Annotated in this window: 116 protein-coding genes, 3 tRNA genes and 8 pseudogenes (2 of these 127 running past the window's edge); 64 read left to right on the forward strand and 63 right to left on the reverse strand. The window is 40.9% G+C overall.

The features are described 5' to 3' along the window. The 6 genes from DTA23_RS24635 to DTA23_RS24660 form a co-directional block, all read right to left on the reverse strand. A protein-coding gene (locus DTA23_RS24635; protein WP_112376290.1) for an ORF6N domain-containing protein crosses the window boundary here: on the reverse strand, positions 1-679 show its 5' portion. The gene continues 203 nt to the left of window position 1, outside the view; only the first 679 of its 882 coding nucleotides appear in the window; it begins with the start codon at positions 677-679; its stop codon lies off the left edge, out of view. Beyond that, entirely contained in the window at positions 679-2763 is a 2085-nt protein-coding gene (locus DTA23_RS24640; protein WP_112376291.1) for a type IA DNA topoisomerase, read from the reverse strand. Before DTA23_RS24640 ends, DTA23_RS24635 begins: the two co-directional genes overlap by 1 nt. Positions 2764-2769: 6 nt before the next feature. After that, complete coding sequence (locus DTA23_RS24645) at positions 2770-4245, reverse strand: DUF3945 domain-containing protein (protein ID WP_112376292.1); 1476 nt, start codon at positions 4243-4245, stop codon at positions 2770-2772. An 84-nt stretch (positions 4246-4329) separates the two neighbouring features. Next, complete coding sequence (locus DTA23_RS24650) at positions 4330-4638, reverse strand: helix-turn-helix domain-containing protein (RefSeq protein ID WP_034871390.1); 309 nt, start codon at positions 4636-4638, stop codon at positions 4330-4332. A gap of 24 nt (positions 4639-4662) precedes the next feature. Continuing rightward, positions 4663-5016 carry a helix-turn-helix domain-containing protein gene (locus tag DTA23_RS24655; protein ID WP_034871389.1) on the reverse strand — a complete coding sequence of 118 codons (354 nt, stop codon included), beginning with the start codon at positions 5014-5016 and terminating at the stop codon, positions 4663-4665. 252 nt (positions 5017-5268) lie between these two features. After that, positions 5269-6048: an RteC domain-containing protein gene (locus DTA23_RS24660; protein WP_256604658.1), complete on the reverse strand. Its 780-nt coding sequence runs from the start codon at positions 6046-6048 to the stop codon at positions 5269-5271. Positions 6049-6805: 757 nt separating this feature from the next. On the opposite strand from DTA23_RS24660, the gene DTA23_RS24665 reads away from it, so the two are divergent. The 15 genes from DTA23_RS24665 to DTA23_RS24730 all read left to right on the forward strand — a co-directional run bounded on the left by DTA23_RS24665 (position 6806) and on the right by DTA23_RS24730 (position 23147). After that, the gene (locus tag DTA23_RS24665; protein ID WP_112376293.1) at positions 6806-7006 is read left to right on the forward strand and encodes a heavy metal-binding domain-containing protein; all 201 of its coding nucleotides are present in this window, start codon (positions 6806-6808) and stop codon (positions 7004-7006) included. Positions 7007-7126: 120 nt separating this feature from the next. Next, the gene (locus DTA23_RS24670) at positions 7127-8215 is read left to right on the forward strand and encodes an FRG domain-containing protein (protein WP_112376294.1); all 1089 of its coding nucleotides are present in this window, start codon (positions 7127-7129) and stop codon (positions 8213-8215) included. A gap of 110 nt (positions 8216-8325) precedes the next feature. Further along, a complete protein-coding gene (locus DTA23_RS24675; RefSeq protein WP_112376295.1) occupies positions 8326-9336 on the forward strand; it encodes a helix-turn-helix transcriptional regulator in 1011 nt (336 codons plus the stop codon). 52 nt (positions 9337-9388) lie between these two features. Continuing rightward, positions 9389-9724 carry a YegP family protein gene (locus DTA23_RS24680; RefSeq protein ID WP_112376296.1) on the forward strand — a complete coding sequence of 112 codons (336 nt, stop codon included), beginning with the start codon at positions 9389-9391 and terminating at the stop codon, positions 9722-9724. A gap of 71 nt (positions 9725-9795) precedes the next feature. After that, complete coding sequence (locus DTA23_RS24685) at positions 9796-10056, forward strand: hypothetical protein (RefSeq protein ID WP_112376297.1); 261 nt, start codon at positions 9796-9798, stop codon at positions 10054-10056. Further along, complete coding sequence (locus tag DTA23_RS24690) at positions 10053-10505, forward strand: hypothetical protein (protein ID WP_112376298.1); 453 nt, start codon at positions 10053-10055, stop codon at positions 10503-10505. The genes DTA23_RS24685 and DTA23_RS24690 overlap by 4 nt, the downstream gene beginning before the upstream one ends. Before the next feature lie 49 nt (positions 10506-10554). Beyond that, positions 10555-11184: a hypothetical protein gene (locus DTA23_RS24695; RefSeq protein ID WP_112376299.1), complete on the forward strand. Its 630-nt coding sequence runs from the start codon at positions 10555-10557 to the stop codon at positions 11182-11184. 93 nt (positions 11185-11277) lie between these two features. Then, entirely contained in the window at positions 11278-13968 is a 2691-nt protein-coding gene (hsdR, locus tag DTA23_RS24700; protein ID WP_218565465.1) for a type I restriction-modification system endonuclease, read from the forward strand. A gap of 34 nt (positions 13969-14002) precedes the next feature. Next, positions 14003-14521 carry a type I restriction-modification enzyme R subunit C-terminal domain-containing protein gene (locus DTA23_RS28190; RefSeq protein WP_218565466.1) on the forward strand — a complete coding sequence of 173 codons (519 nt, stop codon included), beginning with the start codon at positions 14003-14005 and terminating at the stop codon, positions 14519-14521. 2 nt (positions 14522-14523) lie between these two features. Beyond that, complete coding sequence (gene fic / locus DTA23_RS30700) at positions 14524-15399, forward strand: protein adenylyltransferase Fic (protein ID WP_370445141.1); 876 nt, start codon at positions 14524-14526, stop codon at positions 15397-15399. 9 nt (positions 15400-15408) lie between these two features. Then, positions 15409-16875, forward strand: a complete 1467-nt coding sequence (locus tag DTA23_RS24710; protein ID WP_112376300.1) for a type I restriction-modification system subunit M — start codon at positions 15409-15411, stop codon at positions 16873-16875. Continuing rightward, positions 16875-18206 carry a restriction endonuclease subunit S gene (locus DTA23_RS24715; protein WP_112376301.1) on the forward strand — a complete coding sequence of 444 codons (1332 nt, stop codon included), beginning with the start codon at positions 16875-16877 and terminating at the stop codon, positions 18204-18206. The genes DTA23_RS24710 and DTA23_RS24715 overlap by 1 nt, the downstream gene beginning before the upstream one ends. A 279-nt stretch (positions 18207-18485) precedes the next feature. Further along, a complete protein-coding gene (locus tag DTA23_RS24720; protein ID WP_112376302.1) occupies positions 18486-20951 on the forward strand; it encodes an N-6 DNA methylase in 2466 nt (821 codons plus the stop codon). Between the two features lie 2 nt (positions 20952-20953). Continuing rightward, entirely contained in the window at positions 20954-22135 is a 1182-nt protein-coding gene (locus DTA23_RS24725) for a hypothetical protein (RefSeq protein ID WP_112376303.1), read from the forward strand. A gap of 205 nt (positions 22136-22340) precedes the next feature. After that, on the forward strand, positions 22341-23147 hold the full coding sequence (locus tag DTA23_RS24730; protein ID WP_112376304.1) for a hypothetical protein: 807 nt from the start codon (positions 22341-22343) through the stop codon (positions 23145-23147). A gap of 19 nt (positions 23148-23166) precedes the next feature. Here the strand turns inward: DTA23_RS24730 and DTA23_RS31000 are convergent. Further along, positions 23167-23316, reverse strand: a pseudogene (locus DTA23_RS31000) (IS256 family transposase); the annotation flags it as partial. A 96-nt stretch (positions 23317-23412) separates the two neighbouring features. On the opposite strand from DTA23_RS31000, the gene DTA23_RS24740 reads away from it, so the two are divergent. The 7 genes and pseudogenes from DTA23_RS24740 to DTA23_RS24760 all read left to right on the forward strand — a co-directional run bounded on the left by DTA23_RS24740 (position 23413) and on the right by DTA23_RS24760 (position 28833). Next, entirely contained in the window at positions 23413-24948 is a 1536-nt protein-coding gene (locus tag DTA23_RS24740; RefSeq protein WP_172462505.1) for an ISL3 family transposase, read from the forward strand. 244 nt (positions 24949-25192) lie between these two features. Further along, positions 25193-25483 carry a transposase gene (locus DTA23_RS30705; protein ID WP_370445142.1) on the forward strand — a complete coding sequence of 97 codons (291 nt, stop codon included), beginning with the start codon at positions 25193-25195 and terminating at the stop codon, positions 25481-25483. Positions 25484-25509: 26 nt separating this feature from the next. Further along, a complete protein-coding gene (locus tag DTA23_RS30710; protein WP_370445169.1) occupies positions 25510-26169 on the forward strand; it encodes an IS3 family transposase in 660 nt (219 codons plus the stop codon). After that, positions 26104-26300 (forward strand): annotated as a pseudogene (locus DTA23_RS30715) (integrase core domain-containing protein); the annotation flags it as partial. The gene DTA23_RS30710 and the pseudogene DTA23_RS30715, both read left to right, overlap by 66 nt. A 141-nt stretch (positions 26301-26441) precedes the next feature. Further along, positions 26442-26744 carry a hypothetical protein gene (locus tag DTA23_RS24750; RefSeq protein WP_112376306.1) on the forward strand — a complete coding sequence of 101 codons (303 nt, stop codon included), beginning with the start codon at positions 26442-26444 and terminating at the stop codon, positions 26742-26744. A gap of 287 nt (positions 26745-27031) precedes the next feature. Beyond that, entirely contained in the window at positions 27032-28561 is a 1530-nt protein-coding gene (locus tag DTA23_RS24755) for a hypothetical protein (protein WP_112376307.1), read from the forward strand. A gap of 8 nt (positions 28562-28569) precedes the next feature. Continuing rightward, positions 28570-28833 (forward strand): hypothetical protein, encoded by a 264-nt coding sequence (locus tag DTA23_RS24760; protein ID WP_112376308.1) that lies wholly within the window; start codon positions 28570-28572, stop codon positions 28831-28833. Between the two features lie 165 nt (positions 28834-28998). Here the strand turns inward: DTA23_RS24760 and DTA23_RS24765 are convergent, their stop codons facing one another. The 4 genes from DTA23_RS24765 to DTA23_RS24780 form a co-directional block, all read right to left on the reverse strand. Beyond that, positions 28999-29220 carry a hypothetical protein gene (locus DTA23_RS24765; RefSeq protein ID WP_112376309.1) on the reverse strand — a complete coding sequence of 74 codons (222 nt, stop codon included), beginning with the start codon at positions 29218-29220 and terminating at the stop codon, positions 28999-29001. Positions 29221-29268: 48 nt separating this feature from the next. After that, positions 29269-29514 carry a hypothetical protein gene (locus tag DTA23_RS24770; protein ID WP_112376310.1) on the reverse strand — a complete coding sequence of 82 codons (246 nt, stop codon included), beginning with the start codon at positions 29512-29514 and terminating at the stop codon, positions 29269-29271. 53 nt (positions 29515-29567) lie between these two features. Then, positions 29568-30149 carry a hypothetical protein gene (locus tag DTA23_RS24775; RefSeq protein WP_112376311.1) on the reverse strand — a complete coding sequence of 194 codons (582 nt, stop codon included), beginning with the start codon at positions 30147-30149 and terminating at the stop codon, positions 29568-29570. A 439-nt stretch (positions 30150-30588) separates the two neighbouring features. Beyond that, positions 30589-30912 carry an XRE family transcriptional regulator gene (locus DTA23_RS24780; protein ID WP_112376312.1) on the reverse strand — a complete coding sequence of 108 codons (324 nt, stop codon included), beginning with the start codon at positions 30910-30912 and terminating at the stop codon, positions 30589-30591. A gap of 937 nt (positions 30913-31849) precedes the next feature. On the opposite strand from DTA23_RS24780, the gene DTA23_RS24790 reads away from it, so the two are divergent. The 4 genes from DTA23_RS24790 to DTA23_RS24805 are packed head-to-tail and all read left to right on the forward strand — an operon-like array spanning position 31850 to position 38235. Beyond that, the gene (locus DTA23_RS24790; protein WP_112376314.1) at positions 31850-32224 is read left to right on the forward strand and encodes a hypothetical protein; all 375 of its coding nucleotides are present in this window, start codon (positions 31850-31852) and stop codon (positions 32222-32224) included. Between the two features lie 18 nt (positions 32225-32242). Beyond that, positions 32243-33652: a TlpA family protein disulfide reductase gene (locus DTA23_RS24795; RefSeq protein WP_112376315.1), complete on the forward strand. Its 1410-nt coding sequence runs from the start codon at positions 32243-32245 to the stop codon at positions 33650-33652. A gap of 3 nt (positions 33653-33655) precedes the next feature. After that, the gene (locus tag DTA23_RS24800; protein WP_112376316.1) at positions 33656-36862 is read left to right on the forward strand and encodes a SusC/RagA family TonB-linked outer membrane protein; all 3207 of its coding nucleotides are present in this window, start codon (positions 33656-33658) and stop codon (positions 36860-36862) included. A 17-nt stretch (positions 36863-36879) separates the two neighbouring features. After that, a complete protein-coding gene (locus DTA23_RS24805) occupies positions 36880-38235 on the forward strand; it encodes a RagB/SusD family nutrient uptake outer membrane protein (protein ID WP_112376317.1) in 1356 nt (451 codons plus the stop codon). Positions 38236-38300: 65 nt separating this feature from the next. Here DTA23_RS24805 and DTA23_RS24810 read toward each other — a convergent pair whose 3' ends face one another. The 4 genes from DTA23_RS24810 to DTA23_RS24825 form a co-directional block, all read right to left on the reverse strand. After that, a complete protein-coding gene (locus DTA23_RS24810) occupies positions 38301-38696 on the reverse strand; it encodes a hypothetical protein (RefSeq protein WP_112376318.1) in 396 nt (131 codons plus the stop codon). Between the two features lie 642 nt (positions 38697-39338). Further along, positions 39339-40013 carry a hypothetical protein gene (locus DTA23_RS24815; RefSeq protein ID WP_112376319.1) on the reverse strand — a complete coding sequence of 225 codons (675 nt, stop codon included), beginning with the start codon at positions 40011-40013 and terminating at the stop codon, positions 39339-39341. 34 nt (positions 40014-40047) lie between these two features. Further along, positions 40048-41055, reverse strand: coding sequence for a helix-turn-helix domain-containing protein (locus DTA23_RS24820; protein ID WP_112376320.1), 1008 nt, complete (start codon positions 41053-41055; stop codon positions 40048-40050). Positions 41056-41140: 85 nt separating this feature from the next. Then, a complete protein-coding gene (locus tag DTA23_RS24825) occupies positions 41141-41527 on the reverse strand; it encodes a hypothetical protein (RefSeq protein ID WP_112376321.1) in 387 nt (128 codons plus the stop codon). Between the two features lie 190 nt (positions 41528-41717). Between DTA23_RS24825 and DTA23_RS24830 the strand changes: the two genes are divergently transcribed. Beyond that, a complete protein-coding gene (locus DTA23_RS24830; RefSeq protein ID WP_112376322.1) occupies positions 41718-42740 on the forward strand; it encodes a hypothetical protein in 1023 nt (340 codons plus the stop codon). A 100-nt stretch (positions 42741-42840) separates the two neighbouring features. Next, the gene (locus tag DTA23_RS24835; protein WP_070561185.1) at positions 42841-43224 is read left to right on the forward strand and encodes a hypothetical protein; all 384 of its coding nucleotides are present in this window, start codon (positions 42841-42843) and stop codon (positions 43222-43224) included. Here the strand turns inward: DTA23_RS24835 and DTA23_RS26980 are convergent. After that, the gene (locus DTA23_RS26980; protein WP_146753205.1) at positions 43221-43418 is read right to left on the reverse strand and encodes a hypothetical protein; all 198 of its coding nucleotides are present in this window, start codon (positions 43416-43418) and stop codon (positions 43221-43223) included. The two genes, DTA23_RS24835 and DTA23_RS26980, sit on opposite strands and share 4 nt — an antisense overlap. Positions 43419-43644: 226 nt before the next feature. On the opposite strand from DTA23_RS26980, the gene DTA23_RS24840 reads away from it, so the two are divergent. The 5 genes from DTA23_RS24840 to DTA23_RS27285 all read left to right on the forward strand — a co-directional run bounded on the left by DTA23_RS24840 (position 43645) and on the right by DTA23_RS27285 (position 46016). After that, complete coding sequence (locus tag DTA23_RS24840) at positions 43645-44289, forward strand: DUF6266 family protein (RefSeq protein WP_070561184.1); 645 nt, start codon at positions 43645-43647, stop codon at positions 44287-44289. A gap of 70 nt (positions 44290-44359) precedes the next feature. Then, entirely contained in the window at positions 44360-44914 is a 555-nt protein-coding gene (locus tag DTA23_RS24845; RefSeq protein ID WP_070561183.1) for a DUF6266 family protein, read from the forward strand. A gap of 14 nt (positions 44915-44928) precedes the next feature. Next, positions 44929-45372 (forward strand): DUF5675 family protein, encoded by a 444-nt coding sequence (locus DTA23_RS24850; RefSeq protein WP_070561182.1) that lies wholly within the window; start codon positions 44929-44931, stop codon positions 45370-45372. A gap of 130 nt (positions 45373-45502) precedes the next feature. Beyond that, the gene (locus tag DTA23_RS24855) at positions 45503-45859 is read left to right on the forward strand and encodes a hypothetical protein (protein ID WP_112376323.1); all 357 of its coding nucleotides are present in this window, start codon (positions 45503-45505) and stop codon (positions 45857-45859) included. After that, complete coding sequence (locus DTA23_RS27285) at positions 45846-46016, forward strand: hypothetical protein (protein WP_172462506.1); 171 nt, start codon at positions 45846-45848, stop codon at positions 46014-46016. Before DTA23_RS24855 ends, DTA23_RS27285 begins: the two co-directional genes overlap by 14 nt. Before the next feature lie 78 nt (positions 46017-46094). Here the strand turns inward: DTA23_RS27285 and DTA23_RS24860 are convergent, their stop codons facing one another. From DTA23_RS24860 to DTA23_RS24870, 3 genes are all read right to left on the reverse strand, one after another. Further along, positions 46095-47030 (reverse strand): 1-phosphofructokinase family hexose kinase, encoded by a 936-nt coding sequence (locus DTA23_RS24860; RefSeq protein WP_112376324.1) that lies wholly within the window; start codon positions 47028-47030, stop codon positions 46095-46097. A gap of 22 nt (positions 47031-47052) precedes the next feature. Beyond that, positions 47053-47619 (reverse strand): hypothetical protein, encoded by a 567-nt coding sequence (locus DTA23_RS24865; RefSeq protein WP_112376325.1) that lies wholly within the window; start codon positions 47617-47619, stop codon positions 47053-47055. A 206-nt stretch (positions 47620-47825) separates the two neighbouring features. Next, a complete protein-coding gene (locus DTA23_RS24870; protein ID WP_112376599.1) occupies positions 47826-48788 on the reverse strand; it encodes an aldo/keto reductase in 963 nt (320 codons plus the stop codon). A 105-nt stretch (positions 48789-48893) separates the two neighbouring features. Between DTA23_RS24870 and DTA23_RS24875 the strand changes: the two genes are divergently transcribed. Next, entirely contained in the window at positions 48894-49235 is a 342-nt protein-coding gene (locus DTA23_RS24875; RefSeq protein ID WP_112376326.1) for a winged helix-turn-helix transcriptional regulator, read from the forward strand. Positions 49236-49312: 77 nt separating this feature from the next. Here the strand turns inward: DTA23_RS24875 and DTA23_RS24880 are convergent, their stop codons facing one another. Beyond that, the gene (locus tag DTA23_RS24880; RefSeq protein ID WP_112376327.1) at positions 49313-49690 is read right to left on the reverse strand and encodes a hypothetical protein; all 378 of its coding nucleotides are present in this window, start codon (positions 49688-49690) and stop codon (positions 49313-49315) included. 195 nt (positions 49691-49885) lie between these two features. Here DTA23_RS24880 and DTA23_RS24885 point away from each other — a divergent pair, with 195 nt between their 5' ends. Further along, complete coding sequence (locus DTA23_RS24885) at positions 49886-50902, forward strand: hypothetical protein (RefSeq protein ID WP_112376328.1); 1017 nt, start codon at positions 49886-49888, stop codon at positions 50900-50902. 144 nt (positions 50903-51046) lie between these two features. Here DTA23_RS24885 and DTA23_RS24890 read toward each other — a convergent pair whose 3' ends face one another. The 23 genes and pseudogenes from DTA23_RS24890 to DTA23_RS24965 all read right to left on the reverse strand — a co-directional run bounded on the left by DTA23_RS24890 (position 51047) and on the right by DTA23_RS24965 (position 67138). Then, the gene (locus DTA23_RS24890; protein ID WP_204991100.1) at positions 51047-52531 is read right to left on the reverse strand and encodes a DHA2 family efflux MFS transporter permease subunit; all 1485 of its coding nucleotides are present in this window, start codon (positions 52529-52531) and stop codon (positions 51047-51049) included. A gap of 105 nt (positions 52532-52636) precedes the next feature. Next, positions 52637-53408 (reverse strand): annotated as a pseudogene (locus DTA23_RS29885) (fatty acid desaturase family protein). Between the two features lie 438 nt (positions 53409-53846). Beyond that, the gene (locus DTA23_RS30720; protein WP_370445170.1) at positions 53847-54056 is read right to left on the reverse strand and encodes a helix-turn-helix domain-containing protein; all 210 of its coding nucleotides are present in this window, start codon (positions 54054-54056) and stop codon (positions 53847-53849) included. Further along, entirely contained in the window at positions 53995-54243 is a 249-nt protein-coding gene (locus tag DTA23_RS30725; protein WP_370445143.1) for a helix-turn-helix domain-containing protein, read from the reverse strand. Before DTA23_RS30725 ends, DTA23_RS30720 begins: the two co-directional genes overlap by 62 nt. A 7-nt stretch (positions 54244-54250) precedes the next feature. Continuing rightward, a complete protein-coding gene (locus DTA23_RS30730; protein WP_370445144.1) occupies positions 54251-54760 on the reverse strand; it encodes a hypothetical protein in 510 nt (169 codons plus the stop codon). Between the two features lie 64 nt (positions 54761-54824). After that, positions 54825-55142 (reverse strand): Rossmann-fold NAD(P)-binding domain-containing protein, encoded by a 318-nt coding sequence (locus tag DTA23_RS30735; protein ID WP_370445145.1) that lies wholly within the window; start codon positions 55140-55142, stop codon positions 54825-54827. Beyond that, positions 55139-55627, reverse strand: coding sequence for an SDR family NAD(P)-dependent oxidoreductase (locus DTA23_RS30740; protein ID WP_370445146.1), 489 nt, complete (start codon positions 55625-55627; stop codon positions 55139-55141). Before DTA23_RS30740 ends, DTA23_RS30735 begins: the two co-directional genes overlap by 4 nt. 200 nt (positions 55628-55827) lie before the next feature. Continuing rightward, a complete protein-coding gene (locus DTA23_RS24910; protein ID WP_172462507.1) occupies positions 55828-56226 on the reverse strand; it encodes a sensor histidine kinase in 399 nt (132 codons plus the stop codon). A gap of 40 nt (positions 56227-56266) precedes the next feature. Beyond that, a complete protein-coding gene (locus DTA23_RS24915; RefSeq protein WP_112376330.1) occupies positions 56267-57805 on the reverse strand; it encodes a PAS domain S-box protein in 1539 nt (512 codons plus the stop codon). 120 nt (positions 57806-57925) lie between these two features. Then, positions 57926-58054, reverse strand: coding sequence for a hypothetical protein (locus DTA23_RS29890; RefSeq protein WP_256604660.1), 129 nt, complete (start codon positions 58052-58054; stop codon positions 57926-57928). 117 nt (positions 58055-58171) lie between these two features. Continuing rightward, positions 58172-59590, reverse strand: a complete 1419-nt coding sequence (locus tag DTA23_RS24925) for an SDR family oxidoreductase (RefSeq protein ID WP_112376331.1) — start codon at positions 59588-59590, stop codon at positions 58172-58174. 285 nt (positions 59591-59875) lie between these two features. Then, positions 59876-60361: an ABC transporter permease subunit gene (locus DTA23_RS29895; protein ID WP_370445147.1), complete on the reverse strand. Its 486-nt coding sequence runs from the start codon at positions 60359-60361 to the stop codon at positions 59876-59878. 50 nt (positions 60362-60411) lie between these two features. Then, on the reverse strand, positions 60412-60510 hold the full coding sequence (locus DTA23_RS30745) for a hypothetical protein (protein ID WP_370445148.1): 99 nt from the start codon (positions 60508-60510) through the stop codon (positions 60412-60414). Positions 60511-60591: 81 nt separating this feature from the next. Further along, a complete protein-coding gene (locus tag DTA23_RS29900) occupies positions 60592-60867 on the reverse strand; it encodes a hypothetical protein (RefSeq protein WP_256604661.1) in 276 nt (91 codons plus the stop codon). Continuing rightward, the gene (locus DTA23_RS24935) at positions 60830-61831 is read right to left on the reverse strand and encodes an ABC transporter ATP-binding protein (RefSeq protein ID WP_236560214.1); all 1002 of its coding nucleotides are present in this window, start codon (positions 61829-61831) and stop codon (positions 60830-60832) included. The genes DTA23_RS29900 and DTA23_RS24935 overlap by 38 nt, the downstream gene beginning before the upstream one ends. Before the next feature lie 21 nt (positions 61832-61852). Next, positions 61853-62707 carry a COG1470 family protein gene (locus tag DTA23_RS24940; RefSeq protein ID WP_112376333.1) on the reverse strand — a complete coding sequence of 285 codons (855 nt, stop codon included), beginning with the start codon at positions 62705-62707 and terminating at the stop codon, positions 61853-61855. A 209-nt stretch (positions 62708-62916) separates the two neighbouring features. Continuing rightward, positions 62917-63207 (reverse strand): hypothetical protein, encoded by a 291-nt coding sequence (locus DTA23_RS24945; protein WP_112376334.1) that lies wholly within the window; start codon positions 63205-63207, stop codon positions 62917-62919. A gap of 76 nt (positions 63208-63283) precedes the next feature. Then, positions 63284-63730: an Hsp20/alpha crystallin family protein gene (locus tag DTA23_RS24950; protein WP_075992936.1), complete on the reverse strand. Its 447-nt coding sequence runs from the start codon at positions 63728-63730 to the stop codon at positions 63284-63286. A gap of 358 nt (positions 63731-64088) precedes the next feature. Then, positions 64089-64229: a fatty acid desaturase gene (locus DTA23_RS30750; RefSeq protein WP_370445171.1), complete on the reverse strand. Its 141-nt coding sequence runs from the start codon at positions 64227-64229 to the stop codon at positions 64089-64091. After that, positions 64192-64488 carry a fatty acid desaturase family protein gene (locus DTA23_RS29905; RefSeq protein WP_256604662.1) on the reverse strand — a complete coding sequence of 99 codons (297 nt, stop codon included), beginning with the start codon at positions 64486-64488 and terminating at the stop codon, positions 64192-64194. Before DTA23_RS29905 ends, DTA23_RS30750 begins: the two co-directional genes overlap by 38 nt. A 44-nt stretch (positions 64489-64532) precedes the next feature. Then, positions 64533-64742, reverse strand: coding sequence for a fatty acid desaturase family protein (locus tag DTA23_RS29910; protein ID WP_256604663.1), 210 nt, complete (start codon positions 64740-64742; stop codon positions 64533-64535). A 615-nt stretch (positions 64743-65357) separates the two neighbouring features. Continuing rightward, on the reverse strand, positions 65358-66269 hold the full coding sequence (locus DTA23_RS24960; RefSeq protein ID WP_112376335.1) for a helix-turn-helix domain-containing protein: 912 nt from the start codon (positions 66267-66269) through the stop codon (positions 65358-65360). Positions 66270-66334: 65 nt separating this feature from the next. Further along, complete coding sequence (locus DTA23_RS24965; RefSeq protein WP_112376601.1) at positions 66335-67138, reverse strand: SDR family oxidoreductase; 804 nt, start codon at positions 67136-67138, stop codon at positions 66335-66337. A gap of 279 nt (positions 67139-67417) precedes the next feature. On the opposite strand from DTA23_RS24965, the gene DTA23_RS24970 reads away from it, so the two are divergent. Next, complete coding sequence (locus DTA23_RS24970; protein ID WP_112376336.1) at positions 67418-67678, forward strand: hypothetical protein; 261 nt, start codon at positions 67418-67420, stop codon at positions 67676-67678. Between the two features lie 63 nt (positions 67679-67741). Here DTA23_RS24970 and DTA23_RS24975 read toward each other — a convergent pair whose 3' ends face one another. Together DTA23_RS24975 and DTA23_RS24980 are read right to left on the reverse strand one after the other, a co-directional pair. Beyond that, complete coding sequence (locus tag DTA23_RS24975; RefSeq protein WP_112376602.1) at positions 67742-68665, reverse strand: helix-turn-helix domain-containing protein; 924 nt, start codon at positions 68663-68665, stop codon at positions 67742-67744. A gap of 78 nt (positions 68666-68743) precedes the next feature. After that, the gene (locus DTA23_RS24980; protein WP_112376337.1) at positions 68744-69739 is read right to left on the reverse strand and encodes an aldo/keto reductase; all 996 of its coding nucleotides are present in this window, start codon (positions 69737-69739) and stop codon (positions 68744-68746) included. Between the two features lie 330 nt (positions 69740-70069). Between DTA23_RS24980 and DTA23_RS24985 the strand changes: the two genes are divergently transcribed. From DTA23_RS24985 to DTA23_RS29920, 7 genes are all read left to right on the forward strand, one after another. Next, positions 70070-70528 (forward strand): hypothetical protein, encoded by a 459-nt coding sequence (locus DTA23_RS24985; protein ID WP_112376338.1) that lies wholly within the window; start codon positions 70070-70072, stop codon positions 70526-70528. Positions 70529-70911: 383 nt separating this feature from the next. Continuing rightward, the gene (locus tag DTA23_RS24990) at positions 70912-71652 is read left to right on the forward strand and encodes an SDR family NAD(P)-dependent oxidoreductase (protein WP_256604664.1); all 741 of its coding nucleotides are present in this window, start codon (positions 70912-70914) and stop codon (positions 71650-71652) included. 58 nt (positions 71653-71710) lie between these two features. After that, positions 71711-72637 (forward strand): helix-turn-helix domain-containing protein, encoded by a 927-nt coding sequence (locus DTA23_RS24995; protein WP_112376339.1) that lies wholly within the window; start codon positions 71711-71713, stop codon positions 72635-72637. A 444-nt stretch (positions 72638-73081) separates the two neighbouring features. Further along, a complete protein-coding gene (mdlD, locus tag DTA23_RS25000; protein ID WP_112376340.1) occupies positions 73082-74401 on the forward strand; it encodes an NAD(P)-dependent benzaldehyde dehydrogenase MdlD in 1320 nt (439 codons plus the stop codon). A 421-nt stretch (positions 74402-74822) separates the two neighbouring features. Beyond that, positions 74823-75329 carry a helix-turn-helix domain-containing protein gene (locus DTA23_RS25005; RefSeq protein WP_112376341.1) on the forward strand — a complete coding sequence of 169 codons (507 nt, stop codon included), beginning with the start codon at positions 74823-74825 and terminating at the stop codon, positions 75327-75329. A gap of 392 nt (positions 75330-75721) precedes the next feature. After that, positions 75722-75925 carry a cyclic nucleotide-binding domain-containing protein gene (locus DTA23_RS29915; protein ID WP_236586045.1) on the forward strand — a complete coding sequence of 68 codons (204 nt, stop codon included), beginning with the start codon at positions 75722-75724 and terminating at the stop codon, positions 75923-75925. Between the two features lie 131 nt (positions 75926-76056). Next, a complete protein-coding gene (locus DTA23_RS29920; RefSeq protein ID WP_239468852.1) occupies positions 76057-76296 on the forward strand; it encodes a cyclic nucleotide-binding domain-containing protein in 240 nt (79 codons plus the stop codon). Between the two features lie 40 nt (positions 76297-76336). Here the strand turns inward: DTA23_RS29920 and DTA23_RS25015 are convergent, their stop codons facing one another. From DTA23_RS25015 to pfkA, 12 genes and pseudogenes are all read right to left on the reverse strand, one after another. Further along, positions 76337-78454 carry a GAF domain-containing protein gene (locus DTA23_RS25015; RefSeq protein ID WP_112376342.1) on the reverse strand — a complete coding sequence of 706 codons (2118 nt, stop codon included), beginning with the start codon at positions 78452-78454 and terminating at the stop codon, positions 76337-76339. 1011 nt (positions 78455-79465) lie between these two features. Beyond that, positions 79466-80373, reverse strand: a pseudogene (locus tag DTA23_RS25030) (SMP-30/gluconolactonase/LRE family protein). A 45-nt stretch (positions 80374-80418) separates the two neighbouring features. Continuing rightward, positions 80419-81491: pseudogene (gene arsB, locus DTA23_RS25035) on the reverse strand (ACR3 family arsenite efflux transporter). 22 nt (positions 81492-81513) lie between these two features. Then, positions 81514-81931: pseudogene (locus DTA23_RS25040) on the reverse strand (arsenate reductase ArsC). Positions 81932-82222: 291 nt separating this feature from the next. Further along, positions 82223-82420: a DUF6428 family protein gene (locus DTA23_RS31005; protein ID WP_256604666.1), complete on the reverse strand. Its 198-nt coding sequence runs from the start codon at positions 82418-82420 to the stop codon at positions 82223-82225. A 134-nt stretch (positions 82421-82554) separates the two neighbouring features. Beyond that, on the reverse strand, positions 82555-82884 hold the full coding sequence (locus DTA23_RS25050; protein ID WP_112376344.1) for an ArsR/SmtB family transcription factor: 330 nt from the start codon (positions 82882-82884) through the stop codon (positions 82555-82557). A 190-nt stretch (positions 82885-83074) separates the two neighbouring features. Beyond that, a tRNA-Leu gene (locus DTA23_RS25055) sits at positions 83075-83159 on the reverse strand. A 5-nt stretch (positions 83160-83164) separates the two neighbouring features. After that, positions 83165-83237 (reverse strand) — tRNA-Gly (locus tag DTA23_RS25060). Positions 83238-83287: 50 nt separating this feature from the next. Then, a tRNA-Phe gene (locus DTA23_RS25065) sits at positions 83288-83363 on the reverse strand. 175 nt (positions 83364-83538) lie between these two features. Beyond that, on the reverse strand, positions 83539-84537 hold the full coding sequence (gap, locus tag DTA23_RS25070) for a type I glyceraldehyde-3-phosphate dehydrogenase (RefSeq protein ID WP_070561154.1): 999 nt from the start codon (positions 84535-84537) through the stop codon (positions 83539-83541). A 4-nt stretch (positions 84538-84541) separates the two neighbouring features. Then, positions 84542-85393: a hypothetical protein gene (locus tag DTA23_RS25075; RefSeq protein ID WP_070561153.1), complete on the reverse strand. Its 852-nt coding sequence runs from the start codon at positions 85391-85393 to the stop codon at positions 84542-84544. 17 nt (positions 85394-85410) lie between these two features. Then, positions 85411-86336, reverse strand: a pseudogene (gene pfkA / locus DTA23_RS25080) (6-phosphofructokinase). Between the two features lie 239 nt (positions 86337-86575). On the opposite strand from pfkA, the gene DTA23_RS25085 reads away from it, so the two are divergent. From DTA23_RS25085 to DTA23_RS25115, 8 genes are all read left to right on the forward strand, one after another. Next, positions 86576-87073 (forward strand): NUDIX domain-containing protein, encoded by a 498-nt coding sequence (locus tag DTA23_RS25085; protein ID WP_370445149.1) that lies wholly within the window; start codon positions 86576-86578, stop codon positions 87071-87073. Positions 87074-87080: 7 nt separating this feature from the next. After that, entirely contained in the window at positions 87081-87248 is a 168-nt protein-coding gene (locus tag DTA23_RS30760; protein WP_370445150.1) for an NrtR DNA-binding winged helix domain-containing protein, read from the forward strand. 255 nt (positions 87249-87503) lie between these two features. Further along, positions 87504-88103, forward strand: a complete 600-nt coding sequence (locus DTA23_RS25090; RefSeq protein WP_112376345.1) for a TetR/AcrR family transcriptional regulator — start codon at positions 87504-87506, stop codon at positions 88101-88103. Between the two features lie 28 nt (positions 88104-88131). Beyond that, the gene (locus tag DTA23_RS25095) at positions 88132-89475 is read left to right on the forward strand and encodes a TolC family protein (protein ID WP_112376346.1); all 1344 of its coding nucleotides are present in this window, start codon (positions 88132-88134) and stop codon (positions 89473-89475) included. A gap of 14 nt (positions 89476-89489) precedes the next feature. After that, on the forward strand, positions 89490-90545 hold the full coding sequence (locus DTA23_RS25100; protein ID WP_070561150.1) for an efflux RND transporter periplasmic adaptor subunit: 1056 nt from the start codon (positions 89490-89492) through the stop codon (positions 90543-90545). A gap of 64 nt (positions 90546-90609) precedes the next feature. Continuing rightward, complete coding sequence (locus tag DTA23_RS25105) at positions 90610-93792, forward strand: efflux RND transporter permease subunit (protein ID WP_112376347.1); 3183 nt, start codon at positions 90610-90612, stop codon at positions 93790-93792. 150 nt (positions 93793-93942) lie between these two features. Continuing rightward, complete coding sequence (glmS, locus tag DTA23_RS25110) at positions 93943-95784, forward strand: glutamine--fructose-6-phosphate transaminase (isomerizing) (protein WP_112376348.1); 1842 nt, start codon at positions 93943-93945, stop codon at positions 95782-95784. Between the two features lie 8 nt (positions 95785-95792). Next, positions 95793-97973, forward strand: coding sequence for a DUF4954 family protein (locus tag DTA23_RS25115; protein ID WP_112376349.1), 2181 nt, complete (start codon positions 95793-95795; stop codon positions 97971-97973). 190 nt (positions 97974-98163) lie between these two features. On the opposite strand, the gene DTA23_RS25120 is transcribed toward DTA23_RS25115, so the two are convergent. The 5 genes and pseudogenes from DTA23_RS25120 to DTA23_RS29940 form a co-directional block, all read right to left on the reverse strand. After that, positions 98164-98730, reverse strand: a complete 567-nt coding sequence (locus DTA23_RS25120; protein ID WP_070561147.1) for an AraC family transcriptional regulator — start codon at positions 98728-98730, stop codon at positions 98164-98166. A gap of 203 nt (positions 98731-98933) precedes the next feature. Continuing rightward, positions 98934-99476, reverse strand: coding sequence for a L,D-transpeptidase family protein (locus tag DTA23_RS25125; RefSeq protein WP_070561146.1), 543 nt, complete (start codon positions 99474-99476; stop codon positions 98934-98936). Between the two features lie 94 nt (positions 99477-99570). Beyond that, positions 99571-100761 (reverse strand): tryptophan synthase subunit beta, encoded by a 1191-nt coding sequence (trpB, locus tag DTA23_RS25130; RefSeq protein ID WP_218565468.1) that lies wholly within the window; start codon positions 100759-100761, stop codon positions 99571-99573. A 161-nt stretch (positions 100762-100922) separates the two neighbouring features. Further along, positions 100923-101404: pseudogene (locus tag DTA23_RS30765) on the reverse strand (prolipoprotein diacylglyceryl transferase). Next, the gene (locus DTA23_RS29940) at positions 101320-101652 is read right to left on the reverse strand and encodes a prolipoprotein diacylglyceryl transferase family protein (protein ID WP_370445172.1); all 333 of its coding nucleotides are present in this window, start codon (positions 101650-101652) and stop codon (positions 101320-101322) included. Before DTA23_RS29940 ends, DTA23_RS30765 begins: the two are co-directional and overlap by 85 nt. Positions 101653-102002: 350 nt before the next feature. Here DTA23_RS29940 and DTA23_RS25140 point away from each other — a divergent pair, with 350 nt between their 5' ends. The 8 genes from DTA23_RS25140 to DTA23_RS25180 all read left to right on the forward strand — a co-directional run bounded on the left by DTA23_RS25140 (position 102003) and on the right by DTA23_RS25180 (position 109964). Then, the gene (locus DTA23_RS25140; protein WP_070561144.1) at positions 102003-103121 is read left to right on the forward strand and encodes a M42 family metallopeptidase; all 1119 of its coding nucleotides are present in this window, start codon (positions 102003-102005) and stop codon (positions 103119-103121) included. Positions 103122-103157: 36 nt separating this feature from the next. Then, the gene (locus DTA23_RS25145; protein WP_046672455.1) at positions 103158-103499 is read left to right on the forward strand and encodes a DUF3467 domain-containing protein; all 342 of its coding nucleotides are present in this window, start codon (positions 103158-103160) and stop codon (positions 103497-103499) included. Between the two features lie 417 nt (positions 103500-103916). Next, positions 103917-105425, forward strand: coding sequence for a bifunctional GNAT family N-acetyltransferase/carbon-nitrogen hydrolase family protein (locus tag DTA23_RS25150; protein ID WP_112376350.1), 1509 nt, complete (start codon positions 103917-103919; stop codon positions 105423-105425). A 30-nt stretch (positions 105426-105455) separates the two neighbouring features. After that, positions 105456-107498, forward strand: a complete 2043-nt coding sequence (locus DTA23_RS25155; RefSeq protein WP_112376351.1) for a M13 family metallopeptidase — start codon at positions 105456-105458, stop codon at positions 107496-107498. A gap of 160 nt (positions 107499-107658) precedes the next feature. Beyond that, a complete protein-coding gene (rplU, locus tag DTA23_RS25160; RefSeq protein ID WP_028068281.1) occupies positions 107659-107970 on the forward strand; it encodes a 50S ribosomal protein L21 in 312 nt (103 codons plus the stop codon). A 44-nt stretch (positions 107971-108014) separates the two neighbouring features. Further along, complete coding sequence (gene rpmA, locus DTA23_RS25165) at positions 108015-108278, forward strand: 50S ribosomal protein L27 (protein WP_046672918.1); 264 nt, start codon at positions 108015-108017, stop codon at positions 108276-108278. 823 nt (positions 108279-109101) lie between these two features. Further along, positions 109102-109368, forward strand: a complete 267-nt coding sequence (locus DTA23_RS29945; RefSeq protein WP_256604669.1) for a hypothetical protein — start codon at positions 109102-109104, stop codon at positions 109366-109368. Between the two features lie 5 nt (positions 109369-109373). Then, on the forward strand, positions 109374-109964 hold the full coding sequence (locus DTA23_RS25180) for a hypothetical protein (protein ID WP_112376352.1): 591 nt from the start codon (positions 109374-109376) through the stop codon (positions 109962-109964). Positions 109965-110119: 155 nt separating this feature from the next. Here the strand turns inward: DTA23_RS25180 and DTA23_RS25185 are convergent, their stop codons facing one another. After that, on the reverse strand, positions 110120-111655 hold the full coding sequence (locus DTA23_RS25185) for an IS1182 family transposase (RefSeq protein ID WP_070560775.1): 1536 nt from the start codon (positions 111653-111655) through the stop codon (positions 110120-110122). Positions 111656-111940: 285 nt separating this feature from the next. On the opposite strand from DTA23_RS25185, the gene DTA23_RS29950 reads away from it, so the two are divergent. From DTA23_RS29950 to DTA23_RS25205, 5 genes are all read left to right on the forward strand, one after another. Then, entirely contained in the window at positions 111941-112168 is a 228-nt protein-coding gene (locus DTA23_RS29950) for a hypothetical protein (RefSeq protein ID WP_256604670.1), read from the forward strand. A gap of 499 nt (positions 112169-112667) precedes the next feature. Next, positions 112668-112838 (forward strand): hypothetical protein, encoded by a 171-nt coding sequence (locus DTA23_RS29955; protein ID WP_256604671.1) that lies wholly within the window; start codon positions 112668-112670, stop codon positions 112836-112838. A gap of 78 nt (positions 112839-112916) precedes the next feature. Beyond that, a complete protein-coding gene (locus tag DTA23_RS25195) occupies positions 112917-114230 on the forward strand; it encodes a Gfo/Idh/MocA family oxidoreductase (protein WP_112376353.1) in 1314 nt (437 codons plus the stop codon). A 12-nt stretch (positions 114231-114242) separates the two neighbouring features. After that, positions 114243-115265 carry an FAD:protein FMN transferase gene (locus tag DTA23_RS25200; protein ID WP_070561138.1) on the forward strand — a complete coding sequence of 341 codons (1023 nt, stop codon included), beginning with the start codon at positions 114243-114245 and terminating at the stop codon, positions 115263-115265. Between the two features lie 15 nt (positions 115266-115280). After that, positions 115281-115343: the start of a hydroxypyruvate isomerase family protein gene (locus DTA23_RS25205; RefSeq protein WP_070561137.1), read on the forward strand. The gene runs 861 nt beyond the window's last position; the window shows 63 of its 924 coding nt (coding positions 1-63); its start codon is at positions 115281-115283; the stop codon falls past the right edge of the window.

Consider the following 115343-nt stretch of genomic DNA (forward strand, 5'->3'; position numbering starts at 1 on the left):
GCCGTAGCTGATTGCTGATGCTTTTGGTATAAATTGTTGCGGTTACATTGTCGCTTCGCTTGCCCAATAAGGTCAATACGGTATCATCCACATAATTATCCAGCAGGATAATGGAGCTTTTGGTACTTCGAATAATATCGGAAACAAAGGCATAGGCATCAAAAACCTGCCCATTGTAGAAAATACCTTTTTCGCTGTGGAGTTTATCACTTTCCAAAGCCTTAAAAATCTCTTCAAATCTTTGGTCGGCTTCTAATTGTTTCAGTTCAATTTTATCCAAACGATGAAAAAGAGAAGCATTGCTGATAAGCATTCTTCGCATTTCTACAAAGGCTTCCATAATTTCAACACTGACTTTAACCGCTATATCTGAACGGAGTATGGCAGAAGCCATTGCAACCCCTTGTTCAGTAAAAACATAGGGCAAATACCGTCTTCCACCGTAGCTTAAACTTGAGGTTCCAAATTGGAACCTCAAGTTTTCAACTTCCTCTTCGGTCAGTTGAAAGCAAAAAGAAACGGGAAACCTTTCAATATTTCTTTTTACTGCTTTGTTGAGGTTCTTTGTTTCCACCTGATATAAGGAAGCGAGGTCGCTATCCAGCATCACTTGCTTTCCACGTATGGAATAAATCAGATTTCTGATTTCCTTTGTGCTAATGGTAGGCTTATTTTCCATTACTTTTTGTAGCTTTTATTTTTGGCAAACTCAAAAGAGGTTTTGCAATCCTCATTCAACACGATATAAGCATCGAATTTCTTTCCGGCTTTGCTTTTCATTCCTTTGATAAGTGAAGTTTTCTTTTTATTGACAAGGTTTTCAATATCGGCTAAGCCGATTTGTACGCCACACACATTGCGGAACTGTACCCAATTACAAACTTCATCAGGACACTTCACTATTTTATCACGGATAATGAGTTGTTGGCTTTTGCATTTCGGGCAAACCAATTTAGGCAGGTTGTTTTGGGCAATGGAAGTTTGTAGCAATTCATTGGTAATAGATGAGGCGTAAGTTTCCATTTCTTTTTGAAATGCCCCTGCATCGGCTTCGTTATTTTCGATTTTTTGCAAAGCCAATTCCCATTCGGCGGTCATTGCCACATCCGCAATTTTACGATCTTTGACCAATTCGTACACCTGCAATCCCTTTTCGGTAGGGATTAGGGATTTTTTTTCTCGTTGGATATAGTTGCGGGTAAACAGGGTTTCTATTATTGCGGATCTGGTAGCCGGAGTACCAATACCGATGTTTTGTAAAACCTTGCGTTCATCTTCATTTTCGATTTCCTTTCCGGCAGTTTCCATAGCCGACAAAAGTCCTGCTTCGGTATAAAGCCCTGGTGGTTTGGTTTTCTTTTCCAAAACGGAGGCTTCTTTTATTTTTAGTTCATCGCCTTTTTTCAGTTCGGGCAAATCCTGTACAGGTTCGGTATTATCATCTGAAAAACTACCTTTGATGGAACGCCAGCCTGCTTCTATAACCTTACAACCCTTTACTGTAAAATCATAATGCAACGCTTGTAAACCTACATCGGTTATCTCTTTGATACAGGCATGTGAAAGGGCTTCGAGCAATCGAAAGGCAATCATATCATAAACGGAGTTTTCCTTTGCGTTCAGGGCTGATGGGATTTTATCAGTAATCAATAATCCGTGGTGGTCGGTAACACGCAAATCGTTTACAATACGTTTATTGAACCGTCCCCATTTCAATTTCCCTACGGCTTGCTTGCAGGTTTCGCGGTCCTGCAAAGCCCTTACGAGGTTGGGGATTTCTGCCCACATATCTTCAGGAATGTACTTGCTTCCGGTGCGTGGGTATGTGATAAACTTCCTTTCGTAAAGGCTTTGGGCAATATTGAGCGTTTCTTCCGCAGAAAGGTTCAGCTTTTTGTTGGCTTCTTTTTGCAAGCCAGTAAGGTCGAACAATAGAGGCGGTTGCTCTGTAATGCTTTTGGTTTCCACCGATGTAACCGTTGCCGTTTTACTTCGCTGAATGGCTTTCAGCGTATCATCGGCAAGTTTTTGGTCTTCCCATTTGGTTTTGGAAAGGCTTTTAAAATCTATCAGTTCTTTGTTGTGCGATAACTGTATCTGCCAGTATTTCTTTACCGAGAAATTTTTGTTTTCCAAATAGCGTTTGCATATCAAAGCCAGTGTAGGCGTTTGCACTCTTCCGAGCGAATAAATGCCATTTCCTGCGGCTATGCTCAACGCCTGTGTAGCATTGATGCCCACGAGCCAATCGGCACGGCTTCTGCCTTGTGCCGCCTGGTACAATCCATCAAACTGTTTTCCATCTTTGAGGTTATCAAACCCTTGCTTAATGGCTTTTTCGGTAAGCGAACTAATCCAAAGCCGTTCAAAAGGCTTGTTGCATTTCAGGTATTCATAAATGTACCTGAAAATGAGTTCGCCCTCACGTCCCGCATCGGTGGCTACAATGATGCTGTTACTACGGTTAAAAAGCTGTTCGATGACTTTCAGTTGCTTTAATGCACCCGTATCCGCTGTATAACCTTTGTCTATTTTCACTTTCCGGACGGTCAGCAAAAACGGGTTTGGGAGCATTGGCAATGATGCTTTATCAAATCCCGAAACCCCGTAATCTTCGGGCATTCCCAATCCTATCAAATGACCGAATGCCCACGTAACAAAATAGCCGTTACCTGTCAGGTAGCCGTCCTTTTTATTGGATGCTCCCACAAGTCCGGCTATTTCCCTTGCTACGATTGGTTTTTCTGCAATGATTGTTTTCATACTTGATTACCTTTTTACGCCTTTGGATTTTGCAGGAGCTTTCGGCTTTTCCTGTTGTTCCTGCTGTTGTTTGTTTTTCGGTCTTTGTTGCCCCGACTTCAAAGGCTCTTTGATGTTTTTGGTCGCTTCGTTGGTTTTGCCCTCTGAATTGACGGCAGTTTGTGTTTTATGGGCTTCGATAGGTTTTGCCTGTGCCTTAACTTGGCTTGGAAAGGCAAAATCAGTTTTTCCGGTTTCTTTGTTGAAAGTGATATAACCCTGATACGGTTGTCCTTTCTTATCTTTCAATCCGTCAATGTAAACGGTTTGCCCGGCTTTGAAATCCTTATGCTGCTCATCGGTCAGTTCTTTGCCCCTGAATGTTTTTGGAGCTTCCTGCGGCTGGCTTTGCTGATTGCTTTGTCCGTTGTTTTGAGTTTGCCCATTGCTTTGGGTCTGCCTGTTGGAGTTATTGCGGTCAAACAGGAACTCAACATAACGCTTGTCTGCATTGAACTGTACCGTTGCCGAAAACTCCGTTCCTTTGGTGGAAATCATACCCTCTAACTTTAGTGGTTTACCCTCCATTAAAGTTTGCTTTTGCTCATCGTTCAGTTTCACGCCTTTAATTTCATCGGGAATTTTTATGAAATCCGTCCGCAACGCAATTACATCATTTGTCAGCCTGTCTATACTGATAATCGACGGCATCAGTTCGCCCGTTTTGGTGTTGGTCAGGTTAACTACACGCCCCATATTGCCTGTTTCGAGCAGGTTTTTTTTGTCCTCATCCGTAAACTTGTGTCCGAAAAATTCAAAATGCAGGTTGGGTTCTTTTTTGATGCCGTGTATTCCTACTACAACTTTTCCGTCTTCGGCTTGCTGTAAAGACAGGCGGGCATCCGTGCGGAGAATAGTACCACCGAGGTTAACGCCAATCGGTAAGAGTTCATTAGTTTTATAACCTTTCAATAAAGGTTCAAGCAGGTTTCTCTTTTCAAGGTATTCCTTGCTTAATCCGAGATTGGTCATAGTATCCCAATCAATCTGCTCCGGTTTGTAGCGGTATTCGCTTGCTTGCTGTGTTGTTTCTGTTGTTGCCATATTATTTTGATTTACTTGTTTTTTATCCGATTGCTGTTCTATTTTTACTTCGTGCTCTTTCATTATTTTTTCGCCTTCAGGAGTTGGCTTGTCAACCTGCTTTTGCATTTCCTGTGCTTTTTCAACAGCGACAGGTGCAGGCACTTTAAAGAATGAAAAATTGGTAGGGTTCTTTAGCTGGCTGAAAAAATTGGAGAAGAAGTTCGAAAAGAAATCACCACTTTTGTCCACACGCATAAACTGGTTTTGGTTTTTCTTCGTGGGATCAACAGTTTCCATTTTCCCGTTTTCGTCTATACTCTTTACGGCTTGGATTTTCATTTTTTCTTTATCCAGCACCAGCAATATGTCCGATAACTGTTCGGGCATTTCCTGCTTATTTGTTGTTTCTTCACTCATAGTCTGAAAATTTTAAAATTCAATGCCGAATGTAAAGGAAGCCTTCACTGAATTGCATTACTTGGCACTCAAAGGCAGTGTTTGTCACTTATTGACGTTCATCTTAATTGTGGGTGGGTTAAAGCTATCTCTGATGAATTGATGAACATCAGACAATTTGTAATAAAGCTTTCCACTAATAGTATAATAGGGCAGTTTGCCGATGGAGCGATACCGTTGCAGGGAACGGTTGCTGATTTTCAGCATCTGAAGTAAATCCTGGTTATCGAGCAGTTCCTCGCCATCTATGCTATTACGTTTCTTCTGTAAATCATCTATATTATCGCCCAGCATATCAAGACGTCCCATTAAGCGTTCCATCCACGCCAAAAATTCCATTCTGTCAATATTCATAATGATATTTTTAAGGGTTCATACCTATTTTTTATCTGTCTTTAGCTTTCTGCCTTTTTCTATATAGCTTTTACCTTTTGCCATAAGCTCCTGTACAAATTCCTCACTACTCTGTATGGCGTTGGCATTAAGCATATCTTTTATGGATCCCATGGTGTAGAAATATTGACCGTAGATTTTTGAATAACTAATCTCGCCTTTGGTTCTCATACGCCATAAGGTTTTTTCGCTGATATGCAGGTATTGGCATACCTCGTGGTTATTGAGCCACAGGTCATCATAGCTTTTATCTTCCTGTCTTTTCAAATAGTCGGCAATGGCATTGATACGGCTATTTAGCTGTATCCACACGTCTTCTTCGATGGTTATTATTTTCATTGCATAGCTTTTTAAAGTTCACTATGCAAAATTGTGAAAGGTGGCAGTGTTTGTCTGCCAAGCCTTGCCAATTGGTTTGTCTGTTTTTTTTAAAATTTTTACAATTAGGGAAAACCCTTGTTTAACAAGGTTTTTATGGGATTTTGGATATTTTGTAATGAAGTTTTGAGAGCATTTGCCAATTGGCAGATATGGGCAAAGAAAAAAGCAGTACGTTTTGGTACTGCTTTCAAACGGTTATTTTTGATATAGCTAAAGGTCTTTATCCATATATTCTTCGAGGGATATTTTGAGTTGGTCTAAAAATGCAGTTCTTGAACCTGCTCTTGTTTTCATTCGGTGGAAAGAATGATGAATATCGTTTAAGGGAGTTCGGAATAGCACTTGAAAAATCAAAGCTAATTTTCGGATGCCTATTTTTCCGTATGCAATGGAATTTGAAGCATACAGAGCGTATATCAGTTCGATAAGTGCATTTTGAGAATTGGTCCACGAAATATCCTTGTTTGCATCTAAATTTTGTAATATTGTATCGGGATTTTCTTCAGGATTTATTTTGGTAAGAGTGTAAGTATAAAGTAGTTCATTGGCAATAATATGTGCTATTTTGTTGTCGTAATATGTGGAGAAGCTAAGGTCAATTTCAAATACGCCACTCTTTAATCCATCGTGATAGTTAATCTTTCCGAGCCTGAAATAAGTGTGATCACGGTCGGTTCTGCCAGCACGGTAATATCTGTAGAAATCTTCATTGCAAATACTTTCTTTATATTCTAACTTGAGATTTTTTAAAACATTTTCATAATAACTTTGATGTATTTTACCATTACTCACGGGACAGGTAGTTTCTATCCGAAATACTTTATTGTAATAAATAAGTTTTCCAAGGATTTGCGGTTTAACATTCTTAAAGAAATCAACCTCTTGATCTTCATTTAAAAATCCAACTTGCAATACTTCAGTTTTAATAGCACACAACATTTCATTTAGAAACAAAGTCATTTGATATGCTTCATCAGATGACCGTATCATTTGAGAAGAAAATTTTGTCCTCCTTATGCCGAATTTCTGATAATATTTTACTCAATATAATTTCCATAGCATAGATGTTTTTAAAGTTTGCAGAATTTTATTCAGAACTCATCTAGTTCTTGGTATGCCAAAATTTGGAAATAATATTGAAACCAACACCACAGGTTCCCCCATATTGGGAAAGATTTTTTTGAATATTGTGTGCAAAAAGGGTAAAGCCTTATAGACTTTACCCTTTTATTTATTAAATTTGCAAAGATGATTTACAAGGTAATTCAATGAAAGTAAGCGCAGTGTGCACCATTACTAAATCGTTACCGATAAGGTTTTCAACTTTTGTAAACTGCTCTTTATTAGCCAATTTTGGCTATATTAATCTTTTTTATAAAAAAATTAAAAATTCGAATTTTAGCAGGCTTTTGAATAAAATGAACAACAATTATCTCAACTAATCTCGCGATCTTTACAGTAGATGAAAGCCCAAAGCCGGTTAACATCTAGCCCAAGCGGACATCTAGCCAAAATTGCCTCCCTCGACGGTTAACGAGGGAGGCCTTTTTGTTTATTTTATTATCTTATTAAAACCGTTGAGTAAATCAGCTACGGTTTCCCGTAACAATCCTGCTTTCAAACCTATACCTTAGCCTTACAGTTTGTAATAATCTTGAAAGTTAATATCTGTAAACATATTAATTCAGCATAAATAATGTATATTAGGCTTGGGTATTAACCTTGCCCGATTGAAAAGTATAATGCCATGATAGTAACCACGACCAATTCCATCGAAGGGAGGGAGATTTCACGCTATAATGATCCAATTGCTGCCAATGTTGCTATCGGCACCACTGTCTTTAGCGATATAGGAGCCAGCTATGTAGATTTCTTTGGCGGTCGCTCTACCAGCTATGAGAAGAAGATGGAGGAAATTTACAAGCGCGTTACCGAAACGCTCAAGTAGTGCTTAAAATTGCATTTATAGATAAAAAAATACGCCAAAAAATATGAGTTATTGCAGCCGATGAATAGTCTTTGTTAGTTAATAGTATAATAATAGTCGTAATAAGAGAAGATAAAATTTATGAGAAGGATACATGGAAAATTACCGCCTGAGCTTCTAAAGCATACAACGCCTAAAACAGTCGGAAAAGATTCTGGTTTTAAAATTTCGAGCTTTCGTGAATTAGTTGAGCAAATAGCGAAGCTTTCATATCTAAATAAAGATTATTTACTATTCTTTAGAGGTCAAAAAAATGATTATCGAAATAGTAATAATAATTCAACATTTTATCCAACAATTTATCGAAGTAATTACTTGTCCCAGCCCGAGTTAGACTTCCGATTTGAGAAATTAAGCAGTGCTTCAAAAATACTAGTGGAGTTGTTAAAACAAAATAATATATCAGGTGTTTCTGAGATAGAAAGAAAAAAATACATCCAATGGAGTATTTTACAACACTATGAAGTAACTGAAACACCCTTTATTGATGTTACGCAGTCCTTAAGAGTAGCTTGTTCTTTTGCTCAGCTCGATAATGATCAACCAAATGCTTTTATCTATGTTTTTGGCTTGCCATATTATTCAAATAGAATTTCAATTAATTCTGAACATGATTTGATAAACATTAGGTTACTAAGTATTTCACCTCCACAGGCTTTAAGACCCTATTTCCAAGAAGGCTATTTGGTAGGTACTGATGACGTTTTTAATGATTATATAAATAAATCAGAACTTGATTTAAACAATAGATTGATAGCAAAATATGAAATTCCTAATAATGATGATTTCTGGGGGAAACATTTCAATCGAATTCCTAAATCAGCTCTTTATCCTGACAATGACATAATCCATTCTATCTGTCAGGAAATTACATCCGAAATAAAAGTAGAATTAAATTCGTCTAATATTGGTAACTATATAAAATTATGGACTGACTTAGAACAAATAATTATTAATAAAGCCAAAAGGTACTTTCCAGAAACTCACACATTGATGAATGCAATATATGTCCTACTAAAATATGATGAAGAAAATAGCCATATATATAGTGAAATCAACTATCTCAGACAGTTTCGTAATAAATTAGTCCACAAACCCACTAGTGTTTCCAATGATGAAACTATAAGGATGACTGAAAATCTTAAAAATGTACTAAAGTTGCTTGGATAATAGTCGAGTAAATTTCATGCCTTGTGGATGACCAATTTGTCCATTAATAATTATTATAATACGTAAAATCGGAACTAAAAAATGTTGTTTTAAAATTCATTTCAATAAATATGTCCACAAACAAGCATGCACTCATTCGGTACGAAGCATTGGATAGATGTTTCTCCAATAAAGGTCGGAAGTTTTTTATTGATGATCTGATGACTTATGTTTCGGACGCAATTAAAGAGTATACTGGTAAAGCGGCATCGATTTCTCGACGACAGATTTTTAAAGATATAGATTTTATGCGTAGCGAGGCGGGGTTTCGTGCGCCTATCGAATCTTATAAAGAAGGGAAGAAGAGCTACTATCGGTACTCTAAAGCTAATTATTCTATAGCTATTCAGCAAATTAACCCAGTCGAAGCAGACTCATTGAAGACCGCTTTAAATATTCTTGGAAGATTCAGTGGATTACAACAATTCGAGTTTGTTCAAGAACTTGCGCTTAAACTAAAAAAGAGCTTTCAGTTGGAGGAAATTGAAGAATGTATTTTCTTCGATCAGAATGAGTATCTAAAAAATATAAACCTACTGGGTGATTTGCTTAAATATATTCAACAGAAGCAGGTGTTGGAAGTTAAATATAAGCCATTTAACAAAGAGCTGGAAGAAACGCTTGTTTTTCATCCCTATTTTTTGAAACAATACAATAATCGTTGGTTTTTATTCGGAAGGCGAGATAGTTTTGAAAATTGGACTAATTTGGCTTTGGATCGAATTTGCAGCTTAAATACCTTAGGAAATCTAGATTTTATAGCATCAAAGGAAACACATAATTCATATTTCGAAGATATCGTAGGGGTTAGCAAACCGGCAAATACTGAGTCTTTGATTGTTTCAATTAAAGTAAGTATGGCATTGTGGCCTTATATTGACTCTAAACCTATCCATCCATCGCAAACAGTGGTTGAGAGAACTGCAGAATACGTCATTTTAACATTGGATATTATTCCCAATTATGAGTTCTTCTCACATATATTGGGTTATGGCTCCGCTATAGAGATTTTAGCTCCAGTTTCGGTAAGAGATTCCATGCATAAAAAACTAGAAGACGCTATCAGCAAATACAAATCATAAAAAATTACCTGTGCACATTGGTTGCACAGGTACAGTACAACTTTGTATCAATATGTCAAATGCAAAGTTTGAAGTATTTGTGAGTTCAAGGAATTCGCAATACTATTTTAGATTAAAGTCTGGTAATGGTGAAATTATTCTTGGTAGTGAAGGTTACGTGAGCAAACAAGGATGTTTAAATGGGATAGCTTCTGTTAAAGCTAATTCTCCCTATGATAGCCGTTACCAACGTAAAAATGCCGTTTATAATTATACCTTCAACCTAACAGGTGGGAATGGTGAAATTATCGGACGGAGCGAAAATTATACGAGTTTAGCTGGTAGAGAGAATGGGATTGTAGCGGTCAAACGTGATGCGCCTGCTGCTCCAATAGTTGATCTTGTTTAATTATTATGTGCTTTGTGTTATTATAGATACACGAAGCACATTTTATTTTTTAATCTAATTACTGTAAAATTATGAGTACCAAAATAACCGTATCCCTTTATTGTGCAACCTGCGGTCAAGGGGATTTTGAACACAATGAAAATAAATCTTGGGTGAAATGCAAGAACTGTGGTCGCGAATATCAGGGTGGGATTGATGAATTGGCAACATTCAATCAAAATCAAATTCAAGATGCTGCAGAAGAAGTGGGTCAACAGTTAATTGATGACTTTGCTAAAAGACTAGAGAAAACTTTTAGAGGTAATAAATTCATTAAATTTAAGAGAAGATGAAAATAGATTTCGACGACCCTTCATTTATTGTTGCGGCTATGGCGTTAATGGGGACTATTTTTACTTATTTCAAGCACGATAAAAAAATAAAAGCTCAGGAGAAACTAATCAATGACTATCAGCTTGGGAAAATTGAAGAGGAGAAAATTCAAAAAATGCAGGCTGAGGTTCGGGCCTCGATTATTGTAGGTAGTAAGGGGCTAAGGACTTTAAGGGTATATAACAAAGGGAAGGCTTCTGCAAAAAATGTTCGATTAATTATACATGATGAACCTGAATATCTTTACAGTTTGAATCCTTTCCCTTTTCCACTTTTAAATGAGCATGAAAATGTAGATCTGAATATTCATTTACACATGGGATCTCCTGATAATATTTCATTCGAAATATTATGGGATGATGAATTTAAGGTGAATAATTCTCATATACAAACCGTTCAGCTTCGTTAAACAATAATCCAAAAGAAAATAAGATATAAATAATTTAAAATTAGTAACAATGAGCATTCCAGAGATTGTAAGCTTTTTCGAGAAAATTGGTGTCAATCCTGTTATAATAATGACGATACTTCTAATATGTGTGGTAGCAGCTTTCTTACTAAGGTTTTTAAATTCCGAAGGGCCTTTAACCTGGAGGTTGTTCAAAACTAAGCAGAAATCGAGACCAGATTGGGGGCAAATACATACTGATTTACGTCAATTAGCAAAAGATATTCAGAAACAACAAGAATTTCGGGACTTAACAGGCATATTTGTCCATCCAGATAAAATCGAGAAGCTCATAGCTTTGAGGGATAGTTCGAATGGAGAGTTTGATTGGCCGGAAATTAAGGCTGCGAGGTCATTTATTGATTTAAATACTGAGCAGCCAAAGATTAGAATAGGTGTGTGTGCGAAAATCTTTGATATTTTCATTATTACATTGTTTTCTGTCGGAGGAATTTGTTTTACGTTACTCTTTTCAATCCTAGTTGTAATTATTGCTACTGAGAATGATGTAAGACCTAGTCTTTTGGCATCGCTTCCATTATTTTGCGTTAGTATTCTATTTAATTTTATGTTGATGCAATCTTTAAGACGCAATTATAGAAGTGCCAAACTCATAGCAAAGACATTAGGCAGACGGTAATTAATTTAGTGTTTAAAACAATATTTTGTTGTATAACGATTGGTTTTCTTTATATTTGGTTCTAGCTGAATTTCTGAATTAAGTATTATCACTATGGCCGTATCTAATTTCCAATTTTTAGAACAAGAATATCCCTTGCTTTTTAATTTGGCGCAAGCCGCCGAATACAATCTATATCAAGATCCAGCGACATCTTTATTCAAGCTGCGTCAATATGGAGAATACATGGCCAAGCAGATTTTTGAGACCTATGGGATTGAGCTGCCGGAGGATACAAAATTTCAAAATCTGATCTATAACCTAAGAAGTCAGGGTATTCTGCCTTCAAACGTAATAGACCATTTTACAATACTTCGCAAGCAGGGTAATGATGCAGTACATGAATATGTAGGAACCACTGCAGATGCGACCTCATCTCTTTTTTCTGCATTTAAACTAGGAAAATGGTTTTACGAATCCTATTCTGTAAAGAATATGGACATTTCTACATTAAGATTTGGTACACCGAAGGATTTAGATGCCAGACACGCATTGCATATCCTTGAACAGGAAAATAAGGTCTTAAAGGAACAATATGAGCAGGCGATAGCCCAGCAAAAAATGGTCAGTGCAGAACAGCGGTCGACGTTTACGGCACGTGCCAAACGGTCTGCATCCAAACTTGATATGGACGAAGCAGAGACCCGGGAGCTTATTGATATAAATTTGCGTAAGATAGGATGGGAAGCCGATACCAAACTACTGAACGCTAAGACCCATAAGACACAACCTGAAAGAGGCCGGAATATCGCTATTGCAGAGTGGCCAGTCAAAGGAGGTTATGCAGACTATGCACTATTCATAGGTACAAGTTTATATGCTGTCATTGAAGCCAAAAAATATGGTCAGGATATATCGACCAATCTCGACCAAAGTAAGCGCTATGCAATGAATGTTGTTCCGCAAACAGGGATCGAGCTATTGGGCGACTGGAATGGCTTTCGAGTACCATTTCTATATTCCACCAATGGTCGCGAATATCTCCAACAGATTGCCACCAAAAGTGGTGTATGGTATCTTGATATACGTGAGAAATACAATAATTCTCGATCTATCAAAGGATTCCATAGTCCAGCGGATCTGCAAAAAAAGTTTGAACAAGACATCACACTCGCTAATAAAAAATTAGAAGAGAATCCATTGGATTTTCTGCAGCTCAAGACAGGATTGGGTTTGAGAGATTACCAGATCAACGCAATTCAAGCTGTCGAAGATATTATTATCCATCATCCCGAGATCAACCGGGCATTATTGGCCATGGCAACCGGTACTGGTAAGACACGCACAGTTATCGGGTTGGCTTATCGCTTAATCCAGACCAATCGCTTTAAACGTATTTTATTTTTGGTAGATCGCACCCTGCTTGCCAAGCAGGCACTCGACGGTTTCAAAGATTACAAGGTTGAAGACCTGAAAAGTTTCAGCGATTATTACCACATCGATGGGCTAAAGCATGTATGGCCCGATATCGATAGCCGTATCCACTTTGCTACTGTACAGAGCATGGTCAAAAGACTCTATTCCAATGAGAGTGATGAAAAAGCACTCAGTATAGATACATATGACTGTATTATCGTCGACGAAGCACATCGGGGCTATTTACTGGATAAGGAAATGGACGATGAAGAGATTTACTTCAAAGACCAAGATGATTATGTCAGCAAGTACCGTCAAGTGTTGGATTATTTTGATGCTTTTGCAGTTGGTTTGACAGCTACACCAGCGCTTCATACGAAAGAAATTTTTAATAAACCTATCTATAACTATAGTTTACGAGAAGCCGTATTAGATGGTTATTTAGTTGATCAGGATCCACCAATCAAGATCAAGACCCAACTGTCAGAAGAAGGGATTGTATGGGAGAAAGGCGAAAAACCTACTGTTTACGACAAGGAAGGTAATCAGATTGTTGAACTTGATGAGTTGAGTGACGAACTCAAATTCGATATCTCAGGATTCAATAAACGTGTTATTACCGAAAACTTTAACCGTACAGTACTTCGAGAACTTGTCAATCACATAGATCCTGATGGCGAAGCCAAAACGCTTATCTTTGCGGCTACAGACCATCATGCAGATATGATCGTCAAAATCCTGAAAGAAGAGTTTGCGGCGGTAGGGATACCTGTACCTGATGATGCTGTCGTAAAAATCACAGGTATCATTGATAAGCCTGAAGAGAAGGTCAAACGGTATAAAAATGAAAAATACCCGAATATTGCCGTTACAGTCGATTTATTGACTACAGGGATTGATGTACCTAAGATTGCTAATCTTGTATTTATGCGTCGCGTTAGATCTCGTATTCTATACGACCAGATGATCGGTCGGGCCACCCGTCTCTGTCCTGAGATAAACAAAGAGAGTTTTCGTGTTTTTGATGCGGTCAATCTGTATGAGGGTATCAAAGATTACACCGATATGAAACCGCTGGTTGTCAATCCTTCAGTTGATTTCAGTACATTGAGCGGTGAATTTGCACATATACAAACCGATGAACGGGCAGCGGTGCAGGTTGATCAGATCATTGCCAAGTTGCAACGTAAAAAGCGTGCCTCAGGCCTAGATGCTGAAATGATCAAATACTTTACCGGAGCCGATACATTGGACGAATTTATTCAGCACCTTCGCGAGAAAGACATTACAGAGCAGGTGAAAATGCTGACTGAAAAAAACGGAGCTCTGGAAGTATTTAGACGAGTACAGGCAAGCACCAGCTCATCAGTTTTACTCCAATCATGCTGATGTACTTCGTGAGGTAAGTACCGGATATGGGGAGATGGATAAACCGGAAGATTATATCGAAGGGTTCAGACGTTATCTAGAAGAAAATCAAAATGAGATAGCTGCACTTAAATTGATAGCCACATCTCCGACGCAACTAAAACGTGCCGATCTCAAGGAACTAAGCTTATTGCTTGATACCAAGGGTTATAATCTTCGCACCCTACATGATGCATGGAAAAATGCAAAAAGACAAGATGTGGCTGCGGATATTATTGCCTATATTCGTACCCTTATGCTAGGATCTGTACTTGAAAGCCGAGAAGATCGTGTCAAAAAAGCCTTTCTACGGCTGTACCAGGAACAAAATTGGACAGTGCCGCAGAAAAGTCTGCTTCAGCGGATTGAAAAGCAGATGATTGCCGAAGGCATTGTTACTGTAGAAGATTTGGACAAACAGCCCTTTGATGAGATAGGTGGATTTGAACGGATCAATAAAAGGTTTGAAAATCACTTGCCCGCTATTCTGCAGAAGATAAATACTTATATGTATAATGGAAATCAAACAGCTTGATCATGATGAATAAAGTTTCCATTCGTTTTTTTGATGACCGAGAGGTACGTGCTATTTGGGATGATGAGCTTAGCAAATGGTGGTTTTCAGTGTTAGACATTGTGGCTGTTTTGACCGATCAGGATGATTATACCAAAACCAGAAACTATTGGAAATATCTCAAAGCCAAGCTTAAAAAGGAAAATAATGAACTGGTTAGTGCCACTACCCAGTTGAAAATTGTTGCTCCAGACGGAAAAAAAAGACTGTCTGATATGCTGGATCACGATGGCATAATCGCTTTAGGAAAGACTTTCCCTAGCACCAAAGCAAACCGTTTTATAGAATGGTTTACCTATAGCGACGAAACCATCGACGGTAAGAGTAAAAGTAAAGCTTATGCCCTTTTTGAAAGCTCATTCATTGAAAGCATTGAAGTAGGTACTGTTAAAGGTCTACAGCAGATACATGCCTATTTATTTGGTGGACTGTATGATTTCGCTGGAAAGATCCGCGCAAAGAATATTGCCAAAGGAGGCTTTCAATTTGCGATGGCGCAATTCCTACCTAATACGCTAAAAGATGTCGAAGCTATGCAGGACAAAACATTTGATCAAATTGTAGACAAATATGTGGAAATGAACATCGCTCATCCATTTATGGAAGGCAATGGACGGAGTACGCGTATTTGGCTAGATCTCATGTTCAAAAAGGAATTAAAAAAATGTGTAGACTGGAGCAAAATATCCAAAGCCGATTATCACCAAGCCATGATAAAGAGCGTAGCGAATAGTGAACCATTGAAAATATTTATAAAGAATGCGCTGACTGATGATATCCACAGTCGAGAGATGTTTATGAAGGGAATAGACTATTCCTATTATTACGAAGAGAATTAATTAAAAAAAATGAGCGCTGAAGAAATCGCACAGAAACTTTGGAATCTCTGTAACGTCCTACGTGACGATGGAGTTACCTATCACCAATATTTAAATGAATTGACTTATATTCTTTTCCTCAAACTTTCCGAAGTGCGGAAATTTGACAAGGAGATACCAGAAGAGTATCGCTGGGACAAGTTTAAGTCAATCAAAGATAATAAAGAATTATACGATACGTACCGGGAGCTGCTAGCTACGATCTCTGCGAAGACGCAAAACGCAACGATTAAGGAGATCTATACCAATGCCAGCAGTATGCTGCGTAAACCCGTTAACTTGCGTACGCTAGTTACAGCTATAGACGGTATCGACTGGTTTGAAGATACCGAGAAAGATCAGATTGCAACGATCTATGAAGAACTTTTAGAGAAAAATGCCAACGAGAAAAAATCTGGCGCTGGGCAATATTTCACGCCACGGCCGTTGATCAATGTGATGGTCGATCTGTTGGTGCCCAAAATTGGCGAACGTTGGAACGACCCTGCTGCGGGAACATTTGGTTTTATGATCGCAGCAGACCACTATCTTAAAGAGAAGACCGATAGCTATTTTACATTGGGCGAGAAGGAGCTTCACTTTCAGAAGTATGAAGCCTTTACTGGCTGTGAACTCGTACAAGATGCCCATCGTTTAGCATTAATGAATGCCAAACTACATGGTATAGAGTCCCCGATTGCTTTGGCGGACACACTGAGCCAAGAAGGAGAGGCTTTCAACAATTACGATGGTGTACTGGCCAATCCGCCCTTTGGTACCAAAAAAGGAGGGGAGCGACCTACCCGTACAGACTTGACCTTTTTAAGCTCCAACAAGCAGCTGAATTTTTTACAACACATTTACCGCTCATTGAAAAAAGACGGTAAAGCACGTGCGGCAGTTGTGCTACCAGACAACGTGCTATTTGAAGACGGTGACGGTTTGAAAATCCGTCGTGACCTGATGGACAAGTGTAATTTGCATACCATCCTGCGTTTACCTACAGGAATCTTTTACGCGGCAGGTGTCAAGACGAATGTATTATTTTTTACACGTGGCAATACAGAAACCGGCAACACCAAAAACGTATGGGTCTATGATATGCGTACCAATGCGCCGAGCTTTGGTAAGCGCACACCATTTACCCGTACAGCCTTTGCCGATTTTGTAAAAGCATACACTGGAGGGATTTCTATTGATGAAGTCAAAGAAAACTGGCAAGGTGATATCGATGAGACTAAGCGTGCAGAAATTGCCAAAGAGGATAACCGTTGGCAGGTATTCAGCCGTGAAGCCATTGCTGCCAAAGGGGACTCGTTAGATATTGGCTTAATAGCCGATAACTCATTAAGTAGTGGAGATGATCTTGGAGAGCCTATAGATATCGCTCGTGAAGCGTTATTGGAACTAGATGCTATTACCAATGAGTTGAATGATTTGATAAAGGAGTTGAGCTAATGGCAAGTAAGGGAGATATAAATAAGTATGAAATACAGCCGTCGTATCCAATAAGATGGCCATTAGTCAGCTATGACGAAATTTTGGAAAAAACTAAAATTGATGTTAAGCTCAAATCTAAAGACTTTAATTCCATTGGAATATATCCAGTTGTTGATCAGGGTGCCCAATTAATAGCTGGTTATATTGATGATGAAGATTTATTATATAATGGCGAATTGCCTGTGATAATCTTTGGGGATCATACGAAAAACATAAAATATGTAGATTTTAAATTTGCTGTTGGAGCCGATGGTACTAAATTGCTGAAACCAATAAATGGTATTAGTGAACGTTTTTTTTATTACAATTTGTTAAGCCTCAATCTTCCTGATTTTGGTTACAGCAGACATTTTTCTGTTTTTAAGATACTGGATTTCCCCCTACCTCCACTCCCCGAACAAGAACGTATTGTCGCTAAGTTGGACAAACTCTTTGCACAACATGAAAAGATAAAAAAAGCACTCGACCGTATTCCACAATTGTTAAAAGATTTCCGCCAGCAAGTGTTAGAGCAAAATTTTACATACAAAGGATACGTATCTAGCTGTATTAGCTTGGAACCGAATTTAAAAAAAGAAGAAGGTAACAGTTGGAAATGGTATAAATTATTGAAAATCGCAAGATTGGAATCTGGTCATACTCCTAGAAAGTCTAAAGAAGAATATTGGATAAACGGTGATGTGAATTGGATTTCGTTGCAAGATATAAGAGCAGCAGATGGACAAGTAATTAATGAAACAAAGTTTAAACCTAATTTAAACGGAATTAAAAATTCAAGTGCTAGGCTATTACCAGAAGGAACTGTATGCTTTTGTCGAGATATATCTGTAGGTTTCGTTACCATAATGGGCGGGGAAATGGCAACCTCTCAACACTTCGCGAATTGGATTTGCTCAGAAAAACTCAATAACAGATTTCTCATGTATTCACTAATATCTGCTCGTAAGTATTTAATCCGAAGTGGTGTAGGGACAACTGTTGGGACTATATATATGCCTGCGATAAAAGAGATGCAAATATTTATGCCACCCATCCAGGAACAACAAAACATTGTTCGGTGTGTACAAACCCAATTCGCCAAAGCGGACACCATCGAAGCTCGTTATCAAACTTTAAAAGCTAAAGTAGACAGCTTACCACAAGCCATTCTACACAAAGCCTTCAAAGGTCAGTTAATTCCACAACTTCCTAACGATGGCGATGCGAAGGATTTGTTAGCGGAGATTATCAAGCTAAAAGAAGAAGTTAAACCTAAGATGGCAAGTAAGAAACATAGCGTAGAACCCTAATGTCAATAACCAATTGGATAAAAAAGTGTACGAAAGGAGTTATATAGCACTTGTTGGGAATGACTACATTGGCGATAAAGCTCATCTAAGCTTTAATAAGTACTTTTTCGAGTTACTTGAAAACTATAGCAATATTAATGAAAAGAAGAAGGTGTAAACCTCGTTCGACGAGCGGAGAGTACTGAGGATATAAATATTTTTTTGAAATAAAATTTACTGTGCACTTGCAATGCACAGATAATCTTGATTTTTGCACTTTATCATTAAATAATCGAAACTATGACGAATAAAGTATATTCAAATCCAGTAGATACCACCTCGTTTAAGATTTTTAGCATTTTTGATGCTTTTAGAAATAGTGAAAAATTGCATTATTTAGAAAGTTCATTACAAGTAGTACTCTTGTTTGTATCCTTATACAAAGACGGTTTAATCAATGAAAAATCATTCCCTACTGACTTTGATATACCAGACATTAAGACACTCATTCTAAATTCAGGTCTAAATGAAGAAACTAAGCAATATTATTTGTTGATTATCGACGCACTAAGTGATTCTTTGTCAAAAGTGTTGAGCGAACCCATGGGATATTTTTCTTTCCTTCTTTTAGAAATAGAGAGAGAAACTCTTAGGAGCAATTTTGCTGCTATAATTGACGATGTGATTTATAGAGTTTCACAATCCCAAGGAAGATATGCTGGCGAGTTTATTCAGCCACTTGAATTAACTCGCTTTATGTGTGGATTGGCTAATTTGAAGACTAATATGAAAGTTTTCAATCCTTTTGCGGGCTTAGCTTCCTTTAGCATTTTTCTTAACCAGAGCCAGGAATACTTTGGACAAGAACTTAACAAAAAAACATGGGCTTTAGGTGCTTTAAGAATGATGGCGTATGAGAAACTAAATAGTTCAAGGTACGTCTGTGATGATTCAATTTCAAATTGGCCAATTCAGTCAGAGAAATTTGACGTTATTTTTTCCAATCCACCTTTCGGCTTGAAACTTGGGCACCAATACAGAGATATTGAACCTAGTTTTAGAACAATCGAACAGTTTTTGATTGAAAAGGGTATTCAATCCTTGAAGCAAAATGGTAAATTGATTGCTCTTTTACCACAAAACTTCCTGTTCAGAGGTATGCAGGAACAACGTTTAAGGAAGTATTTGATTGAAGAAGATTTAATTGACACAATTATTTCATTACCCGGGGGATTACTATTAAACACAGGAATTCCATTAATCATTGTGGTTCTGTCAAAAACAAAAGCGACCTCACGTAAAATAAAATTCGTTGATGCCAAGAAGTATGTAGTTGAAAAGGGACTCCGAGAAAAAAGGCTCAATGATTATGACTTAAACAGCCTAATTCACAGTGATAAAGAAGATGTAAACGCGGTTAGGGTTGTTGACATTGAACAAATTCGTACCAACGATTACAATTTAAGCGTAACACGTTATTTCAAAAAGAAAATAAGCGGTGTAAAACTTGGTGATATTCTAAAGTTAGTTAGAGGTCAAAAAGGCAACCTGCCAGAAACGGGTAAACTAGTTCGTATACGTGATTTAAAAGACGATAAAATTAATTTTACGCTTGACGCTTCTAATCTTGCTGAAACCGAATTCAAACGCCATGACATCCATCTAATTTCAGAATCTTGTCTACTCTTAGCAATCCGTTGGAAAACTTTAAAGCCCACGTTCTTTGAATTCAAAGGCGAACCTATTTTTAGAGGTCAGGATATTTTATCCTTCGAGCTTAATGATTTAATAGCCGACAAGGCGTATCTAATCAACGAGCTTCATACCGAATATGTGCAGGAGCAACTTGAATCATATCGTTTGGGTTCTTCCATGCCTTTTATTCGTAGAGATGATTTGATGGAGGTTGTTATAAAGCTACCTTCACTTCAGGAGCAAAGAGCTAAAGTTCAGGGTATCTCTGAATTATCTGATAAGATTAAAAGTCTTCAGAAGGAACGAAATGCCTTGGCTCATGGTAAAGCAAGAGGACAGTTTAGTGAATTTGCTTCGTTGAAACATACCCTGGGCAGACCTAGACAAAATATTCTTGATTGGTCTGACAACCTATTGGATTTCTTAAACAAAGAAAAAAAAGGTTTTGTCGCATTAAATAAAGCCTTTTCCGAATTTTATGAAATTGATATTATCTCTGCTTTAAGTGAAATCAAGCGTGATGTAAACTTCATCACTGATGTGCTTGAAAAGGGCGAGAACGGACTTGTTTTATCGGAATTTGAAAAACAAATAATTCCGCTAACTGATATCAACAATGTTATCAATAATCTGTCAAATAATGGATTTAAATTCAAAATAAAGAAGCTGTTAGTAAAAGGAGAAAAACTGAAAGATAGAGGTATATACGCCAATGAGACACTTTTCAAAACAATATTAGATAATATTCTGACAAATGCAAATAAGTATGCATTTGACAAAAAAGCTATTGGAAACGAGGTAGTTATTGAGTTAACTGAGGTTGATGATTTTCTTACTATGGAAATTGGAAATAACGGTAAACCCTTTCCAAAGAATTTCGATAGAGAAAAGTTTATAACCAAATACTCTACAGCTGACTCAACCTCAAATAATGGAAGTGGCTTAGGTGGATACGACATACACAGAATTGCAACAGATTTTAATAATACTGATTGGGTTCTTTCATTGAATCAAGACCCATTCTTTTCGGTGAAGTTTAAATTCCAATTCCCAATAAAATTGATAAGCTAATTATGGAAGAAATATTTTACAATATTCTGTGGATCGACGATGAACATGAGACACTTATGGGGACTAAAGGTCGAGCAAAAAGAAATAATATTAATTTGATCCCATATAAGTCATTAAATAGTGGCTTGGATGAGTTGGAAAAGAATTTTCCTTTTTATGATGGTGTATTGCTTGATGCCAAATTCTTTGAAAATGAAGATGATATTGAAGGATCTGAAGACACCTACAATGTACACAGAGCTAAAGAGAGATTGCTCCAATTAAAAAAGAAATTTGAAGTATTTGTCCTAACCGGACAAGCAGAAGCATATGGAGATAATACATTTAATAAAGCTTTTCCAAAAGTTTATAAGAAAGGTAGTGATAGAGAGATTAACGAATTGTTTTCTGACATAAAATCTGCGGCTTCTATGCAAGAAGATACCCAGATTCGTCAAAATTACAAACGTGCTTTTGATGTATGCACAGAAAAATATATAGGAGAATTTGCAGGACAAGATGTATTAAACCTGTTAAAAATCAGTAACGAAAACACTATCGAAAATCACTTTAATACGATTAGGAAAGTAATTGAAGATCTTTTCGTTGCCTTTAATAAATACAATTTGCTTCCAGTGGAATTTATCATACCGACCGTTGCTTTAAATGAAAGCAGTAAATTTTTGGTAGGTAAAAATTCTGATGGATCAATTTATGTTGGAAAAGGTTACAAGCATTTAGAGGAAACACATCTTCCAAAACAAATAGCCTATTACTTGCGAAGTATTTTACAAGTTACTCAAGCTGGTTCACATCGTTCAGAGATTGATTTATATGTAAAAACTATCAAAACTCCATTCCTTTTAAAAAGTGTGCTTTATCAGCTTTTAGATGTGTTGGTTTGGTTTAAAACTTATGTAGACACAAATCCAAAAGCTAAGAATTGGATAAAAACAGAGGCGACGGAGGGAAATGATGAAATCGTAGAGTTAATTCAAGGCAAAGTCATAAACATAAATAGCCAAAAGGGATTTGCATTTTTTAAGTCCACTTCTATTGGTGAAAATGTTTTCATTCCACCACATTTGGTAACTAAGAATAGTCTCAGCGAGGGAATGTCTGTTTATGTAGAGGTAGAACGATACACTGATACCCGCAATAACGAGTTGAAGAATAGGGTGAAACGAGTGGAAATAACCATTTAAATTTTTACAGAATTCTCGGGATATATGCTTAATTCATAGTAGCTTTCGTCAGCAATATAACATTATAATCAGTTGTGTTTTAATTAACTACTTGCCACCGACAAAAGTGGGGAAGAATCTATTACTCCTGAATATGCATCTTTTTCGTTCAATTGAATCTTAATAAAATATCATGTAACTTTAATAATAACTTTTTACTTAATATATGGAGGAGCTATTTACTGATATTCAATTAATTGAAATTGCTAGGAGATGCACTGAATTTGATTATACTAATACTAACGAATTACATTTGGGATTTCATCCAATAGATATAATTAGGCAAGATAAAGATACGGGACTAATATTAGCAAAAGGTAATCTAGATACGGGCTATGAGCACATATTAAGTCGACACTTTGGGCGACCCATGAAATTCTATTGGAAACGAGAGAATCAATCAGAATCAACTAAGTTAGACAACCCTACGATCTTCAAAAACATTCGTCCATTTGAGCTAGTAAAATATGCATCGCAAATATTTAAGGCCGAGTACCTAAAAGGAAGTAACCAAAATTTCGACGTCTATGAAGGTTTTGTAAATTATGGTATAAACGATAGAAATATAAAATCTAGATTAATTACCTATAAAAATCAACAAGTCATACATACTTTCTATATCTCTCAGCTTGGTGAATATAAAAACAAAAACAAGCAAAAGAAATATTTTAGGGGTTCATTTACTAGCAGTACAGATTATATGAAGTGTATCAATAGATATTCTTGTTTTTACTATAACAGCAAAAAAGAGAAAGTGTTTGAATACATTGAAGTTTATGATAATTACAACAAAAAAAGCAGTATAAAAATTGTAGTCGGTGATAGTGATTTTGAAATATATAATTCAATTCTAATGGAACAACGATTCGCTCCCCCATTTGAGTTAATGCGAAAAGACATGTTAGTAAATGATCAATTTGAGAAAATAGCTATTGATAAATATGAAAAAATTAAAAACTCGACGGGAGTGTAACACCAACTGTGTCATAGGATTAAAACATAAAACTTCTTTCGAGTTTGAGTCTATCCCCAAATCTAATATAAAGTTGGGATATCAAGCCCCAGTTATGCATTGGCATTGTCCATTTTTTTGCGATATCCTTTATGATCAGATACATCAATTTCATTAGTGCCTGTTCGGTGCATATTCCGGAGTAAATTGGTTCTTCCCCACGGACGATGGTGATAACTTTAGGATTATATCAGTAGATAACCAGCAAGATGTACTGGTAGTTTATGTGCAGAGTACTACCCACAGTGCTGTCTGCCCAAACTGCTGCATCACTTCGAAAAGAATCCACAGCTATTACACCCGCAAGATCGCAGACCTTCCTGTCTTTGGTAAAACTTCCAGAATTATTCTTCGCTCTCGTAAATTTTATTGTCATCAAGACGAATGTCCGTTCAAAATATTCACCGAGAGGTTCGAGAGTCATTTCAGGCCATATAAACGGAGGACTGAGCGTCTGGAAAGTAAGATCAGACAACTTGGGCTTCTTGCCGGAGGAAGGCCTGCTCAGCGGGTTTGTACCATATTGTCGATACCCACGAGCGATACGACTATACTACGGTTGATTGAAAAAAGCGATTTTTCACCAGCAAAAGGTGTAACCGCCATTGGCGTAGACGATTGGGCTTACAAAAAAAGGAAAAGTTACGGTAGTATTTTGGTCAATCTCCACACAGGGAAAGTGATAGATCTATTACCAGACCGTGAACAGGAGACATTGCGTAAATGGCTACAGGAACGTCCAGAGATTGAAGTAATGAGCCGGGATAGATACAGTAACTATCGAAAAGCTATTACTTTGGGTGCTCCCCAATCTATCCAGGTCACCGATCGTTGGCACTTGTTGAAAAATTTAAGTGAGGCGGTACAGAAAGTTTTGATTAGGCATTACAGCAAAGCCACAGCTTTGTTGGCCAATAAGCAGTTGCGGGTTGACGATCAACAAATAGCTGAAAATCAAAGCTCACTATCTGAAAACAGAAGCTCTCCGGATTCAGCTCATGGCGGGATCCGCTTAAAGCGGTTTGAGCAACTGAAGGAATTACAGAAAAAAGGATATTCCATACGTGCCATGGCACGGCATCTGTGCATGCACAGACAAACCGTCAAAAACTATCTGGACATGGAGACTTTGCCCCGAAAATCTCAATGCAAGATTAATCCGCTTGAAAAATTCTTTACGCATATAAAAAAGCGTATGGAGGAAGAGCCGAGCATATTGATCACCACATTGTGGCAGGAGCTCAGAACCCAAGGATATAAGGGAGCCTATTCAACTTTCTCAGAAGGCTTGAAATTCTATGGGATCCGAGTGGGCAAAAAAGCTGGGTTCACTAAAGAATTACCGAATCATGGTGCAGCAACTTTTAAACCATCATCAGCGGCAATATGGTTTCTGTCAGATCAACAAAATCTGTGGGATGACCATCGGAATATCATCCGCGAATTATGCAAATCCTCCAAAGAGCTGAATAAGACTTTTATCCTAGTGCAATCCTTCCGTAAAATAATGGCTGAGAAGTCGGGCGATACAAAATTGAGGGAGTGGATCGAGAAATCAAGCACCTCGGGACTAAAAGAAATAGCATCATTCGCAAAAGGACTGCTCGCCGATTGCCCCGCTGTTGAAAATGCGCTCACCTTACCATGGAGTAATGGTCCCGTGGAAGGAAACGTGAACCGACTGAAAATGATTAAGAGGCAGATGTATGGTAGAGCGGGGTTTGACTTATTGAGGAAACGTGTAGTATACGCTCCGTCTTGACCACCAAAAGTGGGGAAGAACCGTAAATTGACCCCATGATTCCTGTACGTTGCACTGGAGTATATGCGCAATTCCATTGAGTTATCGCATGCTATTCCGGCAGATGTTGACCCCTCTATAAGATTTAGATGAACTTATTCCGGATCATACTGACCCCTCAAAAATAATGTTGGTGGTAATGTAAGTGTCCCAAAAAATCAAACAGCTTAAAACTGGACATAAATGTTTAGATTTAAGTAATAAAATGAAAAAAACACGTTTTACAGAAAGCCAGATTGTGCGAGCACTCAAAGAGGGCGAAGAAGGCAGAAAGACCGAAGACATCTGCCGTGAGCTGGAAATTAGCAAAGCCACATTTTATAACTGGAAGAGCCGTTACGGAGGCATGGAAGCCTCAGAAGTCAAACGCCTAAAGGAACTTGAGGAAGAAAATGCACGTTTGAAAAAGATGTTTGCCGAACTGAGTATGAACCATGATATCCTAAAAGAAGTCATCACAAAAAAAGGTTGGGGCTCCGGCAGCAAAAACAGTTAACCCAGGAGATTGTCCTGGATCACGGTTTGAGTGTCACCGGAGCCTACAAATTGACAGGCATGTGCCGTTCACAATATTACTATGTTAGTAAGAAAGATGACAGTGCAGTCATATCTGCATTAGATGATCTGTCCGCCAAACATCCTGTATATGGATTCCGAAAACTATATGCCTACCTGCGCAGAGAAGGTAAGCCATGGAACCATAAAAAAGTATACAGAGTATATAAGCTGCTAAATATGAACAAGAAACGACGTGGCAAACGTCGGCTACCTGCTCGGGAGAAACAGCCTCTGGAACAACAGGGCAGCATTAATCAAAAATGGAGCATGGACTTTATGAGCGATAGCTTGGCCAGTGGAAATAGGTTTAGAACTTTTAATGTGATGGATGACTGTTCCCGTGAGATATTGTGTATCGAAATAGCTACTTCAATTTCTTCTTTGCGGGTAACTCGGACACTTGAACAAATCATAGACTGGCGGGGCAAACCGCTCTGTCTACGCGTAGATAATGGTCCTGAATTCACCAGTCATCATTTTGAGCTCTGGTGTAAAGACCAAGGCATCGCTATTCAATTTATCCAGCCCGGTAAGCCTATGCAGAACGGCTACATCGAACGGTTCAACGAAGTTATCGCAAAGAAATTTTGGATGCTTATTTATTTTTCAACTTGTCAGAAGTAAGAGAACATACCCAGGCATGGATGGATGAATATAATAACAATAGACCCCATGAAGGTCTTGGGAATCTTACACCAACGGAATTATCAAAAAATATTAGAAACAAACAACAAATAAATCAATTAGTAACGTAAATTAGAAAAGTCCAATCTCAGCTGTCGGAAAAATGGGGTACTTTATCCAGCACAATTCTTGAGGCGCTTTAATGCGAAATATGCAAATATAGTGTGTTGAATTATTTTCAATAGGTTATCTTTGCATAAAGCCTATTGTAAATGTCAAAGAAGAAATTAAAATTGAACGAATTTAGAGTGTCGGGTGATGTTAAACCGATTTCTTACAGTAAGAGAACGCCAATTGAATTAAATACTTATGATACCTTTTATGGCTCTTATAGAGAAAATATCGTATGCTCATGTAAAATAGAATCTCAGCATTCCGATTGGTCAGGTAAGCCAATGGCTATGGTTATTATTAATGATTCCCCAAAGGGATCTAAACGTAATTTATATGCTGATGAATTAGGTACAACACCTGAGGAAGCAATACGACATCAATGGAGCTTCTTTACGGATTAACTCCTCTGTCTTTGGAACTAGATGTGGAAAAAATAATCTCTTTCGCGAAAAAAAAAAAAACAGGTAAGTCTACCTTGCAAAATCAATAATTGTTCAATATGATAAACAAATGTACTGTTTGTAAAAGAGTAAAAGGGAAGAGAAGATGTCTGAAATCAGGACAAATGATATGTAGTAAGTGCTGCGGAGAGATACGCTCCTGGATATACTGTAATACCGAGTGTGAATATTTTCCTTATGAAGTATTGAATTATACTCCATATAATTCACAGAAAGCAGAGCTTATAATGGTATCTAATGGCATAACAACTAAATTTGAAGTACCTCTTTTTTTACCTAATTTGTTTGATGTAATTACCTGTACAGTAAAGGAATTACGAATAGATCTACTTGATTTTAATAAAGCCGTAGTATCAATAAGTTTCAAATTGGATAGTGATAGGGGGATAGGAAATGAAATTTATTTGAAAGATAACTGGAAAATCCAAACTTCCAACGTCCAGTTTAGAAATGATAAGATTTTAGCTCCTTTGGTTATAATGTCTACTTCTCAGAGTAGTAATTGTAATTATGTACAAGCGAAATGTAAGTATGGAGATTCTAGCTTATCACTAATAAAAACATCTTATAGTTTAAATGTTTGGCTACCACATGCAAGATCTTCTAGTAAGAATATTGATGTAAAAGATATGCCTGAATTTGAATCAGATTACATTTCGGCTGTCGTTCATCAAGGAAGACTTGCTTCAAAGAAAAATGATGTTTTCTGGGCGGAATTTAATACTAAATTTGAATACAAAGTATCATTCGAAATCGAAAATGCAGACGTTCATATTAAGCAAAAGCAGCTTTCCTTATTATATTTAGGAATTTTTCTTCCTTATAAAAAAGTTATAATTGAAAAATATACTGTAAATAAACCTAATTCATTCTCTATAAATGAAGAGTCTTTCTTAGCCTTACAGACATTTGGAGATTACGAAGATAAAAGATTATGGGAGATTCCATTAGAATTAAATTTTGGAAACAACTATCATGGCGGATTTGTCAAAAAATTAATTAATGAACTTCCGCCTAAATATCACTTTGATGAATACTTATATAAAGATTATTTTTTCTTTTTAAATCATGACGACGAGATTTCTGCAAATCTTTTATTTAATACAGAAAATATTGTTTCAGCCTATTTTAATGTATTGAAAGAAGTATACGATGGCAAATACTCTCCAATTATTTTAGTTATTTCTAATATGAGTGAGCAGATTAGAAAAATAAAAGTTGTATATGAAATTAAAGGTTTATCGGATAGATGCGTCGAAACTGTTTATTTAGATCCCTTGAATACTTTGAGTATACCGCTTTTTCCTATTTTGAATGATGTCTATTTGTCTAAATTGAATGAACATTCATCTGTGCAATTTTTTGTGGAAGTTTACTATAAAGATACACTTATATACGAGGATTCTAAACGGCTAAATTTATTACCAAAGGAGACATTTGTGTATGATAGCGAGGATCTAGGAAAGTCTAATAAATACTATTTTTATTCATTTTTATCACGATGGGTAACCCCTAATTCCGTATCAGTAGAAAGAATTATAAATGAAGCAGCGCAATCAATTAGTGGCTTTGAAGGAATGTCAGAAGATTTAGGTACTATTACTAAAGAAATTGGTGCATTATATCGTCAAATATCATCAAAAATGAAGTATGTCTCTAAAACCTTCAGTCTTTATAAGGGAACAACTTCTCTTCATCAAAAAGTCCACCTTCCAGATAACACCTTTAGCATAGCGGCGGAAACTGTATTGATTTAGTTATATTTATGGCCAGCTGTCTAGAAAAGTTAGGTTATTGTCCTCTAATCATCATCGTGCCAGAACATTCGTATCTGGGAATAAAGTTTGACAAGTTCACTATTTTTTTGGAAATGACCCAAATTGGAGAGATAAGTTTTGATGAAGCGATGATTGAGGGGAATAAAGTTCATAATGAATACTTTGATATCAATAATAATCCTAGAGAAGAGAATTGTGTTATTATTGATGTTAAAGAATCTAGGAAAGCGCAAATTTTCCCTATGAACTAGTTTAAAATAATGCGAAACATATTTAGGATTAAAGGTCAAATCTTAAAAGTTTTCTCAAGACGAGACAATAACACATTGTTTCTATATAACGTTTTTTTAGAATATTGTGTTTATTCTTCTTTATTTTAATGAAAAAATAATATATAACGTTAGAAAATTGAATTACTAATCTTGATAAATAGGGACTACCTTACCATTCTCAACTTTATAACCAATAATTATTTTGCTGATTGGAGGGGTAGACTTTCTTCGATTTTTTATAGTGTCTATTTTATTGGCTAATCGATTTATATCATCAACCTCCCTTTCATATATATAAGAATAAATTACCGGATACTCTGATAATTCCTTATTTTTTTTTTCTTCTTTGTTACTTCTTTTTTTCATCTTTAATTTTAGTCATAAATAAATCAACAGGATTATTTCCGGACGATATTATTCCTTTTGGTTTTCGCCTTCTTTTACATCAGTTGAAACGGAACCGAAGCTATCCAAAATCGTATTGTTGTGAGTTATTATCTTATAAAATGTTGTTGTTGGGTTGTTAGCATAAGTGTCAAAAATCAATCCTAATGGTACATATCTTTTCGAAATATGAAAGCGTTTAAGGGCTCGTTTAGTAGCTTTCACACGATCCAACTCAATTAATGTTAAATGTACAAAGTAATTGGCTTTTTTCAAAATCTCAATTAATTTTATAATACTCTCTACGTTGCTTCCAATTTTTGGTAAAACTATATTGCTTCTGTTTCAATACAATGATCAAATAATGATTTAAACGATTTCTGATTGCCATTTCCAAAAACTATCTTATCAGACTCTTCATGTACCAAAGTTGCTCCGAAAGGCAACGCAGAGAATTCTGGTAATTTTCTCTTAGCATAATCTGAATCTAATATGATGGCGCCATATTCATCAGCAATTATATTGGATATTCCCGACTTACCGGATGCTGGTAGTCCAATCACAATAAATGCTTTTCTCTCTGCTTTGACAGGTTTCAATGGGAATGCACCACCTTTACCTAATACGATGTCTTCATCGTTTTTTAACCTTTCCTGAGTTAACAACTCCAAAACTATTTGTTTTTGAAGCGAGAGTCTCTCGGAATCCTTTCTATATTTGCTTATTCTGTAGGATTTACTATTTAAGCTTATAAGAGATTCATCGAAATTCTCTATATTAAGTTCTGTTGATACTACTTGAGAAACAACATTATACATTTCATCATCATTGATATTAATTGAAAGAGCATTTTCTAAAAAGTGCTCTACTAACTCGAAGTTATTCAATGGTCTACTTGTCCTATTCGCCATTTAAAACGTTTTTGTAACTGTTATTAATTAATATTCCTATAAAATTCGGTGAGCCATATGCGACGGGGCAGAGTGAATGTTGCTCTAGGATCAAATTAAAGGGGATTGTTTCTAATGGCATTTATTTATGGTAAATATAAACATTATTAATTTAATTTTAGAAAATATGAGAGTGTTACTATACTAATATAATGAAAAATCGAAACGCTACGAGTATCTCATAAATTACTTTAAAGTTTTCATTTACTGGTCTAAAAGAAGATGACGTAAACATTGAAATGAGGATAGCAATTCCTTAGAATCTGAATTTCCTCATAGATTTTTTAAAATATTGAATCTTGCCAACTATAGTCATGTAATTATTATTTCTTATTCTGTTTATTTCCCTCCGATTTGGTCTCCGCGTCAACAACTACAATCTCAACGACTACGTTTTCCATCAATTTCGAATCAGACCCGTCAGCCTTTTTCTTAGGTACTTTTTATAATGTATTACAATTTGCTCATCTTTAGGAATTCCATTGGGGAAAAAATCATCCAAGCTTTTCAAACCAAATACCTTCTTTAATATTCCTAAATGGCGGAGGTTATACTTTTCCGGTTGATCTAAAGACTCACATTTTCCAACAAAATTTTCAGCTAAGCCCATTTTTCCACTTAGTACTTCCTGTGACCACCCCCTTTCTCCACGCAGGCCTTTAATATTAAAGATTAATTCGTACTCAATTCGAAATATAGCTTTCGTTTTATAAATTTCATCCATGTCAAAATTTTTACCACCAAATGTTTGGTGGTCTTAATGATTGTTTTTATATTTGTGTACCCAATCAAGGATTGGTAATAAATATGTTAACTATGTCTATTTTAAATAGACCATGAGTTGAACGAGCCTTTGAATCCGAAACTAGCAATTGAAAATTCAGCGTAAGGCAGCAAGTTTAACCCATGTCTAAAGATATTGTGTATCTTTGCGCAATCTTTAGGCTGGGCTTGTTGATTGTTACGCTGTGGGATTGCTAGTTCCCGGATGATTGCAGGATACAAGTTCCAGCCTTCTTAATTCCAGCTCGTTCACATAAACCAAAACAATTATGAGAACGAACACAACACACACTACCCATTACACGCATTCGATCAAAGATCGCTACGCGAGGTATTCCCGCAAATCACTTTTAAAGAACATCATACGTGCGCCTGAATAGATAGCAACATATAAAACAGGCTGTAAAAAGCAATAAAAAGGAGATGTCTTGACTTTCCTTAAAATGCAAAGACAGCTGAACCCAGTTCAGTCTAATTTCCCGCTATTTACGCCTGTCACCGACCTATACATTTATTAAGTTGCTTAAAAAGGTAATATTGGTCAATGAAACAGCTTTATTTTATTTTTCCACTTTAAAATTAAGTAAATTTTTGTTGAGTCCAAACTTTTTATCCGTAGTTTTTATTGCAATCCAATATCGCTGTAGGTCGGTATTTACTTCTTTCCGGCAGGGAGCGCCATAATGAACCCTATTTATGCCTTGAAATTGTATCTCGGCGCTTTTCGGACTTTTAATCCTATTTGTCCATTTGGCATAGGTCGCATTTGATCTGTGCAATGACAAGCCATTTTGAACGCGAAATTTTCGTGAAGGGGGAAGCTATGTCTGTATCTGAGCGAGCACCCGAAGGCTTGTCATACTTGATGAAACTAAATTATGAACCAAAAAACAAACAACCTGCTGCCCTTTGAGCTAGCATGTTATGAAATATACGACAATGGATACGATCCATTAAATACCATTCGGGAGTTCTGGTCCCAAAATACAATAAATGACTGTCAGGAAAGCCTATTGGCACTCTTTGAAAACTATAGAAAGGGCGAGGAACAACAAGATGCTGCTGATGTAAAGCAGATGCACACCTTTTTGATGAAAGTGTGCCGTGTACTGATCGCTTATTTTCTGGTGCACTTTCGTAAGATCAAAATCGATGCGGTGCCATTTGCCTTTGCTGAACCTGCAGAAACGATAATCGCAGATCTGGAAGCCAAACAAAGGATCCATAGTTTCTTTAATAGAATTTCAGAATAATACCTAATCCATAAGCAGATGATAAAAACATCAAAATCATTTTCGGCCTTATTGGATAAGGTAGTCAATATTCCAGTTATACAGATTACACTACTTGTAATCTTATTCATACTAGTTTTTCAATCCTATTTAACTTGTTTTTTAAAGGCATTGAAGAATACAACAATGCTTTTTACTTGCATTGCTGTATTTCATATGTTTAGTTTATCGGCTCAGACGCCCCGCAAGGACAGCGGGGCCTACGGGCCAACTCCTTTGCAGATCGGTGATACTATACCCGAATCACTATGGAGTACGCCTTTGCAGGTTGTAAACCACTCCGATGGTAAAAAAGTCATTTCTTTAAATGACTACAGAGGAAAGCTCATTATCTTGGACTTCTGGGCGACGTGGTGTAGCCCTTGTGTAGCAGCCCTTCCAAAATTGCAAAAGCTACAGGCTGATTTCAGCGACCAAATAGCGATAGTGCCCATTACCTTTCAAAAGGAACATATTGTGAATACTTTTATAAAGCGTAATGAAATTGGAAAGAAGCTGAACTTCTCACTTGTCACTGGTGACACATTGCTTTCCACCGTTTTCCCGCATCAATTATTTTCACACTTGGTGTGGATTGATAAAAAGGGAATACTTAGGGCAACCACATGGTCTGAATATGCCAATGCTGCAAACATTAGTATGGTATTGGAAGGCAAAGTGCTAAACTGGACAATGAAAAATGACATGCTCCAATTTAATAAGGACATGCCGCTGCTCACATCTACAGAAAACGGGGCTCCAGTGCCATCAAAAATTTATTATACAATGTTTTCAGGGCATCTGAATGGTGTGAACCCAACTGTGGGTACATCTAGGGATAGCATAGCCAAATCAGTCCGTAAATACTTTATCAATATAAGGTTGGTAAACCTTTGTGTGATCGCATGGGGAAAATCCATACCCGAACTATCTGCAAAGCAATATGTATATCCGACCGCTAAAAAAAGCATGTACGTACGGCCTGAAGCTGTTTATAGTGAGGACTGGAATAGGGAAAATACCTATTGTTACGAGGCGGTGATGCCCGAACATACAAGCTCTGCAGATTTTAACGATATGCTGGCGCAAGACCTTAAACGCTATTTTGGCATAGCGGGATATTTAAACAGAACCAATATGCAATGCCTTGTCATCCGTTCTACAAAAACCGTTAGAAATAGGATTAAGGTCGGTATCAAACTATCTGACCTAATTTGGAACTTCAATAATACGATTTTTTCAGTTCCGCTGATTGTGGATGAAACGAATGATCCAACTAAGCTAGTTTCTTCCTCGATTATGCAGTGTAAAGACCTCATAACTTTACGTACATCGCTTGAAGCTGAGGGCTATGCTTGTACGCTGGAAGATCGGGAGATAGAAACATTTACCATCCATAAAATCCGATAAGCCATGAAAAACATAGTAATAATAATATTCGTTGCCTTAGCCGGAATGAAAGGGTTGATCGCTCAAACTACGCTGCTGGGGAAAGTTTTTGATACAGATACGCATAGGCCTTTATCGCATTGTACTATAAAAGTTGATGGAGAAGCAAATGTCCTTGTCACTGATGAGGGTGGACTATTCAGTTTAAAAACCGATAAACCAACGGTGGTTTTGACGATTAGTTATACGGGATATAAAAAGAAGGAAATACAGGTGGATCTTCCCCAAAAGGAAATGCTCTTAATTCCTATGGGTAAAGAGATAATGGCGCTGGAAGAAGTCAGTGTCATCAACACGGGGTATCAGAATATTCCAAAAGAAAGGGCTACGGGCTCATTTGAACATATTGATAGTGCCTTGTTTAACCGGAGGGTAGGGCCCGACGTACTTTCGAGGCTGGAGGGAGTGACAGGCAGTTTACTAGTCGATAAAAGAAATGCCGACCAGGTGAAACTTCAAATAAGGGGAGTCAGTACGCTTTATGCTTCCGATGATCCGCTGATCATATTGGACAATTTCCCGTATGAGGGGGATATCAACAATATCAACCCAAATGATATAGCGTCGGTATCGGTATTGAAGGATGCAGCAGCGGCATCTATCTGGGGTGCTAGGGCAGGAAATGGGGTTATTGTGCTCACCTCGAAAAAAGGCAGGTACAATCAGTCGGTTCATTTGGATCTGAATACGAACCTCACGATTGCACAAAAGCCTAATCTTTTTAACATTTCAATAATGTCTACCCCAGATTATATTGAAGCGCAAAAGTTTTTGTTCAAAAATGGCTTTTATGATAATGAACTGAATGACACAGATTATCACCCTCCAGTTGGACAACTGATTGAACTGCTGGAAAAGCAGAAAAATACTCCGGAAAGTGACTTGGCTGGCATATCTGCTATTGAGCAGCAGATTAAAGCATTGGGAAAGATTGATATTCGGAACGATTTTGAAAAATACCTCTACAGGTCAGCTATTAACCAACAGTATGCGCTGAACCTGAATGGCGGGAATGAAAAGATAAAGTATGTGCTGAGTACCGGTTATGATAAGACAGCCAGCGAGTTAAAAGGCAATAGCAGTGAGAGGTTCACATTTCGGTTTAATCAAAGTCTGAAACCTATTAAAAATCTTGAAATTAGCACGAATATATTATATACTCAAAATTCAACCCAATCCAACAGTCCCGGTGGTTATTTTGGAGCCTATTCGATCGGAAATAGACAGCTTTACCCGTATACAAGATTTGCTGATGAAGCGGGTAATCCCTTGCCTATTGAACGGAATCTGCGCCAATCTTATATCGATAGCCTGCAAACGACGGGTTTATTGGACTGGTCTTATAGGCCGTTAGAAGAATTGGATTTAGCCGACAATAGAAATAGGGGTAAAGACCTGCGGATCGGAGCGAATGGTACATATAGTTTTTCATCCGCCTTAAAATTGGATGTCCGTTATCAATATGGTACGTATGATGTAAATGGTAGGAATTACCATAGTGCGAAAACCTATTTCGCACGTGACCTGATCAATAGATTTACAGATATATCGTCCGGTAAAATGATCCGAAATATTCCTTATGGAGGTATCCTTGATGAAAATGTGAGTCAGTTGACCGAAAACTCAATCCGTTCTCAGCTGAATTTCAACAAGAACTGGAAAAACGATCACCAAGTTGTCGCAATTGCTGGGATTGAAGCGAGGGAGATAAAAACTCAAAGTAAAACAACGCGAACTTATGGCTACGATGATAATCTGCTCACTTTTGTTCCCGTAGATTATGTAACGGAATTTCCGAGTTACAATAATTTATTTGGGTCGAATAGGATAGATGGGAATCAGAATTTTGGTTCCTTGTTGAACCGTTTTATTTCGTTGTATAGTAATGTTTCATATACCTATAAAAAGCGATATACGGTAACAGGAAGTGCACGGAAAGATGCTTCAAATTTATTTGGAGTAGAAACAAATAGAAAAGGAGTGCCGCTATGGTCGGCAGGAGTTTTGTGGAATATTCCGGATGAACCTTTTTACAAGATTGACGGACTGTCAAATCTAAAATTAAGACTTACTTATGGTTTTAGTGGTAATCTTCCAGCGAGCCAATCCGCCCTGGTAATTATGAACTATCAGCCCGCTACTGCAAGTCAGGTAAAACTTCCTTATGCAACCATTACCAATCCGCCCAATCCAAATTTGAGATGGGAAAAAGTTGGGATGTTCAATATGGGGCTTGATTTTGGGTTAAAGGGTAACAGGCTTTCTGGAACTATCGAATATTTCAATAAAAATGTAAGGGATATGCTGGGAAATAAGACGATGGACGCTTCTACAGGATTTAGCAGTATGGTGACCAACAGTGCCAATATGGAAGGACGAGGGTTGGATATAAACCTAAGCTCTGTAAATACAACCGGTGCCGTAAAATGGAGCTCTAATGTATTGTTCAGCTACGTAAAGAATAAACTTACGCGTTTCCTGACAAAACCGTCAGTATATGCAAATAGTTATGTCAACAGTGGCGATTTAATTTCAATTGAAGGAAAAATGCCCTATATGGTGGTGAGTTATAAATGGGCAGGCTTGGATGGCAATAATGGTAATCCCCAGGGCTTTTATAACGGCGAGCTTAGTCAAGACTACTATAATCTCGTCTATAGTTCACTATTATCGGATGCGGTATTTCATGGCTCGCCCTTACCTTTATATTTCGGGGCAATACGCAATGATATATCCTGGAAAAATCTATCATTTTCGCTCAACATCAGCTACAATTTTGATTATTATTTCAGGCGCAACTCCATTGACTATTCTTTATTGGCAAGTTATGGGAAGGGGCATAGCGATTTTGCGCAGCGCTGGCAAAAGCCAGGCGATGAAAATTTGACAAATGTACCTTCGTTTACCTATCCATTAGATAATGACCGTGACAACTTTTATGCTCTTTCAGAAGCTACGGTTGAACGGGGCGATCATATCCGGCTAAATGACATGCAGATAAATTATAGCATCAACAAAAGGGGGCTATTTAAACAGATCCAGATTTACGCCTATCTGAACAACCTGAATATCATCTTATGGAAAGCCAATAAGAAAGGAGTGGACCCCAATTTTGTTAGTGGTTTAAAAGCACCTTTAAGCATTGCTTTTGGGCTGAAGACAAGTCTCTAAATTAAAAGATTTAAATTATGAAAACTAGATTCTATTTCATCGTTATACTCTGTAGCATGTTTTTGGGATGCAAGAAATATCTTGATGCAAAACCTGATAAAAAATTAGCTATACCAGCTACGATAGCAGATTTGTGGGCACTGTTGGATAACTATACAAAGATGAATATGTCTTCTCCAAGAGCAGGAGAAGAATATGCAGACACGTATTATCTAACCGCTACTGGTTTCAAAGCGATTTCCAACATAAATACCCGCAATAATTATATTTGGAATGACAAGGGCGAGCTTTTTAGCGATTGGGTAAATGCTTACAGTGCGATTTTTTATGCTAATGTTGTTTTGGATGAAATTGATGCAGTAGCTAAGAACGAGCCTGATGATATGCACCAATTTGATGCAGTTCGGGGATCTGCATTGTTTTTTAGGACTTTTATGTTTTATGAATTGGCACAGATCTTTGCACCGCAATATGCGGAAAATACTTTATCGGCCCCCTGCATTCCACTGCGTCTGAATCCTGATCCTGCTATTCCTTCGGTGAGGGCGACCGTTAGCGAATGCTATTCCCAAATGATAAACGACCTGCGTACTGCTGCTCGGCTCCTGCCTGAGAATTCAGAAACGAAAAACAGACCAAGCAAAGCTGCTGCTTTCGGACTGCTCGGCCGCATATATTTAAATATGGGGGATTATAAAAATGCCGCGTTGTATGCCGATTCCTGCCTGCGAATTTATAGTAAGCTGATGGACTATAATTCATTAAGTCCAACGGCAGCAGTACCCATCCCAAAATTTAATGAGGAAGTGATCTTTGCAAGCCGTTCTTTTAGTGAATCGTCGTTGCTGTACACATCAAGGTGCAGAATAGATACTGTCTTGTATAGGAGTTATGCGGAAAACGATCTCCGTAAAGACATCTTTTTTAAAGCTAACACGGACGGTTCTTTTACAGTAAAAGCGAGCTATGACGGGAGTTATGGAGGTGCTTATTTTAATGATCTTGCTACGGATGAACAATACCTGATTTTGGCCGAATGTTATGCAAGATTGAACAATATACCGGCTGCAGTGCAATATCTGAATCTTATGCTTGAAAAACGATTTTTGAAAGGCAAATATCAGGCAATACAGGCTAGTACTTCCCAACAGGCATTGGATATTGTTTTGTCGGAAAGAAGAAAGGAGCTGGTTTTTAGAGGTGTACGTTGGTCGGATATAAGAAGACTGAATAAAGAAGATCGGTACCGTATCTATCCGGTCAGGAAACTGGATAACGAACTGTTTGAATTAAAACAGGATGATAATCGGTATATCAGCTTGATTCCGTTAAAAATAATTGAAATTACCGGACTTCCACAAAATGAGCGTTAAAAGAGAACTGGGGGCCCATATATCGGCCTCCAGTTCCTTTATTTACAACTAATCTCAATTTACAACTAATCTCTTAATTTAACATTAGTCGTTTCCACACCGCTGGCTTGCGCATTATTGATTTCGTTTTTAAATGCAGTTGAAAACGAAGCAGGGTGCATTCCACTACCTTCCGGCGCATTAATTACACAGATCTCACCTACATTCGGACATAAATTTGCCGCTTCGGTTTCATTTGCAGGCTGTGTGCTTAACAGGGTATAGTTGCTTTCGGCAGTTCTTGACCCACTACCATTGTATTGATACCACTTAGTAGCAAATACTTTATTGGCATTGTGGTTTGAACTGTCTTTAACATCTGGCTTAAAAGCAAATGTTAGGGTCGCAATTCCGACCATAGTGGCTAGCGCAGACGCACTGAACCATCTTTTATTATTTTTAATGATTTTTTTTGAAATCATGGTTGTGGTCTTTTTTATACGGTCAAAAAAAGGTTGCCTCAAAAAACTTTTATTAATTTTTATTTTGTTGGGTGTCTTTTAGCAGACCTCGCTGGCCGGCTTTGCATCCCGATACGCAGCCTGCCTGTTCCCAGATGACCCCTAAGGGCCATCCGGGATTTCCGTGAACAGTGCCCCTTTACGGTTGTGCAACGTTCGCTGTACAACTCTCTTCTGGGCGAAGGCAATCCGATGCGGCAAAGTGTCCAGCTGAAGCTTGTCTTTGACCAGTCTGCAGACCAAACCCTTGGGCATAGACAGCAGATGCACCTGCGTCCTCAGGGACGAGTATAGCTTTCCGATGCAACGGAAAATGGCTATCATCCTATTCAATATATGGTACTTTCTGTTCATAAAACTTTGTTTTACCTGATCCATTTGTCTGTCGGCAGTGGCGCATCCTTAGCGCAGCATGCCCACTGGGCTTTTATTGTTTCTTCGTTTTTATCCCGCTAACTTTTTCGTCGTTAACTTATACCAAAGTTCGGCCTTAAAAGAGCACTGGGCTTGGCCGAATCTGGAGTCGGGTATGTACCGGATTGAAGTGATGATAGGGTATGGCAATAAAAAATCCCCTCGGGAGGGGATGCTGCGGTTAAATTTTCAAAGGTGTATTGTGGTGGCTTCTTGGATAATCTCGTCAATGAATGCCAGATATTCGTTTTCGCTTTTAAAATTTGGCTTAATTTTCCGATCTACTCGATAAAGAATATGATCGCGTATAAAGACTTCTTCAAAAACAGAACAGATAATGACATATTTATGTGTCAGGTCAATCTTCGAAAGAAGATGATTTACTTCAAGATAATCACCACCGCTGCTCAAGATCAGTATCTCGGCTTTCGCAGCAGACAGTTCCAGCGTTTCCTCACGGATTTCTATTAAACGGGGGTGTTTGGTGAGGGTTGTGACGATATCCACTTTTGATAGATTGATCATCTGCCATGCCACATAGCTATAGCTCGTTTTAATGGGCAATGGCTGCCGCGGTGCTGCTATCTTCCTTGCATGGGACAAAAGGTAATAAAGCATAGCCTTTGGAGAATAAATATTGCCAGCAGCATTTGCTGCCTTGAGTACCTCTTCATCAAGTTGATAATTTTCAGGGAAATAGGAGGCGGCCATCTCGATACAAATACGTAGCGGGCCATATTTCCAGGCTCTATATTTTCCACAGACTTTTCTCGCAATAATCTTGCTTTTGTCAGCTGGCTCAGCGATAAAAAGTTTTCCGACCGCGCTGAAAAATTTTCCGATTTTTTGAATGATTTCTTTCATGTTTTTAGGTCACTAGGTTAATTTAATAATAAATTTATAAATAGTCTTGGTTATACCGCATAAAAAACTCGGTTGCGGTCATGCCGGTTTTCTTTTTAAAAAAGCGTGCAAAACTGCTGGGTGACGCATAGCCCAGTTCATAGGCGATTGCATCGGTAGGCATTCCGTCTACAATATATTTCTTGGCGAGATCTAGCATGAATTCTATTTTCAGCTCTTGGGGACTCTGTCCATAGTAAAGTTGGATAAGCTGATGCAGATAGTCCATACTGATTCCGAGCTGCCAGGCAATATCTTCCAGTTTAAAATCCTGGCCAAGCTCGGCTACTGCCTGCTTAATAGCGGCATGGGCTTCTTTGGATTTGATGTGGGATTCCGAAATCTTGTCATATTCTTCAAAGATCTTTTCCTTCGATAGCTGGATCAGTTTCTTGATACCCCAGAGGATATTGACCTCACTGTCGAGGTCGCCTTTCTTGATTTTTGACGCAATGGTTTTTAGCAATGAAATAGTCCTGATGCCAGCACGGAAATCGATGCTGCACCACGAATTCGGATCTTGTTTTCGATAGGCATGGATCAAGGCGTGAAGAAACTGGAAGGGACGCTCATTGCCATCGCGGAAAATGCTGCCGCGGAAATAAAAGTTAACGAGGGTATACCTTCCGGCAGGAACATGGATTTCATAATCACTTCTGGTTAAGTAGAAGTAGCGCCCGCGATTGCAAGAGATGCTGTAACTGATGCGCTTCTGAACATCCCTGATCTGAATGGCACGATCTTCTGTCAAGAGATAAAAGATATGCATATCCGACGCTGTGACTTGCATCGGAATGACAATATCGGCAGGTATATGCAGATCCAATATATTGATGTAGCCGAGCATGCCGTCAAACTGCTGCAGGCAGGCCTGCCCATGTTGGTTTTCGTAATGTTGATAGTCCGCATTGGACATGCTTATGCTTGGCTTGAGCGTATCAGTTCTCGGACTGATCGGCTGGTCAAATACCTGTGCGATATCGATCTGTAGTGCTGTTTTCATAATGGTGTATAGGTCAATAAAAATCCCCCCGGTCAGGATTTCGGTATGATCGGGGGAAATGGTTTTTGGATAACGTAGGGTTGGATTACTGCTGCGGACCGGTGTAGGAAATCCAGATAAACAGCGGAGTGAACATCATCGTCGCCACACCATCCTGCCATTCATCGAGGCCGTGAACCATAAGCTCCTTAAAATCTGGATCATCATCATCTCCCTTGTCTTCTTTTTGAAATTGAAGTACGTTGCCCTGCATGAGATAATTGCTTATCGCTGTGCCAAGTTGTTTCCGAAATCCAGGTGAAAAATCATAGAGCTGCTCCACCTGATGGGGCTTCAAGTCAAAATTGTGTTCCATCCAGACTGCAAAATCGTCTTTAAGAAGTTGCATCTCGAGCGCGCGCTCCGCTAAGGGTAGCGCAAGAAGGGTGGCTACTTTTTGCGCCACACCTGGATTGTCAAAGTTCTCTTTCATACAAATTGTGTTTTTGCAAATATTTATTTAAATAGATCAAATTAGCAACCGCCCTGTCCTAACCTCCGGGGTTTTGGAGGATAATCTTCTTTTGGATGATTGAATTTTGCTTAATATTTGATTTTATTTAGTAAATTGGATCTGTAAACCAGTAGAAACCTAAGCCATTTAAGAGAGCTTGACATAGCATATGAAAGTATTAAAACTAACGGTGGAGAGTTTACTCATCTCCATGCTTTTTAATTTAATCGGAAATCACGGTATTTATCTGAATCGATTTTGGACACAGACCTATTGGATGTGGACGGTGGCATTTGCAATTGCGATTGGTGTTGCGGTCGTGTTCACGCAGATGTTTCTTGAAGCCTTTGGGACTTATTGGCAGAAGCGGTACCCTGATTTGATACTCATGAGCAAGGGGAGGGTCATGACCAAGAGTATACCCAAAGGTCAGCTCTGCTGTGCAATTCTTGCTACAACTATATCGATTCTATCGATTTATCTCTTCATTATCTATTGTTTCGCTTCTGTCCGCAGCGAAGATACGTACAGCTTGTTAAGAAGCTATCTGCTGCATTATATGCCTTTTATTGGTCTAGGCTTTATAGCCTACGTGATCTATGTTTTTCGTAACGGCAAATTATGGTGGCTAACAACTGAAAATGTGATGGCTTTGTTAGGGAAAGAGGTCATGTCGCAGGAAAACACAACAGATAGAGCGGGAACTATAGCACCTCCAAGTGCATTGGATAGGACTATCGTAATCGGATCACTCTATGATGTGCTGCATAAAGATTCGCCATTCAATTTAAATACCTTGCAGATGGATGCTGTACGTATGTTTGATGTGCCCTTTTATTTTTCCCAAAAAAGAAAAAAAGAAGTCGTCCTGATCAATGGTATCCGTTTGGAAGCCCATCATTTCATGCAGGAGCTAGAAAGGTTGGGGCTTGATAAATGGTATTTCCGCATCAATAAAACCTGTAGGGTAAATATGATGCACGTCCGTCAACCGATATTGCCAAATGCCACTTACCTGGAGTTTCGTAAGGAAGTGTTTGACAGCCTCAAGTTGAATATGACGGAATTGGAGATCAGCAACCTGCTGCAGATAACTGAATGGATGCGCAAAGAAAAAAAACTAAAGGATTTTTTGGATAACGTCAATAACCTGGAGCATGAGGGATGGGATAACCTTATTCGGCTCAATTGAATCATCCCACTTTATAAACTTAGATAGACCGAGCGCAGTAGACAACAGGTCTGCTGCTGCGCTGGATTTCGGCGGTTAGTCGAGCTAACCTTACCCGTTTATGTTTTTTGTAAAAGGATCTCCTGATCAACAGGATATCACCCCCCGTTTTGTGTCCAATGCGACAGCTATTCACCTTAAAATCCACTATTCTTTTCAATTAAAATCAGGCATCGGATATACGCCCTTAGCGGCCAAGCTGGACCGTATCCTCGACCTGCTGCAAGAACAGCAGTATACGGAGCTCCACAAGCTGACCGGTACAATGACCATCCACGAAGTCGCCTATTTTTTGAGCAAAAGTGTGCGCACCATCGAGCGCCGTATCGCCAAAGGCCTGCTCAAAGCCACCTATAAAGAGGGTAATGCGGATCTCTTTCTCAAAAAAGATGTGGTGCAGCTGTATGTGGCCGAATATAAAAAATGGCCGCGGCAAATGCCTTAAATCCCTACACTATTCGTACCTGCTTCGTATTGTCTTCGGGGCTGCATGTAAAAGCAGCCACTGTTAATCCGTTGCTGAACAGTATTTCCCTGTTCGGAGACTGGTGAAGGTCTGGTCAGTATCTGTACAAGATCTATTGCTGATCCGAAGCAGGTACGAATCAGGTGCGAAGCAAAGGCCCGAGACTGCTGCACAAACCCGTAGTTTTTGAAGTGCCAGACGGCGGTGTACCTGGAATATGCCCGATTGCCTCCGACAACACGCCGACAAAAGACGGGCTGCCGCCGACGAGTCTCCGCCAACCTGTTTTATGCTATTGACAAGGGGCTATGTGATGTGGTATGTTTGTCGAAGTAAAGCAATACATACCGGTATAAATGAAAGCTTTATGGGGTTTAACTTTTTAAAAAAAATAACAACATGGCAACAATCAACAATGGTGTAATCGGAAGAGCAAGTGGTAAAGTGGGCGCTGTGATAGCTTCGTCCTGGAAATCCATCAACTACCTCAAAGGCCTGCCCAAAAAGCGGACGAAAGGGATGTCCGAAGAACAGCTGATCCAACAGGACCGTTTCCTGAAAATCTCCAAATTTCTGATGCCGATCACGCCGATCCTGCAGGTGGGGTTTGGGCTTTCCAAAACCGAAAAGATGACGCCCACAAACGTGGCACTGCAGCTCAACATCGCACAGGCGGTAAGCGGTACTTATCCAAACTTTAGCTTGGATTACAGCAAGATCGAAATCAGTACGGGCTCTTACCTCAACGGCGGCGGCATGGAGGCTGCTGTGGATAATGGAATTCTTTCTATCTACTGGGATACCATCCTCAACAGCCTGTACAAGACCAAGGCCGATGATCAGGTCATTATCTTGGTCTATTCACCCGAAAAGGATGAATTTATGACGGCACCTACACCGCCCACCCGTGCTGCCGGTACGATAGACATCCAGATCCCGGCCCACCTGCTCGGTGGCAAGGGGCATGTCTGGATCTTCTTTACCGACCGCAAGGCCGAAAAGGTATCCAAAAGTACGTATTTGGGCGAATTTGACCTGGCTTAGCCACTGAAGGATTAATTGAACGGGAGGAGCATGTGGCTCCTCCTGATTTTTGAACACAAAACGATAAGACATGCTGGTGATTTCTGAGTTTAAAAAGCAGGTTACAGATCCGACACGTAGGGAGGCTGCGCAGGAGCGTTTTCGGCTGGCACGCCGGTTTTTGAATCCGCTGTACCCGCTCATCCGCAAAGGTTTTGCCCATAGCAAGTGCACGGTGCAGGCGGCTTTTGGCCGCGCCATGTCGCATACGCTGACGAATGTGATACAGGGGGAATATCCGGATTTTGAGGTAGTGCCCGCTCTCGCAAAAATAAGCAATGGCATGCTGTCTCCGCTCGCGGTGAATACCTGTGTACGTACGTCAAATACGATTCAGCTGAGCTGGGATGTAACCGAATCCAACATCAAAGATTATAACCAATGGGATGACCAGGTCATACTCTGTGCTTATGATATTATTGGCGAGCAGGCAGCCATCAATGAACAACAGGTGCTGCGCAAGGATCTCCAAATGACGATCGAGCTGCCATCCATCCTGCATGATCGGCCGGTGCACCTGTACCTGTTCCTACATGATCGTGACGAAAACCTGTACTCCAGAAGTCAGTACCTCGGTCTTTTCTAATTTAAATCTTGCGTATGAAATCAACGATAAAAGTACTTCGTACAAAACAGGGCAAGCATAGCACGCTGTCCGAGATCTACCTGAACAATCAATTTGTCTGCTACGGTCTGGAGAATATTCCGCGCCCCGTGAAGATTAGGGGCGAGACTGCCATACCTGTCGGGCATTATCCGCTGGGTTTTAACCGCGAGGGGGCAATGAATGGCCGTTACTACGACGCTTACCCAAAAATGCATCGCGGGATGTTAGAGATGCTTGATATTCCGAATTTTAGCTATGTCTACTTCCACAAAGGAAACAGCTACAAAGAGACTGCGGGCTGCATCCTGGTAGGCGCGCAATATGTACTGGAGGATGGTGATTATCGCCTGTTAGCCTCGGGTGTCGCCTACAAAAAGTTCTATCCGCTAGTGGTCGAACTAATGCTGCAGGGACTGGTCGAAGTACAGGTCGAGTGAGTAGCGGTTCCTGCTAAATAAATGATCATCCTTAAAAAAGTAAACATGAAACCATCATGATTTATTCAATCATATTGGGGAATGAATAAATCTGATAGCTTCATCTCAATTGAAAAACAAATTTATACAGATGAAAAAGATCTTCAATAAAGTAGGACAGGTGCTGCAGCTGCTGTTGGCGGCACCTGTTAAGCTGCCGGCTAAGGTGGGGAATGTATTAAAATACCTGGCCTTGGGGCTTGGTATTGTAGAAACGGTATTGGATGAGGCTAAATCACATTCCGAGATAGACGATGGCAAGGAGCCGCAGGAAGGGAAATACAATCCGGACGATGGCGAAAGGAATCAGTCGGCAATGGATGATACGATGTCGGCAGCTGAATCGCCTACCGATAAGGATGCTTCGGTGGGCGTCAGGGAGAATAAGTCCGTTAAAAATGGAAGCGAAAATACCGTAGAAAGGAGCGCGATGGATGAAAGTGAATGATATCCGCGTCTCGGCCATCGGCGGTACCATCTGTTCCATTTGGGCCAGTATCTCGTTGGGCGATGTATTGCAGACAGCCCTGACGGCTGCCTTGGGTACCCTGGTCAGTTTTGCCACAAGTAGGTTATTGGCGAAACTGGGTAAACGGAAAAGATGAGCAGAACAAAAAGGCGCACGGGATTGTGCGCCTTTTTGTAAAGCAATATCTTCATTAGTAAGGCAGAATCCTCAATATTTATCTTTTTTTTATTTCCGAGAACAGCCGATCGACATCTTCCTTAGCGAATAGCCCAGTTCCTTCCGCCATCGTCGTGGCCGAGCCACAGGCGATTCCCATTTGAAGGACATGCTCCAGATCTCCCTGTTGGGCTAAGACAGACACCATTCCGGCAACCATACTGTCACCTGCGCCCACCGTACTGCGTACCTTGACCAGTGGGGAAGGCAGCTGTATTCGTTCTGTTTTTGAATATAATATAGCGCCTTGAGCACCTAAAGAGACAACGATTAAAGTTGCTTTACCCTCCGAAATTAGCTGCTGGGCGGCCATATCCAGATCGGAATGCCCCAATTCCTCTTTTCCCACAAGCGCAGCAAGCTCGCCGGCATTTGGTTTGATCAAAAAGACACCTTCCTCCAGTGCAAGGCGAAGTGCATCGCCAGAGGTATCAATGATTATTTTACTGCCCTTCGTTTTGTACGTATTGATCAGCGATCGTTTAAACTCGGGCGGCATACCAGCGGGCATACTACCGCTGATAACGACAAAATCCGGAACATAGGTGATTTCCTCAATCGAAGTCCTGATCCCCTCCAGTTCGTTGGACTCAAACTGTTCGCCTGGCAACCCAAATCGATATTGCTGATTCGTTGCGCTGTCAACCACGATAAAGTTTTCGCGGGTCTCGCCGTTCACCCAAATAGGTTCTATAGCAATATCTTCCAGCTTCAATAAGCTTTCGAGTAAACTGCCTGTCTTTCCCCCGGATGTAAAAAGGGCTGTTGATGCCAAACCAAGTCTTTTCAATGCCCGAGATACGTTAATTCCCCCACCGCCTGGTTCATATACAGGCGCTTCACATCGTAATTTCTTTTCAGGAACGATATGTTGTACACGGGTACTCTTGTCTATGGATGGATTCAGGGTAATTGTTAAAATAGATTTTGCCATTTGTTTATGTTATAAATTTGAATCATTGCTGTTGGTAGACCAGGTCTTTGCTCAGGCAGTGTTCTTCCCAGGGTAGTGTTATAAGCCGACTATGGGCATTTTGGGGAATAATACTTTTTGATGTCGGCAGGTAAAAATGGTTTTTATTTCCACTGCTCAGGGTATCGCGTAGATCGGGGATTTTTTTGAGGCTGCGCTGCAAGGCCGCAAAAAATGCTTTTGCGGATTTGTCCGCTTGTTTCATGATCTGACGCAAGTGGATAATTTCCCTTGTCCGGTCAGTTTCATAGCCCCCGCTTCCTGCAATGGTATATTCGGCTACAGGTGAATCATAGAAGACACCTGAATCTACGCTGGTTTCCCGATCTGCAAAAGGGTAGGTGGATAGGTAAAACCCATGATAATCTGCTGATGAAAAGCTTTCCAAAAATGCCGACTGATTTTCTTTGCTATATTTTACAATATTGCGCTTTCCTGAACGACGGTTTATCGTCTCAACATAGGCCTGAGCCCGATGTTTTTCCATCGTTTCTCCGCAATGCTGAAAAAATAGCTCCGCGGGCACCGCGATCCAAAAATATTGACTCATTTTCTTTCCTGTATTTTATTTAATGCCCCCGTCGAATAGAAGGGTAAATATACGAAAAGAATCTCTTTAGTCCCCTTACAATCTAACAGCAATGCTACTGCTGGAATGCATGCTGTTCACTGAAATAGAATCACTTTTGGCCATGCGGCGCAATTTTAAATTCAAATTTAGTTCATATACTTTAAGAATTACTATCGATTACAAAATCAACCACGTACCGTATTCAGCAGATCGTGCGGATACCCGAGGCTAATGGAGCTTAAAGCATCTAGTTTGGTCAGCTCATCAGCTGTCAAATTAATTTCAGTAGCTGTCATACTTTGCTCAAATTGATTGCTATTGCGTGCTCCCAGTAATGGGAATGCCTCTTTTGATAAATTCCATGCAAACGCGATCTGACCGGGGCTTGCTTCATATTTTTCCGCGATTGATACCAGTTCATCAATGATCAGTTTGGTTTTCTCGTCTTCCGCATATTCAGCGTCAGAAGAATGACTGATGCGTCCGGCTTCTCCCTTTCTATATTTTGCGGTCAGCAGTCCGCCAGCCATCGGCGAGTACATCATCACACCAAGACCAAATTCCTTTGCCATCGGGATCAGTTCACGGTCTGCGGTACGTTGTAATAAATTATATTCAATCTGTAAAGCACTGAGTTTTGTTGCTGATCCAATGGCCGACACCTTCCATGCCGGGAAATTAGTTAGTCCTGCATACACTATTTTTCCTTCGCTGACCAGATCTTGAAGTCCCATGGCTATTTCTTCCCATGGAGTTACGCCATCGTCATAATGAGGCATATAAATATCGATGTAGTCCGTCTTCAATCTTTTTAGAGTTTTTTCAACAGCCTGTCGCATAGATTTACGGTTATTCCCAAAATTACCGATCGCAGGGTTGGGATCACTACTTCGGGTATATTTTGAACAGATAATAAAATTGCTTCGCTGCCCCTCTAAAAAGTTGCCTACGATTTCTTCTGCCTCTCCAAATTGGTAAACATCCGATATATCGATAAAATTACCACCTGCATCAGCATAAGCTGTTAAAATCTTTTTTGACTCTTCGGGATCGGCTCCGTAACCTTTTCTGGTTCCAAAGTTGGCAGCTCCTAAAATTATTTCACTGGCATGCAGTCCTGTTTTTGATCCAAATAACTTGTATTTCATATTTTTATATTTACTTTGTTGCAAAGTTAAGGGCATAAAGTAACCGTGTCAATTACGGATAAATTTATCTATACCCACTTTATGCCTTCGTAAAATATAGCAGCTATGTATGAAAAAAAGCTTCCGATCAATTTAGATTGCGGTTTACATCTGTTCCTACAAGTGGTTCAGGGAAAATGGAAAATAAACCTGCTCTGGGCCATACATTCAGGTATCAAGCGTCCGGGTGAACTGCAGCGGAAAATCCCCAATGCAACCCGCCGTGTACTTGATGCGCAGCTTGGCCAATTGATTGAACATGGATTAATCAATAAAGTCGTCTTTGATCAGCTTCCGCTGAAAGTCGAATATGAACTGACTGGGCTCGGTGAAAGCCTTATACCAGTCATCGCGGTAACAGCCCAATGGGGTGAGGATCACAGAAATGAATTGGAAAAGATTTTATGAGAAATCCCGCTCGATAGGGGATGTGCATGCGTCCATATCGGAACCCATAAGTTATATTTCTATTCCTTACTATAAGGCTAGGCATTTCTATATGAAATCCGTATATACAGGGGAGTCGGTTCTGCTTCAGGTTCTCCATCTAGCCATTCCTCGACCCCGTATATACAAAGCTCTGTGAAATCTGGATCCTCATCTTTCTTTTCGTCTTTTCGAACTTGAAGTACATGGTCCTCCATGAGGTAATTGCTGATCGCAATGCCAAGTTTTTGACTAAGCTCAGCGGGAAGTTGGTTAAGTTTATCCGCCTGATTGGAGCCTAGATTAAAGTTGTGCTCCATCCAGTCCACAAAATTATCTCTCATAAGCTGCAGCGCTAGTGCGCGATCTACCCTAGGTAGCGCGAGAAGTGTGGCAACTTTAGCTGCCAAACCAAACTCGTCTAAGTTTTCTTTCATAAAAATTCTCTTTTGGCAAATATTTATTTTAAAGATTACTTAAACGAATGCCAAGGAATAACCTCCGTGATTTTGGAGGATAATCTTCTTTTTGAAGATTCAATTTTGCTTAATACTTGATTAATTTTAATAAATTAGATGTTCAAACAATATAAACCTTAGTCTAATAACAGTATTTGGTGGAATGATATGAAAATGTTAAGATTATTCGTTGAGAGCTTTTTTGTCTCTTCGATTTTTAATTTAATTGCAAATAATGGATTTAAGTTAAATAGAATTTGGACGCCAGCCTATTGGACTTGGACATTAGCATTTGCTTTGGCAATAGTCGTTGCTGCGCTGCTCATTCGTGTTCGGCTGAAAGTTTTGTGGATCCATTGGCAGAAAAAATATCCGGAATTGCAACTCTTTAGAAGGGGACGCTTGCAGACCAATAGTTTGCCAGTATCAGAACTGTTATGGGCCATTCTGTCCACATCCTTAGCACTTTTAATGGTCTATCTCTGCTTTATCTATCTAATCGCTTTTGTACGTAGCGGTAGTACGTATATGTTTTTTATAAATTATTTGTTCCATTATATGCCTCTTGTTGCTACAGGATGCTTGGTCTACGTAAGCTATGTTTTTATCAGAGGACAATTATGGTGGTTTACGCCAACAAACGCATTGACGCTTTTCAGCGATCTGTTACCAGAAAAAACAGTTCCTGTAGAAAAAGTGGTCACCATACTCCCTCCAAGCGAATTGGATAAAAGTATCCCAATCGGATCACTTTATGATGTGCTTTACATCCAAGCTCGATTCGATCTAAGTGCATTGCGAAAAGATGTTGTTCGTATGTTTGATGTTCCTTTCTATTTTTCTAAAAGAGGAGAAAAACAAGTTGTACTGATTGATGGTACGCGATTAGAGGCCGGTCGTTTTTTGCAGGAGCTAGAAAAAAGAGGGCTTGACAAATGGTTTTTCCGTATAAGTAGCACCTGTAGAGTGAATATGATGCATATCCATTTTCCAATTTCGCCTAATGCGTCTCAACTGGAGTTTCGTAAGGAGGTGTTTCAATGCCTGCGGTTGAACATGACGGAAATGGAGATCGGAAACCTGCTTCTGGTAAACGAATGGATGCGAAAAGAAAAAAAGCTAAAAGATTTTTTGGATAACGCACATAATCTGCGGCATAAGGGCTGGGATCAACTTATACCATTGAACTGATAAATTCTGCTATGATAAAGATCAAACGGGTATATTTCAAATATAGTGCATCATTTCCCTGACCGACTATGCATTTAAAAAACAATTTGGCTACAGTCCGAAAAGCCTACCCAATACCGAAAAGTCCACCTAATATTTAAAGGACTAAGCGGCCTTCTGCACTTCTTTTTGTGAAGGCAAACCCCTTAAATTGGCCCCGTCACTTGGTTTAATTTTGAAATATTCGATTAAGGATAGCAGGGATAAGCCAGCAATTAACTGCAAGGCCAAACTGAAATCCCGCATCTGATAAACGGTATCCTGATAATAGCTGCTTGCAAGGTGAAGTGTTACCGCTCCCAGGGCGATACCCATACCCAGTGCCATTTGCTGTGCCGTATTGTACAACGTATTCGCATTGCTGAGCTGTCCATTGGGTACGTCTGCGTAGGCCAACGTATTCAGGCTTGTAAATTGGAGCGACCGGGTAAGCCCCGAGAAAAAGAATACGATGGCCACAAGCCAGATTGGCGTTTGCAGGGAAAGCAGGGAAAGTCCGGCCGTAAAAATTGTTAAAATAATACCGTTCCCAATCAAAACCCTACGGAAGTCAAACCGTCGTGTTATCCAAATGGCTACGGGCTTCATGCTCATACTGCCCAGCATGTTGGCCATATAGAGGAGGCCTGCATGAAATGGGCTCAGTCCGAAACCCAGCTGTAGCATAAGGGGCAAGATAAAAGGAGCAACATTGATCACCATACGGGTAATCGAGCCGGAATAGACTGTAACCCGGAAAGTCTTTATTTTGAGGATACGATAATCGATCAAGGGGTACTGTATACGTTTGGAGTGCCATACCGCAATAGCCATCAGGGCAAAGCTTGCCAGGATAGTGACAAGCGGTTTGGTATAATCTCCGTTGGCAGCGCCGATCATTTCGGTACCCAGCATGATGCCGGCGAGGCCAATCCCGCTGATTAAAAAACCGATAATATCAAGTGGACGGCTATTTTCAGATTCCATTGCCGGAATAAATGTATGCACGGCCCACAGCGCAAATACGCCGAAGGGTATGTTGATAAAGAAAATCCAGTGCCAGCTAAAATAGGTCGTAAAAAATCCACCCAGTACGGGGCCAACAATAGGGCCTAATAATCCGGCCCAGGCAATATAACCGATCGCATCGACCAGATCTTTCTTTGCCGTATGCTTCAGTACGATGAGACGACCAACCGGAACCATAAGTGCTCCGGCTGTACCCTGGCAGATGCGCGCTATAACGAAAGATGTCAAGTTGGTACTCAGTCCACAAGCGATCGACGAAAGTATAAATCCTATAATTGCGGTATTGAACACTTTTTTTGCGCCGTAGCGGTCGGCGATCCAGCCACTGATCGGTATAAATACGGCCAGCATGACGGTGTATGAAGTAATGCCCGCACTGAGGTGTACAACATTACTCTCAAAATCATGTGCCATTTTGGGTAAGGCCGTGGATATCGCTGTGGTGTCGAGCATCTCCATAAACAGTGTGCCACCAACAATGAGCGATATGATGCGTGATTCTTTCTTCATTTTGCTCTTCTTCAATCCCGAACGGGATACATGTGCGACAAAAGTAAGCCTATCGGAAAAAAGAAAAGTCATTTAAAGGCAATTAAATGACCAACATGTATCGGCAAGGGACAAAGGAAATGGACTCGCTAATAACGAGGTTATTTTGACATGGCCTCCAGCACTTTTAAATGCGATCTAAATGCCTGTCCAGAAGCTTCGAAACTCGTTGTATTGTATTTTATATTCCTTGCAGGTCTGCTTCACAATCCGATTGAGCGCAGGATAATGAACATGGCTGATCTTTGGAAAAAGGTGATGTTCAACCTGAAAATTGAGGCCGCCAAGCAACCAGGTAAGTGCTTTGCTGCCCGTAGCAAAATTTGCGGTGGACTGAATCTGATGAATCATCCATTCTTCCTCGACCTTTGACTGGTCAATGGTTTTGAATTCGGTTTCTTCCACCACATGGGCCAGCTGGAATACGGTGGCCAGACTCATACCACACACAATACCAGAAATCAGCAAACCGATAAGTGTGGGCAGCCACCCGACGAAAATGATCGGAAGGATGACAAAATAAGCTGAAGTGAATGAGCTTACTGACCCCAAAAATAATACGCTCTTTGACCGGAAAATGAAATTGCTCGGTTTTATGTCCCATGCGTCCACGGAAATATTTCTCATAATCTTGATAAAAGATCCACGCTAAATAGGAGATTCCATAGAGAAGCGGAAAATAAAAACGCTGATAGCGATGGTGTTTCCGAAGTTTTTGGTCGTGGTGTATACGCATAAACTTGACTTCGATATCGTGATCTTCGCCATCGATATTTGTATAGGTATGGTGTGCAATATTATGTTTGAGCTTCCAAAAGTAGATATTGCCGCCCAGTAGATTGAGCGAGTAGGACAGCACAGTGTTAAGGTTTTTATTGTCTGAAAAAGAATTGTGACCAGCATCGTGCATAATGTTAAAACCAATCGCAGCGAGATTAGCTCCGAAAATGATACATAATGCTATTGAAAATACTCCAATGCAAAGGTGCGAATACCAGAAGGAGATACAATACCGCAAAGCTGATCAGGAGGATAGAGGCTTTAAGATAGATCTTACCATTCCCGGTTCTTGGCTGAAGTGAATTTTGAAAATAGTTATTAATTTTTTGTTTTAACGTTTTAGAGAACAATGTATTGACATTGCTGAATTTTACTGACTGGGACATTGGGTTTTTACTCGAGAAATATTCTTAATTTTTATTACGTTCGATCTTGAGCGATAGAACAATGTAAATGTACCATATAAAATTTGAAATATCGCGGTCGTAAAGTTAAAGATTGTTAAAGGTCAATTTACCGGAGAACAGGTCAGCGGGATTAACACTAAAATTTATTTATTACTGTTCTGTCAATTAAACGATTGCCTGAATGCTAAAGGTGAAACATTGGTTTTTTTCTTAAACAGTTTGTTGAACGATTGTGGATGTTCAAAACCGAGTTTGTAGGCGATCTCCGCTACGGAAAGGCTTGTTGCCGTGAGCTTTTCCTTGGCTTCTTCAATTAACTTGTCGTGGATGTGCTGCTGTGTGTTTTTTACCGGTAACGGAACGGAGTAAATCGCTTAGATAACGAGCCGATACATGAAGGCTTTCTGCCAAATACTCTACCGTCGGAAGCCCTTGTTTTAAGGTTTCCTCGTTGCCGAAATAATCATCCAGCAATTTTTCCAATTGAGTTAGCAATGCGTGGTTAACGGCTTTCCGGGTAATGAATTGACGCTCATAGAACCGGTTGCTGTACTGCAAGAGCATGTCAATTTGCGACAAAATGATTCCTTGGGTATGGTTTGTCGATATGCTGATATTCGCTTTCGATTTTAAGAAAGATTTCTATAATGTCTTTTTCTTCGCGTTCGGAGAGATGTAATGCTTCGTTAAGCGCGTACGAAAAGAAATTGTAGCTTTTTATTTTGCTGGCCAGGGGGTGGGTATACAAAAAATCGGGGTGAAATAGCAGCATGTAACCTTTTCCGCATTCGGTATTCATCTTTCTGATTTCAGCAATCGTTAACGATTGGATCTGCTTGGGCGCGATGAAATTCATCGTTCCTTTGTCGAAATCATAATAGTGTTGGCCGTACTTTAATGTTGCAGTAACGTCTTTTTTAAGCGAAATACTATAGAAATTTACGCAGAACTGCTCCCAGATGTCGCTTTCAGCAGGTTTTATTCCAGCGACATCAATTACACTGATGAGTGGGTGTAACGGTGCCGGCAAGGACAATTGCCGGTGAAATTCGGATATGGAATTGATCGTATGCATCCTGTTTCTATTGTACAAATTTACAAAAAACAACTGCCTTAGCGGCAGTTGCTTAATTAAAAAATCAGGCTCCAAATTGTTTTGCGATTTCTTGCCTGAACGCTTCTTTTCCGATTTGTAGTCGTCTTTCATAGAGTGCATGTGCGTCGTCGCCTGCCAGATAGCGTACTTGATCTTTATGGTCCGTTGCAGCTTCGTATACCACTTGGGCAATCTGCTCTGCCGTGGATGCATTTTGCATCATCAACCCCATTTGTTCGAACAGTTTGTCTTCAATGTCCTGATAATCGGAAGTTCGGTTCATATCCAAGGAGCGACCTGCAAAATCTGTCGCTATTCCGCCCGGAGCAACTGTTTTGATGGCTATTCCAAATTTTTTCAATTCAAAGGACATGCTTTCGCTCCAGCCCTCCAAAGCGATTTTGTCGCATGATACATGGAATGTAGCGGAAATCCCATAAAGCCACCAATGGATGTGGTCGAAATAAATAAACCACCTTTCTTCGCTCTAAAATAAGGGATAAATGCTTGTGTAACGCGCAGTACGCCCAATAGATTGGTGTTGATTTGACGAAGTATTTTTTCGTCGCTCAAGCTTTCAAAAGCACCCATTAACCCGTAACCTGCATTATTGAAAACGACATCAATGTTGCTTAAAGAGATGGCTTTTTCTACAGTTTCTTTGGTTTGGGCGGGATTGGTTACATCTAATTTTAAAAGCGTTATGTTTTCGATCTCGGTAAGTTCGGTTTCATTTTCGGGATTTCGCATGGTTGCGATCACATTCCAATCCGCTTGTTGGAATAATTTGGCAGTTGCTTTTTCCAATCCGGAAGAAGCTCCTGTAATGAAAATTGTCTTTTGCATTGTGTTATTGTTTGATTCCATAACACAAATGTCTAAAGAAAGCATAGGGTATCTGTTGCCAAATTGAGCTTGATTGTATCCAAAATGACTTCTTGGTAGTATGCATGATTCTACCCAAGTTTTGGAAAGGCTAAACAGGAGTGATCAGAACAGGAGTGATCAGATCTTGTCGAATGCCATTGGCGAAATCAAGGTGGGGATTACTGGGCTGGAAGCCGCACCTTAAAGGTGGTTCCTCCGGCCGAGTTGCTCTCTACAGCGATCTGTCCGTTATGCAGTTCTACAATTTCACGGCAGAGATACAGTCCTATGCCAAATCCCGAGATTGTTCCGACCCGATCTTTTCCTGCCCTGTAAAATCGATCGAATATCTTATCCCGGTCTTCTTCGGCAATGCCCATACCTTGGTCGCTGACGAAAATTTCGATAACGTTATTTGCCTTGGGCGAATAACCAAATGTAATTTGGGTTCCTATCGGCGAATATTTGGCTGCATTTTCCAACAGGTTTTGTACTACCTGCGAAATCTTGTTCGGATCAGCGTCAATGGATAAACTTTGCGTCAGGTCAGCGGCAATCTGATGGGTGTTGATCCTCAATTTAAATTCATCTTCAAGTTCAGCAAATAATTCCTTCAGATCAAAACACTTCTCTTTCGATCATCATTCTGCCGGAGTCGAATCGCGAGATGTTCAAGAATCCATTGATTAAGTTCTTCATATTGCGAACTTGTCGAAGGGATTTCATTGTAATGTTTTGGTAATTCGTGTTTGCTGTAAGGATTGCCTGACGTTGCATTAATTGAAGATAGGCGTTTATGGAGGTCAGCGGTGTCTTCAATTCATGGCTAACGATGCTTATAAAATCATTTTTCCGCTGTTCCTCAGCTTTCTGTTCGGTAATATCCCGTAAAGTACCATTGAGGCTGGCAGCGTTTCCCTTGGCATCATAAAACACTTTACCCCGTGCCTGCACGAGTCTGTCGTTCGGGTCTTGTGGATTTAGGATACGGTATTCAATAAAGTAATTGCCATCCGACTCTTCGCTAAGTGCATCCGTTATGGCAGCCATTACACGTTGCCGATCCTCTTCTATGATGGAAGAAATAGCGGCGGATAAATCCAATTGATCCTTATCGGCTAAACCAAACCATGATTTTAACAGCGCATTTCCGGAGAACTGATTATTTTTGGGCTCATAATAGAACGTCGCAAGCTCGCCGGCATCAATAGCCATGGACAGCATGTGTTGATCTTTTTCACTTTTCCGCCGTTCAAGGACTTGGTCGGTAATTTCTTCAAGGATAATCAGAATTCCAGTGACTTTGTTGTCAGTTGAAAAAATAGGTTGATAGATCGAGTTTACAATAGCCTCCCGCAGTCCGTCACTGTGACGCAGCAATATGGAAAGTTCATTGTTTGTTTTCCGTTCGCCTTTTTCGAACGCTTCCCGGAGCCACTGATTCACTGGCTGGCCTTGCAGTTCGGGCCTTGCGATTTCGTGGGGCCGGCCCTGCACATCCGCTAACTGATGGCCCCAGATTTTTAATATGGTCGGATTGGCTATGTCAATAATAAGTTCCGGTCCCTTCAGCATGGCTATGCCGACCGGTGCCTGCTCAATAATTGTCCGTACTTGCTCACGGCTTTCTGCCAGAAGTTGTAAGGAACTGTTGAGCTCATCGTTTGTAGCGGTCAATTCTTCGAGCGTTGCCGCCATTTCCTCCATCAGCCCTTGTTCCTTTTTTTCTTTTTCCTGTATCTGTTGCTGATGCTGCCTTCTTAAAGTAACGTTGCGGGCGGTGTTTAAAATACACCATGTTTTATGGTTTTCGTCTAATAGTGCTCTGTATTCATAATCGAAATAATCAGTCACCGGAACACCATTCTTGATGAGCCGGGCTGGTGCCTCGGTAACGGAATAGGATTTCCCCGTACGCCAAACCTCTTGCAGAATAGCTAAGAACGGCTGATCTTCCAGTTCGGGAATAGCACTGATCAGCGCTTTGCCGATAACGGATGCGTCTTTGCCCCAAAGGGAAAGCATGCCCGCATTGGCAAACTGGATGGTCATCTCTGTTCCAGTATAGATTGATGTAGGCTCGGGAGAACAACTCAGTGCCTGTAAGATAAAGTCTTCGCCAAATGAGGCACTACCAAATTTTTTCTTGATGTCCATTAGCCCAAAGATAAAGAATACATTTTATAGCGTAACACATTATTTTCCGCTCTGGGAAGTAAAGTCTTGAAGAAAGTCGAACTGTGTGCTTTCTTTATAAAAATCCTAGCGAAAAGTTACCTAAGGCTTCGCATAAGGTAATCGTTCAATCCGGCCTGTGGTATGATAGGTGTCAAGACCGCTAGAGGTAACTGTCCCGGCTTCTTCGATAGCGATATAACCATCCTCTTTTAAGCAGTTATCGGGCACGAAAGCTGTTTGTAACTTTTAAAGTCGCCCAGCGAGTTGATAAAATTTGTTCTGTATCTTCTTTCAAATGCCGCAATTGCGTTCTCATTATAAATCATCGTTTATGAATTCTTATTTTTAAGGTTTAGCTATTCTATTTATCATGCCCCTAAATATGAAGCCGTGAAAAGGCCATACGGCATACCAATAGAGCCTTCCGGCAAGGCCCAGGGGTCTAAAGGTCGCGGTCTGCAGCAGGATATTATCTTCGATTTTAAATTCTAGCCATGCTTCTCCAGGAAGTTTCATTTCGGCATAAAGGAGTAATCTTTTCGTGGTTCTATCGGCGATCAGTACGCGCCAAAAATCAAGTGCATCACCTGCAGCCAGATCGCTTTTATTTTTTCGCCCTCTCCGTATACCCACTCCGCCGACCAATTGATCCATGAATCCACGGATTTTCCAGAGCCAGTTGCCATAATACCAGCCAGAATTTCCTCCAATGGACCAGATTTTGGTCAATGATGCTTCACTATTGTGGAGGGGAACCGAGCGAACATCCCTAAAGCAACCATAACTGGGCACTTCCAGTAGCCTGCTGAGGCCGCCCGATAAAATGTGACTGGTCTGTGCGTCTTTCCAGCTGGAAACCACATTGTCGCTTTCAATTTTTTGAAAAGCTAATTGGATGGATTGCCTGTAATTGATCAACGTAATACTGAGTTCTTCCGCCAGATTATTGGGTTTACAGATCACTTCTACTTTCATGCTATCGACTAGGTTTTTGGCCAGGTTATAAGACGTCGAGGTAACAAAATAGAGCCAGTAGGAGGAAAGCCGCGGCGTCATGAGCGGGATAACAAAGATCTGTCGCCTAAGTTTTCGTTCGGCAGCATATTGCAGCAGCATCTCTTTGTAGCTAAGGATGTCTGGCCCCCCGATATCATAGCTTTTGTTAAAGGTATGCGGGTTGGCGATAACACCGATCATAAATTCGATCACGTTGCGTATGGCGATGGGCTGACATTTCGTCTGCAGCCATTTTGGCGTAATCATAACCGGGAGTTTTTCCACAAGATCCCGAATAATCTCGAAAGATGCGCTTCCCGAGCCAACAATGATGCCGGCCCGCAAGGTGGTGATCGGAATCCGTCCGCTTGCCAGGATGTTTTCTACGTTTCTTCTCGAGTCGAGATGCTTCGATAAGTGATCTGAATTAATTATTCCACTCAGATAAATGATCTGTTGCGCGCTGGTTTTTTCCATAAAGTTGCGGAAGTTGGTCGCACATTGCGCTTCCATTTGCTGGAAATCACCTGACTGCGTCGCCATGGAATGGATCAGGAAATAAGCAATATCAATTTTAAGTGGAATTTCTTTCAGACTTTCGTTATCCAGGAAATCGACTTCAACAACTTGAACATGCCCCGGAATTGCCGAGGTATCAAAACGATTCTTATCTCTTACACAACAAATAATTTCATGCCCCTGTTCTAACAACACAGGCAAAAGACGTTTTCCAATATACCCCGTCACTCCGGTCAATAGAATTTTCATAGCCTGATTTGTTAAGTTCAGCTGTTATTAACTGTATATAAATATACCAAAATACCACCTAAATTGTTTTTATTTCGTGTGTTTTTTATTCTAATGTAGCAAGGCGCACGCTATTGATCTTTTCTTTTTTCAGTAAGCAAACATTAATTGCAACATCCTGTGTACTGCGTTTTTGGCGCTGCCCCGGCTTCGGCCAGTTTCAGTGAGGGATAATAAAGGCGCACAAGAGCGTGCGCCTTATAGTTTATGAATGCAGTTTTTAACAAGCTGCTTTGGTGGAAACACTTAACTTCTGATTTCCCTTCGCATAAAAATGTAATAGGACCAGGCAAAACAGATCATCATGGCTGCGCAGAGTCCACTGACCTGTGGCCAGACCATCAGAAAACTATCCCGAAAGGAAAGCGGTGCGGGGATGGCACCGACCATCTGTTCCATGGAAATGGGACCTAAGCTGCGTACCGAGGGCATCAATAGGGTAGTGGTGGCATCGGTATAGAGCTGGCTCGGTGATAAGCGGAGCAGATTTAAGATGAGCTCATTATAGCCGATGTACTCCTGCTCCGAAATATAATTGGGATTGGGCAAAAAGGGACGTATTGCCAGATTGACCAGGATAGGAAAGAATACCGTAAAAAACAAATAGATGCCGATCGCGGTAAGTGCTGAGGTGGCCGGCTGGCGAAAGCGTATCGACAACAGAATGGAAAGGCTCAGCCAGAAGGCAACATAGAGCACACTGATCAAGGTAAAACCGAAGATACGCAGCAACTCCTGGGGTTCTATCCGGACACCTGTACCCAGGAGACCGCCGCCGATCATCAGCATGACCAGCGCACAAATAATGTACCCACCACGGCCAGTGGCGCCAGAAATTTGGCGAAAAGCAGGTTGTCTCGGTAAATCGGCTGCGCCAGCAAACGGGTGAGTGTTCCGTTGTTGTATTCTGCATTGACGGCGTCAAAAACCGAGGGCTATGCCCAGTAGTGGCGCTAGAAAGTTTAAAAAACATGAAATGGCGGAATGGAATTATCCGTTGTGGTCAGTAGCTTGAGATAAAGAAATGACTGATCAGGATCGCGCATATTGCTGACAGCGTCCTTGAGCCCCATGGATGAAACGTAGAGGGATGCGCCGAAAGTCAGTACGATGAGCAGGATCAGTATAATAAAACGCCAGCTGCGGATATGTGCCGCAATTTCTTTGCGGACCAGCACCTGCATCGGAAAGGATGGCCGTTTATTGGTATCTTTTGAAGAAACCCTTGGATTTTTCATAGGCATTATCTGTAGTTATGCTGTTCTCAAAATATGTATTATAAATATCGTCGAGCTGGTAGTCGTTGCGGTTCACGGAAACGATATCAGCGCCATTGTTTACCAGCATGCGTACCGCTAGTGCTGTCATATCGCTGTCTGTCTTTAATTCGATCGTAAATCCGTTCACTTTAAGATCACGGAGTCCGGGCAGGGTCTTTAATGCTTCTTCAAACCGTTTGGAATCACCTTGGGCATGGTCAAGGGTAATGACGGTACTGATACCTTTCTGCTGCTGCAGGTTATGGGCAAGGCTTTCGAGCGATCCTTCAACCAGTAATTTTCCGCCAACAAAAATACCCACCCGATCGCATACACGCTGCACCTGGTGGAGGTGGTGTGAAGAAAGCAGTACCGTTAGGTTATGCTCCCTGCTGAGCTGCTTGATGAGCTCAAGGAATTCGTCAACACCCTTGGGATCAATGCCCAGTGTAGGCTCATCAAGGATGGCAATCTCGGGAGCCTTGATCAGCACTTCGGCCAAGCCTAGACGTTGTTTCATACCGCGGGAAAAAGCGCTCGTTTTTTTATGCATTTCCCGTTCGAGTCCCACGATATGTAACATGTCTTTTGCAGAAGCTTGTGCATAGGATTCCGAAAGACCATTTAATCTGGCAATAAAGCTTAGGTTTTCCAGCGCTGTCATATCCGGGTAGAAACCTACGTTGTCGGGCAGGTAGCCGACTTTTCGTTTCACGGCGATCGGATTGCGCGTGGCATTATGGCCACAGACATAGGCTGTGCCGGAAGTGGGTTCGGTCAGGCCCAGCATCATGAGGATGCTGGTTGTCTTGCCGGCACCATTGGGGCCGAGCAGGCCAAAGATCTCTCCGGGATAAATGTGCAGGTCCAACTGATCTACAGCGGTTACTTTGCCGTAGCTTTTTGTCAGGCCTGTCAATTGAATGATAGGATCCTTCATCATGATAATCTTTTTGTAGCGCCCTTATCGGCGGCCGTATTTGCGGATGAGAAAATACACCAAACCAATGGCCAATACAATGACAAGCATACCGATCCAGCCAGAAAGCAAAGAAGTTTTCACAATCATACGGAATGAAATGTCGGCGCTACTATTGGATGATTTGATCTCAAATTTGGAAGCATAGTCACCGGCAATAGTTTTGTCGGGAACTTTTAGGTTGACTTTGACGTCAATAGATTTCCCTGCTTCGAGCTGTTTGATGTTCGACGGATCGAAGCTTGCCTCCCATCGGCTGGGTAATTGGGACGTCAGTTCCAAGGTATTGAGTGGCAGGGTGCCCGTGTTTTTGACTTTAAGTAGAATTTCCTTGCTGCTGCCGGATACGACTTCGTCGCTCAGCCGCCCGCTGGGGGTGGTCAACTCCAGGGCATAGGAGCCTTTGACGACTGCTTCGAGCTCAAGCTTTAAGGTATCGGTCGGGGAGATCGCCCGTACCGGAATTTTATATTTATCGGGCTTGGCCGTGATCGGACAGCTGATTTCAATGCTGATTTCCTGTGTCTTATTGGGCTGCATCTGAAGGGAAGTCACTTGGGAGCCTTCTACGCGGTAGCTAATCTGCCATCCATCGGGTAGCTGGGCATTCAGGTTATAGTTAACCAATTGAGCAGATCCGTTGGTCAAGGTCGTCGTATAACGAAAAGGTTCGTTGCTGGGGGCCTCAATATTGACAAGCCTCGCTTCGAAACCGGATTTGAGGGGCTTCAAGGCCTGCCCCGATAGATAGAAACTGTTAGCCAGCACAATAAGTGCGATAAGAAATGGCCTGAAAGAAAAACGTCGGTCTGTGTTTGTAATTAGTAATTCTGTTAACATGATCCAATAACTAAAATTTATATTTAAATAGAATATTAGCTTTTAAAAAATGTCGGTTTGGGTATCAGCTACCTTTTTGAAAAACCGCACCCAAATTAAAAATCAATTTGATAAAAATCAAGATTGAAATAAAAAAAATAGTGTAAAAAAAATGTGTTTAAATGGTCTGTAAGCTGGTAGATCGTGTTGTATGCTAAAATGCACTCCCATCAGTCAAAGTTTACTGAGCGGAAGGTTTTCTTGATGATAATCTTGGTGTTCTCGGCCAACTCATCCAGTGTACAGTGGATGGATCGTAATTGTGTCCTCGAAGTCGCTGTGTCGTTCAGGAGAAGATTGATGCGAAGACGTCTGCTGTCTGAGGCTTCAGGCTCACCGCGCAGTTCATCAAACAATTCATGAATAATCTTTTCGCAGCTTTTTTGGTCAAAACTGGCGATAGTGATATAATGTCCGTGGCTGTACATCTGTAATTCAATATAGTAATTCGACGTTTTCATAATCTTCGTTTTAAAGATTGAAAAAAATAGGTTAGCCTCCGTGGGAGGCTAACCATTAAAATTTGCTATTTGGATCTTAGGATATTTCGATCATCCGCGGTTCTTTCTGTTTGGCTTCTTCTTTCTTCGGTATTGTCAATCTGAGCATGCCATTTTCATAGTGTGCCTGGATATTGTCCTGATCGACAACCTCCTTTTGAAGTTCGAAGCTGCGTTGGAAAGATTGGTAGCTGAACTCCCGGCGGGTGTAGTTGTCCTTATGCTCCTCGTTTTGTTCCTCCTTAGCCGAGGATATGGTTAAGAGGTTGCCGTCGAGGGTCACCTTGAAATCGCCTTTGGCCATGCCGGGTGCGGCGACCTCCACTTCGAAGCTGTCTGCGTTTTCCTTGATGTTGACCGCAGGAACGGTGGTACTTGTTGATGAGTAATTTTTGTTGTCCCAGTTTAAAAGCTCGCGGTTAAAATTATCAAACATGGGCGAAAAAAGTGAAAAATTGTTCCAGTTTCTTTTTGCAAGTTTCATAGTAACCTCCTTTTAATGAAGTATAACAATAATTAAAATCTATCAGCCGGCCGACTGTATTAAAAATCTCACAAAAAAAGTACCGAGCTTAAAAAACTGAAATTTTTGCAGCAAAACTGTCAAATTTTACCTGATAAATTGACAGAAAAGATATACGCTCTGTACAACATACCGAAAATTTGCTGGAAGCTGCCCACTTCGATGGCACATAATGGCCATAGGGGGGCAAGGGAAATGAAGCGACTAGCTAATAACTAGGTTATTTGACATGGCTCCAGCACTTTTAAATGCGATCTAAATGCTGTCCAGAAGCTCCGAAACTCGTTGTATTTTATTTTATATTCCTTGCAGGTCTGCTTCACAATCCTATTGAGCGCAGGATAATGCACATGGCTGATCTTGGAAAAAGGTGATGTTCAACCTGAAAATTGAGACCGCCAAGCAACCAGGTAAGTACCTTGCTACCCGTAGCAAAATTTTGCGGTGGACTGAATCTGATGAATCATCCATTCTTCTTCGACCTTTGACTGGTCAATGGTTTTGAATTCGGTTTCTTCCACCACATGGGCCAGCTGGAATACTGTGGCCAGACTCATACCACACACAGTACCAGCAATCAGCAAACCGATAAGTGTGGGCAGCCACCCGACGAAAATGATCGGAATAATGACAAATAAGCTGAAGTGAATTAGCTTACTGACCCAAAAAATAATACGCTCTTTGACCGGAAAATGAAATTGCTCCGTTTTATGTCCCATGCGCCCACAGAAATATTTCTCATAATCCTGATAAAAGATCCACGCTAAATAGGAGATCCATAGAGCAGCGGAAAATAAAAACGCTGATAGCGATGGTGTTTCCGAAGTTTCTGGTCGTGGTGTATACGCATAAACTTTACTTCGATATCGTGATCTTCGCCATCGATATTTGTATAGGTGTGGTGTGCAATATTATGTTTGAGCTTCCAAAAGTAGATATTGCCGCCCAGTAGATTGAGCGAGTAGGAGAGCACAGTATTCAGGTTTTTATTGTCTGAAAAAGAATTGTGCCAGCATCGTGCATAATGTTAAAACCAATCGCAGCGAGGTTAGCGCCGAAAATGATACATAATGCTATTGCAACACTCCAATGCAAAGGTGCGAATACCAGAAGGAGATACAATACCGCAAAGCTGATCAGGAGGATAGCGGCTTTCAGATAGATTTTACGATTCCCGGTTCTTGGCTGAAGTGAATTTTGAAAATAGTTATTGATTTTTTGTTTTAACGTTTTAGAGAACAATGTATTTACATTGCTGAATTTTACAGACTGGGACATTTGGATTTTTACTCGAGAGATATGCTTAATTTTTATAACGTTCGATCTTGAGCGATAGAACAATGTAAATATACGCTATAAAATTTGAAAGATCCCGGTAGTAAAGTTAAAGATTGTTAAAGGTCATTCTGCCATCCTTGATTTCCCATGGTCCGGAAGATACACCTTTTGAATTTTTGAAGCCTCCGGTATTTATCCCGCGCCAACGTATCCTGCGCGCTAATTAACTATTCCACATCGGTTTGCCGGAGCGCAGGTTTCTTTAAATGTAACACACAACTCGCACTAAAATTTATTTTACACTGTTCTGTCAGTTAAACGATTGCCTGAACGCTAAAGGTGAAACATTGGTTTTTTTCTTAAACAGTTTGTTGAACGATTGCGGATGTTCAAAACCGAGTTTGTAGGCAATTTCGGCCACGGAAAGGCTTGTCGCCGTGAGTTGTTCCTTGGCTTCTTCAATTAACTTATCGTGAATGTGCTGCTGTGTGTTTTTACCGGTAACTGAACGTAGTAAATCGCTTAAATAACGTGCTGATACATGGAGGCTTTCGGCTAAATACTCTACGGTTGGAAGCCCCTGTTTTAGGGTTTCTTCGCTGTCGAAATAATCGTCCAGCAATTTTTCCAATTGGGTCAGCAGCGCATGGTTAACCGCTTTCCTAGTAATGAATTGACGCTCATAGAAGCGGTTGCTGTATTGCAAGATCATATCAATTTGCGACAAAATAATATCTTGGGTATGCTTGTCGATATGCTGATATTCTTGTTCGATTTTAAGAAAAATTTCTATAATGTCTTTTTCTTCCCGTTCGGAGAGATGTAATGCTTCGTTAAGCGCATACGAAAAGAAATTGTAGTTTTTTATTTTAGTCGCTAGGGGATGGATATACAAAAAATCAGGGTGGAATAGCAGCATGTAACCTTTTCCGCATTCGACATTCATCTTTCTGATTTCGGCAATCGTTAACGATTGAATCTGCTTGGGCGCAATAAAATTCATTGTTCCTTTGTCGAAATCGTAATACTGTTGGCCGTACTTTATTTTTGCAGTAACATCTTTTTTGAGCGAAATACTGTAAAAATTCACGTAGAACTGCTCCCAGATGTCGCTTTCATCGGGTTTAATTCCAGCTACATCAATTACACTGACGAGCGGATGTAATGGGGCCGGCAAGGACAATTGCCGATGAAATTCGGATATGGAATTGATACTATGCATCCTGTTTTTGTTATACAAATTTACAAAAAACAACTGCCTCGCAAGGCAGTTGCTGATTTAAAAAATTAGGCATCAAATTGTTTTGCAATTTCTTGCCTGAACGCTTCTTTTCCGATTTGTAATCGTCTTTCATAGAGTGCATGTGCATCTTCGCCTGCCAGATAACGTACCTGATCTTTATTGTCCGTGGCGGCTTCATACACCACTTGGGCAATTTGCTCGGCTGTGGATGCATTTTGCATCATCAGACCCATTTGTTCGAACAGTTTGTCTTCAATGTCCTGATAGTCCGAAGCTCGGTTTAGATCCAAAGAACGACCTGCAAAATCTGTCGCTATTCCTCCCGGAGCAACTGTTTTGATGGCTATTCCAAATTTTTTCAGTTCAAAGGACATGCTTTCGCTCCAGCCCTCCAAGGCGAATTTTGTGGCATGATACATCGAATGTATCGGGAACCCCATAAATCCACCAATTGATGTGGTTGAAATAAATAAACCACTTTTCTGTGCTCTAAAATGGGGGATAAAGGCTTGTGTAACCCGCAATACACCCAACAGATTCGTGTTGATTTGGCGAAGTATCTTTTCGTCGCTCAACGTTTCAAAGGCACCCATTAAACCATAACCTGCATTATTGAAAACGACATCAATGTTACTTATAGCGATCGCTTTTGCTACAGTTTCTTTGATCTGGGCCGGATCGGTAACATCCAATTTTAATAGCCTGATGTTTTCGATCCCGGTAAGTTCGGTTTCATTTTCAGGATTTCGCATGGTTGCGATCACATTCCAACCCGCCTGTTGAAATAATTTGGCAGTTGCTTTTCCCAAACCGGAAGAAGCTCCTGTAATGAAAATTGTCTTTTGCATGCTGTTATTGTTTGATTCCATACCACAAATGTCTAAAGAAGGCATCGGGTAACTGTTGCCAAATTGAGCTTGATTGTAGCCAAAATGACGAAATCAAAATGTGTGAAAAAAATCATCGCCAATGGAGCAGGAAATTCATCGACTTTGGCACGATTATTTGTTGATATTCGTTATAAAAACGATGCAATGTTAAGCTGATTTTTGCTCAATTTTATACTTTTTGGCGTATTCGTATTGGCGTAATTGCTGTATTTTAAAAATTTTAGAAGATCTATATTTATGCAAGGCACAATTGACGGGATAAGCGGGGAACCACATCGTTCACAGGTGTTCCGTTTAACTTACAAAGGACAGGATTATCAACTGGTGTTGTTGAAAAAGTCTTTATCAAAGCTCGATACGGAATTGCCAATTTCGCTTGATGGAATTGATCAAAAAATCGTAAAAAAAGGCGACCACTGGTTTTTTGAAAATAGACACTCCGATCAGCATTTTGCGACAGAAATCTGGCGCAATTTATCGCTTCGATATCGCCTTTAAGGTAAAAATTCTACTGTATGGTGGCCCGCAGCTCAATATACAGCAGATTTTAAGGATGTTATATTAGCTTGAGGCCATCTTCCGTCTAAACTCCAGCGGTGAGAGCTCCGTTTTCTTTTTGAATAAACGATTGAGTGACTGTGGCTGTTCAAAACCCAGCTGATAGGCAATTTCGGCAACGGAAAGTTCCGACCTGGACAGCAGATCTTTCGCTTTTTCAATAAGTTTATGTTGGATATGGTTCTGCGCACTTTCACCGGTCTGCAACCGTAATAAATCGCTTAAATAGTTTTTCGACATATTCAGCCGCTCAGCAAAGTAACCCACTTGGGGTAAACCCTTGTGTTCGGTTTCGGCTTCAAAATACTGATCCAGCAATTGTTCAAACCGGCTCACCAAGGGTACATCGTGTACCTTACGCGTAATAAACTGCCGGTTATAAAACCGCTGCGAATACACCAGCAGCAGTTCGATGAAACTGACAATGGCATCCTGGCTATAGCTGTCGATCGGACTGTCATATTCGCTTAAGATCCCTTTTCCGATGTTTCGGATCTGCTCTTTTTCCCGGTCGGACAGAAAAAGTGCTTCGTTGACTTCGTAATCGAAAAAACTGTAGCTGCCGATTTTGTGTGCCAGGTCATAGGTGCGGATAAAATCGGGATGGAAAACAAGGGAATAACCTACTTCGGCATGGGCAGTATCGGGATCAACACTGATCGTCTGCCCGGGTTTAAAGAAGGTCATCAGGCCTTCCCGGAAGTCGTACTGATGTGGGCCATAACCCAATACGCATTGTGCATCTTCTTTGATGGAAATGCAGTACAGGTTGAGCTGAAAGGTGGTCTCGACCGTTGGATGTATATGCTTGTTTTTGGAGAAATCGGTGATGCTAAAAAGCGGATGCTGCGGTTTGGGCAACTGCAGCGCTTCATGATAGTCAGCGATACTATTGATCCTGATCAGTACGGGTTCTTTCTTTGACATGCTCTTTTTGCCTGTTAAATAATAGACTAATTTAAGTAAAATGCCATGCGCTTTCTGCTCGCATGGCATTTATATTTTTTAAGATTGCAGCGGAATACTTACATCGCGGGATCCGGTATCCAGTCCGATCGGCAGAATAGCCTCAATGCGTTGCAGCTCTTCGGCGGTCAATAGGATGTCTGTAGCGGCGATATTCTGCTCCACATAGCGCACTCTTTTTGTCCCCGGTATCGGCACGATTCCTTTTTGGATCAGCCAGGCAAGGGCCAGCTGGGACGAGGTAACGTCTTTTTCTTTTCCAATCTGTTCGAGTTCACGCACCAGATCGAGGTTTTTATAAAACTGTTCGCCCTGAAACCTCGGGATAAGTCTGCGGAAATCATCTTCGGGAATATCGTCCGGCGACTTGATCTCACCCGTGATAAATCCACGGCCCAAAGGGGAGTAGGCGACCAGGCCTATACCCAGCTCCTGTGTCAGATCGTATACGCCATTGGTCTCTACTTCGCGTCCGAACAGGGAGATTTCATTCTGCACAGCCGTGATCGGGAAGGTCGCATGTGCCTTGCGGATCTGCTCGGCACTAACTTCCGAAATGCCCAGGTACCTGACCTTGCCCGCTGTGACCAGCTCGCCCATGGCACCTACGGTTTCCTCAATGGGTACATTCGGGTCGGGGCGGTGCATATAATAGAGGTCAATCACATCGGTATCGAGGTTTTTCAGCGAGCGCTCGATAGACTTTCGGATATAATCTGGCCGACCATTGATACGCCAGGTCACCTGGCCCTTATCATCAATCTCAAAGCCGAACTTGCTGGCGAGGATGTAATCGTTCCGCTTGCCGCTTATGGCCCTAGAGATCAACCTTTCGTTTTCAAAGGGTCCATACAGATCGGCCGTATCCAAAAAGTTACCTCCCAGTTCCAATGACCGGTGGATGGTGGCTATGGATTCTTTTTCGTCGGCCTTGCCGTAGATATCGCCAGTGGACGCAAAACTGCTCATCCCCATACAGCCTAAGCCGATCATTGGAATTTCAAGTCCCTGCGTGCCTAATTTTCTTGTTTTCATCTGCTTCTTATTTTTGTTACCCAAAATTACGAAGCAGCGCCTGCAGCATGTTTACCCCAATTACGGAAACTTGTAACTGAATTACGGATCTAATCGCTAATTAAGCTACCCTGAATTTTTCTTTATAGGCATCTTCTGAAGCTTTTTTAAACGATTTGAATCTGATTAGCCAACTGTTGCGAATATGAATTAATATCCAGCGGATTGTAAATGCGATTAGCCAAATTTCGAACAACAGGAGAAAACAACTGACAAAAAGTGTAATTTACATTAATATCAGGTCTCAAGATCAGATTTTAATCGTTTTGAAATCGCTAAATTAAAACAATTATGATGAGAAAATATGTTGGTATAATACTCTTTTTTATTGCTGCAGCGGGTAGCCTACATGCGCAAACGCTGACGACTAAATTGGTACCGATGCGTTTAGCTGCAAGTTTTGACCGCGTAAAAGAGGGCATCCCCGATATGTCCGGCCAGTTTGTCGACAGCAAGATGAAAATCACAGCCCTGAGAAGTACAGATTCGACTGCCCGATTTGAAATCGAGGAGCAGGGGATAAGCATTGAAACGGTTGTGGATAACGAAAAAGAGTATCATAAATTGGTCACTGCTGCGGCAAAAGATGTTTCCAAACCAAGTATTCATATGCTGTATACGTATTCGTTAAAGAATAAAAAATTGAAAGTACCGCCGCCGAGAAAAGTCTTTTTCTCTCCGGAGTATGGGGTAATCTGGGACTTTGACGTTAAAAAAAATAGCCGAAAAGGAAACCGAAGTTGTACTTAACTACAAATCACTATCGCCTGCATTCGCCGAGAAAATCGGAAAGTGAGTTTGAAGCGACACCTATTATAGCCACAAAATCGTAAAAATCGACGTCAATGATAAGAGAATGAATCACCTGATCAAGGAGATTTTTGATCAATCAGATGCATGTCGATAGGGATTATCCAGCGCCAACGTATCCCGCGCGCAATTAATTATTCCACATTAATAAATAAAGTACAGTCGCCCAACCGTTGAATCTGAATCTGAATCTACCCTTATTTTGGTTAGAAATATCCTCAATTCAGCTACAATTGACCGCCCATAGTTGCGGAACTTTGTCCTGTTACATTTAAATAAGTTTAACATGCAGACAAATGAAATAAAAGTAGCCCTAGTTACAGGTGCCAAATACAGGTGTTGGTTTTCAGATTGCCAAAGCTCTTGCTGAAAATGGATATCATGTGTTTGTTGGATCACGAGATTTAGAAAAAGGAAAGGATGCCGCCAATCAGATAGAAGGTGAAGCGCATGCCATTCAGCTGGATATTACCGACAATAATTCAATCAGGAATGCTGTTAGTAAAATAGAAAATGAGTTTGGGTACCTTACTCTGCTGGTCAATAATGCGGCAATTTCAAACGCAGGGATCCCCGGCCGTACAATGTGGGAAATTCTTAGTGCCCAGAAGGCAAGCGTCACATCCATAGCTGAAATGCGCCAGGTTTGGGAAACCAATGTATTTGGCACGCTTGCCATAACACAGGCCTTATTGCCCTTCCTCCGGAATGCAAAACAATCTAGGATCGTAACCGTTTCAAGTTCTCTAGGCTCACTGACCCTGAATGCAGATCCGGACAATGCATTCCGTAGTGGATTTGATGCCGTATATGGCGCTTCGAAAACCGCTTTAAATGGTGTTTTCCTTTCTCTTGCAAATGAATTGGAAAATACAAATGTTAAGGTGCATCTGGTAAGTCCGGGTTTTACAGCGACAGCCCTGAATAACTTTGAAGGTACAGATACGGTGGAGGAAGGCTCACTTGAGCCGATACGCGTGGCACTGGCGGAAGATATACCCAATGGAAGCTTTACGGGACCGGCTACCTATCGCACAGAACAAGGGGGTCAAGTGCCGTGGTAGAATTACACAAAGGAAGACCTGTAGCTATAAGCTACAGGTTTTTTTATAAATTTATTGTATGAAAAAGAAAGAGGATAAGTTAAAACGCTTTATATCCATATCAGAGAGTCACGAAGCTTTTGGCCTACCAAAACCGCAGCATCCCCTGATTAGCTTGGTCCATTTCAATCAGGATAATCCATTCAATACCGCTATGGCTCCAATATACGATGTCCTGAGTTTCTACAAGATCACTTTTATAACAAAAAACAGCGGAAAACTCAAGTACGGCAGGGGGTACTATGATTTTAATGAAGGAAGTATGCTTTTCTTTGCGCCCAATCAATTGGTGGGCAGCACAGAATATAATAGGGATACCTATGCTTATCTGCTGCTGATTCATCCTGACTTTTTCCTGGGTTCCCCTTTAGCCCATAAAATTAGGAAGTACGGCTATTTCTCCTATTCTGTGAATGAAGCGTTACATTTATCTGATCAGGAAAGAGAAACGATGATAGCGATCTTGAATTTCATGAAAAATGAACTTGACAACCGGATAGACGAATTTAGCCAAGAAGTCATTATTTCGCAGGTGGAGTTAATGCTGAGCTACGTCAATCGGTTTTACAAGCGGCAGTTCATTACGCGAAGAAATATAAACAATGATATTCTACTGAAGGCAGAAGCGCTGTTGGATGATTATCTGGATCATGATCATTCGGTAATTCTGGGAGTGCCAACGGTCCATTTTCTTTCGGAGCGGTTGAATGTGTCTGCGGGTTATCTAAGCGATATGCTACGCTCGCTCATTGGCCAGAGCACGCAGCAGTATATCCACCATAAACTTATTGAGCGGGCAAAAGAGAAATTATCAACGACACAACTTACCGTAAATGAAATTGCTTACGAACTGGGTTTTGAGCATGCACAAAGTTTCAGCAAACTGTTTAAAAAGAAAACCGCTCAGACGCCACTGGAATTTAGAGGGATGTTTAAATCAAAGTAAAAATATATGTTCGGAGTATAACCGAGCAGATCAAGTTCTGTCTGATTGGCCCAGATTATAACCCCTTCGCTGTTGACCCAATGCAGGGATAGGGAGGTTTTATTGTTGTAACCCTTCAAAGGTATTGATGTCCGCCATAGATCTTTCAGATAGAAAATTTTATTCATGAGCCTAAAATAGGTGTTACAGTCCAGTTTTGAATGGGCAAAATTACGTACTCTGCAAGGGTAATAATAACGTTAAACTGCGGTATGAATACAGGTTTCAGCTAATATATATGACAATATTATGTTTTGCGCAATATAAAATTATTTTACCTTTGTTTTGTATCAAAGCATCTTAATCTTGTTCTACAAGATATAAAACACACTAGACACTTTTACTTTATTAAAACAAACAGTTTATGCGCTAGGTGTGTTTTAAAATGCATAAAATCACGAACAAATGACTACAGAAATTAAAAACAGAATAAAAGAAGTATTCGAAAAACAGAAAGACTTTTTCGGCACGCAAGCAACGAAGGAAATCACATTCCGTAAAAGACAGTTGCAAAATTTCCGTAAAGTTTTTGCGAGTTACACGGATGCGGTCTGTGAAGCAGTGAATATCGATCTTGGAAAAAGCAGGGCAGAAGCAGAATACGTCGAAGTTCAGATTGTTCTCGATGAACTCGACGATATGATCGAAAATATGGAAGAATGGGCAAAACCAACCTATGTCAAATCAAAACCGCATGCTTCGGGAGCGGAAGTCATCAGTAAGTACATTTATGAGCCCTACGGTGTAAACTATATTATAGGTCCCTTCAATTACCCGGTGCAGTTGACTTTCAGTCCGCTGATCGGTGCCCTGATGGCCGGAAATACGGCTATCATCAAACCTTCTGAAAACACGCCCCATGTTGCCCAGGTGATTGAAGATATTGTTAGCGAAGCTTTTGATGAACAATATGTTGCCGTTTTTCAGGGCGCTATTGAAGAAAACACCTATTTATTGAGCCTTGCTTTTGATTACATCTTTTTTACGGGAAGCCCTAATGTTGGCAAAATTGTCATGAAGGCAGCTGCCGAACAACTGATTCCGCTTACTTTGGAACTGGGCGGAAAATCCCCAACGATCGTACACCATGATGCGGATATCGAAAAAGCCGTTCAGCGCATTTCTGCCGGCAAATGGATCAATTGCGGACAGACCTGTGTTGCTCCGGATTATGTGTATGTGCATGAATCTGTGAAGGGCGCCTTTATCGATCAGTTGAAATCTTATCTTAAAGCTACGTACAACGATGAATCTTTAGGGAAAATCGGTAAGATTGTAAGTCAGCATCAGATCGGGAATTTAGCGGGATACCTGGATGCCGCTCCCGAAAAAGTTATTTATGGGGGAAAATATGATCTGGAAACACGCCATTTTGAAGCAACCTTGATGGACGATGTCAACTGGAATGACGCGGTGATGCAGCAGGAAATTTTTGGTCCGATCCTTCCTATTTTAACTTACAGCAATATCGATGAAGTGCTGAAAGAGATCAATAGCAGACCCAAGCCATTGGCGCTTTATGTGTTTTCTGAAAGTCAGCAATTTGCCGATGACGTGATCGCAAGAACCACCAGCGGCGATGCGGAGATCAATAGTACATTGATCCACGTCGGATCGCATTATCTTCCTTTCGGTGGCGTAGGTGCTTCGGGAATGGGAAAATATCACGGCAGATTTAGTCTGGAAAACTTTAGTCACCAGCGTTCGATCCTGCAGGTAAAATAGCGATAACTCACGCATACAATTCATCAAATAATCAGGACCACCCGTTAAGGTGGTCCTTTTTTTTGGTATTTCCGGATCTTATATTTCCGTTTCAACCTCAGATCGGGTTAGTTAACTGTTGAATCCTCAGATCGGGTTAGTTAACTGTTTAATTAAAATCACTTCGACCTAGCTACTCTTTCTAGCTATCGAAGCATATGGATTGATAACCACGGGACTACCTGCTATTTTGATAAGTGTGATAGCAATTGTGAAACCCTGTTTTTTTTGATTGGCAGCTCAATTATTGATATTTGGTTTGAGAGATTCTAGCGGGGTAAAATGGCTTTGAGAGGCCAGAATAAGCGCTGATAGAATCTAAACCTGTAATCCAGCACGTCCACGGCAAATCAGTGGCTGATGGATTCAAATTTTCAAATTTATGGCAAATATGGGAAATCAGGCCTATTTTGATACGGCTATTATTGAACGCATAAAAATGGCGCGGGTACAGGGACCGGAAATATTGGATCTGGTCGCTCATCACTGTGTCGAGTCAATTTTGCTTGAAGGGCATTACAGGCTCTCTCTTCAGGGGATCCTATCAAAGCTGTGCAGTTCATCGGAACAGATCGTCTTTAATAGCTTTAACATTCTGGTATACAAGTATTATCGTGAAAGTACGTCCGTCAGTTTTTATGCTAATAAATTAAAACTTACAAGTAGAAGGCTTTCCGAGCTCTGCGCAGCGAATAGCGGGAAATCTGCAAAAGCATTCATTTCTGGAATTGTAGTCCGGGAGGCTATCCGCTTGATCAGACATTCGAATCTATCCATTTCGCAGATTTCTTTCGAAATAGGTTTTAGTAATGTCGCAAATTTCAGAAGTTTCATCAAGAAACATACCGGCAAACAGCCCCATTTGCACCGTAACGAAAGAGATAATTAATTTTGGATAACGTATATCATTTGCGGTCTAAAGGCAGGGATGAGTATAAACCAGACAGACCGGTGAGGGCAAGCAACCGCAAACCCTAAATGGCATTTCGCAAAGACTATTTTTTCAATGACGCAGCCCCCGGGCTGCTTCATTTGTTATGAAGCAATATCCACTGCTTCATAAAAGGCTCTCGCAAAGCGTGACTTTGCTTTTTCAAATCCTGATTCAAATCAAGTATTTATTTCAATAAATTGATATTTGTTTACTAATTTTATTAGTATGTCAATCGCTTTTAGTATATTTGTTTAGTCAACGAAACGTTTCCCCGGATGCAATATCACGCTCAAAGCATGAGGAATGTACATAGCGCAAGGGTGAGGGGCACGAATAAAATAGATACAATGCACGCAAAGTTTATTCAGCTTATCAAACAACACTGCCAGTTATCGGAGGCAGAAATTGATCTGTGTAAGAACTATATGGAGCCAGTGCGCTATGCCAAACATCAGATCATCGAAGAGGAGGGAAAAGTACCGGCTTACCTCTATTTCGTTGTATCGGGCTTTGTACGTCTTTTCATTATAACGATAAAGGCGACGAACTGACGACACATATCAACTGTCCCCCGGGATTTATATGCTCTTACCAGAATTTTAGCAATCAGACGCGTTCCGAAGAAAACCTGGAAAGCATCACCGACTGCGAACTGCTGCGTATCACTAAAGCAAACCTCGATATGCTAACTGCACCATCGCCTGCATTTAAAGACTTTAGTGTGTATGTGTTTCAGCAAGCCTTGAGTTATAATGAGAAGAGATCGAAAGAGCTAGCCACGCTTACGGCCGAAAAACGCTACCTCAAGCTCATGGCCGAACAGCCAGATCTGCTGCACAACGTACCCATGCAATATATCGCATCGTTCCTCGGCATGAACCCCAAAAGTTTGAGCTGTATCCGCAAACAGATCATTAGATGATACTCTTCTTGGCCTACCTGATGGAACACCAGGAATTACTTTAGTGCAAATCTTGAAAATAGAATCCCACACGGATCGCTTTCAGGCCAACCAGTCCCTGCAGATCTTCCACCTCAAACTGCTCGATATTTTCGTCGAGTAATCCTTTGTGCTGTAGTAGGTTGATGTATCCCATATATTCTGTTTCTTCATGTACATTGGAGTAGACAACAACCAGTTTGCCTTTTTGTGTGATGCGCTCCGTCGAGCCCTTGATCTTGGCTTTATCAATGCGTTTCTTGGCAATCTCGTAGCGTACATTATAGGATCCATCGATATCAAACTGCTTCTCGTCCATGCGAAAGCGGATGGAAATGGGGGTGGCAAAGACCAGTACCAATGAGGTCACTTCCAGCTGATGCGGAAGGGCGGGCTGGAGCTGCCTAAACTCGCGTTCCATCGCGCACATCACCTGCAGCTGCCACAGCCGTAAATTGCGTAGGTAGTAGAGCTCAAAATTCCGACCGGGAGCGATGGAGGCCCCGATATACATGTTGTGCTCGATACCGTCTGTCTTGTAGCGCTCGTAGTAATGTGGAAAGTATTCTTGGGCTTCCACCTGCTTTTCGTCGAGGATGGCCACCAGCTTTTTATTGATCAGCGTGATGGAGTTGTCATAATCCTGTCGGGCCTCATAAAAACCGCCGATAGAGAGGTTGATTCGCTCAAAATAGCGGTCGATGGCTTCGGTGGCGACGCTATTTTTGTTGTTTTTCCTGAAATTTTCTAGAATAGGGTGAATATCCTGGTTAAAATAATCGAGCATAAGCTGTTCCGTATCGGTCAGCAGCGCTTGCTGCAGCGTAGTCAGGTTTCTTTCCAGATCGAAGACCTTTTGCTCAAAGAGCGGTAATCGCTGCGTTTGGTTGATCGCCGTGAACAATGCGATCAGTTCCTTGCTCTGATTGATGAGGTCCTGACGGATGGCCTGATTGCGGGATTCTGAGGAGCCCTGTACGTCGATCTGCCCATAGAGCGGATAAACATGGTCAAAGACGATTTCCTGCAGGGCATAGTCTTTTCCAAAGGCGCGGTCGTTGAGGAAATGGATGGCTTCCTCCTGAAACCGCCATTTGACACTAGGGTGTATGGCGGTATATTCCTTTTGGATCACCGCTTCGACCTGATTTTCAGTTTCGGCAAATGCTTTCGAGACTTTATCTTTGATAAAGGGTAAAATGAAGTTGAGCTTGTTGGCATTGACCGAATTGAGCTCCCGCACTTTGGATGAGGACATTTCCAGTAAGCCCAGCACTTTGTCGCCTTCGACGAGGGGAACAAAAATAAAGCTCTTCACCTGTTGCTGCTTGAGCTTGTTGATAAAATAGGCCTGCTTTGGATCACCCAGCGGCAGCTTGTCAATATCCGGTACAACAAAATATTCGTCCTTGGTGAGCAGGTTTTCCAAGGTCTCGCTGCAGAGCATGTTTTCACATTCCTCGATCGTCGAGTCGTAAAGCAGATGACTGTACAGCTGTTTTTCGACAATCCGTAAGTTGTACTCGTTCCTGACCTTTTCAAAGGAGGTCAATCCGATGCGCAGATCATTTATTTTATAAATCGACCGGAAAATGCTTTCTATTTCTGCCAGCTGGACAGCGCTTTTTTCGCGCAGCAGATTGCTCTTGAAGCTGGATACCGCATTTTCAATGGTCGCATCAAAAAGTGTCATAATGGAAAAGCCTTTCAGGATCCAGCTCTGCTCGGGGAATTTGGACTTCCATAGGGCAATATCCGAAAAGTTGTCGACCAGTTCGGTAATATCTTCAGCCGTAAGATCGAGTACCCGTTCTGTCGGAAGGACATCGATAAAATCGGCATTGAATAGGACGCGGTAATGATGGATGATATTGTCCTTGTCTGGAATATCCAAAAAGAGGGGGGCATCCATGGCATCCACCTTAAAGCCATAATACTGGCTGATGATAACGCAGCAATTGAGAATGTAATAGGTATCGGGCGAGATATCACGAAGGCTAAATTCATAGTGATCGCCGGCATCCGCTAATATTTTTTCCAGTCTTGCGGTATGGTTGAACGTATAGAGATGGAAGGGAATGGTAATGGCCTTGATCTCATTATGTGTCAGTGAGCTCGGGAACAGGTCGGCCAGCAGCACCTTGATAATAGGCTCATAGCGCAGCAGGTCTTCTGCTTTTTCGACCCCATCGATAAGTTCGGGGTATTTGCTGATTTCTTCCAGCAGCGATCGGGCATAGCTGGCCTGAAAGCCAACCGGCGATAGGGCCGCTGCTTCAAAGGATGGTATAATCTTATGAAAAAGCGATCAGGGTTTTAAACGGACTGGAATCAAAGGCGAAGTTAAACTGCATAATGGTTGTTCCCGAATAAATTAGATTATTGCTGGAAGATGTACAAAAATATAAAATAATCGGCGAAAAGAAAACCCAAAGCGGCTGGATAAAAACACTGCAATGACATTGACGCCATTGAACTGTGTTTCCAAATAATGTTGTATGCTTCGAAAACTGCAGTGTAAGAACATGAACGAACCGATGCGGTTTCAAAATTTTTTTGTAATGCGTATTACTTACCATTGAATTTAATGGTAGAGGATCTGTAAATAGGGATTGTCATTTTTTCACCTGTTGCGCGAAATGCCGTGAGAAAATTATAGCTTTCATTTTTTTTCAGGTCTTTGGCAAAATCTTCAAAAAAAAGATTAATCCCCCCGCCTGTATCGAAGATAAAGTTTCCTTTCTTTCCTTCGATTTCAGCTTCTACTACAATATGACCGGGGGTAATAGTTGTAATGGAAGGCTTTGGCCCAAGGTGGTAAATGGTAGGATTATGATGGCGATTACGCTTAAGTAAAATTGCCTCGTTAATACGGTTTTATACATGTCGGAGTGATTTTAGATTTAAAGATGAAATGGTCATTTTTAATCGCTTTTGCCAGAATAGCTAAGCGAATCTTTATTTCAATATAAAGATAAATAAAATTGCTTATAGTTTCATCATCTACCTTTAAAACTGGACTGTTACTTATCAGGTGATAAAGACAGCTGTCGACACACTTTCAATTTCTATCAGCATCAGCTCAAAAATTCCAGCTTGTTCAATACGGTCGGAACACGAGACAAGAAAATGTTTTTTTCTTTCGTTGGTATTAATCCACTCCCCGGGTATACATGGCGATCCTATAGATGGCTGTTGAAGCAGTGATAAATAGATCCGTACGATCTTTACCTCCAAAACAGACATTGGATGTCCATGGTTCATTTACTTCAATATGGCCAATCAGCAGGCCCGTCGGACTATAAATAAAAACGCCTTTGCCTGTCAGATAAATATTTCCGTAATGGTCCAATGTCATCCCGTCAGATCCCTGATCGATAAGCGCTGTCTGTCCGCTGAGCTTGCCGTCAGATTTAATGGTATACCTGTACGTTTATTCCGTTCGATATCTGCGACATAGAGGTATCTTCCATCGGGCGAGCCGACAATGCCGTTCGGTTTGCTGACATCATCAGCTACTACGATGGGTTTTTTCGCTTTTCCTGGCGGAAGGTAGTAGACTTTCTGCCCCGCTATTTCTGGCTTTTTCCGGGGCCAATAATCGCGCAGATAAAAGGGGTCTGTAAAGTAGATGCCACCTTTCTTGTCTGCCCAAAGATCATTTGGACCATTCAGTTTCTTTCCATCGATAGCGGTCAGCAGGACGGTAACCTGACCATCTTTGCTGATTGACCAGATTTCGTTCTTTTCGTCGGCACAGGCAAGGAGCTGACCCTGATGGTTAAAGTAAAGTCCATTTGCGCGGCCTGCAGAATCTTTAAAAAGCGCAAGTTGCCCTTTGGTGCTATATTTCCAGATTTTGTTATTGGGCTGGTCGGTAAAATAGATGTCTCCGGTCTTGTCCACTGCCGGCCCTTCGGTAAAGGCAAACTGTCGGGCTATTAATTTTAGGCTGTCCTGATGAAACAACTGTGCGCTGAGATCTAAGCCATTTAAGGAGAAGAGTACGGACAGCAAGAGTGTAGGCCAGTGCCTGCGAGAATGAGCTGAATGGAACATATCAACTAATTTATCAATTTTCCGGCAATAAATAATTTTCTTGGGCTATATCACCTGGCCTTTATAATATTTCTTTCTTAACCAAAAAGCTACATTGACCAAGGCAATCAATGCGGGCACTTCCACGAGTGGACCGATAACACCGGCAAATGCCTGGCCACTGTTGATGCCGAAGACGCCAATAGCAACAGCAATAGCCAACTCAAAATTATTACCAGAAGCTGTAAAGGAAATGGCTGCATTTTTGGAATAATCTGCGCCCATTCGTTTACCGATAAAAAAGCTCACCAGGAACATAATGGCAAAATAGATCACCAAAGGACCCCCAATTCTGACAACGTCCATAGGAATCTGAACGATCAGTTCACCTTTCAGGCTGAACATGACTACAATTGTAAATAATAACGCGATTAAGGTGATGGGAGAGATCATGGGTACAAATTTGCTTTGGAACCATTCTTCTCCTTTTAACTTAATCAGGCTATAACGGCTGATTATGCCCATTGCAAAGGGAATACCCAAATAAATTCCGACACTTTCCGCAATCTGACCGATCGAAATATTAACATCAAGACCTTTCATGCCAAATACTGGAGGCAGAACAGTGATAAAGATATAAGCGTAGACGCTGTACAATACAACCTGAAAATGCTATTGAGGGCGATAAGTCCAGCAGCGTATTCGCGGTTTCCTTCTGCCAGCTCATTCCATACAACGACCATTGCAATGCAGCGAGCTAGCCCGATAAGAATAAGGCCGATCATATATTCGGGGTAGTCCCGAAGAAATACAATAGCCAGGATAAACATTAAAATAGGCCCTATGATCCAGTTCAGGAGCAGGGAAGCCCCCAGTATCTTTGTGTCCTTAAATACGTTGCCCATATTTTCATATTTCACTTTGGCAAGTGGTGGATACATCATCAGGATCAGGCCAATGGCAAGTGGAATATTGGTGATACCGCTTGAGAAAGAATTGATAAAATCAGACGAAGACGGGAAAAGGAATCCAATAGATACTCCGACTGCCATCGCCAGGAAAATCCATAAGGTAAGGTATCGGTCGAGGAAACTCAATTTTTTCCTTTCATGTGCTGGGGCGCAGTTGTTGGCTGACATATTTTTTTGTTAGTGGGTATGTTTATTTATCGAGATTTTCCGCTACAAATTCAGCACTGTATGTTTTGATAAGATCACGTACCCTTCTGAATTCATTCATAACTTCTTCCTCCGTTCCGGTGGCTTTTGCCGGGTTGGGAAATTGTAATGTAGCTTTTTAGCCCTTGAAGGAAAATATGGACAACTCTCTTGGCATTATCACAGACCGTAATTACATGGTCAAAGTCTATTGCCGCATACTCATTGACATGATTAGAGGTGTGGGATGAGATATCAATGTCGGCTTCAGCCATAACCTGAATGGCTTTAGGGTTAACGCCATGCGTTTCTATGCCGGCGCTATAAACCTCGGCTCGGCTACCTGCGAAATGTCTTAAAAATCCTTCTGCAATTTGGCTGCGGCAACTGTTGCCGGTGCAGAGTACCAATATTTTTTCCATTTTTTAATGTCTTGATTAGCAGCAGCCGCCACCAGGTTTACAAACGGGGCCATCAGCAGCCAGATTAACCATTTCCAGCTTTACAGGTTCGGCTTTAGCAACGGGTGCGCAGCATTCTTCTCCATCTGAAGTGGTGCCACAGCTTCCCCCGCGGTTAATGGCTTTGCACTGGGTATAATCTGGAGTAAGGTTAACGATTAAATCTTGTCCGGATACGGTAAATTACCCGGATACATTTGGCGTGTATCGAACTGCGAGTTGCCAAATTCAATTTTTACAATAGCATTGGGATTAAGCCGGTAATTTCTTTTCAACGATATCCACGATAGACATCGCTTTACTTGCTTGCATTGCACGGCCTTCTTCTGTTTCCCTTGGTTCCCATAGTTGGACAATGATTTCAGTCCAGGAGTTCATTACGCCACCACAATCGACGGATATGATCGGAGCCTGTTTGATTTCTGTGATATGGTAGGAGGGATCTACCATTTACCTGCTGCATATTCAAATTGTAAAATTTGATTCGGGTTTTGCTGGAGCTGCGTTTTTAAACGTTTCCCAGTTGATAAATTCGGAGTTGTTCATGCTATATTGCAATTTAACGATTAATTGATGTAAATTTTTTAGCAACAGTTTGTGTTCTCTTTATAAGAGTCAAAGAAAGCTGCCAGGTTTGTTTTCAATAATTTCCAGGCTTTCGGTTCAATGCAATAGCATACCCGTACACCCTCAATGGTGCCCTGGATAATACCCGCATTCTTCAATTCTTTAAGGTGCTGGGAAATTGTTGGCTGTGCCAATCCTAGTTCCTCAACCAGATCACCACAGATACACGAATTTGCATGGATGATGGATTGAAGGATCGCAATACGGGCAGGATGGCCCAACGCTTTGAGCATTGTGGCGAGCTGATTCTGCTCTTCTGTGAATATTTCTGTCTTAGTAAGTCCCATAATATTATTGCAATATTACGATTAATTTTTCTAAAATCCCAAATTGTAAACATAAAAATTATGCTACGATGATATTAATCGAAGTATTGCGCTCAAATCGAACTCGAAATGGCCTAATATCAACTTTTGGAGCAAAGGGTTATATTGGTGTAAAAAAAAAGAGACAACCGATACTCGGCGTCTCTTTTTGTACCTAGGGCGGGAATCGAACCCGCACTCCCTTAACGGGAACAGGATTTTAAGTCCTGCGTGTCTACCAGTTCCACCACCTAGGCAGGTGAGCGAAAAACGAGATTCGAACTCGCGACCCCAACCTTGGCAAGGTTGTGCTCTACCAGCTGAGCTATTTTCGCATTGGAATTATTATTCTTTCAATCTGTCAGAACCTTGCGTTCTTCCCTTTTGGTGGTGCCAGCTGGATTCGAACCAGCGACACAAGGATTTTCAGTCCTTTGCTCTACCAACTGAGCTATGGCACCTTTTCAATTGAGCTGTCTGCCTTATTGATGATGCAAATATAGACGGATTATTTGAATTACGAAAGCTAAAAGCGCTTTTTTTTGCGTTTAAACGCCAACCTGCTGATTTTTAAGGAAAAAAAATAAGGGGCTATTCGTGTAGAATAGCCCCTCTATAGGATATTGGTCGAGTTGATTAAGACAATTTACCAACTTCTAATACCAAGTCAACGATTTTGTTTGAATATCCCCATTCGTTGTCATACCAAGAGACAACTTTAACGAAGTTATCATTCAATGAAATTCCTGCTTTTGCATCGAAGATTGATGTACGTGCATCACCTAAGAAATCTGAAGAAACAACTTCGTCTTCAGTATAACCTAAGATACCTTTCAATTCGCCTTCAGAAGCTTCTTTCATTGCAGTTTTGATTTCTTCGTATGAAGCACCTTTGTTCAAACGTACTGTTAAGTCAACAACTGAAACGTCTGCTGTAGGAACGCGTAATGACATACCGGTCAATTTACCTTTCAATTCTGGAAGAACCAAACCTACTGCTTTAGCAGCACCTGTAGATGAAGGGATGATGTTTTGGTATGCACCACGACCACCTCTCCAGTCTTTTACTGAAGGACCGTCTACAGTTTTTTGTGTTGCTGTAACCGCGTGTACTGTTGTCATCAAACCTTCAACGATACCAAATTTATCGTTTAATACTTTAGCGATAGGCGCTAAACAGTTTGTTGTACATGAAGCGTTTGAAACGATGTGTTGATCGGCTTTCAATTCTTTGTGGTTTACACCCATGACGAAAGTAGGGGTGTCGTCTTTCGCTGGAGCAGACATCACCACTTTTTTAGCACCTGCATCGATGTGTTTTTGAGCCAACTCTTGCGTCAAGAAGAAACCTGTAGATTCGATGATTACTTCAGCACCTACTTCATTCCATTTTAAGTTTGCCGGATCTTTCTCAGCTGTAACACGGATAGTTTTTCCGTTAACAACCAAGTTACCGTCTTTTACTTCTACAGAACCGTCAAATTTGCCATGTGTTGAATCATATTTCAACATATAAGCCATATAATCTGGTTCAACTAAGTCATTGATACCAACAATTTCAATTTCTGGACGATTGATAGCCGCTCTAAATGCTAAACGACCAATACGTCCAAATCCGTTAATTCCAATTTTCATATTCTTAATTTTTATTGATATAATATTTAATTAAATTATGTATCGGTTCTTTTACAACATTACCAATACTGATATTAAATTCGTCTGTGGCAACTTCCCGAAGCAAGTGCTCATAATTAAACGCTACTGAACCCGTAAAGTTTACGTCACTGTCCGGATATTCTTTCATTAAGGGCTTGATGTAGGTTTTTATAAACGTACGAAGCCCATTTTTAACCAATTGACTAATGAATAGATGATCTTTATTTTCGAGGACAAAGTCTGTAAATGAATTCAGAAAATTTGTCGGTTGTGGGGAAATATACACCCTTTCCAAAATGGTTTTCTTATCGATGTTAAATTCTCTTTCCAGTTTGTCCCGCAGATCAACAGGTAAGGTATCCGTCATGTAATGTTTGAGCAGCTGCTGGCTATTCCAGTTTGTCGCCCCCTCATCGGCCAGAATATAACCTAGACCATAATTGTTGTCAATGATTTTTTTCCCTGTATAGTAAGCTGCATTTGATCCACTGCCAATGATGCCAATAATTCCTCTTTCGTCGCCGAAAGTGGAAATTGCCGAAGCAATGACATCATGATCAACCCGTACGCGCGCATTGACGAAAAAACGTTCGAGGACGTTTTTTATTTTATCTTTACGTTCCTTCGAGGAAGATCCCGCTCCGAAAAAATAGATCCGTCTGATTTTTTCGGCATTGTTGATCAAATTGGTGTTTTTATGCAAATGCTGTAGTATGGAGCGCTCATCCTGAAGATAAGGATTGATCCCGTTCATGCGGAACCCCGTAGTGATCCGCCCCTTGTCGGCCAACCGCCAGTCTGAAAATCGAGATCCACTATATACTACTGCTATCATGTCTGTTCAAATTACGATTATAAAATCTCAGCCATTTCCAATAAATCAGGGCTAAGTTTAATTTCCTTATTGCTGATTGCTTCTTCAATTGGAGTTGTCTTGATTTCATTACCACGAAGCCCAACAGTAACTCGTGTGTTTCCGGCCAATAATTCATTGACCGCAGCAAAGCCCAATCTACTCGCAAGCACGCGGTCGAAAACTCGTCGGAGAACCACCCCGTTGCAAATGCCCTAATATACTAACTTTCGTGTCGTAATGATCAAACTTTTCTTTTACTTTTTTTGCGACATAATAAGCACCACCATTTTGGTCGCCCTCTGCAACAATAACTATAGATGACGATTTCTTCTTAATGGCACCGTCTTCTAAATGACGGGATTAGATCGTCAATGGCCGTTTCTTTCTCTGGAAGTAAAATGGCTTCGGCTCCGCCAGCAATACCGGCATTTAAGGCGATACAGCCTGAATCACGGCCCATCACTTCAACAAAGAAAAGACGTTCATGTGACGCCGCAGTATCTCTGATTTTATCAATCGCTTCGATGACAGTATTGTTGGCTGTATCGTAGCCGATAGTATAATCAGAACCGTAAAGGTCGTTGTCTATCGTACCCGGAATACCTATAATAGGTATTTCAAATTCTTTGGAGAAGAAGTTAGCACCTGTAAAGGTACCGTCACCACCAATGACCACCAAGGCATCTACACCGGCAGCGATTAGATTGTCATAGCCTTTTCGACGGCCTTCAGGCGTCTTAAACTCCATGCAACGCGCGGTTTTTAATATTGTACCACCACGTTGTATAATATTGCTGACCGAACGCGTATCCATTTCAATGAAATTTGCGTCGATCAAACCTTGGTATCCTTGATAAATACCCGTTACTTGCAATCCTTTATGTAATGCTGTTCGAACGACAGCACGAATACAGGCATTCATGCCAGGAGCATCACCTCCCGACGTCAATACACCTATTTTTTTAATTTCTTTTATCACACGCTATATTTTAGGTTTTACGAATATAAGATTTTTATAGTGTATATTCTACACTTTGAATAAATTTTTCAATATTTTTTTGCGCATCACGTTTAGGAAGCGTATAATTGTTACAGATAACCCGATGATTAGTAACCGCTAAATTTAGCTCAGTATATTGCACATAAATAAATTTAGAAGTTTTGTATAGTAATTTTACCGTTGACTGTGTCATATTAGGCTTTCACGAAGGAGAATTAAAAGTTCTTTTGGCCGAAAGAAATGAATATCCTTTTAAGGATTGGTGGGCATTGCCAGGTTTTTTCGTGGATAATGACGAAGAGATGGAAGATGCCGTAAAACGAATTTTGTATGAGAATACAGGTTTGAAAGATGTATTTATGGATCAGCTGCATTCCTTTGCCGGATTAAAACGGCATCCAAAGGGACGTATTCTGACGGTGGCGTATTACGCCCTCGTGCAGCTGGATAATACCAAATTGAAAACCAAACCTGTTACAAACTATATGAAGCAGGCAAAATGGTTCCCCGTTCGGAATGTACCTGAACTGGCCTTTGACCATAAGCAGATTTTGGACCTCTGTCTGGAGCGGTTGCAGCGCCGCCTCGCCTATAAGCCGATTGCTTTCGAGCTGCTGCCTGAAAAATTTACCACTCACCCAGCTACAGCTGGTGTATGAGGGAATTTTGAATAAACCACTCGATAAACGCAATTTTAGAAAGAAAATGCAGAATTATGGCTTTCTAAAAGAGCTCGACGAAGTGCAGACTGGAGTAGCCTATCGTGCAGCAAGGCTCTATAAATTGGATAAACGAAAGTTTTTAAAACATTTTCAGAACACGGTCGCATTCTAATAGATCTGTTCGTATAATAAAAGGCAAACTTTCGAGTTTGCCTTTTTTTTTGAAAGTGTCTGATCTTATTGGCCAGAAAGAACCTTCAGTTTGCTTTCATTGCTGCTGGTGTCTGCGAAGTCATTGAAGGTTTTGTTGTCAGGTTAATATCAAAATTATTACAATTTCAAAATTTATTTTGTCCAACATGTTACTTTTTATATTTTTGAACAATTTTTGATAAAAGTCAGAAAGTAGAAAGGAGTTTTTTGAAGAATGGAAGATAGAAAAGATCAAATCATTCATGCGGCGATAAGACGCTTTATGCATTACGGTTTTAGTAAGACTACGATGAATGAAATTGCGGAGGATATAAAAATTACCAAAGCGAATTTGTATTACTATTATTCGGAAAAGAATGCACTTATAAGGGATGTGATTGTGCGTTTGACGGATGAATATAGGGAAGAGGAGGAGAAGATGGTGGCTGTGCATGTGGGCACCACCTACGAGCTGATCATTAAAATTTTGGAACTGCGCGATGCATTTGTCCGGAAATACTATATGTTGCACATGAATGAAAATCTGGAATGGATCAAGGGACTTTCCATGCAGGATTTTTTCCAGTGCCTACACGACCGTGATGTGAAAGCCTTGTTTGAGATCCTTGAGATCGGTGCCGAAAAAGGTGAAATCGATGGGGAGCATCTCTATGAAACGGCCGAAATCTATGTGGAATTGATGAATAGTTTATCCCTGATGTGCAATATCTCCGATATCATTTCAGGAATTCCAAATCAGGATCGTTTTGATGAAGTGCTGCAAAAGCAAAAGCTGGCTACCAAGCTTTTTTTTAATGGTATAAATAAAAAGTAGATATAAAATTAGGATAAATAAATTAGGAATGAAAACAATCAGAATACTAGCCAGCCTTTTATTAGGTACGATGGTTTTCCAGAGTCATGCACAGCAACAATTGAGCTTAAGTGATGCGATTAAATTTGCTTTGCAGAACAAGGCTGATGCGAAAAAGGCAGGTCTCGATGTCGTAAATGCCGAACATAAAATTGCGGAAGTTAAATCGGGTGCATTACCACAGGTCAATTTTAACGGTGGTATCACTTACAATCCAATGATTCAAAAGGTCGCTTTACCAGGAGAGCTTGTGGGCCAACCGGGAACCACAGTAATGGCTGCTTTTGGACAAAAATGGCAATCGACAAATTCGATAAGCTTAAACCAACAGCTATTTAATCAAACTGTATTTACTGGACTGAAAGCTGCCAAGACGACACGCGAATTTTATGTGATCAACAAAACATTGACCGATGAGCAATTGATCGAAAAGGTGGCCAATAGTTATTATGATGTTTATCAATCCAAATTGCAGTTAAAAACGGTTGACAATAACTTGGAAAGTACCACCAAAACTAGGGATGTCATCGAAGGACTTTTTAAGAATGGGTTAGCGAAGAAAATTGACCTTGACCGTACAAATGTAGCCGTTACAAATTTGAAAGCTTCTCGCCAGCAGCTGATTAATGCCGTTGAATTAAAAGAGAATGCACTAAAATTTGTCATTGGTATGCAGATGTCGGAGCAGATTGTTATGCCGGCGTCAACGTTTGAAACAGTTGCTCTGGATGCCATATATGACCCGCTTGATGTGTCCAGTAGAACGGAGATCCAGGTGCTCACTAAACAAAATGAATTACTAGAGTTGAACAAAAAAGCTGAAGCATCCAAATACTACCCCACTTTATCTTTGACTGCGAATTACGGTCGTCAGGGTTTGGGACCTGTTTTCCCAATCTTTTCGAAAGCTGAAGGTGTAAATTGGTCGGGATTTTCAGGAATTGGTCTTAATTTGACGGTTCCTATTTTCAATGGTTTCCTCACACGTTCTAAAGTTCGTCAGGCACAGATCGATATCGATAAGTTGCAGGTTGATATCGCGGATACAAAATTGGCACTGAATCTGGCAGCAGAAAACTCCAAGGTTCAGATTAAAAATTCTTTGTTAACAATTGAGTCAAACCGTAAGAACGTGGATTTGGCAAAATCAGTGCTGGAAGATACTAACAACAATTACAAAAATGGTCTGGCAACATTGACCGATCTTTTGGATGCGGAAAATGCCTATGCAGATGCCCAGAATAATTTAAATACCTCTTTGCTCGATTATAAAATTGCTGAAGTGCAGCTGATCAAAGCGAATGGAAATCTTAAATCACTAATTAAAGAATAATTGACTAATACAATATGAAACGCGGAATTATTACCTTACTTATTATTGCTGCTGGTCTAGCAGGAATATTTTTTGTGTTAAATAAAAATAAAAAGAAAAATGAGGCCGAAACTGCAGAGGTAGCAAAGAAAAATGTGGCTATTGCAGTGCGTATCGATACGGCAAAAGTATCTTCCATGGACTTACGTTATACGGCTAACGGAACATTTTCTCCGAAACAAGAAGTAACTGTTTCAGCTGAGACTGCAGGTAGAGTGGTGAAAGTATTGGTTGATGAAGGTTCTCATGTGAGCGCCGGACAGACTTTGGCGATCATCGAGGGCGATAAACTGAATGTGAACGTAGCGAATGCGCAGGCTGCATTTACCAATGCGCAGGCCGATCTGCATCGCTTTGAAAGTGCCTTCTCTACAGGTGGTGTAACCAAACAACAGTTAGACCAGGTGAAATTGCAATTTGAGAATGCGAAAAATAACTTAAAAGCGTCTAAATTGAATGCTGGCGATGTGACCATCAAAACTTCGGTATCGGGTATCGTCAATGCACGTAAAATCGAACCGGGCACTTACCTAAATGTGGGCGCTGCAGCCTTCGATATTGTCAATGTCGCCACCTTGAAATTGCGTGTCAATGTAGACGAAAAGAATGTGGCTACCTTAAGGATCGGTCAATCTGTTGATGTGACAGCGAGTGTATATGCAGACCAACGCTTTATAGGTAAAGTAACTTTTATTGCGCCTAAATCGGATGGTAGCTTAAACTTCCCGGTGGAAATCGAGGTAAATAATGCATCGAACCAATTGCGTGCTGGTATGTACGGTACAGCCATCTTCGGTGAAGGTGTTGCTAGCAATACGTTGATCGTACCTCGTAATGCCTTTGTGGGTAGTGTGAGCGACAACAAGATCTTTGTGCTGAAAAACGGTAAAGCCATCGAAACAAACGTCAAATCAGGTAGAAACTTTGGTGATTACATCGAGATCTTAGGTGGTTTGCAAAATGGGGATCAAGTGATTGTTTCGGGTCAGATCAATCTATTTGACCAAAGCCCTGTAGAGATTATTAAATAGAGCATACTGTAATCGGTAGCAGATGGAACCTCGGTTGCATAGCTATTAAAAATAAATTATTCGAATGAAAATTACCGAAATATCGATAAAACGCCCCAGTATAATTATCGTATTATTTATAATACTGACATTAGGCGGGTTGTTTTCTTATACGCGATTGGGCTATGAATTGGTCCCTAAATTTGAAATTAACGTCATTACGGTACAGACGGTCTATCCGGGAGCTTCACCTGCAGAGGTGGAGAGTTCGGTGACCAAAAAAATAGAGGATGCCATTTCATCCTTGGAAAGTATCAAAAAGGTGGAGTCGACTTCCCTTGAAGGGGTATCGATTGTCATGATTACCCTCAACAACGGTGCGGATGTCAACTTCCTGCTTACGGATACTCAACGGAAAATCAATGCCGTGATCAACGATCTGCCGGATGATGTAAAGACACCTTCACTCTCCAAATTCTCCCTGGATGATGTGGCCATAATGAGTTTGGCCGTCACGTCCAACTTATCGGAAAAAGAACTCTACGATCTTTTGGACAATAAAATCCAGCCGGTCTTTGCGCGGATCAATGGTGTTGCCAAAGTGGACCTGATCGGAGGTGAGGAACGTGAAATCCAGATCTCTGTAGACCCGAAGAAAATTGAAGGTTATGGACTGACAATTTCGCAGGTACAGCAAATTGTAGCATCATCCAATCTCGATTTCCCGACAGGTAACGTCAGTACTCGTGATAACCGGACAACCATCCGTCTTTCGGGTAAAGTAACTTCAATCGAGGAGCTGCGTAACCTCCCGATCACAACGCCGGCAGGGGTGCAGATTTATCTGCGCGATATCGCCGATGTGCGGGATGGTATTAAAGAGATTGAAAAAGTAGCCCGCCTGGACCGTCAGAATACAATCTTATTGCAGGTCTTTAAACAGTCTGATGCAAATGCGGTAGCGGTGTCCGAAGCTGTCAAGAAAACCATTGCGGTACACGATAAAGACGGAAAAGTAATTTCTGGTGTAGAGAAGGATTATGCTGCACAGAATATTAAAATTCTGGTTGCCAATGACTCTTCAGAATTTACCTTGAATGCAGCCGATAACGTGATCCATGACTTAATGATTGCCATTGCATTGGTGGGCTTTATCATGTTGTTCTTCTTACAAAGTTTACGTAATGCGGCGATTACCATGGTGGCGATTCCATTATCTTTGATCGCTACCTTTATTGGCTTGCTTTTGATGGGCTATACCTTAAACTTGATGTCTTTACTCGGTTTATCCCTGGTAGTAGGTATTCTTGTGGATGACGCGATCGTTGTTATCGAGAATATTCACCGCCACATGGAGATGGGTAAAAACAAGGTGCGTGCGGCCTATGATGGTGCTTCGGAAATCGGATTTACCGTAACGGCGATCACCTTGGTTATCGTGGTAGTGTTCCTGCCGATCGCGATGTCTACGGGTTTGGTGGCCAATATCCTGGCACAATTCTGTGTGACGGTAATCATCTCGACTTTATTATCCTTATTGGTGTCATTTACGGTAGTGCCTTGGTTATACTCGCGTTTCGGTAAATTGGAGCACTTGAGCAAAACTTCTTTCTTTGGTCGTATTATTCATGGTTTTGAAAGCGGTTTGAACAGCTTTACACATTGGGTTGCGGGATTGTTGACCTGGGCTTTAAAGAACGTCGGTACGAAATTGGCTACGTTGTTTTTGGCAATCGGTTTACTTGTTGCATCGTTTTTTTTGGTCGGTATGGGGTATATTGGTTCGGACTTCTTCCCGAGTATCGACCGTAAGGAGTTTTTCATCCAGTTGGAACTCGATAAAGATGCTTCCCTGGAGAAGACCAACTTGTTGACGCAAAAAGCGGAGGCTTACATTAAATCGAAACCTGATGTCAAAGAAATTATTACGACAGTGGGGCAGTCTTCGGACGGTATGGCTTCAACAACGGGTTCGCGTTATAAATCGGAGATCCACGTGATCCTCGACAAGGAAAATTTTGAGGGTAACTCACAGGTGTATTCAGCGACGCTGAAGCGTGAACTGGAAAATAAACTGATCGGTGCAAAAATCAAAACCGTCAACGTGGGTATCATGGGAGCGGAGCAGGCACCATTGAAGCTGACCATTATCGGTGCTTCTGTCGAAGATGCACAGGAATTTGCAGAGAAGGCGGCAGATCAATTACGTAAGATTCCTGGGGCTGCGGGTGTCAAATTGACTTCTGAAGCGGGTAACCCTGAGATCAATGTGAAGATCGACCGTGATAAAATGACCTCTTTGGGACTGAATGTCTCTACTGTGGGGATGACAATGCAGACGGCATTTTCAGGAAATACGGATAACAAATACAGAGCGGGTGATAACGAGTACGATATCAATATCCGCTATGCGGAAAATGGTCGTGCCAATATCGACAACGTACGTGATCTGAAATTTATCAATAATCAGGGTGCCTCTATTTCTTTGGATCAATTTGCCAATGTAACTTTTGGTTCGGGACCTACGTTGTTGGAACGTCGCGACAAGTCGCCGGCAGTATCCATTCAGGGACAGGCAATCGGTAGACCAATGGGTACCGTAGCACAAGAGTGGCAGGCACAGTTTGAAAAACTGCCGCGTAAACCGGGTATCGTCTTTATCTGGGGTGGTAATATGGAAAACCAAACCGAAGGTTTTGGTACTTTGGGTATTGCCTTATTGGCATCTATTATCCTAGTATACTTGGTAATGGTTGCTTTATACGATAGTTTTATCACACCATTTGTGGTCTTGTTCTCGATTCCATTGTCGTTTATCGGAGCCCTATTGTTCTTGGCGCTGGGAAATCAGACCTTGAATATATTTACGATTTTGGGTATCATCATGTTAATTGGTCTGGTGGCCAAAAATGCGATCATGCTGGTTGACTTTGCCAACCATCGTAAGGAAGCTGGCGATAATACACACGATGCGTTGGTGGCAGCCAATCACGCGCGTCTTCGTCCGATTTTGATGACGACAATTGCCATGGTATTTGGTATGATTCCTATCGCAATCGCTACTGGAGACGGTGCCGATATGAATAGAGGTCTGGCGATCGTTATCATTGGTGGTTTGTTATCTTCTTTATTTTTAACCTTGGTTGTTGTACCGGTGGTGTACTCCATATTTGACAGTCTTCAACGTCGTTTTGGAAAGAAAGAAAAGACAAATTATGAAGCCTTGATGAAGGAAGATTATGACCATGTCGACGTGGCAGAACATTAAAAAATAATACATTTTACAATAGAAAAAGGCGGCTAATAAAACATTAGCCGCCTTTTTTGTGTTAATTTTAGGTTAATCAATCGATTGCGTAAATATTTTTTATTACATTGCGGCGCATTAACAAAATATACACTTAAAATTGAGACATACATGTGTGGAATTGTAGGATACACAGGTTATCGTCAGGCGTATGGTATCGTCATTGACGGATTACAAAAGTTAGAATACCGTGGTTATGACAGTGCTGGAGTGGCATTGCATAAAGGTGAGCAGATCGATGTTTACAAAAAAACAGGTAAAGTCGCAAACTTGGAAGAGTTTGTGTACGGAAAAGATCTACAGTCGACCACAGGGATAGGCCACACCCGTTGGGCTACCCATGGTGAACCTTCTGATCGGAATGCACATCCGCATTATTCCAATAGCGGACGCATCGCGATGATTCATAATGGCATCATTGAAAACTATGCTTCCTTAAAATCAGAATTAATAAATAAAGGTTATACGTTTAAAAGTGATACTGATACAGAGGTTCTGGTCAACTTTATCGAAGAAATCCAATCGCAGAATGAATGCTCGTTAGAAGAAGCGATCCGTATTGCTTTGAAACGGGTCGTCGGGGCCTATGTAATCCTCGTATTGGAAGCAGGTCATCCGGATCGTATTATTGCAGCACGTAAGGGAAGTCCTTTGGTAATTGGTATCGGTAAAAATGAGCATTTTTTGGGTTCAGATGCTTCCCCGATGTTAGCGTATACCAAAGAAGTTGTTTACATCAATGACTATGAACTGGCCATTATCACACCAGAGGAGCTGATCCTTAAAAATCTGGGTAATGAGCGCATCACACCTTATGTCCAAAAATTGGATCTGGAACTGTCAGCTATTGAAAAAGGGGGCTTTGATCACTTTATGTTGAAAGAGATCTTTGAGCAACCGCAAACGATCTTTGACTCGATGCGTGGACGTTTGGATCTGCAATCCCATCAGATTACACTGAGCGGCATTGAAAAATTTGCCAGTGAGATCAGCAACACCAATCGCATTGTAATTGTTGCCTGCGGTACCAGCTGGCATGCCGGGCTTATTGCAGAATATGTTATTGAGGAATTGTGCCGCATAAATGTAGAAGTTGAATATGCGTCGGAATTCCGCTACCGTAATCCGGTTATTCATCCGGGAGATGTGATCCTGGCGATTTCCCAAAGTGGTGAAACGGCTGATACATTAGTTGCGTTGGAAAATGCAAAAAAACAGGGTGCTATTATATTGGGTGTGGTCAATGTTGTTGGATCTTCTATCGCCCGACTTTCGGATGCAGGTGCCTATACCCATGCTGGACCAGAAATCGGCGTAGCAAGTACGAAAGCATTTACAGCACAGTTGACTGTATTGAACCTGATTGCCTTAAAGATTGCTTCTTTAAGAGGCTCCATCAGTGAAGAGCGTTATCAAAAACTCGCAAAGGAATTAAATGAAGTGCCTGAAAAGGTGGAGTGGATTTTGGATACGCAGGTTGATAAAATTAAAACCATTGCCAAAAAGTACAAAGATGCCCGCGACTTTCTTTTCTTGGGTAGGGGATATAATTTCCCGGTTGCCCTGGAAGGTGCGCTTAAACTCAAGGAAATTTCCTATATCCATGCCGAAGGTTACCCTGCAGCAGAGATGAAACATGGACCGATCGCATTGGTTGATGAGAACTTGCCTGTTGTTTTTATCGCTACAAAAGATGCTTATCACGAGAAGATTGTTTCAAATATTCAGGAGATCAAAGCACGTAAGGGAAAGATCATATCGGTGGTTACCAAGGGCGATACCGTTTCTGAAAATCTATCGGATGATTTTATGGAAATTCCGGAGGCAGATGAGATTATTGCGCCATTGATTTCGGTTGTACCATTGCAACTGCTATCGTATTATATTGGTGTAGAACTCGGATTGGATGTGGACAAACCACGTAACCTGGCGAAGTCGGTAACTGTAGAGTAAGGAGGCCTATGAGTGTATTGAAGAAAAAACCTTTGGAACAGCTGGGCTATGGATTTATCCCAGATGAATTTATTCCAGCAGGACAAGATGAATATACCCTGCGCTTTCAGCAAAACCCGCGTAATGACTACCGCGATCTGACGGAAACGGAGATTCAACAGTTGATTCATAACGGTAACTGGTCAAGCGACTGGACCAAGGTCAAAGTATCGGCAGTCTTCGATCCGAATCAGGTGCAGCACTGTAAGTTCTATGGTCTGGTCCGTATCGGCAATTTGAGTCCGAGTTACCTGGATTACCGCAATTTGCAGCTGCCCATTGGCCTGTACCATTCGACGATCATCAGCTCGGACTTTGGTGACGATGTTGCTGTTCATTATGTGGGCTACTTGTCCTACTTTATTGTTGGCAATGAAGTGCTGTTGAGCCAGATCAAGGAAATGGAGACCGGTAGTACAGCCAAGTTTGGTAATGGCATCCTCCGTGACGGTGAAGAGTCGGAGAAACGGATCGAGCTGGAGCTCTGCAACGAAAATGGTGCCCGCTCGGTTTACCCATTTGATGGCATGCAGGCTGCAGATGTATACCTTTGGACCCGCAATCGGCATGATCATGCTTTACAGCAGCGATTTGGAGAACTGACGGATCAAAAATTTGGAAGTCAACGCGGCTATTACAGCCAAATTGGCGACCGTTGTGTCATCAAAAATACGTTAACGATCAAGAATGTCAAGATCGGGACTGATGTTTATATCAAAGGGGTCAGCAAGCTGAAAAATGTAACCGTCAATTCCTCGCAGGAATCGTATACGCAGATCGGTGAAGGCTGTGAGCTTGTTAATGGAATTATTGGCTATGGCTGTCGTATATTTTATGGCGTTAAAGCCGTACGTTTTATCTTGGCTTCCTATTCGCAATTGAAATATGGTGCGCGCTTGATCAACTCTTATTTGGGTGACAACTCGACAATTTCCTGTTGTGAAGTATTAAATTCCCTGATTTTTCCAGCCCATGAACAGCACCATAACAACTCGTTTTTATGTGCGGCATTGGTGATGGGCCAAAGCAATATGGCTGCTGGAGCAACTGTAGGATCGAATCACAACTCCAGAGCTGCGGATGGTGAAATTATCGCGGGACGTGGTTTTTGGCCCGGACTCTGTGTCAGTCTAAAACACAACTCCAGATTTGCATCGTATTGCCTGATTGTAAAAGGGGATTTTCTGCATGAACTGGATATTAAGCTACCTTTCACCTTAGTAAGCAATGACGTACAACATGATCAACTGGTCCTGATTCCGGGGTATTGGTTTATGTACAATATGTACGCATTGGTACGAAATGCGAATAAGTATGCGGCGCGGGACAATCGACATTTCAAAAATCAATATTTTGAATACGATATGTTGGCACCGGATACGGTGAATGAAATGTTTGAAGGGATGGATATGCTGGCCTTGGCCGTTGCAGACAGCCTTCACACTGCAGCAGGGAAGGATGAGCGCGAACGTATTGTTGCCGGTCGGGCACTGCTTGCCAACAACATGGACCTAAAAGATAAGACCATCGTGTTGCAAGGGGCCGAAAATTCACGCAGACCGACTGTTATTCAGAAGGTTGGCGAGGCTTATCACTTATATCGTTCGTTTATTAAGTATTATGGTGTACTGCACCTGATGGATGCCCTCGAGGAAGGTATGTCACTGCAGGGTATTATGGCCTCCTTAACGGGCCGATCGCGTACGAACTGGGAGAATATCGGTGGACAGCTGATCGAAAGCAATGCCCTGCACACTTTCTTAGATGATATCAAATCAAAAAAGATAGATTCGTGGGATGATATTCATGAATTCTATCATGATAAAAGTAAAGATTACCCCCTAGATAAACGTGAACATGCACTCTTGTCTTTAATCGAAGTCTTAAATTTGGAAGGTATGGTTTTATCAACAGATAAAATTGTATCTTTGTTGGATCAGGCGCTTGGGCACCGGATCTGGATTGGTGAACAGATTTATAAATCCCGGGCCAAAGACTACAAAAATCAGTTCAAAAACATGGTCTATGCCAATGATGAAGAACGTGATATTGTGGTCGGAAAACTGGAGGACAATTCTTTTATCAATCAACAACAAAAAGAATTAGAGATATTCAAGATAAGGGTTGCTAATTTGAAAGGGCAATTTTAAAAGAAAGGCTTCCGCTCGGAAGCCTTTTCTTTTTTGACCTGCTGTTCTTTTTGTTGACCAGTTGCTTTTTTGACCTGCTCTTCTTTGGCCTGCTGCTTCTTTTCTTTGACCAGTTGCTTCTGTTTTTTGTCTGTTTTCTAATCCTGGCGGCCGAGGCTGCTATGAAGCTTGCTTTTGTCGTTCCACGCCTTTACTCGTTGATTTTATCGAGCGGCTTACGTTTATTGTCTTTGATCTGTTTAAAGTGGCTTGGCGTCAATCCGGTTACTTTTTTGAATTGATTACTTAAATAGGCAACACTGGAGTAATTGAGTTTATAGGCAATCTCACTTAATGTCAGTTCATCGTAAACCAATAGCTCTTTGACATATTCAATTTTCTGGCCGATGAAGTATTTTTCGATGGTGATCCCTTCAACATCCGAAAATAGATTGGAGATGTAGTTGTAATCATGGTGCACTTTCTTGCTGATGATTTCGGAAAGATTAAGGCTGGTGTCGTTATGTTGATTACGGATGAGATCCAACACCACATGTTTTACCTGTTCGATGATGACGGTTCTTTTATCGTCAATAAGTTCAAACCCAAGTTCCGAAAAATTTTCAGCAAGTTGCTTGCTCTCCGCTTTGGTCAGTTCTTCTTCAATTTCCACCTGGCCCAAAGAAATATGCTTAACATGGAGATTGAGCTTCGCCAGTTCATTTTCAACAACCATTATGCACCTATTGCATACCATATTCTTTATTGCAAGTTTCATAAGAATTATTTTAAATACAAGTTACTCATGTAAACTCAAAAATCGCTAATTTATTAGACATGGGGTTGTAATATTTAGGGTTTATCTTGTAGTATTTTGAAAATAGGCTGTGGGAAAAAATAGGACGGAAGGGTTAGATCGCCTACAGATGAGTGTCAAGGAACGGATGCTAAGCGTTTATTTCAGTCAAGGCTTTATTTCCGCTAGGGCTTTATTTCAATAGTTGTGCCTATTGGAACAGCGTCAAAAAGCTCGTCAATCTCCGAGTTTGTAAGTGCCATACAACCGAAAGTCCAGTCCATGTGGCGTTGCAGTTTACCAATAAAGCCTAGTCCGTTTCGGAGTCCGTGGATCTTGATGTCGCCACCGGCATCTTTTCCTAAACTTTTGGCATGGGCGATATCTTGTTCATTCGGATAGGAGACACCTAGGTTTTTGTGATAGTCGCTATATGGATTTTTATCGTTGATCGTATAAAGACCCTCGGGTGTTTTTAAATCACCTTCAAATTCTTTGTCGCCCACAGGTTGACCGCCTAGTGAAATACGGTATGATTTTAGGAGCTTTCCCTTGCTATAGGCCAATAGTGTCCTTTTAGATTTATAGACAATCAGTTTGTCCACTTTCGCATGCCGATCCAACGTTGGTTCGGGATAAAGATTATAACCTATCAGGCCCAGGCAAAGTAAGACGAGGAGGCTGATGACTGTTTTTAAAACTATTCGACGTTTTCTAGGTCGTTTCATCTTGGCGATCGTTAGCTAATGGATAAAATGTTTAGACCGAGTGCATAACCTAGGGCTCGGCACTCGGTCTACTCATGTATTTTGATGTTACCGTCTAGAATTCGCGGTCAACATCCTTGTCGCCACGTCCCGAAAGGTTCACAATAGCGACTTGGTTTTTGTCTTTGAGCAATTTCACCGCAAGGGCAACAGCATGAGACGATTCAATGGCCGGAATAATACCTTCCAGTCGGGAAAGCAACTTGTAGGCATCAATCGCCTCGGTGTCAGTCACGGGATGATAGTTTGCACGATTGCTATCTTTTAGCTGGGCATGTTGCGGCGATATCCCCGGGTAATCAAGGCCTGCAGATACCGAGGTTGAGGGGATCGGATTACCTTCATCATCGACCAGACAGTATGAAAATGTCCCCTGGAATACAGTTGGTTTACCAAAAGAAAGTGTCGCTGCTGTTTTTGGATAAGTCCCGGTGCCACCACCTTCACCACCATGAATTTCGACGGCATGATCATCGAGAAAACCCGAAAATAAGCCAATCGCATTTGACCCGCCACCCACACAGGCAAAGATGCTGTCGGGAAGGCGCCCTTCCTGATCAAGGATCTGCTGGCGTGCTTCTTTACCGATAACGCTTTGAAAATAGCCGACCATTTTTGGATAGGGATGTGGGCCAACATGCGATCCCAGCAGATAATAGGATGTGGGATTTTCGACGTAATACATCAAGGCCGCGTCTACGGCATCCTTCAATGTACGGCTACCTAAGTTGGTCGTTACAACCTCGGCACCCAACAATTCCATGCGTTTGACGTTCAGGGCCTGCCGCGCAGCATCGATTTCGCCCATAAATACTTTACAGGGGATGTTTAACAATGCTGCTGCTGTTGCTGTTGCAACACCATGTTGACCGGCGCCAGTTTCGTCAATGATCTCTGTAGCTCCCATTTGTTTAGCCAAAAGAATTTGACCGATACAGTTGTTTATCTTGTGGGAACCTGTATGGTTTAAATCTTCCCGCTTTAAATAGATTTTGGAACCTACGTGTTCGCTTAAATTCTTCGCGTAATATAAAGGTGAGGGGCGACCGACATAATGTTTTAAGATCGCAATAAACTCTTTCTGGAATTCTTCTTTTTGGACATGACTATCGAAAAAAGCAGCCAGTTTATTCAATTGCTCTTCCAATACCGGTGGGATGTAAGATCCGCCAAATTCTCCATATTGACCATTGTATTGAAGCATCTTCTCATTTGCTTCGACAGATGCAGCTTGTGTTAGACTCATTTTAGGCTTAAGTTTCTTGTTGTAAAAAGATATATTATTTATTGAAGCACTAATATAGTAATCTTTGCAGGTATAGAAAAAAAACAAGGCATCTTTACTAGAAAAGATGCCTGTAAAATCTTGTATTTGCAAACAAGGATATATTGCGGCCTGTTTTAAGCTTAGGTTTTCCGGAAGATAAAGTAGAAGCCCACCAAAATAAAAGGTATACTCAGTAATTGGCCCATGTTTAAAGCCATACTTTGCTCGAAAGCTTCCTGGTCAATTTTAAAATGTTCCAAGACCATGCGTGCACCAAATAATAGGACCATGAATATACCAAATAATTGACCTTTTTGGCGATTGGGATTTGATTTGAATAGGGAACCAATGATAATAAAGATCAAAATATAGGCGATTGCTTCATAAAGCTGCCCAGGGTGGCGTGGTACATTGCTACACGTTCGAACACGATAGCCCAGGGTAGATCTGTAGGTGTGCCAATAATTTCGGAATTGAAGAAATTTCCGATACGGATAAGTGCACCGGCAATAGGGACTACAACGACCAATCGGTCCGCTAACCACAAGAAGTCGGTTTTTGTTTTTCTGCAGAATAAATAGAGTGCGAGGATAATTCCGATGGCGCCGCCATGGGAAGCCAATCCTGCGAAGCCGGTAATATGAATCCTGTTTTATCCCATTTGAATGGCAGGAAGATTTCAAGTATATGATCTTTGTAATAGTCAAAATCGTAAAATAGGCAGTGTCCTAATCGTGCTCCGATCAAAGTGCCCAGAAAAATATAAATTGAAAGCTGATCCAACTGTTCCTGTGTGCGGCCTTCCTTTTTGAATATACGCAACATGATCACGTATGAAACAAAAAATGCTAACAACCAGGCATAAGGCATAATAGCGAAGGGCAAAAGCGCCAAAGTTGAACATTTCGGGGTCAATATTCCAATGTATTGCACTTAATATTGAATTCATAAATTTTATAGCTTTTTAAATTACTTTGAAGTAAAGATAAGCTTTAATCTCATTTTTTATTCCTACAATTTGTTTTTAAGCAGAATATCATTGGGCTGCGGATCTAATTCATTCATCGTGAACAAAATATTGTCTTTTGCGGATCCTTTTTACTTAAAGAGGAGCGTATAACCTAAAATAAATTGCGCAAACAATATTTCAAAAAACATTTTTACTTTTGCATTTCATTGAAATTTTCATATTTTGACGAAAGTAAATAGAAAAGGAAAAGATGGCAGAAAAAAACAAGAAAAAAGAGCCGAAGCACGACGCGGTTGTGACGAAAGATTCGCTTTCATTTTTTGAGAAATATATCAATAATGCTTCTCCTACAGGATTTGAGTGGGAAGGACAGCGCCTGTGGTTGGATTATTTGAAGCCTTATGTTGATGATACATTCGTTGACAACTACGGTACAGCTGTAGGGGTAATCAATCCAAAAGCGGAGTATAAGGTCGTTATAGAGGCTCATGCGGATGAGATTTCTTGGTTTGTCAATTACATTACCAAAGACGGACTGATCTATGTAATACGTAACGGTGGTTCAGATCACCAGATTGCGCCGTCTAAGCGCGTGAATATTCATACGGAAAAGGGCATTGTCAAAGCGGTATTCGGCTGGCCGGCAATTCATACGCGTTCGGGAGAGAAAGAAGAAAATCCTTCGCTGAAAAATATCTTTTTGGACTGTGGCTGTAGTACCAAAGAAGAGGTTGAAGCCTTGGGAATACATGTCGGTTGTGTCATTACATACGAAGATACATTCTCTATCCTTAACGACCGTTATTATGTTGGGCGGGCTATGGACAATCGTGCTGGTGGTTTTATGATCGCTGAGGTTGCTCGTTTGCTAAAAGAGAATAAAAAGAAATTGCCATTTGGATTATATATCGTAAATTCGGTGCAAGAAGAGATTGGTTTACGCGGTGCCGAAATGATTGCAGATCGTATCAAACCGAATGTCGCCATCGTAACTGATGTGACACATGATACGCAAACTCCGATGATCAATAAGATCACACAGGGCGATCTATTTTCAGGTAAAGGTCCGGTATTGTCCTACGCTCCAGCGGTTCAGATTAATCTGAATAAACTGTTGGTTAAAGTTGCTGAGAAGAATAATATTCCTTTCCAGCGTCAGGCTTCTTCTCGTTTTACAGGAACTGATACGGACGCATTTGCCTATAGCAATGGTGGTGTACCGTCTGCATTGATTTCTTTACCACTCCGTTATATGCACACAACAGTGGAGATGGTGCACAAGGAAGATGTGGATAACGTGATCCGGTTGATCTACGAAACATTATTGAATATTGAGAACGGACAAGATTTTAGAACATTTACAAAGTAGAATTTAAGAATATATTAACTTATCATTAGAATTATTATGGAAAATAACCAAAATCAAAACGAATTGAGCATCGAGTTGACAGAAGAAGTAGCAGAAGGAACCTACTCAAATCTTGCGATTATCACTCACTCTAATACTGAATTTGTGGTTGACTTTATCCGTGTGATGCCAGGAGTGCCAAAAGCAAAAGTGAAATCAAGAATCGTTTTGACTCCAGAGCATGCAAAACGCTTGTTAGGTGCATTGGTTGATAACGTGAACCGTTTCGAAGCATTAAATGGCCCAATTAAAATGGACTTAGGTGTTGCTGAACAACCTCAACAAGGTGGTGATCCTACAGTTGCATTCCCTTTTGGAACGCCACAAGGTCAAGCATAGTTGATTGCAGCTATCATTGAGATATCAAAAGCGCCAATTGAACATTGGCGCTTTTTTTATGTCCTTGATTTCAGCAAAGTCTTTCCGATGCTCCAATTGGGTTCATGTATGAAAAAGACGATTGCCCTAACTACCTGTTAAGGGATAAGATCATCAAGATCTAATTAAAATTGAAACATCTGCATATCAGGTAGTGCCTATTAATATTTCTTAATCAATGTTTAGACAGTAATAAGTCAGTGCATATTCAGTCTACACTGAGCAAGCACTGAACGAGCACTGAACAATCACTGAGTAAGCACTGTCTAAAATATGAAGTTGGGTGCCATCTGATATTCGCCTGTGAGCTATTGCTAGTTTTGGACTTGGCATTTACTTTTACTAAATTTAGGTAACTAATTCAAAAAGGAGATTTATATGGATATTCAAGTGCGGAACTTGACAAAGAAGGATTATGTTGATTTGAAACGATCGATGGAACAGGCTTATGATGGTGCAGGTGAGACCTGGTCAAAGGAAAATATTCAGGATTTGATTGATATATTTCCCGAAGGGCAATTATGTGTGGAGATTGATGGACATGTCGTTGCCTGTGCCTTGTCCATTATCCTGAATTCAAAAAAGAATAATATTTACGATAGCTATTATGAGATTATCGATGACGGTAAGTTTACCAAGCATAGTGATGATGGAGACACCCTTTACGGGATAGAAGTGTTTGTTCATCCGGCACATCGGGCGTTACGTCTCGGCCGGCGTCTCTATGATGCGCGTAAGGAGCTGTGTGAACAGATGAACCTCAAATGTATTGTTGCCGGGGGCCGTATTCCCAATTACCATAACTATGCGGATAAAATGAGTCCGCGGGTTTACATCGAGAAAGTCAAACGCAAGGAGATCTATGATCCGACGCTGACCTTTCAGCTTTCAAATGATTTTCATGTCAAAAAAATACTCAAGCATTATCTGCCTGAAGATGCTGAATCGATGGAGTTTGCTACCCTGTTGGAATGGAATAATATTTATTATGAGTCAGAGACACGGTCCATTTCGACCACCAAGCAGACGATCCGTTTGGGGCTGGTGCAATGGCAGATGCGCTTGTTTGATAATCTGGAGGCATTTTATGATCAGATCGAGTTTTTTGTGGATACCGTGAGTGATTATGGAACAGATTTTATCATGTTTCCGGAATTTTTCAATACGCCACTCATGAGCCCTTATAACGATCTTCCCGAGCGCGTGGCGATGGAAAGGCTTGCGCAGCATACCTCCGAGATTATCGACCGCATTCAACAGTTTGCTGTATCCTACAACGTTAATATCATTGCGGGTTCCATGCCATTGATGGAAAACAAAAAACTCTACAATGTTTCCTACCTCTGTCATCGCAACGGTAAGCTGGATGAGTTTAAAAAAATTCATATCACGCCAAATGAATTTAAATACTATGGTATGGTGGGTGGTAGTGAAGTGAAAGTATTTGACACCGATTGTGGTAAAGTAGGGCTGTTGATCTGTTACGATGTCGAGTTTCCTGAACTGAGCCGTATTTTGGCCGATCAGGGCATGCAGATTCTATTTGTGCCCTTTATGACGGATACCCAAAACGGGTACATCCGGGTGCGTACCTGCGCGCAGGCCAGGGCGATAGAAAATGAATGTTATGTGGCTATTGCTGGCTCTGTGGGTAATTTGCCGCGTGTGAATAATATGGATATACAATATTCGCAGTCCGCCGTTTTTACTCCTTCAGACTTTGCTTTTCCCAATAATGCCATCAAAGCCGAGGCGACACCGAATGCGGAGATGGTGCTTATTGCCGACGTTGATCTGTATGCGCTGCGCGACCTACATGAGTATGGTACTGTTAAAGTGAAGAAGGATAGGCGGAAGGATCTGTACGAAGTGAAACTTTTGAAGTAAAATTTAAATACGCTTTTAATCTCTTAAAATATGATACAAAAAGTCAAATGGGGGACGCTATCCATGGTCTTAATGATGATGTCATGTCAGTCAAATAAGAAAAGCGATACTGCTCAGGAGGTCCGCACAAATTTTTTTGATGTCTCAGGTATGGATACGACGGTGAATCCAGGAGATAATTTCTTCCAATATGCGAATGGAAGCTGGATGAAAAATACGCAGATCCCGGCATCGGAAACAGGATGGGGCTCCTTTTATGTGCTCGCCGACGAAAATCTGGCAAACCTGAAATCTATTTTGGAAGGGGCCGCAAAGTCCGACAACAAAAAAGGTTCAGATCAGCAAAAGGCTGGCGATTTCTATGCGAGTGGTATGGATACGGTGACGATCGATAAATTGGGTGCGAAACCGATCGAAGGGGCCATTCAAAAAATCAATGGATTGAAAAGTATTGATGAATTGATTGCGTATGCTGCAGATGGATTTAAGGAGGGCGATGGTGATCTTTTTACCTTTTATGTCGCCGCGGATGACCGGATCAGCACTAAGAATGTATTGCAATTTTTTCAGGGGGGACTCAACCTGCCTGAAGCAAGTTATTATTTAGATCAGGATGAGAAAGCGAAGAAGATCCGGGAGGCCTATGTCGCGTATCTGGTCAAGTTATTCGGACTGATCGGTGAAGGGGCAAATGCCCAAAAGTCGGCTGAGGAAGTGCTACGCCTGGAAACAGAAATTGCCAAATCGCATGCCACACCTGTAGAATTGCGGGATCCCATTAAAAACTACCACAAATTTGCGGTACAGGAATTTCAGAAGCAAACGCCAAACCTCAACTGGAAAGATATTCTGCAACGCTTGGATGTGAAGACCGACACGATTTTGGTACAGCAGCCCAAATTTTACCTTGCTTTAAATAATTTGTTGAAGTCGCAGTCCTTAGATAGCTGGAAGACAAAACTAAAAGCAGATTTAGCGAATGCTTCTGCGACGGCACTGAGCAAAGGTTTCCGGGAGGCCAAGTTTGAATTATTCGGGAAAACCCTAAATGGTCAGAAGCAGGAGAAAGAGCGTTGGAAGCTGATGGTGAGTTCGGCGGACGAGAATCTTGGCGAGATTGTGGGTAAGTTGTATGTGGATGAATACTTCAAGCCCGAAGCAAAAAAACGAATGCTCGAATTGGTCGACAATTTGCAGAAAGTCTATAAGAGCCGCATTGAGAAATTGGACTGGATGACGCCTGAAACCAAAAAGAAAGCGATTGAAAAATTGGAAGCCTTCACCAAAAAAATCGGCTACCCGGAGAAGTGGAAAGATTATAGTGATGTGGAAGTCGCCAAAGATACCTACTATGCCAATTTGCAGTCTGCTGCAAAGCATGCTTATAAAGAAATGGTGGGTAAAATTGGTAAACCGGTTGACAAGGCAGAATGGCTGATGACAACACCTACGGTGAATGCCTATTACAATCCACCGTATAATGAGATTGTATTTCCGGCCGGCATCTTGCAGTTCCCCTTCTTTGATGCCAACGCGGACGATGCAATCAATTATGGCGCTATCGGTGCCGTTATCGGACACGAGATGACACATGGTTTTGATGATCAGGGGCGCCAATATGATAAAGACGGCAACTTGAATGACTGGTGGACTGCCGTGGATGCGAAACAGTTTACGGAACGCGCTAATCAGGTAGCGAAGTTATATGGTGGTTTTACACTGTTGGACAATCAACATGTAAACGGTGAGCTTACTTTAGGTGAAAACCTGGCGGATATCGGCGGTTTAAATATTGCCTATGATGCCTTTAAATTAACCAAACAAGGGCAGGGGCAGGACAAGATTGATGGCTTTACTCCAGATCAACGTTTCTTCCTGAGTTTTGCGCAAGTGTGGCGCGTAAAGAGCAGCGATGAGCGCATGCGGCTACGTTTAAAAGTTGATCCACATAGCCCCGAACAATTTCGGGTAAATGGTCCCGTATACAATATGGAGGCTTTCTATAAAGCATTTAATGTACAGCCTACAGCAAAAATGTATGTGGCACCGGAGAAAAGAATTTTGGTTTGGTAAGCGGAAACAGGCGTGAACAGCGTTGTCCTAATACGGATTAAGGTCATGCTGTTCAACTGATAACGTTTAAATGGAAACGAAAAAGTAAATTTGTCTTTGAATTATGATAAAAACTGATTACTTTTGCCCTTCATTTAATAACACATTTAATTAATTAACAATGTACGCAATAGTAAATATAGCAGGACAGCAATTTAAGGTTGCAAAAGACCAGTTCCTTTTTGTACACCGTTTACAAGGAGATGAAGGCGCTAGTATTGAATTTGACAATGTATTGTTAGCAGAAGACGGTGGTAAATTTACCATTGGTACACCTAGCGTTGCTGGTGCAAAAGTTTCGGCTAAAATTTTGTCTCATTTAAAAGGCGATAAAGTTATCGTTTTCAAGAAAAAACGTCGTAAAGGCTACAAAAAGAAAAACGGTCACCGTCAACAATTTTCTAAAATCCAGATCACTGGTATTACGTTATAATTGAATTTTTAATCAGACAAATAGTCTTAAATTAAGATAAAGAAATGGCACACAAAAAAGGTGCGGGTAGTTCTAAGAACGGCCGTGAGTCACATAGCAAGCGTTTAGGTATCAAAATCTTCGGTGGTCAACAAGCAATCGCTGGTAACATCATCGTACGCCAACGCGGTACACAACACAATCCTGACACAAACGTTGGTATTGGTAAAGACCACACATTGTTCGCTTTAGTAGACGGTAAAGTAGTTTTCCGTAAAAAAGCTAACAATAAATCTTATGTATCTGTAGTTCCTACAGAACAAGCGTAAGGTTTTGCAACAATATTGGAAAGGCATCAAGAAATTGATGCCTTTTTTTGTTTGTCTGTTCTCCCATGGATCTACCCTTGGGCAATAGGAACGAAATCGGATGCTACTTGCTGCACTTTCGTTGCACAGAGCCACTGTTGGCAATATCGTTGGCCCGCAGCGCTGCTGCCCCGCCAATTTATCGGAGTTGGTAATGAGTGCGTTAAGGTTTTGGTTTTATTTAAATTGTTATTTTCTGTTAAATGTAAAGCTTTGGTACAATTTTTATAAAGGATAGGTGTTTTTAAGACAATAGGCGAAACATTCCGGAATACCATTGGATGCAAGCACGATTGAATAAATACTTACATATGAAATACAACAAGTTTGGATATGGTTGTGTGCGGGGTTATTTGCCTGTTCATTTTATTCCTGTAGTTCGATTTACATGCCTAATGTGCCTTCAGCGCCGATGTTTACAGAAGCTGGGGAGGTATATGTTTCCGGTAATATCAATACAAAGGCTAATGTATCGGCCAACCTGGGGTAGCCGTAACCGATCATGTAGCTGTCATTGCCAATGGTTCCTATGTGGATAATAAATCCAATATCAAAGACTATGCGCAAAAGATGGGCGAAGCGGGGATTGCTATTATACACGCTTCGGTCGGAAAAATAATCGTGTGTTTGAGGTTTACGGGGGGTATGGGCTAGGCAATACAGTGTGGTTGATAAGCGTTCGTCGACGATGGGACAAGCTATTGTGGAAACGAAGGATATGGATTTTGAAAGGTGTTTGTGCAGGTAAACTTTTCATCGGAGAAAAAGGATGCCCTAAAGTTGTTTGGCAACCGGCACGATATCGATTACGGGTACCATCATTCGGTTGAGCAATATGCGGATGAAGAATTTCGCTATTGATGGTCTTCCGGCAGAGAAAGAAGACAATATGCTTATTGAACCTGTATTTTATACAAGGATGGGCTTAGGGAAAGGATGGAAGCTGCAATATACGAACGGTATGGTATTTGGTTTTAAAAGTAATACCTATTTAAAAGCAGGGTACCCATTGTTTACACTGGGAGTTTTATATAAATTTGGAGGAAAATAGGGATTATGAGCAAGAAAATTTTATTTGGATGTTTGGTTCTGCTGGGTTTGTTTATCTCCGGCTGCGGCGTGAATCGACAAAAGGCACAGATCGAGAATTTGGCGAAATGTAAGTTCGATGTGGAATCGGTAGATAGTATTCGGTTGGCCGGAACATCATTGCAACGACTGATCAAGAATAATCAAATCGACCTGGGAGCAGCGCCAAGCCTGGCGTTGGCCTATTTGCGGAAAGATATTCCATTGAATGCAGTTATCAGGCTTAAAATAGACAACCCGACGCTCAAAAAGGCATCCATTAATAAGTTTCAGTATATCATTCTTTATGGTGGACAGCAGCTTGTGGAAGGGATTGTCAATCAATCATTACAAATAGAGCCCGGAGAATCTACCGTAGCCAATGTGCGTATAGCGACCAATATCTATGATTTGTTGAAGAATTCGGACCTGCAGGATTTTTTAATGTCGAGCGATGAGAATAAAAAGGGAATATTTACGTTAAAAGTGAAACCTTCTATCAATATCGCAGGGCAGTCGGTATTCTATCCGGGATATATTACCATCGATAAAGCGGTAAGTCGTAAGATTCTGCTTTAGACAGGGGCATACTGTGATAAGATATTAAGAAGCTGTCTCAAATTTATTGAGGCAGCTTTTTTATTAAATATGGCTATGCGATAGATTTGTGAGTTGTTTGTTGATTATTTCACAGAACTGTTCATTTGGGAAGAAAAAGAACAAAAAGTAGCTTTTTAAGCTGCTTTTTTCCTTAGATTTTGCGCTATAGCCAATAAACCCCATTCTATGGACACTTTTTCCTTACCGCGGAGCATAAATCTTCGGAACCCGTGGTTCTGTTTTATGTTTCCAAAGACTGGTTCGACATCGTGACATCGCTGTTTTCTTTTGGCTATACCGACATCGCTGTTAAGCAATCCGTATGCTCTATCTTTATAAGCCTCAAGCTGTTCATTTATCTGGATGATTCTATTGCCCTGTGATTTGTGGCAAGCACCGTTCAATGGGCAGTTTGTGCAGTTTTTTGCCTGATATCTTTTTATTTTTTGCTCGAAACCTGTGGAGGTCTTTTGTGTAAATAGACCTATGCAGTTCATTTCCTGTCCCATTGGACAGATATAGCAATCTTTTGCAGGGTTATAATGTAGTTTATCAACGGAGAATGGCTTCTTGCCCGAATAACTCTTTTTCTGCTCCTTGTCAAACATACCATATTTCACATAGGCCCCAATGTTTTTCCCTTCTAGTAACGCATAGTTCTCCTGGCTGCCATAGCCAGCATCTGCGGTAATGGTTTTCAGTATTTCCCCAAAGCTCGCCTCATGTTGTGCCAGATGACCGGGTAGCGTTGTGGTATCTGTGGGGGTGGGATGTATGGTGTAATTGACGATGTATTGATTGGAAGTAGATATCTGAATGTTATAACCTGGTTTGAGCTGGCCATTTTTCATATGATCCTCTTTCATGCGCATAAAAGTAGCATCGGGATCTGTCTTGCTATAACTATTTCTATCTCCAAGCGTTACTTCCTGCTCTTCATATTGAACAATCTTGGCCGGGTAGTTTTTAGTCGCATAGCGCAACTTTGCCCTCATCTTCTTGCTTACCGAAGGTTTATCGGACAAGACCCGGTTCAGGTTATCGACCGTAGCCTGAACTTTTTCGCGGTCAATTGTTGTCAGATCGGGAGGTTCCGGAAGGTTGTCCTCTGCTTTGGCGATACTTTGGGCGTATTCCCAAATATCTTTTAAGGCAGCTTTCATCTTCTCCTTATTGGTCTGGATAGCTTTTTTCCAGACAAAGGTGTATTTGTTAGCATTGGCTTCAATCTTGGTGCCATCGGTGTAAACATCTTCTATACTCAGCAGACCTTCTTCGGACAGGAGTTTGACAACTTCTTCAAATACACTACGAAGTGCTTCTTTCAAACGAACGCCTCGAAATCTGTTGATGGTATTGTGGTCGGGATAGCTCATGCCGCTCAGCCACATGAAATTGATGTTCTCCCGGCACGCCGTTTCCAATTTGCGACTGCTGTAGACATTGCTTACGTAGCCAAACACCAAAACTTTCAACAACATCTGCGGATGATAACTGGAGCAGCCTTTTATCTTATAAGCGTCCAATAGGGACTGGATGTTGATCCGGTTGATTACATCGTTAACGATACGTACCGGATGACCTTTGGACACCAGTTCGTCCAAAGTTGGAGGAATGGCCATGATCTGGTCCTGATAGTAAGGCTTAAAAGTAGCTCTTTGAGATGGCATATATCCTTTTTGTTTACACTATAAATATATGAAAATCAAACCGTTAAAACAAATAATAAACCTTAGATAATGCAAAAAAAGAGACTGCCTTTTTGAGACAGCCTCTTTTTTATTGATCTTGATTTTCAGGCTAGTTAAGTTCCCGGGGGATACTTACCTGCATCTGGCTAATCGATATTACGAATGGACTATTATGTTAAAATTAAACTGTAATAAAAAATTATAGTGTCAAAGTGTAAAGTATACACCTTATTTTATATTTTAGTCTTTAATTACAAACCTAATATGTTAAAAAGAATCTTTATTCCTGTTTTGTTATTTGCCGGCGTGCACGCTATGGCTCAGAAAGCTTTCGAACCTTATGAGCAACCCATTGAAGGGACTAATCTGACGTTCAAAATGCTGGCAATCCCTGGCGGTAGTTTTAAAATGGAACTACAAGCGGTGGGAAAGAGGATGAAAAACCTGCACACGAGTGAAGTTGATCATTTTGGATGGGCCAGTATGAAGTAACCTGGGATCTGTTTGAGCATTTCTGTATAAAGATTATGAGATCGCAAAGAGTAAGGACGGTAAAGTATCGAAAGAGATTGATGCCGTTACGCGACCGACCAAACCTTATTTGATATGACTTTTGGTTTTTGGAAAGGAAGGCACCCCGGCCCTAGCGATGACCATTAACATGCTATTCAATTCTGTAATGCTGTATGTCCGTACCGGTGTATTTTTACCGTTTACCAACAGAGCCGGTGGGAATATGCAGCTCGGGCAGGTTCAAAGACGACTTATTTTTTCGGTGATCAAGCAACGCCATTAGCAGATTATGCCTGGTTTAAAGATAATGCTGAACAGAAAACACATATTGTAGGACAGAAGAAACCGAATCCTTGGGCCTTTATATATTTATGGCAATGTTGCCGAATGGACTTATGATCAATATAAGGCCGATAGTTACAATGAAGTAAAGGCAAGTATTGACTAATCCTGTAGTCGTTCCGACAACCTGTATCACATGTTGTACGTGGTGGTGCTTTTGACAGTGGTGCCGAGACATGCCTCTGCAGCGCGTGGTGCCTCAGATCCCGTATGGAAACAGTTGGATCCACAAATTCCAAAAAGTAACTGGTGGTTTCCAGAGCCCCATTCGTGGCATGAGACTAGTCAGACCCCTCAACCCACCTAGTCACGAAGAGATTATGGCTTATTACGACAAACAGCCAATCAAAGACTTTTAATATAAAATAATCAATATAAAACTGTTATGGAAAATCTAGAAAGAAGAGATTTTATTAAAACTTCTGCTGTAGTTGCTGGAGGCGCTGTGCTGAGCTCAAGGCCTTTATCAGGTGCATATGCCGCTGGTTCGGATGTTATCAAAGTTGCCTTAGTGGGCTGTGGGGGCCGCGGAACTGGAGCTACATTTGATGCGCTAAGTTCGGGCATGAACATTAAAGTGGTGGCTCTTGCAGATGCTTTTAAAGATAATTTAGAGAGTACTTATAAAACGCTGAAGGAAAAATGGCAAGATAAGATCGATGTAAGTGACAATCACAAATTTGTGGGGTTCGATGCATATAAAGATGCAATTCAATTGGCCGATGTTGTTATTTTAGCGACTCCTCCAGGATTTAGACCAATGCATTTTGAGGAAGCGATCCGTCAAGGTAAACATGTTTTCATGGAGAAACCGGTCGCTGTTGATATCCCTGGTGTACAGCAGGTCTTACGTGTGGCTGCAGAAGCTAAACGTAAAAAATTGAATGTTGTAGTCGGTTTACAACGCCGTTATCAAACGAATTACCGTGAGGCGATCAAACGTATCCACGAGGGTGCAATCGGTGATGTTACTTCGGGACAAGTTTATTGGAACTCAGGTGGCGTATGGGTGCGTCCGCGTAAGCCAGAGCAAACTGAAATGGAGTACCAAATGCGTAACTGGTATTATTTCAACTGGTTGTGTGGCGATCATATCGTAGAGCAGCACGTACACAATATTGATATCGCCAATTGGGTGAAAGGTGCTTACCCGGTATCGATCCAAGGTACAGGTAGCAGGGCACACCGCACCGGCAAAGAGTATGGTGAAATCTATGATAATTTTGCATTAGAATTGACCTATGCCGACAACAGCGTTGTTTATAGTCAATGTAGACACTTCGAAGGTATACATAACCGTGTAGACGAGCAATTCCAGGCAACAAAAGGACGTGCTTATCTTTCTGCAGGTGGACAGGCTGTATTGTACGACTGGAAGGGAAAGGAAATCTATCGCCATGATGCGAAGGGTAATCCAAACCCGTATCAGCAAGAACATAAAGAACTATTTACGGCAATTTCGAAAGGCGAATATAAATTTGATAATGCAGAATATGGTGCTTACAGTACGTTAACAGGTATTATCGGACGTATCGCTTGTTATACCGGTAAGGTAATCAAGTGGGATGAAGCCTTGAAATCGACCATCAAATTGGGACCAGATGTACTTGCTTGGGATGCTAAACCAAAATTACTTCCGGATGCAGAAGGTTTTTACCCAGTAGCGATGCCTGGTCAAAACACCAACTTATATATTTAAGCAATTGGGCCGATGGGATTAAAGTGGAATTTGTGCCTTCTATTTTTTGCTACGATTTGTTGCATTGATGCACAGGCGCAGATACCGGCAACGAAACCCCATAAAATTCGGCTGGAGGGACCCGCGCAGGGTACCCAATTCCATATCACTTACTTCGCTTCCGACAGTCTTGTTAGGCGGTCGGAAGTTGACAGTATCTTAACGGCAATCGATTTGTCGATGTCAATTTACCGCAAAGACTCGAGGATATCCAAGTTCAATACAGATACGGTAATGTCTGTTGTGATGGATAGCCACATGGCTAAGGTGATAAATGCTTCCTTTAAATACCACAAATTATCGAAAGGTCAATTCGATATCACTATTGCCCCGTTGGTCAACCTATGGGGCTTTGGTGCTAATAAGAGCCCGGTGGCCCCGGATTCGGCGACGGTACGAAAAGCGAAGGAACTGGTGGGAATGCATTACCTGAAGGTCAGCGGCAACCGGCTGATTAAAAAGAAACAGGGGATTAAAATCGATGTTAATGGTATTGCACAGGGGTATACGGTAGACGTCTTGGCCGACTATCTCGAACGTAAGGGAATTGCCAATTATATGGTCGAGGTAGGTGGTGAAATCAGGGCTTTGGGAACTCCGCCAGGTGGGCAGGGCTTTTCCATTGGTATTGTTCAGCCCGATGGTGAAAGTGGGGAGGAATTGATGACTGCTGTTGCGCAGCTCAATGAAGGGGCGCTGACAACAGCCGGCAGTTTCGAAAAGTTTATTCAATACAAAGGGAAAAAATTGGGTCATCATATTGACCCTGTTTCGGGTTTCCCATACATGACCCATATATTGAGTGTCAGCGTCTATGCGAAGACTGCTATGGAAGCGGATGCACTGGATAATTATTTTATGGGCATGGAACCCGAACAAATTAAGACAAAGGCCAAAAAATTGAAAGGTGTGGCGGTTTTTGTCATTTTTAAAAATAAAAATCAGTCCATAGAAACGATTTATTCGGATGGATTTGGTAAATTATTTAAAAATTAATCAATTATAAATAAAATGAAGAGATCGGATTTTATTAAAGGTAGTCTTTTGGCCGCGGGGGCAGGACTAGCTGGACAG

The sequence above is a fragment of the Sphingobacterium multivorum genome (assembly GCF_900457465.1).
Lineage (GTDB): Bacteria > Bacteroidota > Bacteroidia > Sphingobacteriales > Sphingobacteriaceae > Sphingobacterium > Sphingobacterium multivorum.

What these genes read in the sequence shown, in the direction of transcription:
- DTA23_RS24965 (WP_112376601.1), bottom strand. Translation starts at nt 67,138, where the DNA reads ATGCAAAAGACAATTTTCATTACAGGAGCTTCTTCCGGTTTGGGAAAA.
- DTA23_RS28190 (WP_218565466.1), top strand. Translation starts at nt 14,003, where the DNA reads ATGGATAAACCGGAAGATTATATCGAAGGGTTCAGACGTTATCTAGAA.
- DTA23_RS25120 (WP_070561147.1), bottom strand. Translation starts at nt 98,730, where the DNA reads ATGAAACTTGCAATAAAGAATATGGTATGCAATAGGTGCATAATGGTT.
- DTA23_RS24860 (WP_112376324.1), bottom strand. Translation starts at nt 47,030, where the DNA reads ATGGCAAAATCTATTTTAACAATTACCCTGAATCCATCCATAGACAAG.
- DTA23_RS24865 (WP_112376325.1), bottom strand. Translation starts at nt 47,619, where the DNA reads ATGAGTCAATATTTTTGGATCGCGGTGCCCGCGGAGCTATTTTTTCAG.
- DTA23_RS25150 (WP_112376350.1), top strand. Translation starts at nt 103,917, where the DNA reads ATGGATATTCAAGTGCGGAACTTGACAAAGAAGGATTATGTTGATTTG.
- DTA23_RS24800 (WP_112376316.1), top strand. Translation starts at nt 33,656, where the DNA reads ATGAAAAACATAGTAATAATAATATTCGTTGCCTTAGCCGGAATGAAA.
- DTA23_RS24855 (WP_112376323.1), top strand. Translation starts at nt 45,503, where the DNA reads ATGAAAAAGATCTTCAATAAAGTAGGACAGGTGCTGCAGCTGCTGTTG.
- fic (WP_370445141.1), top strand. Translation starts at nt 14,524, where the DNA reads ATGATGAATAAAGTTTCCATTCGTTTTTTTGATGACCGAGAGGTACGT.
- DTA23_RS24875 (WP_112376326.1), top strand. Translation starts at nt 48,894, where the DNA reads ATGTATGAAAAAAAGCTTCCGATCAATTTAGATTGCGGTTTACATCTG.
- DTA23_RS29920 (WP_239468852.1), top strand. Translation starts at nt 76,057, where the DNA reads ATGCTAACTGCACCATCGCCTGCATTTAAAGACTTTAGTGTGTATGTG.
- rplU (WP_028068281.1), top strand. Translation starts at nt 107,659, where the DNA reads ATGTACGCAATAGTAAATATAGCAGGACAGCAATTTAAGGTTGCAAAA.
- DTA23_RS25105 (WP_112376347.1), top strand. Translation starts at nt 90,610, where the DNA reads ATGAAAATTACCGAAATATCGATAAAACGCCCCAGTATAATTATCGTA.
- DTA23_RS29940 (WP_370445172.1), bottom strand. Translation starts at nt 101,652, where the DNA reads ATGCCTTATGCCTGGTTGTTAGCATTTTTTGTTTCATACGTGATCATG.
- DTA23_RS24660 (WP_256604658.1), bottom strand. Translation starts at nt 6,048, where the DNA reads ATGATACGGTCATCTGATGAAGCATATCAAATGACTTTGTTTCTAAAT.
- DTA23_RS24710 (WP_112376300.1), top strand. Translation starts at nt 15,409, where the DNA reads ATGAGCGCTGAAGAAATCGCACAGAAACTTTGGAATCTCTGTAACGTC.
- DTA23_RS24780 (WP_112376312.1), bottom strand. Translation starts at nt 30,912, where the DNA reads ATGGATGAAATTTATAAAACGAAAGCTATATTTCGAATTGAGTACGAA.
- DTA23_RS24870 (WP_112376599.1), bottom strand. Translation starts at nt 48,788, where the DNA reads ATGAAATACAAGTTATTTGGATCAAAAACAGGACTGCATGCCAGTGAA.
- DTA23_RS29915 (WP_236586045.1), top strand. Translation starts at nt 75,722, where the DNA reads ATGCACGCAAAGTTTATTCAGCTTATCAAACAACACTGCCAGTTATCG.
- DTA23_RS24915 (WP_112376330.1), bottom strand. Translation starts at nt 57,805, where the DNA reads ATGGACATCAAGAAAAAATTTGGTAGTGCCTCATTTGGCGAAGACTTT.
- DTA23_RS24730 (WP_112376304.1), top strand. Translation starts at nt 22,341, where the DNA reads ATGGAGGAGCTATTTACTGATATTCAATTAATTGAAATTGCTAGGAGA.
- DTA23_RS25180 (WP_112376352.1), top strand. Translation starts at nt 109,374, where the DNA reads ATGAGCAAGAAAATTTTATTTGGATGTTTGGTTCTGCTGGGTTTGTTT.
- DTA23_RS24665 (WP_112376293.1), top strand. Translation starts at nt 6,806, where the DNA reads ATGATAGTAACCACGACCAATTCCATCGAAGGGAGGGAGATTTCACGC.
- DTA23_RS25195 (WP_112376353.1), top strand. Translation starts at nt 112,917, where the DNA reads ATGGAAAATCTAGAAAGAAGAGATTTTATTAAAACTTCTGCTGTAGTT.
- DTA23_RS24830 (WP_112376322.1), top strand. Translation starts at nt 41,718, where the DNA reads ATGAAAGTATTAAAACTAACGGTGGAGAGTTTACTCATCTCCATGCTT.
- DTA23_RS29900 (WP_256604661.1), bottom strand. Translation starts at nt 60,867, where the DNA reads ATGAAAAATCCAAGGGTTTCTTCAAAAGATACCAATAAACGGCCATCC.
- DTA23_RS24975 (WP_112376602.1), bottom strand. Translation starts at nt 68,665, where the DNA reads ATGTCAAAGAAAGAACCCGTACTGATCAGGATCAATAGTATCGCTGAC.
- DTA23_RS24670 (WP_112376294.1), top strand. Translation starts at nt 7,127, where the DNA reads ATGAGAAGGATACATGGAAAATTACCGCCTGAGCTTCTAAAGCATACA.
- DTA23_RS27285 (WP_172462506.1), top strand. Translation starts at nt 45,846, where the DNA reads ATGAAAGTGAATGATATCCGCGTCTCGGCCATCGGCGGTACCATCTGT.
- rpmA (WP_046672918.1), top strand. Translation starts at nt 108,015, where the DNA reads ATGGCACACAAAAAAGGTGCGGGTAGTTCTAAGAACGGCCGTGAGTCA.
- DTA23_RS24725 (WP_112376303.1), top strand. Translation starts at nt 20,954, where the DNA reads ATGGAAGAAATATTTTACAATATTCTGTGGATCGACGATGAACATGAG.
- DTA23_RS24985 (WP_112376338.1), top strand. Translation starts at nt 70,070, where the DNA reads ATGATGAGAAAATATGTTGGTATAATACTCTTTTTTATTGCTGCAGCG.
- DTA23_RS24960 (WP_112376335.1), bottom strand. Translation starts at nt 66,269, where the DNA reads ATGCATAGTATCAATTCCATATCCGAATTTCATCGGCAATTGTCCTTG.
- DTA23_RS24805 (WP_112376317.1), top strand. Translation starts at nt 36,880, where the DNA reads ATGAAAACTAGATTCTATTTCATCGTTATACTCTGTAGCATGTTTTTG.
- DTA23_RS24880 (WP_112376327.1), bottom strand. Translation starts at nt 49,690, where the DNA reads ATGAAAGAAAACTTAGACGAGTTTGGTTTGGCAGCTAAAGTTGCCACA.
- DTA23_RS25185 (WP_070560775.1), bottom strand. Translation starts at nt 111,655, where the DNA reads ATGCCATCTCAAAGAGCTACTTTTAAGCCTTACTATCAGGACCAGATC.
- DTA23_RS24675 (WP_112376295.1), top strand. Translation starts at nt 8,326, where the DNA reads ATGTCCACAAACAAGCATGCACTCATTCGGTACGAAGCATTGGATAGA.
- DTA23_RS24645 (WP_112376292.1), bottom strand. Translation starts at nt 4,245, where the DNA reads ATGAGTGAAGAAACAACAAATAAGCAGGAAATGCCCGAACAGTTATCG.
- DTA23_RS25145 (WP_046672455.1), top strand. Translation starts at nt 103,158, where the DNA reads ATGGAAAATAACCAAAATCAAAACGAATTGAGCATCGAGTTGACAGAA.
- DTA23_RS24925 (WP_112376331.1), bottom strand. Translation starts at nt 59,590, where the DNA reads ATGAAAATTCTATTGACCGGAGTGACGGGGTATATTGGAAAACGTCTT.
- DTA23_RS24825 (WP_112376321.1), bottom strand. Translation starts at nt 41,527, where the DNA reads ATGAAAGAGAACTTTGACAATCCAGGTGTGGCGCAAAAAGTAGCCACC.
- DTA23_RS24935 (WP_236560214.1), bottom strand. Translation starts at nt 61,831, where the DNA reads ATGATGAAGGATCCTATCATTCAATTGACAGGCCTGACAAAAAGCTAC.
- DTA23_RS24970 (WP_112376336.1), top strand. Translation starts at nt 67,418, where the DNA reads ATGCAAGGCACAATTGACGGGATAAGCGGGGAACCACATCGTTCACAG.
- DTA23_RS30705 (WP_370445142.1), top strand. Translation starts at nt 25,193, where the DNA reads ATGAAAAAAACACGTTTTACAGAAAGCCAGATTGTGCGAGCACTCAAA.
- DTA23_RS24815 (WP_112376319.1), bottom strand. Translation starts at nt 40,013, where the DNA reads ATGAAAGAAATCATTCAAAAAATCGGAAAATTTTTCAGCGCGGTCGGA.
- DTA23_RS24940 (WP_112376333.1), bottom strand. Translation starts at nt 62,707, where the DNA reads ATGTTAACAGAATTACTAATTACAAACACAGACCGACGTTTTTCTTTC.
- DTA23_RS25050 (WP_112376344.1), bottom strand. Translation starts at nt 82,884, where the DNA reads ATGGGACTTACTAAGACAGAAATATTCACAGAAGAGCAGAATCAGCTC.
- DTA23_RS24795 (WP_112376315.1), top strand. Translation starts at nt 32,243, where the DNA reads ATGATAAAAACATCAAAATCATTTTCGGCCTTATTGGATAAGGTAGTC.
- gap (WP_070561154.1), bottom strand. Translation starts at nt 84,537, where the DNA reads ATGAAAATTGGAATTAACGGATTTGGACGTATTGGTCGTTTAGCATTT.
- DTA23_RS25200 (WP_070561138.1), top strand. Translation starts at nt 114,243, where the DNA reads ATGGGATTAAAGTGGAATTTGTGCCTTCTATTTTTTGCTACGATTTGT.
- DTA23_RS24680 (WP_112376296.1), top strand. Translation starts at nt 9,389, where the DNA reads ATGTCAAATGCAAAGTTTGAAGTATTTGTGAGTTCAAGGAATTCGCAA.
- DTA23_RS24820 (WP_112376320.1), bottom strand. Translation starts at nt 41,055, where the DNA reads ATGAAAACAGCACTACAGATCGATATCGCACAGGTATTTGACCAGCCG.
- DTA23_RS29950 (WP_256604670.1), top strand. Translation starts at nt 111,941, where the DNA reads ATGTTAAAAAGAATCTTTATTCCTGTTTTGTTATTTGCCGGCGTGCAC.
- DTA23_RS24850 (WP_070561182.1), top strand. Translation starts at nt 44,929, where the DNA reads ATGAAATCAACGATAAAAGTACTTCGTACAAAACAGGGCAAGCATAGC.
- DTA23_RS25140 (WP_070561144.1), top strand. Translation starts at nt 102,003, where the DNA reads ATGGCAGAAAAAAACAAGAAAAAAGAGCCGAAGCACGACGCGGTTGTG.
- DTA23_RS25155 (WP_112376351.1), top strand. Translation starts at nt 105,456, where the DNA reads ATGATACAAAAAGTCAAATGGGGGACGCTATCCATGGTCTTAATGATG.
- DTA23_RS25115 (WP_112376349.1), top strand. Translation starts at nt 95,793, where the DNA reads ATGAGTGTATTGAAGAAAAAACCTTTGGAACAGCTGGGCTATGGATTT.
- DTA23_RS24750 (WP_112376306.1), top strand. Translation starts at nt 26,442, where the DNA reads ATGTCAAAGAAGAAATTAAAATTGAACGAATTTAGAGTGTCGGGTGAT.
- DTA23_RS24775 (WP_112376311.1), bottom strand. Translation starts at nt 30,149, where the DNA reads ATGGCGAATAGGACAAGTAGACCATTGAATAACTTCGAGTTAGTAGAG.
- DTA23_RS24845 (WP_070561183.1), top strand. Translation starts at nt 44,360, where the DNA reads ATGCTGGTGATTTCTGAGTTTAAAAAGCAGGTTACAGATCCGACACGT.
- DTA23_RS30730 (WP_370445144.1), bottom strand. Translation starts at nt 54,760, where the DNA reads ATGCATACGATCAATTCCATATCCGAATTTCACCGGCAATTGTCCTTG.
- DTA23_RS24810 (WP_112376318.1), bottom strand. Translation starts at nt 38,696, where the DNA reads ATGATTTCAAAAAAAATCATTAAAAATAATAAAAGATGGTTCAGTGCG.
- DTA23_RS24890 (WP_204991100.1), bottom strand. Translation starts at nt 52,531, where the DNA reads ATGACTTTTCTTTTTTCCGATAGGCTTACTTTTGTCGCACATGTATCC.
- mdlD (WP_112376340.1), top strand. Translation starts at nt 73,082, where the DNA reads ATGACTACAGAAATTAAAAACAGAATAAAAGAAGTATTCGAAAAACAG.
- DTA23_RS24650 (WP_034871390.1), bottom strand. Translation starts at nt 4,638, where the DNA reads ATGAATATTGACAGAATGGAATTTTTGGCGTGGATGGAACGCTTAATG.
- glmS (WP_112376348.1), top strand. Translation starts at nt 93,943, where the DNA reads ATGTGTGGAATTGTAGGATACACAGGTTATCGTCAGGCGTATGGTATC.
- DTA23_RS24690 (WP_112376298.1), top strand. Translation starts at nt 10,053, where the DNA reads ATGAAAATAGATTTCGACGACCCTTCATTTATTGTTGCGGCTATGGCG.
- DTA23_RS24695 (WP_112376299.1), top strand. Translation starts at nt 10,555, where the DNA reads ATGAGCATTCCAGAGATTGTAAGCTTTTTCGAGAAAATTGGTGTCAAT.
- trpB (WP_218565468.1), bottom strand. Translation starts at nt 100,761, where the DNA reads ATGAGTCTAACACAAGCTGCATCTGTCGAAGCAAATGAGAAGATGCTT.
- DTA23_RS25125 (WP_070561146.1), bottom strand. Translation starts at nt 99,476, where the DNA reads ATGAAACGACCTAGAAAACGTCGAATAGTTTTAAAAACAGTCATCAGC.
- DTA23_RS24655 (WP_034871389.1), bottom strand. Translation starts at nt 5,016, where the DNA reads ATGAAAATAATAACCATCGAAGAAGACGTGTGGATACAGCTAAATAGC.
- DTA23_RS25100 (WP_070561150.1), top strand. Translation starts at nt 89,490, where the DNA reads ATGAAACGCGGAATTATTACCTTACTTATTATTGCTGCTGGTCTAGCA.
- DTA23_RS24765 (WP_112376309.1), bottom strand. Translation starts at nt 29,220, where the DNA reads ATGAAAAAAAGAAGTAACAAAGAAGAAAAAAAAAATAAGGAATTATCA.
- DTA23_RS25090 (WP_112376345.1), top strand. Translation starts at nt 87,504, where the DNA reads ATGGAAGATAGAAAAGATCAAATCATTCATGCGGCGATAAGACGCTTT.
- DTA23_RS24840 (WP_070561184.1), top strand. Translation starts at nt 43,645, where the DNA reads ATGGCAACAATCAACAATGGTGTAATCGGAAGAGCAAGTGGTAAAGTG.
- DTA23_RS25005 (WP_112376341.1), top strand. Translation starts at nt 74,823, where the DNA reads ATGGCAAATATGGGAAATCAGGCCTATTTTGATACGGCTATTATTGAA.
- DTA23_RS29955 (WP_256604671.1), top strand. Translation starts at nt 112,668, where the DNA reads ATGTTGTACGTGGTGGTGCTTTTGACAGTGGTGCCGAGACATGCCTCT.
- DTA23_RS24980 (WP_112376337.1), bottom strand. Translation starts at nt 69,739, where the DNA reads ATGAAAACAAGAAAATTAGGCACGCAGGGACTTGAAATTCCAATGATC.
- DTA23_RS24640 (WP_112376291.1), bottom strand. Translation starts at nt 2,763, where the DNA reads ATGAAAACAATCATTGCAGAAAAACCAATCGTAGCAAGGGAAATAGCC.
- DTA23_RS24995 (WP_112376339.1), top strand. Translation starts at nt 71,711, where the DNA reads ATGAAAAAGAAAGAGGATAAGTTAAAACGCTTTATATCCATATCAGAG.
- DTA23_RS24760 (WP_112376308.1), top strand. Translation starts at nt 28,570, where the DNA reads ATGGCCAGCTGTCTAGAAAAGTTAGGTTATTGTCCTCTAATCATCATC.
- DTA23_RS31005 (WP_256604666.1), bottom strand. Translation starts at nt 82,420, where the DNA reads ATGGTAGATCCCTCCTACCATATCACAGAAATCAAACAGGCTCCGATC.
- DTA23_RS24685 (WP_112376297.1), top strand. Translation starts at nt 9,796, where the DNA reads ATGAGTACCAAAATAACCGTATCCCTTTATTGTGCAACCTGCGGTCAA.
- DTA23_RS24790 (WP_112376314.1), top strand. Translation starts at nt 31,850, where the DNA reads ATGAACCAAAAAACAAACAACCTGCTGCCCTTTGAGCTAGCATGTTAT.
- DTA23_RS30740 (WP_370445146.1), bottom strand. Translation starts at nt 55,627, where the DNA reads ATGCAAAAGACAATTTTCATTACAGGAGCTTCTTCCGGATTGGAAAAA.
- DTA23_RS24720 (WP_112376302.1), top strand. Translation starts at nt 18,486, where the DNA reads ATGACGAATAAAGTATATTCAAATCCAGTAGATACCACCTCGTTTAAG.
- DTA23_RS24715 (WP_112376301.1), top strand. Translation starts at nt 16,875, where the DNA reads ATGGCAAGTAAGGGAGATATAAATAAGTATGAAATACAGCCGTCGTAT.
- DTA23_RS24945 (WP_112376334.1), bottom strand. Translation starts at nt 63,207, where the DNA reads ATGAAAACGTCGAATTACTATATTGAATTACAGATGTACAGCCACGGA.
- DTA23_RS24835 (WP_070561185.1), top strand. Translation starts at nt 42,841, where the DNA reads ATGTTTTTTGTAAAAGGATCTCCTGATCAACAGGATATCACCCCCCGT.
- DTA23_RS29905 (WP_256604662.1), bottom strand. Translation starts at nt 64,488, where the DNA reads ATGGGACATAAAACGGAGCAATTTCATTTTCCGGTCAAAGAGCGTATT.
- DTA23_RS24950 (WP_075992936.1), bottom strand. Translation starts at nt 63,730, where the DNA reads ATGAAACTTGCAAAAAGAAACTGGAACAATTTTTCACTTTTTTCGCCC.
- DTA23_RS24755 (WP_112376307.1), top strand. Translation starts at nt 27,032, where the DNA reads ATGGTATCTAATGGCATAACAACTAAATTTGAAGTACCTCTTTTTTTA.
- DTA23_RS25075 (WP_070561153.1), bottom strand. Translation starts at nt 85,393, where the DNA reads ATGATAGCAGTAGTATATAGTGGATCTCGATTTTCAGACTGGCGGTTG.
- hsdR (WP_218565465.1), top strand. Translation starts at nt 11,278, where the DNA reads ATGGCCGTATCTAATTTCCAATTTTTAGAACAAGAATATCCCTTGCTT.
- DTA23_RS24885 (WP_112376328.1), top strand. Translation starts at nt 49,886, where the DNA reads ATGTTAAGATTATTCGTTGAGAGCTTTTTTGTCTCTTCGATTTTTAAT.
- DTA23_RS25095 (WP_112376346.1), top strand. Translation starts at nt 88,132, where the DNA reads ATGAAAACAATCAGAATACTAGCCAGCCTTTTATTAGGTACGATGGTT.